86 protein-coding genes and 1 pseudogene are annotated in these 94,131 nt (G+C 69.3%); 24 read left to right on the forward strand and 63 right to left on the reverse strand.

The window, feature by feature from the left end; all coding sequences use genetic code 11:
* A pseudogene (locus RM1_RS26805) lies at positions 1-127 on the forward strand (LuxR C-terminal-related transcriptional regulator); the annotation flags it as partial.
* Between the two features lie 210 nt (positions 128-337).
* Here the strand turns inward: RM1_RS26805 and RM1_RS11965 are convergent.
* From RM1_RS11965 to hisD, 13 genes are all read right to left on the reverse strand, one after another.
* The gene (locus RM1_RS11965; protein WP_245816256.1) at positions 338-865 is read right to left on the reverse strand and encodes a hypothetical protein; all 528 of its coding nucleotides are present in this window, start codon (positions 863-865) and stop codon (positions 338-340) included.
* A 64-nt stretch (positions 866-929) separates the two neighbouring features.
* On the reverse strand, positions 930-3,833 hold the full coding sequence (locus RM1_RS11970; RefSeq protein ID WP_072751562.1) for a UPF0182 family protein: 2,904 nt from the start codon (positions 3,831-3,833) through the stop codon (positions 930-932).
* A gap of 196 nt (positions 3,834-4,029) precedes the next feature.
* Positions 4,030-4,374, reverse strand: a complete 345-nt coding sequence (hisI, locus tag RM1_RS11975; protein WP_072751563.1) for a phosphoribosyl-AMP cyclohydrolase — start codon at positions 4,372-4,374, stop codon at positions 4,030-4,032.
* The gene (gene hisF, locus RM1_RS11980; protein WP_027503039.1) at positions 4,371-5,144 is read right to left on the reverse strand and encodes an imidazole glycerol phosphate synthase subunit HisF; all 774 of its coding nucleotides are present in this window, start codon (positions 5,142-5,144) and stop codon (positions 4,371-4,373) included. Before hisF ends, hisI begins: the two co-directional genes overlap by 4 nt.
* On the reverse strand, positions 5,141-5,995 hold the full coding sequence (locus tag RM1_RS11985; RefSeq protein WP_072751564.1) for an inositol monophosphatase family protein: 855 nt from the start codon (positions 5,993-5,995) through the stop codon (positions 5,141-5,143). The genes hisF and RM1_RS11985 overlap by 4 nt, the downstream gene beginning before the upstream one ends.
* 8 nt (positions 5,996-6,003) lie before the next feature.
* The gene (gene priA / locus RM1_RS11990; RefSeq protein WP_072751565.1) at positions 6,004-6,738 is read right to left on the reverse strand and encodes a bifunctional 1-(5-phosphoribosyl)-5-((5-phosphoribosylamino)methylideneamino)imidazole-4-carboxamide isomerase/phosphoribosylanthranilate isomerase PriA; all 735 of its coding nucleotides are present in this window, start codon (positions 6,736-6,738) and stop codon (positions 6,004-6,006) included.
* Between the two features lie 19 nt (positions 6,739-6,757).
* On the reverse strand, positions 6,758-7,036 hold the full coding sequence (locus RM1_RS11995; protein ID WP_092667862.1) for a hypothetical protein: 279 nt from the start codon (positions 7,034-7,036) through the stop codon (positions 6,758-6,760).
* On the reverse strand, positions 7,033-7,662 hold the full coding sequence (gene hisH, locus RM1_RS12000; protein ID WP_072751566.1) for an imidazole glycerol phosphate synthase subunit HisH: 630 nt from the start codon (positions 7,660-7,662) through the stop codon (positions 7,033-7,035). Before hisH ends, RM1_RS11995 begins: the two co-directional genes overlap by 4 nt.
* Entirely contained in the window at positions 7,659-8,831 is a 1,173-nt protein-coding gene (locus tag RM1_RS12005; protein ID WP_072751567.1) for an MFS transporter, read from the reverse strand. Before RM1_RS12005 ends, hisH begins: the two co-directional genes overlap by 4 nt.
* A complete protein-coding gene (locus RM1_RS26405; RefSeq protein ID WP_027503044.1) occupies positions 8,831-8,983 on the reverse strand; it encodes a CG2302 family histidine operon protein in 153 nt (50 codons plus the stop codon). Before RM1_RS26405 ends, RM1_RS12005 begins: the two co-directional genes overlap by 1 nt.
* Before the next feature lie 3 nt (positions 8,984-8,986).
* The gene (gene hisB, locus RM1_RS12010; RefSeq protein ID WP_072751568.1) at positions 8,987-9,601 is read right to left on the reverse strand and encodes an imidazoleglycerol-phosphate dehydratase HisB; all 615 of its coding nucleotides are present in this window, start codon (positions 9,599-9,601) and stop codon (positions 8,987-8,989) included.
* A complete protein-coding gene (locus RM1_RS12015; RefSeq protein WP_072751569.1) occupies positions 9,598-10,749 on the reverse strand; it encodes a histidinol-phosphate transaminase in 1,152 nt (383 codons plus the stop codon). Before RM1_RS12015 ends, hisB begins: the two co-directional genes overlap by 4 nt.
* A complete protein-coding gene (hisD, locus tag RM1_RS12020; RefSeq protein WP_072751570.1) occupies positions 10,746-12,083 on the reverse strand; it encodes a histidinol dehydrogenase in 1,338 nt (445 codons plus the stop codon). The genes RM1_RS12015 and hisD overlap by 4 nt, the downstream gene beginning before the upstream one ends.
* A gap of 157 nt (positions 12,084-12,240) precedes the next feature.
* Between hisD and RM1_RS12025 the strand changes: the two genes are divergently transcribed.
* On the forward strand, positions 12,241-12,924 hold the full coding sequence (locus tag RM1_RS12025) for a hypothetical protein (RefSeq protein WP_072751571.1): 684 nt from the start codon (positions 12,241-12,243) through the stop codon (positions 12,922-12,924).
* Here RM1_RS12025 and lnt read toward each other — a convergent pair.
* Both lnt and RM1_RS12035 read right to left on the reverse strand, forming a co-directional pair.
* Complete coding sequence (lnt, locus tag RM1_RS12030; RefSeq protein ID WP_072751572.1) at positions 12,921-14,405, reverse strand: apolipoprotein N-acyltransferase; 1,485 nt, start codon at positions 14,403-14,405, stop codon at positions 12,921-12,923. The genes RM1_RS12025 and lnt overlap by 4 nt on opposite strands.
* Positions 14,406-14,408: 3 nt before the next feature.
* A complete protein-coding gene (locus tag RM1_RS12035; protein ID WP_083576681.1) occupies positions 14,409-15,443 on the reverse strand; it encodes an alpha/beta hydrolase in 1,035 nt (344 codons plus the stop codon).
* 259 nt (positions 15,444-15,702) lie between these two features.
* On the opposite strand from RM1_RS12035, the gene RM1_RS12040 reads away from it, so the two are divergent.
* Positions 15,703-16,176, forward strand: a complete 474-nt coding sequence (locus RM1_RS12040; RefSeq protein ID WP_072751573.1) for an NfeD family protein — start codon at positions 15,703-15,705, stop codon at positions 16,174-16,176.
* Positions 16,173-16,934 (forward strand): slipin family protein, encoded by a 762-nt coding sequence (locus RM1_RS12045; RefSeq protein ID WP_072751630.1) that lies wholly within the window; start codon positions 16,173-16,175, stop codon positions 16,932-16,934. Before RM1_RS12040 ends, RM1_RS12045 begins: the two co-directional genes overlap by 4 nt.
* On the opposite strand, the gene RM1_RS12050 is transcribed toward RM1_RS12045, so the two are convergent.
* A complete protein-coding gene (locus RM1_RS12050; RefSeq protein ID WP_072751631.1) occupies positions 16,931-17,767 on the reverse strand; it encodes a thioesterase family protein in 837 nt (278 codons plus the stop codon). The two genes, RM1_RS12045 and RM1_RS12050, sit on opposite strands and share 4 nt — an antisense overlap.
* A 198-nt stretch (positions 17,768-17,965) precedes the next feature.
* Here RM1_RS12050 and RM1_RS12055 point away from each other — a divergent pair, with 198 nt between their 5' ends.
* Entirely contained in the window at positions 17,966-19,243 is a 1,278-nt protein-coding gene (locus RM1_RS12055) for a glycoside hydrolase family 1 protein (RefSeq protein ID WP_072751632.1), read from the forward strand.
* An 8-nt stretch (positions 19,244-19,251) separates the two neighbouring features.
* On the opposite strand, the gene RM1_RS12060 is transcribed toward RM1_RS12055, so the two are convergent.
* Positions 19,252-19,731, reverse strand: coding sequence for an SRPBCC family protein (locus tag RM1_RS12060; RefSeq protein WP_072751574.1), 480 nt, complete (start codon positions 19,729-19,731; stop codon positions 19,252-19,254).
* 97 nt (positions 19,732-19,828) lie between these two features.
* On the opposite strand from RM1_RS12060, the gene rhtB reads away from it, so the two are divergent.
* Positions 19,829-20,461 carry a homoserine/homoserine lactone efflux protein gene (gene rhtB, locus RM1_RS12065; RefSeq protein ID WP_072751575.1) on the forward strand — a complete coding sequence of 211 codons (633 nt, stop codon included), beginning with the start codon at positions 19,829-19,831 and terminating at the stop codon, positions 20,459-20,461.
* Positions 20,462-20,477: 16 nt separating this feature from the next.
* Here the strand turns inward: rhtB and RM1_RS12070 are convergent, their stop codons facing one another.
* The 4 genes from RM1_RS12070 to nadA form a co-directional block, all read right to left on the reverse strand.
* Positions 20,478-20,891 carry a VOC family protein gene (locus RM1_RS12070; protein ID WP_027503055.1) on the reverse strand — a complete coding sequence of 138 codons (414 nt, stop codon included), beginning with the start codon at positions 20,889-20,891 and terminating at the stop codon, positions 20,478-20,480.
* A gap of 68 nt (positions 20,892-20,959) precedes the next feature.
* Positions 20,960-21,823 (reverse strand): carboxylating nicotinate-nucleotide diphosphorylase, encoded by an 864-nt coding sequence (gene nadC, locus RM1_RS12075; protein ID WP_072751576.1) that lies wholly within the window; start codon positions 21,821-21,823, stop codon positions 20,960-20,962.
* A gap of 38 nt (positions 21,824-21,861) precedes the next feature.
* The gene (locus tag RM1_RS12080; RefSeq protein WP_072751577.1) at positions 21,862-23,427 is read right to left on the reverse strand and encodes an L-aspartate oxidase; all 1,566 of its coding nucleotides are present in this window, start codon (positions 23,425-23,427) and stop codon (positions 21,862-21,864) included.
* Positions 23,427-24,458: a quinolinate synthase NadA gene (gene nadA / locus RM1_RS12085; RefSeq protein WP_072751578.1), complete on the reverse strand. Its 1,032-nt coding sequence runs from the start codon at positions 24,456-24,458 to the stop codon at positions 23,427-23,429. The genes RM1_RS12080 and nadA overlap by 1 nt, the downstream gene beginning before the upstream one ends.
* 108 nt (positions 24,459-24,566) lie before the next feature.
* On the opposite strand from nadA, the gene RM1_RS12090 reads away from it, so the two are divergent.
* Positions 24,567-25,256 carry an NUDIX hydrolase gene (locus tag RM1_RS12090; protein ID WP_027503059.1) on the forward strand — a complete coding sequence of 230 codons (690 nt, stop codon included), beginning with the start codon at positions 24,567-24,569 and terminating at the stop codon, positions 25,254-25,256.
* Here the strand turns inward: RM1_RS12090 and RM1_RS12095 are convergent.
* The 3 genes from RM1_RS12095 to bioB are packed head-to-tail and all read right to left on the reverse strand — an operon-like array spanning position 25,253 to position 27,111.
* A complete protein-coding gene (locus RM1_RS12095) occupies positions 25,253-25,831 on the reverse strand; it encodes a DUF2567 domain-containing protein (protein WP_072751579.1) in 579 nt (192 codons plus the stop codon). The genes RM1_RS12090 and RM1_RS12095 overlap by 4 nt on opposite strands.
* Before the next feature lie 2 nt (positions 25,832-25,833).
* The gene (bsaP, locus tag RM1_RS12100; protein ID WP_051637678.1) at positions 25,834-26,088 is read right to left on the reverse strand and encodes a biotin synthase auxiliary protein BsaP; all 255 of its coding nucleotides are present in this window, start codon (positions 26,086-26,088) and stop codon (positions 25,834-25,836) included.
* Between the two features lie 9 nt (positions 26,089-26,097).
* Positions 26,098-27,111: a biotin synthase BioB gene (bioB, locus tag RM1_RS12105; RefSeq protein ID WP_072751580.1), complete on the reverse strand. Its 1,014-nt coding sequence runs from the start codon at positions 27,109-27,111 to the stop codon at positions 26,098-26,100.
* Between the two features lie 125 nt (positions 27,112-27,236).
* Between bioB and RM1_RS12110 the strand changes: the two genes are divergently transcribed.
* The 3 genes from RM1_RS12110 to RM1_RS12115 all read left to right on the forward strand — a co-directional run bounded on the left by RM1_RS12110 (position 27,237) and on the right by RM1_RS12115 (position 30,657).
* Entirely contained in the window at positions 27,237-27,839 is a 603-nt protein-coding gene (locus tag RM1_RS12110; protein WP_072751581.1) for a TetR/AcrR family transcriptional regulator C-terminal domain-containing protein, read from the forward strand.
* Positions 27,840-28,584: 745 nt separating this feature from the next.
* Positions 28,585-29,292, forward strand: coding sequence for a chymotrypsin family serine protease (locus tag RM1_RS26135; RefSeq protein ID WP_143069469.1), 708 nt, complete (start codon positions 28,585-28,587; stop codon positions 29,290-29,292).
* Between the two features lie 243 nt (positions 29,293-29,535).
* Positions 29,536-30,657 carry a lipase family protein gene (locus tag RM1_RS12115; RefSeq protein WP_072751582.1) on the forward strand — a complete coding sequence of 374 codons (1,122 nt, stop codon included), beginning with the start codon at positions 29,536-29,538 and terminating at the stop codon, positions 30,655-30,657.
* A gap of 20 nt (positions 30,658-30,677) precedes the next feature.
* Here RM1_RS12115 and RM1_RS12120 read toward each other — a convergent pair whose 3' ends face one another.
* Genes RM1_RS12120 through RM1_RS12140 form a run of 5 tightly spaced genes read right to left on the reverse strand, consistent with a single transcriptional unit; the run spans position 30,678 to position 35,535 of the window.
* A complete protein-coding gene (locus RM1_RS12120) occupies positions 30,678-31,637 on the reverse strand; it encodes an alpha/beta hydrolase (protein ID WP_218019698.1) in 960 nt (319 codons plus the stop codon).
* A gap of 41 nt (positions 31,638-31,678) precedes the next feature.
* Positions 31,679-32,434, reverse strand: coding sequence for a succinate dehydrogenase/fumarate reductase iron-sulfur subunit (locus RM1_RS12125; protein WP_072751584.1), 756 nt, complete (start codon positions 32,432-32,434; stop codon positions 31,679-31,681).
* Positions 32,431-34,383, reverse strand: a complete 1,953-nt coding sequence (locus RM1_RS12130) for a fumarate reductase/succinate dehydrogenase flavoprotein subunit (RefSeq protein WP_072751585.1) — start codon at positions 34,381-34,383, stop codon at positions 32,431-32,433. Before RM1_RS12130 ends, RM1_RS12125 begins: the two co-directional genes overlap by 4 nt.
* Positions 34,384-34,435: 52 nt before the next feature.
* Positions 34,436-35,254: a succinate dehydrogenase subunit SdhC gene (gene sdhC / locus RM1_RS12135; protein WP_072751586.1), complete on the reverse strand. Its 819-nt coding sequence runs from the start codon at positions 35,252-35,254 to the stop codon at positions 34,436-34,438.
* Positions 35,251-35,535, reverse strand: a complete 285-nt coding sequence (locus tag RM1_RS12140; RefSeq protein ID WP_072751587.1) for an Rv0250c family protein — start codon at positions 35,533-35,535, stop codon at positions 35,251-35,253. Before RM1_RS12140 ends, sdhC begins: the two co-directional genes overlap by 4 nt.
* A 139-nt stretch (positions 35,536-35,674) precedes the next feature.
* Here RM1_RS12140 and RM1_RS12145 point away from each other — a divergent pair, with 139 nt between their 5' ends.
* Positions 35,675-36,964 carry a cytochrome P450 gene (locus RM1_RS12145; protein ID WP_072751588.1) on the forward strand — a complete coding sequence of 430 codons (1,290 nt, stop codon included), beginning with the start codon at positions 35,675-35,677 and terminating at the stop codon, positions 36,962-36,964.
* On the opposite strand, the gene bioD is transcribed toward RM1_RS12145, so the two are convergent.
* From bioD to RM1_RS12170, 5 genes are all read right to left on the reverse strand, one after another.
* Positions 36,934-37,635 carry a dethiobiotin synthase gene (gene bioD, locus RM1_RS12150; protein WP_072751589.1) on the reverse strand — a complete coding sequence of 234 codons (702 nt, stop codon included), beginning with the start codon at positions 37,633-37,635 and terminating at the stop codon, positions 36,934-36,936. The two genes, RM1_RS12145 and bioD, sit on opposite strands and share 31 nt — an antisense overlap.
* The gene (locus tag RM1_RS12155; protein WP_072751590.1) at positions 37,632-38,786 is read right to left on the reverse strand and encodes an 8-amino-7-oxononanoate synthase; all 1,155 of its coding nucleotides are present in this window, start codon (positions 38,784-38,786) and stop codon (positions 37,632-37,634) included. The genes bioD and RM1_RS12155 overlap by 4 nt, the downstream gene beginning before the upstream one ends.
* A gap of 21 nt (positions 38,787-38,807) precedes the next feature.
* Positions 38,808-40,103 (reverse strand): adenosylmethionine--8-amino-7-oxononanoate transaminase, encoded by a 1,296-nt coding sequence (locus RM1_RS12160; RefSeq protein WP_072751591.1) that lies wholly within the window; start codon positions 40,101-40,103, stop codon positions 38,808-38,810.
* 27 nt (positions 40,104-40,130) lie between these two features.
* Positions 40,131-41,381, reverse strand: a complete 1,251-nt coding sequence (locus tag RM1_RS12165; RefSeq protein WP_072751592.1) for a cytochrome P450 — start codon at positions 41,379-41,381, stop codon at positions 40,131-40,133.
* Between the two features lie 123 nt (positions 41,382-41,504).
* The gene (locus RM1_RS12170; RefSeq protein WP_072751593.1) at positions 41,505-42,743 is read right to left on the reverse strand and encodes a PucR family transcriptional regulator; all 1,239 of its coding nucleotides are present in this window, start codon (positions 42,741-42,743) and stop codon (positions 41,505-41,507) included.
* A gap of 167 nt (positions 42,744-42,910) precedes the next feature.
* Here RM1_RS12170 and glgX point away from each other — a divergent pair, with 167 nt between their 5' ends.
* The 5 genes from glgX (at position 42,911) to treZ (ending at position 51,930) form a co-directional block, all read left to right on the forward strand.
* On the forward strand, positions 42,911-45,016 hold the full coding sequence (glgX, locus tag RM1_RS12175; protein ID WP_072751594.1) for a glycogen debranching protein GlgX: 2,106 nt from the start codon (positions 42,911-42,913) through the stop codon (positions 45,014-45,016).
* On the forward strand, positions 45,013-47,328 hold the full coding sequence (treY, locus tag RM1_RS12180) for a malto-oligosyltrehalose synthase (protein WP_072751595.1): 2,316 nt from the start codon (positions 45,013-45,015) through the stop codon (positions 47,326-47,328). The genes glgX and treY overlap by 4 nt, the downstream gene beginning before the upstream one ends.
* Positions 47,329-47,431: 103 nt before the next feature.
* On the forward strand, positions 47,432-48,241 hold the full coding sequence (locus RM1_RS12185; RefSeq protein WP_072751596.1) for a mycofactocin-coupled SDR family oxidoreductase: 810 nt from the start codon (positions 47,432-47,434) through the stop codon (positions 48,239-48,241).
* A 125-nt stretch (positions 48,242-48,366) separates the two neighbouring features.
* Positions 48,367-50,124 carry an HNH endonuclease signature motif containing protein gene (locus tag RM1_RS12190; protein ID WP_072751597.1) on the forward strand — a complete coding sequence of 586 codons (1,758 nt, stop codon included), beginning with the start codon at positions 48,367-48,369 and terminating at the stop codon, positions 50,122-50,124.
* 57 nt (positions 50,125-50,181) lie between these two features.
* A complete protein-coding gene (treZ, locus tag RM1_RS12195) occupies positions 50,182-51,930 on the forward strand; it encodes a malto-oligosyltrehalose trehalohydrolase (RefSeq protein ID WP_072751598.1) in 1,749 nt (582 codons plus the stop codon).
* Here treZ and RM1_RS12200 read toward each other — a convergent pair.
* Complete coding sequence (locus RM1_RS12200) at positions 51,927-53,453, reverse strand: MFS transporter (RefSeq protein ID WP_245816258.1); 1,527 nt, start codon at positions 53,451-53,453, stop codon at positions 51,927-51,929. The genes treZ and RM1_RS12200 overlap by 4 nt on opposite strands.
* A gap of 106 nt (positions 53,454-53,559) precedes the next feature.
* Between RM1_RS12200 and RM1_RS12205 the strand changes: the two genes are divergently transcribed.
* The 3 genes from RM1_RS12205 (at position 53,560) to RM1_RS12215 (ending at position 56,689) form a co-directional block, all read left to right on the forward strand.
* Positions 53,560-54,084: a TetR/AcrR family transcriptional regulator gene (locus RM1_RS12205; protein ID WP_072751599.1), complete on the forward strand. Its 525-nt coding sequence runs from the start codon at positions 53,560-53,562 to the stop codon at positions 54,082-54,084.
* A 267-nt stretch (positions 54,085-54,351) separates the two neighbouring features.
* Positions 54,352-55,248, forward strand: coding sequence for a chymotrypsin family serine protease (locus RM1_RS12210; protein WP_072751600.1), 897 nt, complete (start codon positions 54,352-54,354; stop codon positions 55,246-55,248).
* A 406-nt stretch (positions 55,249-55,654) separates the two neighbouring features.
* A complete protein-coding gene (locus tag RM1_RS12215; RefSeq protein WP_072751601.1) occupies positions 55,655-56,689 on the forward strand; it encodes a hypothetical protein in 1,035 nt (344 codons plus the stop codon).
* Positions 56,690-56,766: 77 nt separating this feature from the next.
* Here the strand turns inward: RM1_RS12215 and RM1_RS12220 are convergent, their stop codons facing one another.
* From RM1_RS12220 to RM1_RS12240, 5 genes are read right to left on the reverse strand one after another with little or no spacing between them, the layout of a single operon-like run.
* On the reverse strand, positions 56,767-58,317 hold the full coding sequence (locus RM1_RS12220) for an APC family permease (protein WP_072751602.1): 1,551 nt from the start codon (positions 58,315-58,317) through the stop codon (positions 56,767-56,769).
* A gap of 5 nt (positions 58,318-58,322) precedes the next feature.
* Positions 58,323-59,195, reverse strand: a complete 873-nt coding sequence (locus tag RM1_RS12225) for a universal stress protein (RefSeq protein ID WP_072751603.1) — start codon at positions 59,193-59,195, stop codon at positions 58,323-58,325.
* Between the two features lie 50 nt (positions 59,196-59,245).
* Entirely contained in the window at positions 59,246-61,204 is a 1,959-nt protein-coding gene (locus RM1_RS12230) for a primary-amine oxidase (RefSeq protein ID WP_072751604.1), read from the reverse strand.
* A complete protein-coding gene (gabT, locus tag RM1_RS12235) occupies positions 61,197-62,552 on the reverse strand; it encodes a 4-aminobutyrate--2-oxoglutarate transaminase (protein WP_072751605.1) in 1,356 nt (451 codons plus the stop codon). Before gabT ends, RM1_RS12230 begins: the two co-directional genes overlap by 8 nt.
* Positions 62,553-62,593: 41 nt before the next feature.
* Positions 62,594-64,024: a gamma-aminobutyraldehyde dehydrogenase gene (locus RM1_RS12240; RefSeq protein ID WP_072751606.1), complete on the reverse strand. Its 1,431-nt coding sequence runs from the start codon at positions 64,022-64,024 to the stop codon at positions 62,594-62,596.
* Between the two features lie 428 nt (positions 64,025-64,452).
* On the opposite strand from RM1_RS12240, the gene RM1_RS12245 reads away from it, so the two are divergent.
* A complete protein-coding gene (locus RM1_RS12245; RefSeq protein WP_072751607.1) occupies positions 64,453-64,863 on the forward strand; it encodes a hypothetical protein in 411 nt (136 codons plus the stop codon).
* Positions 64,864-64,893: 30 nt separating this feature from the next.
* Here the strand turns inward: RM1_RS12245 and ilvA are convergent, their stop codons facing one another.
* The 3 genes from ilvA to RM1_RS12260 form a co-directional block, all read right to left on the reverse strand.
* Complete coding sequence (gene ilvA / locus RM1_RS12250; protein WP_092667866.1) at positions 64,894-66,216, reverse strand: threonine ammonia-lyase IlvA; 1,323 nt, start codon at positions 66,214-66,216, stop codon at positions 64,894-64,896.
* A gap of 80 nt (positions 66,217-66,296) precedes the next feature.
* A complete protein-coding gene (locus RM1_RS12255) occupies positions 66,297-68,072 on the reverse strand; it encodes a pyruvate dehydrogenase (protein WP_072751609.1) in 1,776 nt (591 codons plus the stop codon).
* 13 nt (positions 68,073-68,085) lie between these two features.
* Positions 68,086-68,520, reverse strand: a complete 435-nt coding sequence (locus tag RM1_RS12260; RefSeq protein WP_072751610.1) for a nitroreductase family deazaflavin-dependent oxidoreductase — start codon at positions 68,518-68,520, stop codon at positions 68,086-68,088.
* 111 nt (positions 68,521-68,631) lie between these two features.
* Between RM1_RS12260 and RM1_RS12265 the strand changes: the two genes are divergently transcribed.
* Entirely contained in the window at positions 68,632-68,889 is a 258-nt protein-coding gene (locus RM1_RS12265) for a hypothetical protein (protein ID WP_072751611.1), read from the forward strand.
* Here RM1_RS12265 and RM1_RS12270 read toward each other — a convergent pair.
* Together RM1_RS12270 and dnaE are read right to left on the reverse strand one after the other, a co-directional pair.
* Positions 68,870-69,721, reverse strand: a complete 852-nt coding sequence (locus tag RM1_RS12270) for a TetR/AcrR family transcriptional regulator (protein ID WP_072751634.1) — start codon at positions 69,719-69,721, stop codon at positions 68,870-68,872. The genes RM1_RS12265 and RM1_RS12270 overlap by 20 nt on opposite strands.
* A 102-nt stretch (positions 69,722-69,823) precedes the next feature.
* Entirely contained in the window at positions 69,824-73,366 is a 3,543-nt protein-coding gene (gene dnaE, locus RM1_RS12275) for a DNA polymerase III subunit alpha (RefSeq protein ID WP_072751612.1), read from the reverse strand.
* A 206-nt stretch (positions 73,367-73,572) separates the two neighbouring features.
* Between dnaE and RM1_RS12280 the strand changes: the two genes are divergently transcribed.
* Positions 73,573-74,628 carry an alpha/beta hydrolase gene (locus RM1_RS12280; protein WP_072751613.1) on the forward strand — a complete coding sequence of 352 codons (1,056 nt, stop codon included), beginning with the start codon at positions 73,573-73,575 and terminating at the stop codon, positions 74,626-74,628.
* 3 nt (positions 74,629-74,631) lie between these two features.
* On the opposite strand, the gene rarD is transcribed toward RM1_RS12280, so the two are convergent.
* From rarD to lspA, 4 genes are read right to left on the reverse strand one after another with little or no spacing between them, the layout of a single operon-like run.
* Positions 74,632-75,483 (reverse strand): EamA family transporter RarD, encoded by an 852-nt coding sequence (gene rarD, locus RM1_RS12285; RefSeq protein ID WP_245816260.1) that lies wholly within the window; start codon positions 75,481-75,483, stop codon positions 74,632-74,634.
* Positions 75,484-75,542: 59 nt separating this feature from the next.
* Positions 75,543-76,202, reverse strand: a complete 660-nt coding sequence (locus tag RM1_RS12290; protein WP_072751615.1) for a hypothetical protein — start codon at positions 76,200-76,202, stop codon at positions 75,543-75,545.
* Positions 76,195-77,121 carry an RluA family pseudouridine synthase gene (locus RM1_RS12295; protein WP_027502275.1) on the reverse strand — a complete coding sequence of 309 codons (927 nt, stop codon included), beginning with the start codon at positions 77,119-77,121 and terminating at the stop codon, positions 76,195-76,197. Before RM1_RS12295 ends, RM1_RS12290 begins: the two co-directional genes overlap by 8 nt.
* Positions 77,118-77,741, reverse strand: coding sequence for a signal peptidase II (gene lspA, locus RM1_RS12300; RefSeq protein ID WP_072751616.1), 624 nt, complete (start codon positions 77,739-77,741; stop codon positions 77,118-77,120). Before lspA ends, RM1_RS12295 begins: the two co-directional genes overlap by 4 nt.
* 66 nt (positions 77,742-77,807) lie before the next feature.
* Here lspA and RM1_RS12305 point away from each other — a divergent pair, with 66 nt between their 5' ends.
* Both RM1_RS12305 and RM1_RS12310 read left to right on the forward strand, forming a co-directional pair.
* Positions 77,808-78,737, forward strand: a complete 930-nt coding sequence (locus RM1_RS12305) for a hypothetical protein (protein ID WP_425528709.1) — start codon at positions 77,808-77,810, stop codon at positions 78,735-78,737.
* Complete coding sequence (locus RM1_RS12310; protein WP_143069468.1) at positions 78,737-79,477, forward strand: sensor domain-containing protein; 741 nt, start codon at positions 78,737-78,739, stop codon at positions 79,475-79,477. Before RM1_RS12305 ends, RM1_RS12310 begins: the two co-directional genes overlap by 1 nt.
* 60 nt (positions 79,478-79,537) lie before the next feature.
* Here the strand turns inward: RM1_RS12310 and RM1_RS12315 are convergent, their stop codons facing one another.
* The 14 genes from RM1_RS12315 to murG form a co-directional block, all read right to left on the reverse strand.
* Positions 79,538-80,029: a WKL family lipoprotein gene (locus RM1_RS12315; protein WP_072751619.1), complete on the reverse strand. Its 492-nt coding sequence runs from the start codon at positions 80,027-80,029 to the stop codon at positions 79,538-79,540.
* A gap of 137 nt (positions 80,030-80,166) precedes the next feature.
* Positions 80,167-81,513 (reverse strand): DNA polymerase IV, encoded by a 1,347-nt coding sequence (locus RM1_RS12320; RefSeq protein ID WP_169922314.1) that lies wholly within the window; start codon positions 81,511-81,513, stop codon positions 80,167-80,169.
* Positions 81,510-81,839, reverse strand: a complete 330-nt coding sequence (locus RM1_RS12325) for a TfoX/Sxy family protein (RefSeq protein ID WP_072751620.1) — start codon at positions 81,837-81,839, stop codon at positions 81,510-81,512. The genes RM1_RS12320 and RM1_RS12325 overlap by 4 nt, the downstream gene beginning before the upstream one ends.
* Positions 81,840-81,886: 47 nt before the next feature.
* Entirely contained in the window at positions 81,887-85,066 is a 3,180-nt protein-coding gene (gene ileS / locus RM1_RS12330; RefSeq protein WP_072751621.1) for an isoleucine--tRNA ligase, read from the reverse strand.
* Positions 85,067-85,304: 238 nt separating this feature from the next.
* A complete protein-coding gene (locus tag RM1_RS12335; RefSeq protein ID WP_072751622.1) occupies positions 85,305-85,553 on the reverse strand; it encodes a DUF3784 domain-containing protein in 249 nt (82 codons plus the stop codon).
* A 48-nt stretch (positions 85,554-85,601) separates the two neighbouring features.
* Positions 85,602-86,441, reverse strand: a complete 840-nt coding sequence (wag31, locus tag RM1_RS12340) for a DivIVA-like cell division protein Wag31 (RefSeq protein ID WP_027502267.1) — start codon at positions 86,439-86,441, stop codon at positions 85,602-85,604.
* Between the two features lie 145 nt (positions 86,442-86,586).
* A complete protein-coding gene (locus RM1_RS12345; protein WP_027502266.1) occupies positions 86,587-86,874 on the reverse strand; it encodes a YggT family protein in 288 nt (95 codons plus the stop codon).
* Positions 86,875-86,979: 105 nt separating this feature from the next.
* Positions 86,980-87,597, reverse strand: coding sequence for a cell division protein SepF (locus tag RM1_RS12350; protein ID WP_072751623.1), 618 nt, complete (start codon positions 87,595-87,597; stop codon positions 86,980-86,982).
* 44 nt (positions 87,598-87,641) lie between these two features.
* A complete protein-coding gene (locus tag RM1_RS12355; protein ID WP_072751624.1) occupies positions 87,642-88,376 on the reverse strand; it encodes a YggS family pyridoxal phosphate-dependent enzyme in 735 nt (244 codons plus the stop codon).
* Positions 88,369-89,097 carry a peptidoglycan editing factor PgeF gene (gene pgeF, locus RM1_RS12360; protein WP_072751625.1) on the reverse strand — a complete coding sequence of 243 codons (729 nt, stop codon included), beginning with the start codon at positions 89,095-89,097 and terminating at the stop codon, positions 88,369-88,371. Before pgeF ends, RM1_RS12355 begins: the two co-directional genes overlap by 8 nt.
* Positions 89,094-90,311 carry a cell division protein FtsZ gene (gene ftsZ / locus RM1_RS12365; protein ID WP_027502262.1) on the reverse strand — a complete coding sequence of 406 codons (1,218 nt, stop codon included), beginning with the start codon at positions 90,309-90,311 and terminating at the stop codon, positions 89,094-89,096. Before ftsZ ends, pgeF begins: the two co-directional genes overlap by 4 nt.
* Before the next feature lie 233 nt (positions 90,312-90,544).
* Positions 90,545-91,183 carry a cell division protein FtsQ/DivIB gene (locus RM1_RS12370; RefSeq protein WP_072751636.1) on the reverse strand — a complete coding sequence of 213 codons (639 nt, stop codon included), beginning with the start codon at positions 91,181-91,183 and terminating at the stop codon, positions 90,545-90,547.
* Positions 91,184-91,320: 137 nt separating this feature from the next.
* Positions 91,321-92,802: a UDP-N-acetylmuramate--L-alanine ligase gene (gene murC, locus RM1_RS12375; protein WP_072751626.1), complete on the reverse strand. Its 1,482-nt coding sequence runs from the start codon at positions 92,800-92,802 to the stop codon at positions 91,321-91,323.
* Entirely contained in the window at positions 92,799-94,004 is a 1,206-nt protein-coding gene (gene murG / locus RM1_RS12380; protein ID WP_072751627.1) for an undecaprenyldiphospho-muramoylpentapeptide beta-N-acetylglucosaminyltransferase, read from the reverse strand. The genes murC and murG overlap by 4 nt, the downstream gene beginning before the upstream one ends.
* Between the last annotated feature and the right edge of the window lie 127 nt (positions 94,005-94,131).

Below are 94,131 nucleotides of genomic sequence, written 5' to 3' on the forward strand. Positions count from 1 at the left end.
GGAGACCCTGCGGTCGCTGACCGCAGGCGGTGCGGATCCGTCGGTGACACTGTCCGCGCGCGAGTTCGACGTGCTCTCGTATGTCGCGCTCGGCTGCCGCAACGCGGAGATCGCCGATCGCCTCTCTTCATATCGTCCTTCTCATCATTGGGGCGAAAAACAGGCAGAGACGCGCAGAAATCAGCCCGCCCGGGACCGCAGCCCGGAGGATCCTGCGGGAACGCTCCGTCCGCGCGGGCTCTGTGAGCACCACGCTGCCGGCGGAACGGTGAAGTGCGCGCGCGAACATCACCCCAGCTCGGACTGGCGCCCTGGCCGGGATGTCTGTTGGCGTCGACTAGGCGGACTGCGGCGGGCCGCGGGTGCCGGTGCCCGAGCCGACCAGCAGCCAGCGGGCAGGCATCGGCCCGTCCGACGGGACACAGACAGCGACAGGAGCCGGAACCGGCACCTCGACGAACGATGCCGGGATCCTCCGCGTCAGCGCCGAAAGCGCTGCGACACATCCGCGTTCACCGGCCCGGATCAGCAGTGCCGAAACCGCGACGGCGAGGGCGTGCGCGGCGACCATCGCGGGACCGAGCTGCTGCCCGTGCGGATGCACGGCGCCCATCGCGAGCGCGACGTGCCCGATCGCCTGGCCAAGGGTCAACGCGGCCGCCACGAACAGCAGCTGATGTCTATCCACCCGCACCGACGCGATAGTTGCACCGACGGCCGCGCACCCCAGCATCAGCAGGACCACCGAACTCTCCGTCGGAGTCGTGCCGCCTCCCAGCGCGTGGGCGGCGACGCTCACCGCTCCGGAGGTCGAGCCAACGAAGGCACCGCGCATGCGCGCGATCGTCGTCTTCGGTGAGCCCACACGCGAAGACTACAAGGCACTACTACAACCGTTAGTACCCAGGATCGGTTGCCGGCTAAGGGATCTACCGGGGCGGCGCGGTCTGGTAGGCGTCCACTGCCCGTTGCAGCCGGTCGAGCGCCTCACGGAGCTCCGCGATGGCCCTGTTCAGTTCGTCTGCCGTCGCCGGATTCGCTGCCGCGGGCGGTGGCGGGCCCACCGGCTCTCCAGCGGGCGGCGGTGCGGGCGGCGGCCCGGCGCCCGATCCCGGCGCCGTGGCCGCGCCGCCGGTACCCGCCCCGAACACCTGGTCCAGCGCCTCGGCCAGGGTGGGCGCGTATCCCACCCGCACCCCGCCCGTGGCCCCCGGCTCCCGGTAGCTGACCAGCAGGCGCGCGAGCTGAGGGAAGGTCGACGTGTTCTGCTCCGACGCGATCCGTTCGGTGAACAACGGCTCCACGTAGAGCACCCCGCCGTCGGCGATCGGCAGTGTCAGCAGGTTGCCGTACTGGATCCGGTTCGACCGCTCCAGCAGGGTCCGCTCCGACGCCACCCGGGTATCCGAGATCATCGAGTTCTGGATCTGCTGTGGGCCCTGCGTCAGCGTGTCGGTCGGCAGTTCGAGCACGGTCAGCTTGCCGTAGTCCTGGGGATCGGAGTGCGCCGAGATGTAGGCGGAGAGGAACTCGCGCCGGAAGCCGACCATCGTACTGGCCAGCCGGAAGGACGGCTCCGCCGTCGCCTGGTCCCCCACCAGCACGTAGAACGGCATCTGGTAGGGGTTGGACTCGACCGTGGGGTCGCTCGGGACCGACCAGAATGCGTTGGTGGTGAAGAACTCTCGCGGATCGTCGACGTGATACTTCGCCAGCATCTCGCGCTGGATCTTGAACAGGTCCTGCGGGTAGCGGAAGTGGGCCCGCAGCTCGGGGGGCACGGAACTCTCGGGTTGCACCGTGCCGGGGAAGACGCTCATCCACGCCTGCAACACCGGGTCCTGACGGTCGACCTGGTACAGGGTCACCGTGCCGTCATAGGCGTCAACGGTGGCCTTCACCGAGTTGCGAATGTACGAGACCTCCCCGCCCCTCCGCGTTGGCGCGGGCTCGCCGACCACCAGGTCCTCGAGCGAGCTGCGCTGGGCGTAGGGGTAGTTGTTCACCGCGGTGTACGCGTCGACGATCCACACGATCCGACCGCCCACCACGGCGGGATAGGGGTCGTGGTCGGTGGTCAGCCAGGGGGCCACCAGATGCACGCGCTCGGTCGGGGACCGATTGAAGATGATCCTCGACCCGGATCCGATCGCCTTGGAGAAGATGATGTTGCGCTCGGAGTACTTGACGGCGAACGCCATCCTGTTGAACCAGTTCCCGATGGAGACGCCACCGGTCCCCGCGTAGGTGTAGGTGGAGGTGTCGGTGTCGTACTCGCGCGGCGCGGATCCCTCCGGGCCACCGACGATCGCATAGTCGGGATCGGTCCTCGCGATCAGTTCGCCGAAGTAGATGCGCGGCTGGTCCACTCGGATGATCTGGTGGCCGGAGCCCTGGGTGGCGATGTCACTGACCGTGTACACGGGATAGCCGCTGTTGCTGCTCGAGGTGTCCCCCACCGCCTCCCGCACCGCGGCGTTCACCCGGTTCGCCGGTGCCGCGACGAATCCGTCGCCGTGGGTGTACACCGTGTGCTGGTTGACCCACTGGGTCTGATTGCCGCTCAGGCTGCTCGGGGTCAGCTCTCGGGCCCCGACGACGTAGTCGCGCAGCTTGCCGTCGATCACGTACCGGTCGAGGTCGAGCGTCGCGGGGAAGGCGTAGAAGTTCTTGAGCTGCTGCTGCTGGATGAAGGTGTGCGAGAGCAGGTTCGGATCGAGCAGCCGGGCGTTCGCGATCGTCGTCACGTCCGCGGGCACGTCCCGGGGAGATCGGGTGCCGATGCCCGGATACGGCTGGAACTCGACCTTGTCCGCGCCGATCCCGTAGGCCTGGCGGGTGGCCTCGATGTTGCGTTCGATGTACGGACTCTCCCGGTCGGCGGCATTGGGGCGGACCGAGAACTGCTCAACGGCCAGCGGCCAGACCGCGCCGACCAGGATCGAGGACAGCAGCAGGAGGATCGCGGCCAACGCGGGCACCCGGACGTCGCGCAGCACGATCGCGGCGAAGAAGGCGGCGGCGCAGATGAGGGCGATCGCGAGCAGGATCAGTCGCGCCGGGAGCACCGCGTTGATATCGGTGAAGCCGCCGCCGGTGAACGTGGGCTCCTTGCGGCTGCTCGAGAGCAGCGCGTACCGGTCGAACCAGTACGCGACGGCCTTGAGCAGGATGAACGTGCCCGCGAGCACCGCGAGATGGACACGGGCGGCCCTGCTCAGCGCGCCCTCGCTCCAGGAGATGCGCACCCCGCCGAACAGGTAATGCGTCGCCAGGCTCGCCAGGAAGGCGAACACGGTGGCCACGAACAGCCAGTTCAGGACCGACCGATAGAAGGGCAGGTCGAAGACGTAGAAGCCGACGTCGAGGCCGAACTGCGGATCCGTGACCCCGAACGCGCCGCCGTGCAGGAACAGCTGAACCGTCTCCCAGTTCGACTGCGCGATCAGACCACACAGCAGGCCGAGGACGACGGGGATGCCCAGTCCGAACAGGCGCGGCCTGCGCCGCACGAAGTCCCGATAGATCCGGACCGGGTCGTCCTCGGCCAGCCCGGGCAGGAACACCGGTCGGGCCCGAAACGCCAGCAGCATCGCGAGGAACACGGCGCCGCCGACGAGCACTGCCACCGCGACGAACAGCAGCAGCCGGGTCACCAGCATCGTCACCCAGACGGTCCGGAATCCGACCTCACCGAACCAGAGCCAGCTCGTGTACATGCCCACGAGCACGGGGAGCACGATAAGGGCCGCCAGCAGGCCCACCGCGCACATAAGCAGGACCCGCGCGCGCTTGGACAGCTGCGGTAGACCTTCGACGGGCCGATTACCCACTTCCCACGCTCCAGGTCCGAGCGCGTCGCGGCCTACCGGCCTGTTCTCACCAGCGTCACCGCCGACGTGTGTCCGTTTCGCCCCATTCTACGGGCGCAGACCCGGACGGCGCGGGTGTCGCCGCCACCGCCGCCGAGCGTGCACCTGCCGGCGCAAACCCCCAGGACAGGCAACGGGAGGTGCACACTCGGCGGAGTCAGGAGTCGGCGAGCAGCAGGTCCGCGTCGAAGCAGGTGTGTGTGCCGGTGTGGCACGCCGCGCCCTCCTGGTCGACTATCAGCAGCACGCTGTCGCCGTCGCAATCGAGCCGCACCTCGTGCACGTACTGGGTGTGCCCGGACGTCTCGCCCTTGACCCAGTACTGCTGGCGGGACCGCGAGTAGTAGGTCCCCTTGCGGGTTTCCAGGGTGCGCGCGAGCGCCTCGTCGTCCATCCAGGCGACCATCAGCACCGCACCGGTGGCCCGCTCCTGGGCGACCGCACTGAACAGTCCGGCATCGTTGCGCTTCAGCCGCGCGGCAATCGCGGGATCGAGACTCATCGGACCACGATACCTTCGGCGCGCATGGCGTCCTTGACCTGAGGGATCTCCAGCTCGCCGAAGTGGAAGACGCTCGCCGCCAGCACCGCGTCCGCCCCCGCTTGCACGGCGGGCGCGAAATGGTCCACCGCGCCCGCGCCGCCGCTGGCGATCACCGGCACGTGCACCGCGGCCCGTGCGGCCCGGATCATCGGTAGGTCGAACCCGGCCTTGGTGCCGTCCGCGTCCATCGAGTTCAGCAGGATCTCCCCAACCCCGAGCTCGGCGCCGCGCAGGGCCCACTCGATCGCGTCGATCCCGGTGCCGCGCCTGCCGCCGTGCGTGGTGACCTCCCAGCCGGACGGCGTAGGCGCCTGGCCCTCGGGCACGGTGCGCGCGTCAACCGACAGCACGATGCACTGCGACCCGAAACGCTCGCTGAGCTCGCGCAGCAGCTCCGGGCGCGCGATCGCGGCGGTGTTGACGCTGACCTTGTCCGCGCCCGCCCTCAGCAGGCGGTCCACGTCCTGCTCGGTGCGCACCCCGCCGCCGACCGTGAGCGGGATGAAGACCTGCTCGGCCGTGCGGGTCACGACGTCGATCATCGTGCCGCGGTCCGAGGTGGACGCGGTGACGTCGAGGAAGGTCAGCTCGTCCGCGCCCTGCGCGTCGTACAGCGCCGCCAACTCCACGGGATCACCGGCGTCGCGCAGGTTCTCGAAGTTCACGCCCTTCACGACGCGGCCCGCGTCCACGTCCAGACACGGGATGACCCGAACCGCCACCGTCATTGCGTCAGCCTTCCTGCCGGTAGCCCCGGGTCCCGGTCCAGGTAGTCACCCGGATCGCCCAGAGCCACAAGAATATTCAACACCTCTTCGTGCACCCCCGGCGCCGCGGCGAGCACCGAGGTCGACCCGATGTGCCATGGCGCGCCCGCCAGGTCGGTGACCACACCGCCCGCCGCGCGCACCAGGGCGACGCCGGGCGCGTTGTCCCAGGGGTTGTGGCCGAACACCACCGACGCGCCGAGCGCGCCACCGGCGGTGAAGGCCAGGTCGGCTCCGGTACTGCCGTGCATCCGCAGCCGCCTGCTCACCCGGCTCAGTTCGCCGAGCGCCCGCACCCGGTATGCCCCGGGGATCGGTCCCCTGCCGTCGACGTTGAACGCGCCGAACCCGACAAGCGAGTCGGACAGCGACGCCTTCGCCAGCGGCGGCAGCGCCTCCCCGTTGCACAGCACCGGGCCGTCCACCACCGCCGCGTAGCGCCGGTCCATCGCGGGCAGCCAGGTCAGTCCGAGCACCGGGACCCCGTCGTCGAGCAGTGCCAGCAACATCCCCGCGGTCGGCAGGCCGGACGAGTAGTTCAGCGTGCCGTCGATCGGGTCCAGCACCCACACCGGCCCCTCGGTCAGGTCCTGGCCGCCGAATTCCTCACCGTGCACACCGATTCCGGTCAGCTCGGTCAGCTCCGCGCTGAGCCGTCGTTCCAGCTCGAGATCGAGTTCGGTGGCGAAGTCGCGGGAGCCCTTGCTCACCGCGCTCGGCGCGCCGACGCCGTCGAGAAAGCGCTCCTGCGCCGCGTCCAGCAGGCCGCTCGCGATGGAGAGCAGCTCGTGCGGGTCGCGGGGCAGGCTCATGTCCGGCGCTATCGCGAGACCGCGGCGATTGCCTCGGGAAGCGTGAACCGCCCGGCGTACAACGCCTTTCCGACGATGGAGCCCTCGACGCCCTGGTCGACCAGTCCGGCGATCGCGACGAGGTCCTCGATGCTGGACACCCCTCCGGAGGCCACGACCGGCGCCTTGGTGGCACCGCAGACCTGGCTGAGCAGCTCCAGGTTGGGGCCGGTGAGGGTGCCGTCCTTGCCGACATCGGTGACGACGTAGCGCGCGCAGCCGTCCCGGTCGAGGCGCTCGAGGGTCTCGAACAGGTCGCCGCCCTCGGTCACCCAGCCGCGCCCACGCAGCTGGTAGCGACCGTCGACGTTGCGGACGTCGAGCCCGACCGCGATCCGGTCGCCGTACTCACCGATGGCGCGGGCACACCACTCGGGGTTCTCGATGGCGGCGGTGCCGAGGTTGACGCGTGCGCAGCCGGTGGCCAGCGCGGCCCGCAGCGACTCGTCGTCGCGGATGCCTCCGGACAGTTCGACCTTCACGTCGAGTTCGCCGACAACCCCGGCGATCATCTCGCGGTTCGAGCCGCGACCGAAGGCGGCGTCGAGGTCGACCAGGTGCACCCAGTCGGCACCGTCGTTCTGCCACGCGAGCGCGGCATCCCGGGGGGATCCGTAGCTCGTCTCGCTGCCGGCCTCTCCCTGAACGAGGCGAACAGCTTCACCGTTGGCAACATCTACAGCAGGCAAAAGGACCAGGCTCACGTGCGCCTACCCTAGTCCGTCACCGCGGCGAGCCGGTTCCCGGGTCGCCGCCCTGCTCGCCCGCGCTGCCTTCGTCGTCCGCGGAGCCGTCGAGCGCACGCCTGGTCATCCGGGTGGAGGCGAGGCCCATCGCGAGGATCGCACCCCCGACCCCGGCGAGGACGATGATCAGTCCGAGGACCGGCCCCGGCTTGAGGATCGCCAGCACGACGGTGGCGAGCGCGAGGACGGCGGCGGCGGAGCCGAGCGAGAACAGGGCGAGGCGCCCCATCGACAGGCCGCGCCGCTGCCCGGTCACAGGCTGCGGACCCAGTTCTCCAGCAGCGCGGCGCCGGCGTCGCCGGACTTCTCCGGGTGGAACTGGGTGGCCGAGAGCGGCCCGTTCTCCACCGCGGCGAGGAACGGGCCGCCGTGGTCGGCCCAGGTCAGCTTCGCGGGCGCGAGCAGGTCGGAGTCGGCGAGCTCCCACTTCTGGACGGCGTAGGAGTGCACGAAGTAGAAGCGGGTGTCGGCATCGATCCCCGCGAACAGCACGCTGTCGGACGGGGCCTGCAGGGTGTTCCAGCCCATGTGCGGGAGCACCTCGGCCTGCAGCATCTCGACGGTGCCCGGCCACTCACCGCAGCCGTCGGCCTCGACGCCGTGCTCGACGCCGCGTTCGAACATGATCTGCATGCCGACGCAGATGCCGAGGACCGGCCTGCCGCCCGCGAGCCTCTGGCCGATGATGCGCTCCCCACGGACCGCGCGCAGGCCCTCCATGCAGGCCGCGAAGGCGCCGACGCCGGGGACCACCAGTCCGTCCGCGGCCAGGGCGACGGCGGGGTCCGAGGTGACCTCGACGTCCGCACCGACGCGGGCGAGGGCTCGTTGGGCCGAGTGCAGGTTGCCGGAGCCGTAGTCGAGGAGCGCGACGGAGGTCATGCGGCAACTCTATCGGCCCGGGCCCACGCCACCGGAATCACCAGCGCGATGGCCGCGGCGGCGATCGCGAACACCCACGTGTACCCGGCGTTCTGGGCGACCACCCCCAGCACGAGCGCACCGATCCCGGTCCCTGCGTCGTAGCTGATGTTCCACGCGGCGCTGGCCGCCCCGAGCTTGGATGGTCCCGCGCCGGTGAACAGCCAGACCAGCGCCTCGTTCTGGCAGGCCCCGAACCCGAGCCCGAACGCCACCGCGCCCGCGATCAGGAATCCGACCTGGCCGTCGCCGATCACCCCGGCCGCGAACAACCCGGCACCGAGCGTCGCGCAGGCCAGCGCGGGCACCATCGAACGGCCGTGCCCGATCCTGTCGGCCAGCGCGCCTGCGCCGTACCGCCCGACCAGGATCGCGCCGCTGACCACCGCGAGCGCAATGCCCGCGGCCGCCGCCCGGTCCTCGACCGCGATCGGGAGCAGGCTGGTGACCCCGCCGTATGCCGAGGCCACCACGACCATCGCCAGGCACGGCACCAGCAGCAGGCCGAACGGCAGGCGTCCGCGCGGGCCGGCCCGCGCCGGCCGTGGGATCGACGGCAGGGCGGCGATCGCGGCGATGGACAGCAAGGGCACCAGCGCCCCGAGCACGAACACCAGTGAGGACTGGCCGCGACCGAACAACGCCAGACCCACCGGCAGGGCGACCATCTGGGCCAGCGAGATGGCGATGCCCTGGGCGCCGGTCGCCCGGCCGAGGATCTCCTTGGGCGCCAACTCCCCGATCAGCGCGCTGCCGGCCACCGTCACCAGCCCGAAGCCGATCCCGCGCACCGCCGAGATGATCAGCGCGGGAACGGCTTCGGTGGAAACGAGGAAGGCGAGCGAGGGTAGACCGAGCAATAGGCAGCCGACGGCTAGCACCCACCGGTACCCCCAACTGCGCAGCAGGGTCGGCGTGCAGAGTTGGGTGGCGACGGTGGTGCCCATGAAGATCGCGGTGCTCGCGCCCGCGAGTGCGTCCGAACCACCCGCCTGCGAGATCGCCAGCGGGACCACGGGCAGCAGCAGCGACCACCCACCGAAGGTGGTCGCGCCCATGAGGAACGCCACCGGCAGCCCGCGGGTACGCCAGAGTCCGCCGGGTGCCGTCGCCCCGGAGACCGCGCCCATCAGATCAGCCGCAGGACCCCGCCCGCGGCCGCGATGATCGCCAGGGCGAGCAGCACACCGGAGGCGAACTTGTTGACGGTCCACATCGAGTACGCGCCACCGAGCGCGAACCCGGCCGCGATGAACAGGACGTAGATCAGCGCGTCACTCATGGTCTACAGCGCACCCTTGGTCGACGGCACCCCGGACACCCGCGGGTCCGGCTCGACGGCCTCGCGCAGCGCGCGGGCGACCGCCTTGAACTCGGCCTCGGTGATGTGGTGCTGGTCGCGGCCGTAGAGCACCCGCACGTGCAGCGCGATCCGCGCGTTGGAGGCGATCGACTCGAACACGTGCCGATTGATCACAGTGGCGTAGGGAACCCCCGGGTAGCCGCCGATGACGGCGTGCAGCATGTGCTCGGGTTCGCCGGTGTGCACGCAGTACGGGCGGCCGGAGACGTCGACGGAGGCATGCGCGAGGGTCTCGTCCATCGGGATGAAAGCGTCGCCGAAGCGGCGGATCCCCCGCTTGTCCCCGAGCGCCTGACCGAGCGCCTGGCCCAGCACGATCGAGGTGTCCTCGACGGTGTGGTGGGCCTCGATCTCGATGTCGCCCTCGGCCTTGACCGTCAGGTCGAAGCTGGCGTGACTACCGAGCGCGGTCAGCATGTGGTCGAAGAACGGCACGCCGGTGGAGATGTCGACGATCCCGGTGCCGTCGAGGTTCAGCTCGACGGCGATGCTCGATTCCTTGGTGGTGCGCTCGACCTTTGCGATCCGCCCGGTCATCGTGTCTCCTCAGTGATCTCCGTTGTGACGAGCTCCGTTGCGTCGAGCTTCTTGCTCACCCGCAACAGCTCGTCGTTCTCCGCGGCCAGGCCAATGGTCGCACGCAGGAAGCCCTCGATCCCCACATCCCGGATCAGCACGCCGTCGTCGAGGTAGCGCCGCCAGGTGGCGGCCGCGTTGGAGAACTGGCCGAACAGCAGGAAATTCGCGTCCGACTCGATCACCAGGAAGCCCATCGCCGAGAGCTCCGCCGACACCCTGTCGCGTTGCGCGGCGAGCTCAGCGACGCTGGCAAGGGTCTCGTCCGCGTGCCGCAGCGCCGCCCTGGCCGCGGCCTGGGTGATCACCGACAGGTGGTACGGAAGGCGCACCAGCAGAAGCGCTTCCACCACGGCGGGTGCGGCGGCGAGGTAACCCAGCCGGCCGCCCGCGAAGGCGAAGGCCTTGCTCATCGTGCGGGTCACGACCAGCTTGGTCGGGAACTCGTCGATCAGCGTGATCGCGCTCGGGCCCGAGGAGAACTCGCCGTACGCCTCGTCCACGATGACGATGCCGGGCGCCGCGGTGAGGATGCGACGCAGGTCGGACAGCGGAACGCTGTGCCCGGTGGGATTGTTCGGGCTCGTGACGAACACGACGTCCGGCTTCTGCTGCGCGACGGCCGCGATCGCCGCGTCCGGGTCGAGCGAGAAGTCCGACCGCCGGAACACCGGCAGCCACCGGGTCTCGGTGCCGTCCGAGATGATCGGGTGCATCGAGTACGACGGCACGAAGCCCATCGCGCTGCGACCCGGCCCGCCGAAGGCCTGCAGCAGCTGCTGCAGGATCTCGTTGGAGCCGTTGGCCGCCCACACGTTGTCGACGGTGACCGCGACGCCGGTCTGCCGGGTGAGGTACGCGGCCAGGTCGGTCCGCAACGCCACCGCGTCGCGGTCCGGGTACCGGTGCAGCTCGGCGGCCGCCGCCCGGACCGACTCCGCGACGTCGTCGATCAGCGCACGGGTCGGCGGGTGCGGGTTCTCGTTGGTGTTCAGCTGCACGGGCACCGTCAACTGCGGTGCGCCGTAAGGAGACTTGCCGCGCAGGTTCTCCCGGATGGGTAGCTCGTCGATGCTCGCCGCCGCGCCGGGTACCGGACCGCCGCTCACCGAAGCGCCTCGAAGCGCAGCCGCACGGCCTCGCCGTGTGCGGGCAGGTCCTCGGCGTTCGCGAGGGCGATCACGTGACCGGAGACGTCCTTGAGCGCGGCCTCCGAGTAGTCGACGACGTGGATGCCGCGCAGGAAGGTCTGCACGCTCAATCCCGAGGAGTGGCGCGCGCAGCCGGCGGTCGGCAGCACGTGGTTCGAGCCCGCGCAGTAGTCACCGAGGCTGACCGGCGACCAGGGGCCGACGAAGATCGCGCCCGCGGAGCGGACCATGGCGGCCACTGCCGAGGCGTCCTCGGTCTGGATCTCGAGGTGCTCGGCCGCGTAGGCGTTGACCACGCGCAGGCCGTCCTCGACGGAGGACACCAGCACCGTCCCGGACTGGCTGCCCGCCAGCGCCGTCGAGACCCGCTCGCTGTGCTTGGTGAGCTCGAGCTGGGCGGTGAGCGCGTCGTCCACCGCGTCCGCGAGCTCAACGCTGGTGGTGACGAGCACGCTGGCGGCCATCACGTCGTGCTCGGCCTGGCTGATGAGATCGGCGGCGACGTGCACCGGGTCGGCGGTGTGGTCGGCGAGGATCGCGATCTCGGTCGGTCCGGCCTCGGCATCGATCCCGACCAGCCCGCGGCACAGCCGCTTCGCCGCGGTGACGTAGATGTTGCCCGGCCCGGTGATCAGGTCGACCGGGGCCAGCTCGGCCCCGTCGGTGTCGGTGCCGCCGTAGGCCAGCAGCGCGACGGCCTGGCCACCGCCGACCGCCCACACCTCGTCGACGCCGAGCAGCTCGGCCGCGGCGAGGATGGTCGGGTGCGGCAAGCCACCGAAGGCGGCCTGCGGCGGCGACGCCACGACGAGCGACTCGACGCCGGCGGCCTGCGCAGGCACGACGTTCATCACGACGGACGACGGGTAGACCGCGTTGCCGCCCGGCACATACAGGCCGACCCGGTCCACCGGCACCCAGCGCTCGGTCACCGTGCCACCGGGCACCACCTGCGTGGTGGTGTCGGTGCGCCGCTGGTCGGCGTGCACGAGCCGGGTCCGCTCGATCGCGACCTCGAGGGCGGCGCGCACCGCCGGATCGAGCTCGGCGAGCGCCTTGGTCAGCTCGGCACGGGGCACCCGCACCTGGTCCGGACGGACCCCGTCGAACTTCTCGCCGAACTCGAGGGCCGCCTCGGCGCCCCGGTCGCGGACCGCCTCGACCATCGGCCGCACCTGATGCAGCACCGCGTCCACATCCACTCCACCTCGGGGCAGCGCGGCCCTGAGTTCGGCCGTGGTGGGTGTTCGACCGCGGAGATCCACGCGGGCGAGCTCGGTGCGGGCAGGCATGAGGGTCCCTTCAGAGGAATGGGTTTGTACTGATTATTCAGGATAGGTCCACGCGATTTTCCGCTGGCCGCCGCGACCGCGGGTTTCGTTCGTCTCCGGCCGTGCGGGAACCCCCCGTGCGCGTACGCTGACAAGGCGGTTCGCCGAGAGGATCGACATGACTCACGACGCGCGATCGATCGCAGAACAGAACACGGCTCTGCCGCCGGATGACGGCCGGGAACGGTTCGCGGGCTACGGGGTGATGGGGGCGCCGTTCGCCAGCGGCCACTGCCTTGCGTTACGACACTTCCCGGCCAGCTCGGTGGGCGCGGGCTACGACTCGGTGTGGCATCGAGACCCCGCGGGCGATTGGACGATCTACAGCAGCGTTTCGCCCGAGGTCAGCTGCGCCCGATACTTCGGCTCCGCGACCGAGGACGCACGGAGCGCAGACATCGCGGTGACGTGGACCGGCCCTGCCGCCTTCACCGTCACGGTGGACGACAAGCTCGTATGGGATCTCGTACTGGGGAAATCGGCGGCGACGGCGGCAATGACGGGCCTCGGTCGGGTCCTGCCCGCGGCCCTGTGGCGAAGCGACGCCGTCCTCTCCCTGATGGGGCGCGTGGCCGGACCCGCACTCGGGGTCGGGCACGTGCGGCTGACCGGCACCGCCTCGAACGGCCAGCGGTTCCGGGCGAACCCCCGGATGCTGTGGACCCTCGACGAGAGCCGGGCGACCATCGACGGGGTCGACCTCGGACCACCTGGGCCGTTGCCCGAGCAGGCGCATCTAGGCGACTTCTGGATCCCGCAGCGGGGGATGTTCGTGGTCGGCGAGGCGTACTTCGAGAGCTAACCCGACGATCTCCGTCGAGCGAGCCCACCGAGTGCCAGCAACGCGACGATCAGCGCACACGATGCGGGCACCCAGTTCCCGAGGCGGTCGAACGCGGTGTCCTCCCCCGCCATCGGCACGTCGACGATCAGCGCGCCGCTCTCGGCGGCCGGCATCCACGCGAGCCGGTTCCCCCGCGCGTCGAAGGCCGCCGAGACGCCGGTGAGCGCGGCCGCGGCCACCGGCCGTCCGGTCTCGGCGGCCCGCAGTGCGCCGAAGCTGGCGAGCTGCGCGGGCGCCCAGCTGCCCTGAAAGGTCGCCGTCGACGACTGGTAGACCAGCAGCGCGGCGCCGTTTCTCGACTGGGCGCGGGCCAGGTCTGGGAAGGTCTGCTCGAACGAGATCAGCGGCCCGATCGCCAGGCCGTCGACGTCCATCACCACCAACTTCTCACCCGCCTGACGGTTCTGTCCCGCCGCGGCGGTGACCCGGCTGAGCCAACCGAGCTGACCGCGGAACGGGACGTACTCGCCGAACGGCACCAGCCGGGTCTTCCGGTACTCGGCCTCGATCCCCTCACCGCTGATCAGGGTCGAGGTCTTCGCGATGGCTCCGCCTGCGACCCGCGCGTCGACGTTCACCAGCAACTCGGCGCCGACGGCACCCGACAGCGCGGTCAGCCGGGCGAGCACGTCGGGCCGGGCGGTGAGGTCCTCGCCGACGCTGCTCTCGCCCCACACGACAAGATGCACCGGGCGGCCGAGTCCGCGGGTCAGCTCCTCCTGGCGGCTCAGCAGGTCGTCGTGCACGATTCCCGGTTGCACGAGCGCCACCGGCACCGTCGGTGAGTCCGGCAGGTCGGATCGGGCCGCGGACCACAGCGGACCGACCACGACCGCCACCAGGGCCGTCGCCGCTCCGACGCATCGAGCCGATGTCGGCGGTGTGGACCAGGCCCAGGTCCGGCCGCCGACGATCAGGATCGCGAACCCGACGTTGGCCGCGACCACGGCGAAACCCACCAGCCAGACCCCGCCGACCGAGGCGAGTGCCAACACGTCGGGTCGGCGCCACTGCGTCGATCCGAACAGCGACCACGGCCCACCGAGCCAGTGCCAGGACCGCACGGTCTCGATCAGCACCCAGCCGGCGGGCACCCCGATCACGGCCGCCACCGCCCGCGCCGGGGTCTCGGCGCCACGCAGCAGTGCCCGCACCAGGATCCCCCACCCGGACCACAGCAGCGCGACAAGACCGATCACGAACGGGAAGAAGTAGACCAGGTTCGGCGCCAGCCAGTACTGCGTCCCGGACAGGAACCCGACACCCGCGAGCCATCCGCGCAGCGCCGCCTCGCGCGGCGTGTCCGCCGCGCGCAGCAGGAGCAGGACCGGCACCAGCGCCACCCAGGCCAGGAGGTCGAGGCCCGGCGCGGGGAAGGCGACCAGCGACAGCGCACCGGCGATCAGGACGGCGCCGCGGGCCGGCCAGCGCGAGCGCACCGCTCAGACGGCGGTGAGGGCAGGCGCCTCGGCGGCGGGTGTGCAGGTCCGGATGAACTCGCCCACCCTGGCTATCGCCCGCTCCGCCTCCGGGATGAGGCCTGCGGCCGCGTGGAAGACGTGGACCTGCCGATCCCAGACCTCCAGGGTCACCGTGACCCCCGCCGCGCCGAGGCGCTGGGCCATCAGTTCCGCGTCCGGGTAGAGGATCTCGGTCGAGCCGACGTGGATCAGGACCGGCGGCAACCCCGCGAGCGCCCCGTTCACCGGTGAGGTTCGCGAGTTCGCGCCCGCCCTCGCGGCCGCGATGTCAGCCAGTGCGAGCAGGACCGCGCGCGGGATCAACGGGCAGCCGTCGGCCGCCGGGTGTGCCAGCTTGGTCGCGGGATCAATGTCGGTCAGGGGCGAGAGTGCGACGAGGCCTGCCGGGGTCGGCAGGCCGAGCTCGGCGATCGCGATCGCCGTCGCGAAGGTCAGGTAGCCACCGGCCGAGTCGCCCGCGATGACGATCCGCTTGCCCTCGAAACCCTGCTCCAGCAACCACCTGTAACCGGCGACACCGTCCGCGATGGCCGCATCGATCGGATGCTTGGGCAGCATCCGGTAGTCGACGGCGAGCACCGGCGCCCCCGCCGCACCGGAGATCCGCGAGACCAAGCTCCTGTGGGTGTTCAGCCCGCACGTGAGGAAGCCGCCCCCGTGCAGGTACAGCACCACCGCGTCCCGCATCGCGTCGCGGGCCTGGAGCCATTCGGCGTCACAGTGCTCGAGGCGGATCCGGCGTCGGCCCACTCCCCGGCCCGGCGGGACCATCCTGGCCGCGAAGTCCAGCGCGCCCGCGGGCCACATGGCACTCGGCCAGCGGGCCCACACCTCGAGGGCGGGCTTGACGGTGAATCGGACCGACTCGGCCAGGATCCTGGATCGGAGGCTTGCGCCGGCGATGAAGCGCGGCTCCGCTGCGACTGCGATCCGTGGGGATCGCGTCGTTCGTGCCCGGCGGATGGTCCGCCCCGACGGCGATGTGTTCGCAGTCATCTGAGCTCCCGGCCTTGCGTCTAACAACCACTGCCGAAAGTTCAAAGGCAGTTGAATCATGGTACGTGATCCAGAACACATTTACGAGGACGTAACAATCCCGACCGCAGGTCAGCAGGTCGACGCGCGGTCGTTGGGCGGGGGCGTGCACCCGGTGGCCGCGGCGCGTGCGCCGGATTACCTTGGAGTCGAGGGTTCGGCCGCGAAGTGGCTATGCGAGCGGCCGGGCCCCCACCGAGCGTTGATCGTGGGAGTCGAGATGACCGCGTTGGGCCTGCTGACACTGGTGGTGGGCATCCTGCTGATCGTGGTCGAGGCCCACACCCCTACCGCGGGGATCCTCGGGGCCGGGGGTGCGCTGCTGTCCGCCGCGGGTGTGTGGATGCTGTTCGCCGCCGATGGCGCCGGATCCGTGATCGCGGTCCCTGTGACGGTCGGCGTCGCGGTGGTCGGGCTCGGCGTGATGGCACTGGCCGGACGAAAGGCGCTGGTCGCGAGGCACCTGCCCGTGCACAGCGGGCCCGAGTCCCTCATCGGGACGAACGCCGTCGTCCGGAACTGGACCGGATCGCACGGCCAGGTGGAGACGGCAGGCGGGCTCTGGCGCGCCAAGATGGAATTCGGGTACGAGCAGGATCCGGAGCCGTCCGAGGGCGAGTCCGTTGTCGTCGAACGGATCCGCGGACTCACCCTGTCCGTGCGCCGCCGCGAACCGTGGGAGTGGTCGCCGTGACCGTCGTCTTCGCCCTTCTCGTCATCGTCACCCTGCTGCTGTTCGTGCTGCCCGGCACCTCGGTCCGGATCCTGCGCGAGTACGAACGCGGTGTGGTCTTCCGGCTGGGCCGCGTCCTCGATTCCAAGGGGCCCGGGCTGGTCCTGCTGGTGCCCGCAGTCGATCGGATGGTGCGCGTCAGCCTGCGCACGGTGACGCTCAAGATCCCCGTCCAGGAGGTGATCACCCGCGACAACGTGCCCGCGAAGGTGACCGCCGTCGCGTACTTCCGGGTGATCGACGCCGATCGGGCGATCGTCGAGGTGGAGGACTTCCTGCTCGCGACGCTGCAGATCGCACAGACGACGCTGCGCTCGATCCTGGGCAAGGCCGAGCTCGACGCCCTGCTCGCCGAGCGGGAACGGCTGAACGAGGACCTGCAGAAAGTGATCGATCAGCAGACCGAACCGTGGGGCGTGAAGGTCACCACCGTCGAGATCAAGGACGTCGAGATCCCGGAGAACATGCAGCGGGCCATCGCGCGACAGGCCGAGGCCGAGCGCGAACGGCGCGCCAAGATCATCAACGCCGAGGGCGAGTTCCAGGCTTCGGCGAAGCTGGCCGAGGCCGCCGAGATCATCAGCCGCAACCCGACGACCCTGCAGCTGCGCTACCTGCAGACGCTGCGCGAGATCGGTGGCGAGCACAACTCGACGATGATCTTCCCGCTGCCGCTCGACCTGGTCCGGCCGTTCCTCGGTGACGGCCCGAGGGCCTAGGTCGCGGCGGGTATCTCGAACTCGCCCTGGCCTGCGAAGTCCACCTGCCGCCGCGCGTTGGCGAGCGCGCTCACCAGACAGGTACCGATCGGGCCGCCCCGGTCGAACATCGTCGCGGTGCCGACGGCAAGGCCGTCGGAGCTGATGTGGTCGTCCGCCTCGATTCCGACATCGGGTCCCTCGGGCAGTCTGGCCAGCACGAGGGTCAGGTCCACGTTGATGAAGCCGACACCCTCGCTACCCCAGTTGGTCATGAGACTGGTCGGCTCGCCTGCCATCGCGGCGCGCTCGAACTGCGACGGCTCCTCCCCGGCCACCACGGGAAGGTGCCTGGCCCACATGCGTTTACGACTCGCGCCCTGATGTTCGAACATCGAGGTGGACCAGCCGTCGGGGTGGGAGTCGCTGCCGAAGTACGGCGGCGTGAGCGCGTCGGTCGGCGGCGCGATCGAGGCTGGCGGCGGGGACGGGCGGCTGTCGCGGGTCCAGACCTCGCCGGGCGGCTGCTCCGACGGGCGCAGGAACACCGCGGATGCTCGCGCGACGGGTTCCCCGTCCTGGAGCAGCTCGGCGTCGGCGACCCGGATCCGCTTGCCGTCGCGCACCGCCCTGGTCGCGGAGGTCAGCGGCCGGGTCCGCGCCGGACGGAAGAGGTCGACCGTCAGCCGGGTCGGCACGAATCCGTCTCCGCCGTGCCCGCTTTCGAGCGCGCGGGCGAGGAGTCCGCACAGCGCCACCCCGCTCACCATGTCCGGCGACCACCGGCTGACCGCGAAGGGCAACGCCACGTATCCGCCCGGCGTCGTGTCGAAGAAGGCGAGCGGATGGTTCACGAGCGGCACCTCTCGGATCGGCGGGTCCGGCCCCCATCATGGGTGGCCGCAGACCCGGAACGATGCAGAATCGTTGACCCGTCGAACGTAATTCATCGGCGAAACGGCCGCAGGAGCGGACCCCGCTGCCCTACCCTCCGACGCGTGACCCGAATCGCCCGGATCCTCGCCCTCGTCCTCGCGGTGGCTGGAGGTCCGATGGCCGCCGGATCACCCGCCCAGGCCGTCCCCACGGGGCTCGGTGCGGATTTCGAGTGGGGCGTGGCCACCTCCGGCTTCCAGTCCGAGGGCACGCCGCCGGACAGCAACTGGTCCCGCTACGTGTCGTCGGGCAAGACCCACGACCCGTACGGTTCCGGGCCCGACTTCCGGCACCGCTACCGGGAGGACATCGCCCGCGCGGCGGACCTCGGCGTCGACGTGTTCCGCTTCTCCGTCGAATGGGCCCGGGTGCAGCCGACCCCGGACGGCTGGGACGAGGCCGAGTTCGCCTACTACGACGACGTGATCGAGGAGATCCGCGGGCACGGCATGACGCCCATGATCACCCTCGACCACTGGGTCTACCCGGGCTGGATCGCCGACCGCGGCGGCTGGGCCGACCCGGACACCCCGGCCCGCTGGCTCACCAACGCCGAGCGGGTGGTCGAACGCTACGCAGGCGCAGGGGCCGACTGGATCACCTTCAACGAGCCAACGGTGTTCGTGCAGAAGGAGCTGACCTTCGGCGGCATCTCGCTGCCCGCTGCCCCGCAGATGCTGGACCGGATGGTGGCCGCGCACCGCAGCATCTACGACACCATCCACCGACTCGACCCCGGCGCCCGCGTCTCGAGCAACGTCTCCTACATCCCCGCCGCGATGGGGGCGGTCGACTCGGTCTTCGCCGACCGGGTCCGCGACAAGCTCGACTTCCTCGGCCTCGACTACTACTACGGCGTCTCGCTGGACAACCTCACCGCGGCGGCCGCCGTCACCGACGCCTTCTACGACATCCGGCCGCAGCCGGACGGGATCTATCACGCCGCGATGTACTACGCGCGCAAGTACCCGGAGCTGCCGATATACGTGGTGGAGAACGGGATGCCCACCGACAACGGCGCGCCGAGGCCCGACGGGTACACCCGCTCGGATCACCTGCGCGACCACGTCTACTGGCTCACCCGCGCGCGGGCCGACGGCGCCGACGTGATCGGCTACAACTACTGGTCGATCACCGACAACTACGAGTGGGGCACCTACCGGCCGCGGTTCGGCCTCTACACCGTCGACACGCTGACCGACCCGGCGCTGACCCGCAGGCCGACCGACGCGGTGTCCACCTACCGAGACCTGATCGCCGCCGACGGTGTGCCCGCCGACTACCGGCCGGTGATGGCACCCGCGTTCTGTTCGCTGGTCAGCCCGCCGCAGAGCTGCCTGAGCCCGCCCGACCCCTGGCCTGCGATGTCGGGATCGGCCGGGCCGGGCCGCTAGCGTGGCCCTCAGGCGTATCGCCGCTGCAGACCCTCGAGCGTCGCCGAGATCCCCTTCGCGTTCTTCTGTGGAAACCCGCTGAGCTCGAAGGACTTTGCCAGCTTCGAGCCGGTGTAGTCGAAGACCTCGGTGACCTGTGTCTGCGGCACCGGCGCGTCGGCCGAGAAGACCTCGGCGAACTCCCAGCGCCACCGGTGCCCGAACGGGTGCCGCCACTCGATCACCTTGCCGTCCTCGAACGCGGTGACGGTGCTGGTGATCCGGTAGGGGAAGCCGAGCATGCGCATCGACATCGAGAACTCGGCGCCCCGCTCGAGTCGCGCCGGCCCCGAGACGGCGGCCTGCACGGTTCCCGATCCGTCCAACTCGTGATGTCGTCTCGGGTCGGCGACCAGGCCGAACAGTTCGTTCACGGGGGCATTGACGAGGACCCGGCGGGCCACCTTGCGGGGTCCCAGGTCTACGGGCTCGACTGAGAGTGCGGGCATGGGCACAAGATACGCGTGGCGGCCCCCGTCCTATGCTCCAACCGCGGGCACGCGCGTCGCGTGTCGCCCGCTCCTCGTAGGTGAAGGTGGAGTTCTCATGGCCTGGCAGATGTGGTTCGCGTTCTTCGGTGCCGCGTGGGTGATCAGCCTGTCCCCCGGCGCGGGCGCGATCGCGTCGATGTCCACCGGCCTCAGCCACGGCCTGCGCCGCGGCTACTGGAACATCCTCGGCCTGCAGATCGGGCTGTTGCTGCAGGTGGTCATCGTCGCGGCCGGGGTCGGCGCGCTCCTCGCCAGCTCGGCGCTGGCGTTCACCGTCATCAAGTGGTTCGGGGTCGCCTATCTGGTCTACCTCGGGATCCGGCAGTGGCGGGCGGCGCCGACCGAGGTGTCCGCTGAGACCGATTCCCGCCGCCACTCCGCGGCCGCCCTCGTCGCCCGCGGGTTCCTGGTCAACGCCAGCAACCCGAAGGCGGTGGTCTTCATGCTGGCCGTCCTGCCACAGTTCCTGGACCCGACGGCGCCGCTGGTCCCGCAATACGCGATCATCGCCGCGACGATGATCGTCGTGGACGTCATGGTGATGACCGGCTACACCGGGCTGGCCGCGCGGGTGCTGCGGATGATGCGCTCACCGAAACAGCAACGCGTCACAGGCCGGGTCTTCTCTGGCCTGTTCTTCACCGCGGCGGCGTTCCTGTCGCTCGTGCACCGCGGCGCTACGGCCTAGCCGCGGCGCCCGGACGTCAGGCCTGCGGTGCGCCGATGTTGACCATCCAGCCGATGCCGAACTTGTCGGTACACATGCCGAATTCGTCGCCCCACATCTGCTTCTCCAGCGGGACCGACACGGTGCCGCCGTCGCACAGCTTCGCCCAGTAGCCACGCAGCTCGTCGCCGTCGTCGCCACTCAGGCTGACCGCGATGTTCTCGCCGGGCTTGTGTTCCATCCCGGGCGGCGTATCGGCTCCCATCAGCGTGTATCCGCTGGGTGTCTCCAACATGCCGTGCATGATCAGGTCGGCCCCAGGGGCGTCCGGCGCGCCGAACTCACCGAAGGTGCTCAGGTTCAGGGTGCCGCCGAACACACCCTGGTAGAACTCCATGGCCTGCCTCGCGTTGTCGGCGAAGCTGATGTACGGGTTGAGACGAGAGCTCATCTGGTTCTCCTTCATCCGTCGCACGTTCGGTCTCTTGCAGACTAGCGCGGCGGGGCGACAGGAAACCGTTACATGTCCAGGCCGAGATCCAGCACGGTCACCGAATGCGTCAGGGCGCCGACCGCCAGGTAGTCCACCCCGGTCCTGGCGTAATCGGCCGCCACGTCGAGGGTGAGCCCGCCCGAGGACTCGAGCTTGGTCTGCGGCGCCACCGCGTTGCGCCGCTGGACCGCGGTCTGCGTCTCCCAGAGCGCGAAGTTGTCCAGCAGCACCAGCTCGACGTTCTCCGCGAGCACCTGGTCGAGCTGGGTCAGGCTGTCCACCTCGACCTCGCACTCGATGTCGGGGGCCGCCGCCCGCACCGCGTTGAGCGCGGCGACCACCGAGCCTGCCGCCGCGACGTGGTTGTCCTTGATCAGCGCCGCGTCCCCGAGACCCATCCGGTGGTTGACCCCGCCGCCCATCCGGACCGCGTACTTCTGCAACGCGCGCAACCCGGGCAGCGTCTTGCGGCTGTCGCGGATCCGGCAGTCGGTGCCGCCCACCTCCTCGACCCAGGCCGCGGTGGCGGTCGCGATCCCGGACAGGTGGCACATCAGGTTGAGCATGGTGCGCTCCGCGGTGAGCAGGTCCCTCGTCGGGGCCAGCACGGTCAGCACCGACTCCCCCGGCCGCACGACAGCACCGTCCTCGACGCGGGCGAGCACCTCGTAGTTGCCTGCCCCGACCACCTCGTCGAGCACCAGCAGACCCACGTCGATCCCCGCCACCGTGCCCGCAGCCCTCGACACCACGGAGGCCTTGGCAACCGCTCCGGCGGGCACCGTCGCGACCGAGGTGATGTCGGGGCCGTAGCGCAGGTCCTCACCCAGTGCCACCCGCACCAGGGTGAGGATCTCGTCGCGGTCCAGGCCGTCCGCCAGCGTGGTCATCGTGCTCCTGTCGAAGTCGTCACAAGGGTCGTCTGTCTCTAGTTCGGGGCCGTCACGAGTTCGGGCAGCTCGAGTTCGCCGTCGGACCCGAGCCGGACCTCGATGCCGCGGCGCAACGACTCCGACGCCTCGGGGAAGTCGCTGCGGGTGTGGCAGCCCCTGCTCTCGGTCCGTGCGCGGGCCGCCAGCACCAGGGCGGCGGCCGTCACCGTGAGCGCCGCGTCCTCGAGACCCGTCGCCCCGGCCGGGACGAGCTCGACGGACGCTTCGAGTTCCCGTGCCGCCGTGGACAATCCGGCTCCGTCCCGGACCACGGAGGCGTGCGCGGTCATCAGCGCCTGCACCCGATCGCGGGCGACATGCGGACGTGGCCGCAGTTCGGCGGAGCCGACCTCCACTGCCGTCCCGGCCCGCTCGGCGGCCGCGATGCCTGCGCGCTCCCCGACCACCAGGCCCTCGAGCAGGCTGTTGGAGGCCAACCGATTGGCGCCGTGCAGGCCGGTGCGCGCCACCTCGCCCGCGGCGTACAGCCCCGGCACCTCGGTGCGCCCGTGCACGTCGGTCACCACGCCGCCGCACGCGTAGTGCGCCGCCGGGGCCACCGGGATGAGCTGGTGCGCGGGGTCGATCCCCGCGGCCAGGCAGGACGCGGTCACCGTAGGGAACCGCTCCGCGAACCCGGCGAGCCCGCGCGCGTCGAGGTACACGTGGTCGGTGCCGAGCCGACGGATCCGGTCCGCGATGGCACGCGAGACCACATCGCGGGGGGCCAGGTCACCCATCGGGTGCACCCCGGCCGTCACCGAGTCACCGTTGCCGTCCAGCAGGATCGCACCCTCGCCCCGAACGGCCTCGCTGATCAGCGGCCGACGGCCGACGCCGCCGGGAGTGAACAGCACGGTCGGATGGAACTGCACGAACTCGACATCCGCGACGGCCGCACCGGCGTCCAACGCCAGCGCGATGCCGTCGGCGGTCGCGCCTGGCGGGTTGGTGCTGCACGAGTACAGCTGCCCGAGCCCACCGGTGGCCAGCAGCACCGCGGGTGCATGGATGACGCCGATGCCCTTCTCGGACAGCACGATCAGGCCGGTGACGCCGCGCGCGTCGGTGACGACGCGAGCCGCGGCCGCCCCGAACAGCACCGGCATCCCGGCCGCGTTCAGGGCCCGCTGCACCTCGGCGCCCGTCGCGTCGCCGCCGGCATGGATGATCCGGCGGACGCTGTGCCCGCCCTCGCGGGTGCGGGAGACGTCGCCGTCGCGGCCGCGGTCGAACACCGCGCCGAGATCGGCGAGCGCGGCGACCGCGTCGGCACCGCCTGCCACGATCGAGCGCACCGCATCCTCGTCACAGAGCCCGGCGCCCGCGGCACAGGTGTCCGCAACGTGGGAGTCGACGGAGTCCGTCCGCAGGTCGCCGACGACCGCGATGCCGCCCTGCGCGTACTGCGTCGCGGTGTCGGTCGGTCCGCCCTTGCTCACGGTGAGCACCTTCAGACCGCGCAGCGAGGCGGCACGGGCCGCGGTCAGGCCCGCGACCCCGCCGCCGACGACCACGAGGTCGGCGTTCGCCTCCCAGCTCGCCCGGCCGGCAGGCGTCATTACTCGCCGCCGCCCGGGTTGCCGATCTCGATCATCCGCTGCACGGACTTGCGGGCCCGCTCGGCGGTGGCCGGGTCGACGTCCACCTCGTCCTTGCCCTCGATGAGGCAGCGCAGCAGCGCGGCCGGGGTGATCATCTTCATGTACGGGCAGGAGGCACGGTCGTTGACGGCCTGGAAGTCGATCTCCGGCGCGGCCTTGCGCAGCTGGTGCAGCATGCCGACCTCCGTCGCGACCAGCACCTGCTTCGCGTGGCTCGCGCGGGCCGCGTCCAACATGCCGCCGGTGGACAGGATCTTGACCTTGTCCTCGGGCACGAAGCCCTCGCCCGCGAGGTACAGGGCGGAGGTGGCGCAGCCGCACTCCGGGTGCACGTACAGCTCGGCGTCGGGGTGCGACTTGGCCTGCGCGGTGAGCTCGTCGCCGTTGATGCCTGCGTGCACGTGGCACTCGCCCGCCCAGATGTGCATGTTCGTCCGGCCGGTCACCCGCTTGACGTGCGCGCCGAGGAACTGGTCCGGCAGGAACAGCACCTCACGGTCGGGGTCGATCGAGTTGACCACGTCGACCGCGTTGGACGAGGTGCAGCAGATGTCGGTCAGGCCCTTCACCTCGGCCGTGGTGTTCACGTACGACACCACCACCGCGTCCGGGTAGTCGGCCTTCCAGGCCCGCAGGTCGTCCGCGGTGATCGAGTCGGCGAGCGAGCAGCCGGCGCGCTCGTCGGGGATGAGCACGGTCTTGCTAGGGCTGAGGATCTTCGCGGTCTCGGCCATGAAGTGCACACCGCAGAACACGATGGTGTCCTCCGGCGCCTCGGCTGCGATCCGGGACAGCGCCAGCGAGTCGCCGACGTGGTCGGCGACGTCCTGGATGGCGGGCAGCTGGTAGTTGTGCGCGAGCAGCGTCGCACCGCGTTCCTTGGCGAGGCGCCGCACCTCGGCCGCCCACTCCGGAGTGGCCTCCACACCTGTGTAACCGCCGGGTGCGTCCGTGATCGAACCCGCACCTGCCCACAACGTCGATGTCATGGCCTTGCTCCTTCACCGTGGATCCGGTCGGTCTGCGCCGGATCTGCCATCCGATTCCCCACACGTGCGGGTTTCGATTCTCGGGGTTTTCGACTTAGGATCGAAAACATGCCTCATCCTAGCACCGTCCACGAAGTGCTCACCGCGGTCTTCCAGGTTCGCGACTTCGACGGCCACCCCGAACTGGCGGTACTGCTGTGGCAGCGGGCCCTTGACCCGCAGAAGGGCACCTGGTCGCTGCCCGGCGGACAGCTCGGCGACGACGAGGACCTGATCACCTCGGCCCGGCGTCAGCTCGCCGAGAAGGTCGACGTGCGCGAGGTGGCGCACCTCGAGCAGCTCTCGGTGTTCAGCGATCCCGCCCGGGTCCCCGGCGACAGGAGGATCGCGTCGACCTTCCTCGGGCTGATCCCCCTGCCCTCCGATCCGCATCTGCCGCCGGACACCGCATGGCACCCGGTCTCCGCCCTGCCCGAGATGTCTTTCGACCACGGCGTCGTGGTCGAGCACGCCCGGGCGCGGTTGGCGGCGAAACTGTCGTACACCAATATCGCCTTCGCCCTGGCGCCCGCCGAGTTCGCGATGTCGACGCTGCGCGAGATCTACTGCGCCGCACTCGGTTATCAGGTGGACGCCACCAACCTGCAGCGGGTGCTCGGCCGACGCGGGGTGCTCACGCCCACCGGCACCACCGCGCCGTCGGGCAAGGCGGGCGGACGTCCGCCCGCGCTCTACCGGTTCGCCGAGTCGCGGCTGCGCGTCACCGACGAGTTCGCGGCCCTGCGACCGCCGAGCTAGGCCTCGAGCCGACTGTGCACCTGCTGGGGCATCGCCCCTGGAAGGTCGCCGGCAGGTGCACTCTCGGCGGGAGCGGCGGAGACACCGAGGTCGTCGCGGGGGCTCATCGAGGCGAGCACCAGGTACACGAAGGCCGCCACCAGCGGCTGCAGGATGAGCACCATCGCGGTGCCCAGCCCAGGCGAGACCGGGACGATCTGCCCGGCGACGGCGTCGGGCAGATCGGGGAACCGCAGCCCCGCGACCCCGAGGCCGACCACCGCGGTGGCGGCGGCACCGACTGCCGATCCGATCAGCAAGCCGACGAGCACGACGGGCCCGCGCACCGAACGCCACAGCCAGGCCGCCGACGCACTCAGCACGCCGACGGTCAGGCCGGCGCACAGGAACAACGCGACCGCGTCGAACTGGTGCCCGCTCTCGGAGGTCAGCGACGCCGCGCGACCGCCGGAGACCACCAGGAAGTGCTGTGCGGGCACGAGCAGCCCCCACCCGATCCCGGCGAGCGCACTGGCCGCGACCACGGCCACCACGATGCGCGCGGCGGCACGGATCTCCGACCTGTCGACGGCCACGGTCAGCGCTGGCCCAGGTAGCTGGAGTCGATGACCCCGTGCCGGGAGCACTTGGCCCACCAACCGTCGGGGCTGACCTGCACGATCATCCGCCTGCCGCAGTCCTCGCAGAAGCGCGGCGGCTCGAGGCCGAGCTGAGCCGCGGCCGGGACGGTGTCGTCGAAGCCCGGCACCACCCGCCTACCGGTGAACGGGTTGTAGCGCTCTGCGATCTCGTCGACGGGAGCGGCACTGCTCAGCTCTTGAGGGAACGTCACGTATCCACCCTAGATGGTGTCGTTGAGGGCCTTGATCGGCATCTGCAGCTCGCCGAGCAGGTCCAGATCCTTCTCGGCCGGGCGGCCGAGGGTGGTCAGGTAGTTGCCGACGATGACGGCGTTGATGCCACCGAGGATGCCCTGCTTGGCGCCGAGGTCGCCGAGGGTGATCTCGCGACCGCCCGCGAAGCGCAGGATGGTGCGCGGCAGCGCGAGCCGGAACGCGGCCACCGCGCGCAGCGCGTCGGAGGCAGGCAGCACCTCGAGATCGCCGAACGGCGTGCCCGGTCGCGGGTTGAGGAAGTTCAGCGGCACCTCGTCGGGCTCGAGCTCGGCCAGGTTGGCGGCGAACTCGGCACGCTGCTCCAGGCTCTCGCCCATGCCGAGGATGCCGCCGCAGCAGACCTCCATGCCTGCCTCGCGGACCATCCGCAGGGTGTCCCAGCGCTCCTCCCAGCTGTGCGTGGTGACCACGTTCGGGAAGTGCGACTTGGCGGTCTCGAGGTTGTGGTTGTAGCGGTGCACGCCCATCGCGGCGAGCTGGTCGACCTGCTCCTGGTTGAGCATGCCCAGCGAGCACGCGACCTGGATGTCGACCTCGTTGCGGATGGCCTCGACACCGGCCGCGACCTGCGCCATCAGCTTCTCGTCGGGCCCGCGGACGGCGGCGACGATGCAGAACTCGGTTGCGCCGGACTTCGCGGTCTGCTTGGCGGCCTCGACCAGGCTCGGGATGTCGAGCCAGGCGGCCCGGACCGGGGACTGGAACAGGCCGGACTGTGAGCAGAAGTGGCAGTCCTCGGGGCAGCCGCCGGTCTTGAGGCTGATGATGCCCTCGACCTCGACCTCGGGACCGCACCACTTCATCCGCACGTCGTGGGCGAGGCCGAGCAGTTCCTCGAGGCTCTCGTCCGGCAGCTGCAGAACGGCGAGCGTCTGCTCCTGGGTCAGTCCCTCACCGCGCTCGAGGACCTGTTCCCTGGCGACGGCGAGAATATCTGTGCGGGCGGGGGCCTGGGTCACTGCAACTCCTCGGGGGCTGGACACTTTGATGCAACTTGAACACCGTGCAAGTTGAACGGCGTTCAGGTTAGGGTCGTGGTGGAATGGTGTCAAACGCCACACGACCACTCAGGGGATGACGAACAGTGCAGCTGCGACGCGGTGACGTCCTCGACGGGGCGATCGCCATCCTCGACGAGTACGGCCTCGGGGACCTCACGATGCGCAGGCTGGCCACCTCGCTCGGCGTACAGCCGGGGGCGCTGTACTGGCACTTCCCCAACAAGCAGACCCTGCTCGCGGCGATCACCGACGAGATGCTGACAGGCGTCTCGGCGCCGATCGAGGCCGCGAACTGGGATGCCCGGCTGCGGACCGTGGCGCACCGCATGCGCGACGCACTGCTCGCGCACCGTGACGGCGCCGAGCTTGCCGCCGCCTCCTACGCCGCGCGGCTCGCCACGAACGGCGCACACGCGACCCTGGCGAGCACCTGCGAGGCTGCAGGCCTGCCGGGCAACGAGGCCGAGCTCGCGGCCGACACGCTGCTGTACTACATCCTCGGCCAGACGATGGACGAGCAGTCCCGCATGCAGATGGACTCGCACGGCGCCCTCACCGAGGCGGCGTCGCCGCTCGTCGAGTCACTGATGACCGACGCCCCGCACGGCACCACCCGATTCGACTTCGGGCTGAGCCTGTTCGTGGACGGCGTGCGGAGCCGGCTGGGATCTCCGGTCCGGGACTGACCACAGTCCCACGCGCACGCCTGGCGGTGCACGGCCGAGGTCACGCGTCCACGTGTTGCGGCCACACCACGATTCGACGCGCGCTCAGTCCGCGCGAGGCCACCGCATTGGAACCGGCCGGGCCGGAATGAACGGCGCCTATAGCACAAATCGAGAGCAGCGCTTCCGCCAGGAGTCTCTCTGCACACAAATGAGCACGACTCACCCAACCCTTGGGAAATTGGGCAACCCGAGGAGGCCCGACGCGGAGTTTCGAACGACTTCAAATTTGCGATAATTTCGCGAGCGAATAGGCGATCCGACTCCGCCAGCGTGTTTGGGTCCACGGTGGGCATACCTCTCTCGGGCGTCACCGCGATCACCGCGGCCTCCGTCTCACGCGCGAGCCTGCGAGGGTAATTCCATATTCATCTATTTCTCCGAGCCTGTCGGGCACTGAACATCAACGTGGTCGTCCATCATCGAGGACCATCGGAGCTGAGTCCCCTCCACAGAGCTCGCGATGACCGACCCCGCCTTTCTAATCGAAAGTGGAATGACCACCAAGAATCCGAACTCATTGCCCGGGCCTCCGAACGGAACGCAAGCACTGCAATCCGCAGGATGGACCTGATACCATCGCAAATTGTCCGCACTAGCGGAAACACAACATACAAATTAATACGGACGGTTGATCCTCGATTCGGCCGTCCGTGTTTAGTCGTGAATCACACGGCTAGCCTCAACAAGGAGAAAGTGCCACCCCATGCGTTTGAAAATCGCGACACTCGCAGCGGCAGTTGCCGTTGCGGTCTCCTCGGTCCTCGGCGCCAATGTTGCCGCGGCTCAGGCTCCCGCCAAGGTCGACGTTGCCTCTGGTATGCGCTGGGCTACTGACCTGAACATCCCGGATAGCCATTCCGGTTGGTGCACCATCGCGGCCGTTGGTACGGACGAGTCTGGCAACCTTGTTGCTCTGACTGCGGGCCACTGTGGCTCGAGCGTCCCCGATGGATCCCCGATCTGGCTCAAAGATAAACCAGACGCCGGAGTGGTCGGACATATCTCGTCCACACGCAGAAATGCCCGGCCGGGGCCGGACTACGCATTCCTCGTGCTCGATCCGGACAAGGTCAACATTAAGTCCCAGGGCCCACTCGGGCGCATCGACCACATTGGGTCGAATCCCCGGCCGTTCCAGGACGTTGTTTGTAAGTACGGCGGCACTACAGGGAAAACCTGCGGCCTGACCATGACCAACAACGGGTCCACCATCTGGAACTTCGCCTACGTATCTGCGGGAGACTCCGGGGCGGGACTCACAGTTGCACCCAGCTACACAGGGCTGGTCGGCATTGTTCGTAGTGTCAGTATTTCCGGAAGTGAGTACACGAACATTGGGGCCGTCTTTGCGCACCTGAACACCCTCCCCGCAGGCGCTCCGGGTCGCGGGTTTGTGGTAGTCAATAACTGACCAACCGTACAATGCACACTGTGTGGGAGGCCGGTCCGGAAACCTCCTCCACAACACACACTAAACCGACACAGAGCATAGGCGCGCAACAGCTAACGCGAACGGCCGACCTTTTTGGGTCGGCCGTTTCATGTTTGTGGCCGTGTATCTGCACGGCTAAATGTCTCAGAGAAAGTGCAATCCCATGCACTTGAAAATCCCTACACCTGTGATGCCCGCGCCCCGCGGGTCCACACTTAGGTCATGTACGCGCGCCTGGCCGCGGCAATACTGACCGCGATGCTCCTCACTACGACTGCGCTTGCCGCGCCCGCCGCTACGGTCCCAACCGGCCCGCCGGGCAGCGTCACCGCGTCCCGACAGCTGCCGCACAAGTTCTGGATCCCGGACGCGGTCGACGCCTCTGTGGTCACCTACTGGTCCACCGGCCCAGGCGGAAGGCCGGCGCTGAGCACCGGCGCGGTCTTCATCCCGCCGGGCCAGGCCCCGCCCGGCGGCTGGCCGGTGGTGTCATGGGGGCACGGCGCGGTCGGGCTCGCCGACGAGTGCGCGCCGACCGCGACCGGAGTGCTCGGCGGCGGCTATCTGACGCGCTGGCTGACCCAGGGGTACGCCGTGGTCGCCACCGATTACGTGGGCCTGAGTACCCCGGGGATCCATCCGTATCTCGACGGCCGATCACAGGCGCACAGCGTCGTCGACATGGTCCGCGCGGCGCGCGCGATCGTCCCGTCCCTCTCCAGGAAGTGGGTGGCGCTCGGCCAGTCTCAGGGCGGCCAGGCCGCGATGGTCGCCGCCTCGCTCGCCACCTCGTACGCCCCTGAACTCGACTACCGGGGCGCCGTCGGCCTCGGGGTTCCGTCGAACATCGAGAACCTCGCGCCGCTCGGCGGCCCTGGCTTTCCCGAGCTCCCGCTGACCGGCACCACCGTGTTCATCTCGTACCTGCTGGCCGGGCTACGGGCCACCCGACCCGATATCGACCTCGACGGCTATCTCAGCCCGCTCGGCCGCGAGGTGCTCGACCGGGCGGAATCGCTCTGCTACCTCGAGGCCGCCGAGGCGTTCGCGGGAATCTCGATCGGCGAGTTGCTCTCCCGGCAGCTGGACGACCCGGTGATCCTCTCGGCCCTGCGCGAGATGCTGGAGATCCCCGTCCGCGGATACGACCGCCCGTTCTTCGTCGGGCAGGGGGTGCTCGACGAGGTCGTCCCGGCGCCGCTGACCCTGAAACTGGTCGCGGACCTCGCGGGCAACGGGGAGCGCTTCACCTTCCGGCCCTATCCGGCCGGGCACCTCGGGACGATGCGGTTGTCGCTGCCCGACGCGACGGACTTTGTCCGCGAGGCCTTCCTGGCTCCATGAGCCCGAGGACGCCACGGCCCTCAGACCCCGTGCAGCGCCCCGTGCAGCGTCGTCGTCGCGAGCAGCATCGCGGCGCGGGCGGCGTGCGTGTCGGCCAACGCGTTGAGCATGACGAAGTCGTGGATCATGCCCTGGAATCGCACCGCGGTCACCGGCACGCCCGCGGCACGTAGCTTGTTGGCGTAGGCCTCGCCCTCGTCGCGCAGGACGTCGGCCTCCCCGTTGACGACCAACGCAGGGGGCAGGCCCGCCACCATCTCCGTGCCGGCGCGCAGCGGCGAGGCCAGCACCTGGGCGCGCTCCTCCGGATCGGTCGTGTACTGGTCCCAGAACCAGGCCATCGCGCCCGCGGTGAGGAAGTAGCCGTCCGCGAACTGACGGTACGAGTCCGTGTCCTGGCCCGCGTCGGTCACCGGGTAGAAGAGCACCTGCTGGAGGAAGTCGGGACCACCGCGCTCCTTCGCCATCAGGGTGAGGGCGATGGTCATGTTGCCGCCGACACTGTCGCCCGCCACCGCGAAGCGGGTCGCGTCGAGACCCTCGTCGGCGCCGTGTTCGGCGATCCAACCGGCGGTGCCGTAGATCTCCTCGATCGCCGTCGGGTACTTGGCCTCGGGCGAGAGGCTGTAGTTAGGGAACACGAGGGCCGCATCCGCGCCCACCGACAGCTCACGGATCAGCCGGTCGTAGATGTGGGTATTGCCGAAGACCCACCCCGCGCCGTGGTTGTACTGGATGACGGGCAGGGTCCCGCTCGCACCCTTGGGCCGAACGATGCGGACCGACACCTCCCCGGAAGGCCCGCCCTGGATCACTCGGTCCTCGACGTCGACCGGAGGGGCGATCGTGTCACCCGCCTGCACCTCGTCGAATTTCGCACGGCCCTCCGCCACGGGTAGTTCGTAGATGAACGGCGGCACCGCCGTCGCGTCGGCGAACTCCTTGGCGGCGCGCTCGAGAACCGGCTCGTTGGACATCAGAGCTTCCTTCCCTCGTCGAACATGGTGTCCGCCGACCGGGTTCAGCCCTCGCCACGCCGGAACAGTTTGTTGCCCAGCCAGACGATCGGGTCGTAGCGGCGGTCGGCGACGCGTTCCTTCATCGGGATCAACGCGTTGTCGGTGATGCGGATGTTCTCCGGGCACACCTCGGTGCAGCACTTGGTGATATTGCACAGGCCGAGCCCCTGCTCGGCCTGTGCGGCGTCGCGGCGGTCGGCGACATCGAGCGGATGCATCTCCAGCTCGGCGACCCGCATGAGAAACCGCGGTCCGGCGAAGGCCTGCTTGTTCTCCTCGTGGTCGCGCACCACGTGACAGGTGTTCTGGCACAGGAAGCACTCGATGCACTTGCGGAACTCCTGCGACCGCTCCACATCCACCTGTTTCATCCGGTACTCCCCCGGATTCAGCCCGGGAGGCGGCGTGAAAGACGGGATCTCCCTGGCCTTCTGGTAGTTGAAGGACACGTCGGTGACCAGGTCCCGGATCACGGGGAAGGTCCGCATCGGCGTCACGGTGATGACCTCGTCCTCGGTGAACGTGGACATCCTGGTCATGCACAGCAGCCGGGGCCTGCCGTTGACCTCGGCCGAACACGATCCGCACTTGCCCGCCTTGCAGTTCCAGCGCACCGCCAGATCCGGCGCCTGGGTGGCCTGCAGGCGGTGGATGATGTCGAGGACCACCTCGCCCTCGTTGACCGGCACCGAATAGTCCTGCAGGTCACCGCCGTCCACGTCACCGCGCCACACCCTGAAGCTGGCGTCGTAGGTCATGACAGGCCCTCACTTCCTATTCCGGCCGAGTCCGGATGATCGGCGAGTTCGGCGTCCGTGTAGTACTTGGACAGTTCGCCGAGATCGAAGAGCGCCAGCAGGTCCTCGCGCATCGCCTGTTGGGGTTCGGGTGCGACCGTGACATCGGGCACCACGGTGGCCGCAGCGGTCTCCGCGCCGCCGACGACGCTGCACACCAACAACGTGCCCCGCCACCCCGCGTCCATGGCGGGGTGGTCGTCTCTGGTGTGCCCGCCCCTGCTCTCGGTGCGCATCAGCGCCGCCTTCGCGACACATTCGCTGACCAGCAGCATGTTCCGCAGGTCGACCGCGAGGTGCCAGCCCGGGTTGAACTGCCGGTGTCCCTCTACGGTGACGCCGGGGATCCGCCTCCTGATCTCCTCCAGTTTCGTCAGCGCCTCACGGATCTCGCCGTCGGTCCGGATGATCCCGACGAGGTCGTTCATCGTCTGCTGGAGCTCGGTGTGCAACGTGTACGGGTTCTCCGCGGCCTCACCGTCACCCGGCGGGTCGAACGGCGCGAGCGCCATCGCGGCGGCCGCGGTCACGTCGGCCTCGTCGACCACCGGCCTGCGGTCGAGCGAGTCCACGTAGTCCGAGGCCCCGAGGCCTGCGCGGCGTCCGAAGACCAACAGGTCCGACAGCGAGTTCCCACCGAGCCGGTTCGACCCGTGCATGCCGCCCGAGCACTCCCCCGCCGCGAACAGGCCGGGGAGACTGGACGATCCGCTGTCGGGGTCCACCTCGATGCCACCCATCACGTAGTGACAGGTCGGCCCGACCTCCATCGACTCCTTGGTGATGTCGACGTCGGCGAGCTCCTTGAACTGGTGGTGCATGGACGGCAGCCGACGCACGATCTCGTCGGCGGGCATCCGGGAGGCGATGTCGAGGTAGACGCCCCCGTGCGGGGTGGACCGCCCGGCCTTGACCTCCGAGTTGATCGCCCTTGCCACCTCGTCGCGCGGCAGCAGGTCGGGCGTGCGGCGGTTGTTGTCCGGATCGGTGAGCCAGCCGTCCGCCTCCTGCTCGGTCTCGGCGTACTGACCCTTGAACACCGGCGGGATGTAGGAGAACATGAACCGCTCGCCCTCGGAGTTCTTCAGCACCCCACCGTCGCCGCGGACCCCCTCGGTGACGAGGATGCCCTTCACGCTCGGCGGCCACACCATCCCCGTCGGGTGGAACTGCACGAACTCCATGTTGATCAGGTTCGCTCCCGCGCGCAGGGCAAGGGCGTGCCCGTCACCGGTGTACTCCCACGAGTTCGAGGTGACCTTGAAGGACTTGCCGATCCCGCCGGTCGCCATCACGATCGCGGGCGCCTCGAACAGGATGAACCGCCCGGATTCGCGCCAGTAGCCGAATGCGCCTGCGATCCGGCCGTCCTCGCGCAGGAGCTCGGTGATGGTGCACTCGGCGAACACCTTGATGCGAGCCTCGTAGTCGCCGGTCTCGGCGAAGTCCTCCTGCTGCAGGGCGACGATCCTCTGCTGCATGGTGCGGATGATCTCCAGGCCCGTGCGGTCCCCGACGTGCGCCAGCCGCGGATAGGTGTGGCCGCCGAAGTTGCGCTGACTGATCCGGCCGTCCTCGGTCCGATCGAACAGCGCGCCATAGCTTTCCAGTTCCCACACCCGGTCGGGAGCCTCGCGGGCGTGCAGCTCGGCCATCCGCCAGTTGTTGAGGAACTTGCCGCCGCGCATGGTGTCCCGGAAATGCGCCTGCCAGGAGTCCTTGGAGTTGGCGTTGCCCATGGCGGCAGCGCATCCGCCCTCCGCCATCACGGTGTGCGCCTTGCCGAACAGCGACTTACAGACGACAGCGACCGAATGCCCGCGTTCGCGGGCCTCGATGACCGCGCGCAGTCCCGCGCCTCCCGCGCCGATCACGACGACGTCGTAGGTGTGCCGTTCGACCTCGGCCACGGGCGGTCCCCCTTCGATCTCGGTTGGTGCTCGGATCAATCAACGCTCGGGTTCAATGAAAGAAGCGCAGGTCGGAGATGGTGCCGCTGGCGACGAGCATGATGTAGAAGTCCGTGATCATCAGCGTCGCGAGTGTCGTCCAGGCGAGCTGCATGTGCCGGGTGTTGAGCCGGCTGACCAGGGTCCAGAGCCGATACCGGACCGGGTGCGCCGAGAAGTGCTTGAGCCGGCCACCGGTGATGTGCCTGCACGAGTGGCAGGACAGCGTGTACGCCCACAGCAGGATCACGTTCACCAGCAGGATGACGTTGCCGAGGCCGAAGCCGAACCCACCGCCCTCGCCGTGGAAGGCGGCGATCGCGTCGTAGGTGTTGATCAGCGAGACGATCAGCGCCGCATAGAAGAAGTAGCGATGGACGTTCTGCAGGATCAGCGGCAGCCGCGTCTCGCCGGTGTACCGCGCATGCGGCTCGGCGACCGCACACGCCGCGGGCGCCAACCAGACGGAGCGGTAGTAGGCCTTGCGGTAGTAGTAGCAGGTGAGCCGAAAGCCGAGCAGGAACGGCAGCACCAGGAACCCGAGCGGGATCCACATCGGCAGCTCTCCGATGGGCGTACCGAAATGGCTGGACCCCGGCACGCAGGAATCGCTGAGGCAGGGCGAGTAGAACGGGGTCAGGTAGTGGTACTGATCAACCCAGTAGGCGGTCCGGACCCAGGACCGGATGCTCGCGTACACGACAAAGGTGGCCAGCCCCAGAGTCGTCAGCAGTGGGGGTAGCCACCATCGGTCGGTCCGCAGGGTGCGCGCGGAGATCCGCGCGCGCGAGGGCCCGGCGACGCCACCGGACACCTTGGCCGGCGCGCTCACCGGCGCTCGTGGGGATGACCGCCTACGCCCTCGTCGTCGGCACCCAGCCACAGCGCCTGGTCATATGGGGTGTCCGGCACTGGCACCCGCTCGTGCTGCCCGCCGTGCGTCATCCGGGGAGGCGACTCGTCGAGGTCGCCCGCGTCGATATCGAGCCGCTCCACATCGTTGGCGAGCCTGCGGACGGCCGCCGCGTCGCCGTAAACCGTGCGAAGCGAGCCGACACACTGCCGCAGGTGCCCGATCGTGCGTTGCAGCTCCATCATTTCGGTGGTGGACATTCGAACCTCCGAGACCCGATGATGTGATTGCTATCACACTACGGTAAGCGCATCACCACGACCCCCGCATCCGGCTGGGCAATTCGTCGGATCCGGTCCGGAATCGGGCGCCGTGCCGGACCGAGAGAAGGGCGGACGCATGGTGTCGCAGCGTGGTCATGGGGTCGCACCGCAGGCCTCGATCCCGGGACTCGACCTGCCCGCGGGGTTCGATTTCACCGATCCCGACCTGTACGTCACCGGTGTGCCGCACACCCAGCTGGCCGCGCTGCGTGCGCACTGCCCGGTGTGGTGGAACCCGCAGCCGCCCGGTGTCGGCGGCTACCACGACGAGGGCTACTGGGTGGTGACCAAGCACGCCGACATCCGGGAGATCTCCAGGAACTCCGAGCTCTATTCGAGCTGGGAGAAGACCGCGATGGTCCGGGTCGACGACGGCATCACACCGGAGAACCTCGAGATGCAGCGGCTCATCATGCTGAACAAGGACGCCCCGGAGCACACCACGCTGCGCAAACTCGTCGCCCGCGGGTTCACGCCGAGAGCGATCGCGAATCTGCGCGCAACCCTCGCGGAACGCGCCGAGAAGATCGTCGCGGCTGCCGCGGCCTCTGGCAGCGGCGACTTCGTCTCGCAGGTGGCCTGCGAGCTGCCGCTTCAGGCCATCGCCGAACTCATCGGGGTGCCACAGGAAGACCGCCGCAAACTCTTCGACTGGTCCAACGAGATGACCGGCGGCGACGACCCGGACTACGACACCGATCCGCTGACCGCATCTGCCGAGATCCTGGGGTACGCCTACCAATTGGCCGACGCCCGCCGCAGGTGCCCGGCCGAGGACATCGTGACTACCCTGATCCAGGCCGACATCGACGGCGACGAGCTCACCCCCGAGGAGTTCGGGTTCTTCGTGATCCTGCTCGCGGTCGCGGGCAACGAGACCACCCGCAACGCCATCACCCACGGGATGATCGCGTTCCTCGAGAACCCGGACCAGTGGGAGTTGTTCAAGCGGGAGCGACCGGCCACGACCGCCGACGAGATCGTCCGGTGGGCGACCCCGGTGACCGCGTTCCAGCGGACCGCGACCGCCGACACGGTGCTCGGCGGCCAGCAGATCCGCAAGGGCGACCGGGTCGCGATGTTCTACGCCTCCGCGAACTTCGACGAGGACGTGTTCGAGGATCCGACGAGGTTCGACATCACCCGGGATCCCAACCCGCACCTCGGCTTCGGCGGCTCGGGTGCGCACTTCTGCCTCGGTGCGAACCTCGCGCTGCTCGAGATCGACCTGATCTTCAACGCGTTGGCCGACCGGATGCCGGACATCTCCCGCCTCGGCGACCCGCAACACCTGCGCTCCGGCTGGCTCAACGGGATCAAGCGGTTCGATGTCGACTACGGCAGCGGCTGCCCCGTCAAGCACTGAGCGAGCACCGGATCGAACCACCCGGACGACGCGGCGGCGAACGCCTCCCGGTCGAGCCCGGCGGAGCCGGCCGGGACGGACCCGAGCAGCGGCACGCCGGTCACCTCGGCCAGCTCCTCGAGGTTGCACCGCGCGGCGAGATCCGGCTCCGCCGGCCAGGACCCGATGACCAGCCCCACGCAGGGCACCCCGGCGGATTCGAGCGCGCGCACCGTCAGCGCGCTGTGGTTCAGGGTGCCGAGTCCCGCCGCGGCAACCACGAGGACAGGCGCGCCGAGCTCCCGCGCCACGTCGACGAGGGTGAAGCCGTTCGCCCCGAGACGGACCAGCAGCCCGCCCGCGCCCTCGACGAGGGTCAGGTCGTGAGTGGCGTCGAGCGCACGGGCCGCGGCCACCACCTCGGCACAGTCAACCGGGGCAATCCCCGCGCGCCGAGCGGCGGTGTCGGGGGCGAGCGGCTCCGGGTACCGGGCCAGCTCGACCACCTCGCCCACGCCCGAAAGCCGCTGCACCTCGGCGAGATCCCCCGGTTCGCCGGCGCCGACGCCGGTCTGCGCCGGCTTGCAGACGGCAACCGTGCGACCGGCGGACAACGCGACCGAGGCGAGCGCGGCGGTCACCACGGTCTTGCCGACATCCGTCGAGGTCCCGCTGACGAGCAGCACGCTCACGCGGGTGCCCCGGCGAGGATCTCGGTGAGAACCGTCTCGATGGTGTCGATCTCGTCGGGGGTGATGGTCGCCCGCGCCGTCAGGCGCAGCCGGGAGGTGCCCTCCGGCACCGACGGCGGGCGGAAGCAGCCGACGTTCAGTCCGCGTTCGCGGCAGGCCTGGGCGGCGTCGAAGGCCCGCTGAGCGTCGCCGAGCACCACCGAGACCACCGCCGACTCGGGCGCGCCCACCGCGGTGATCCGGGCCAGATCGCGCGCCCGGTCGAGCACCGCCGTCGCCCGTTCGGGCTCCCGGCGCAGCACCCCGAGGGCGGCCCGAGCGGCACCGACCGCGGCGGGCGCGAGCCCGGTGTCGAAGATGAAGGTCCTGGCCGCGTCGATGAGATGGGCACGCACCTTCTCGGCGCCGAGCACCACCCCGCCCTGGCTGGCCAGCGACTTCGACAGCGTCGCGGTCACCACCAGGTCCGGCTCCCCCGCCAGCCCGAGCTCGTGGACCAGGCCGCGGCCGCCGTCCCCTCGCACACCGATAGCGTGCGCCTCGTCGACGATCAGGACCGCGCCGTGCTCGCGGCACAACCGGTGCATCTCCCGCAGCGGGGCCAGGTCGCCGTCGGCGCTGAACACCGAATCGGTGAGCACCAGCGCGCGCTCCTCGGTCCTGGTCGCGAGGGCGTCGCGCAGCCGGTCCAGATCGCCGTGCGGGGCCACCTCGACCCGGGCCCGCGAGAGCCGGCAGGCGTCGACGAGGGAGGCGTGACTGCCCGCGTCGGAGATGACCAGCGAACCCTTGCCGGACAGCGCGGTGACCACCCCGAGGTTCGCGGTGTACCCCGAGGAGAACACCAGCCCGGACTCGGCGCCGACGAACTCGGCGAGTTCACGCTCGAGTAGCTCGTGTTCGGTGGTGGTCCCGGTGACCAGGCGCGATCCGGTCGCGCCCGCACCCCAGCGGCGCAGCGCCGCCATCGCGCCGTCGATCACCTCCTGGTGCCGGACCAGACCGAGATAGTCGTTGGAGGCCAGGTCGATCGTCGCCGGTGCGGGCGTGCGCGGCCGCAGCTCACGCCGCAGCCCGGCGTCGCGGCGCTGCTGCGCTACGTCGTCCAGCCAGCTCAGAGGGGTGCGATCGTTTGCCACGGGAAGCACCATACGCGGGGACTTGAACGGTGTTCAAGTCCCCGGCGCAGTCGCCCGCGCCGCCGCCACCATCCCCGCCGCGATCGCCGCGACCTCCTCGGGGGTGCAGATGTACGGCGGCATCGCGTAGATCAGCTTCCCGAACGGCCGGAGCCACACGCCCGCGGCCACCGCCGCGTCGGTGGTGAGCCGCATGTCCACCGGCCGCTCCATCTCGATCACGCCGATGCCGCCGAGCACCCGCACGTCCGCCACCCCAGGCAGGTCCCTCGCGGGCGCCAGCCCGGCCGCCAGCCCCGCGCCAAGCGCGGCCACCTCCCCGCGCCAGTCCCGCGAGAGCAGCAGTTCCACCGCCGCCACGGCGACCGCGCAGGCGAGCGGGTTCGCCATGAACGTCGGGCCGTGCATCAGCCCACCGGCCTCCCCCGCGCTGATCGCCGCCGCGACCGCGGTGCTGCACAGCGTGGCGGCCAGGGTCATGTATCCACCGGTCAAAGCCTTGCCGACGCACATGATGTCGGGGGCGACCCCGGCGTGGTCGGCCGCGAACAGGGCGCCCGTCCGGCCGAACCCGGTCGCGATCTCGTCGAACACGAGCAACAACTCGTGCTCGTCCGCGAGGCGACGCAGCTCAGTCAGATACCGCGGATCGTGGAAGCGCATGCCGCCCGCGCCCTGCACGATGGGTTCGACGATGATCGCGGCCAGCTCGTCCCGGTGCTCGAGCAGGATCCGCTCGAACTCGGCGATGTACGCCGGGTCGAACTCGCTCGGCGGGACCGGCGCGAACACCTGCCGGGCCAGCACGTCCGTCCACAACGAGTGCATGCCGCCGTCCGGGTCGCAGACGCTCATCGGGGCGAACGTGTCACCGTGGTACCCACCGCGCCAGGTCAGCAGGTGCTTCTTGTCCGGCCTGCCGAGGCTGCGCCAGTACTGGATGCACATCTTGACGGCGACCTCCACCGACACCGAACCCGAGTCGGCGAGGAACACCTTGTCCAAGCCGTCCGGGGTGATCTCGACGAGCAGCTCGGCCAGGCGGGCGGCCGGCTCGTGGGTGAGCCCGCCGAACATGACGTGGCTCATCCGTCCGAGCTGGGCGGTCGCGGCGGCGTCGAGCACCGGGTTGCGGTACCCGTGCACGGCCGCCCACCACGAGCTCATCCCGTCGATCAGTTCCCCGCCGTCGGCGAGCGTCAGCCGCACCCCGCTCGCGCTGTCGACCACCAACGCGCTGGTGGACGCCGGAAATGCGCCATACGGATGCCAGAGGTGCTCGGCGTCGATACGGGAGATCTGATCTGCGGTCAGCGTGGAAAGTGGCACAGCAGGACCCTAGCGAGCGCCGTCCCGCTACCCGTGCCGGACCGGGCACCCGCCCCGATAGTCGACTTGGAGCTCCTTGATCCCGTTGATCCACCCGGACCGCAGGCGCCGCGGATCGCCGATCATGCTCAGATCCGGCATGTGGTCCGCGATCGCGTCGAACATGAGCCCCACCTCCATGCGGGCGAGGTTCGCGCCGATGCAGTAATGGGCGCCGGTGCCGCCGAAGCTCAGGTGCGGATTGTCGGCCCTGGTGATGTCGAAGTCCATCGGGTTGCCGAAGACGTCCTCGTCGAAGTTCGCCGACGCGTAGAACATCACCACACGGTCCCCCGCCGCGATCTCCTGGCCGCCGAGCACGGTGTCACTGAGCGCGGTGCGCTGGAAGCCGAGCACCGGTGTCGCCCAACGGATGATCTCGTCGACGGCGGTCGCCGGTCGCTCCCGCTTGTACAGCTCCCACTGGTCCGGATGCTCGAGGAACGCCATGATCCCGTGGGTGATCGCGTTACGCGTCGTCTCGTTGCCCGCGACGGCGAGGATCAGCACGAAGAAGCCGAACTCCTCGGAGGTGAGCGCCTCGCCGTCGACATCCGCCTCGACGAGCGTGGTCAGCAGGTCGCCCGCCGGACACCGCTTGCGCTGCTCCGCCATCTGGTACGCGTACCCCAGCAGCTCCGTCGAGGCGGTGACCGACGCCGCCGCGAACTCCGGGTCGTCGTAGCCCATCATCCGGTTCGACCAGTCGAAGATCTTGCCGCGATCGTCCTGCGGAACGCCGATCAACTCGGCGATGGCCTGCAGTGGGAGTTCGGCGGCCACCTGCGACACGAAATCACCGCTGCCGCCCGCCGCCGCCTGCTTCACGATCGATTCGGCGCGGGCCTTCAACGCCGGGCGCAGATCCGCGATCGACCGCGGGGTGAACGCCCGGGAGATCAGCTTCCTGAGCTTGGTGTGCTCGGGCGCATCCATGTTGAGCAGCAGGGTCCGCAGCATGTCGATCGTCTCGCGCGGTGTGTCATCGGCGAACCTGGGGATCGCCGTGTTCTGCCAGGTGGAGAAGACGGCGCCGTTGCGCGAGACCTCCTTGACATCGGCATGTCGGGTGACGGCCCAGTACCCGCCGTCGCCGAAGCCGCCCTTGTCCGGAGACTGGGGGCTCCACCAGACCGGCGCGGTCCGGCGGAGGTCCGCAAACTCCTCGGCCGGTAGCCGGTCCTCGTACACTGCCGGATCGGTGAGGTCGAAACCGTCGGGGATGTTCGGTGTTGGCACTGCGATCTCCTCGTCCTCGGGTGAGTGTCCAGACGAGCGTCACATGGCGAAAAGGGTTCGTGCTTGGCAGATTTCGCCAACCTCGAGACCGCAATTTGTGTGACCCGCACACCGGGATCCCGGTCACCGGCCGAAGGTGTCGAAGCACTCCAGCGCCAGCTCCAGCGGCAGGCGATTCGTCGCAAGATCCCGGCCGAGGACCTCCTCCACCCGCTGGATCCGGTATCGAACGGTGTTCTTGTGCACACCAAGCCGCCGCGCTGCGGCCTCGTGGCTCCCCCAGCAGGCCAGGACGGCCCGAACGGTGTCCCGCAGGCGTTCGGAGGCGGCGTCGTCCCCCAGCATCCCCCTCAACTCACGCTCGACGAGCGCGGACCGCGCGGCGGGATCCTGCGAGGCCAGGGACACGACCTCGACGTCGCGGTAACGGGTGAGCGTGCGGCGTTGCCTGCCGTTCTCGGCGATCGACCGGGCGGCCTGCGCCTCGCGGTGGCTGCTGCGGAACCCGTCGATCCCGACGCCGGGGCCACCCACCGCGATCCGGACCCCGGCCGGGACCAGCGCGGCGTGCTGCGGATCGGTACCGAGCCGATCCCCGTCGACCATCCAGGCCCACAGGCCCCTGGCACCGGACGGTACGCAGAGCACGTCGGTGGCGGACACCGCCCTGGCCAGCCGCAGAACGATCGGCTCCAGGTCGGCGACGGGGTCGAATCCCGGCGCGGGATCCTCCGCCCACACGGTGAGGGCGGAATGCGACCGGTGCAGCGGGTACGCCATCCGCGCGGACGCGTGGGCGACGTCGACGGTGGTGCCGTCCAGGATGTCCCGAACCGTGCCGATGCGCTGCGAGAACGCGCCGCGCAACAGGCTCTCCCGCTCGCGGGTGTAGGTCGTGTTGAGCTCCTCGAGCAACGTGTTCATCAACTCACTGGTCTGCTCCCACATCATCGTCATCAGCGCCACCGTGAAGTCGTTCGGAAGGTCCTCCTGGGCGATGAACTCGGTGGCGAACCCGAGCACGGCCCGGTGGCAGGCATGGTCGAACTGGGACAGCACCCGGAGGTCGAGTCCGCGGCGGGCGATGGTCCTGGCGAGCGCATGGGACTCACCGGACACCGTCACCGCAGGGCGGGCGCCGTCGACCGGGATCTCGGTACCGAGAAAGACCCGGAACTGGCTCCTGATCGCGGCCTTGAGGTCGCGTTGCAGTTCCGCGTCCGCCGCCAGCTCGGGGACGTCCGCGCAGATCGACGAGTCGAGCCGGTCGATGAACCCTTCGAAATCGGCGCGACTGAACGTCGAGCTCACGTACTCCCGCATCCACCGAGCTGCTGACCCCGGACTGGTAGTCGACCCCATGTGGACATTGTGTGCAGATCGCACAATGTCACGACACCGTATGGCACGAATGCCCAAACAGAGGCGAATGAACTGTGCGAATCGCACATACCGGCCGACCACCGCCCCGCCGGCGCGGGCCCCGGCGTCGACAGGAGCGCGCGACCGGCGCGGGCTAGGGTCGAGTCATGGCACACACGGAGAGCCCGGCCATCGCGGTGTGGCCGGGCAGCGCCTATCCGCTCGGCGCGACCTACGACGGCGCGGGGACAAATTTCTCGCTGTTCTCCGAGGTGGCCGACGCGGTCGAGCTCTGCCTGATCGCCAAGGACGGCACCGAGACCCGGGTGCCGCTCGAGGAGGTCGACGGCTTCGTCTGGCATGCGTACCTGCCGGCGATCGCACCCGGTCAGCGCTACGGATTCCGAGTGCACGGCCCGCACGACCCGGACGCCGGGCAGCGCTGCGACCCGAGCAAGTTGCTGCTTGACCCGTACGGCAAGGCCTTCGACGGCGGATTCGATGCCGATCCCGCGGTCCACACGTTCGGCTCGGACTCGCTCGGACACACCATGACCACCGTGGTGATCAACCCCTTCTTCGACTGGGCGTCCGATCGTGCGCCCCGGCGGCCGTACCACGACACGCTGATCTACGAGGCGCACGTCAAGGGGATGACGGCCACCCATCCCGCTGTGCCGGAGGAGCTTCGGGGCACCTACGCAGGCCTCGCGCATCCCGCGATCATCGACCACCTGCGCGGCCTCGGGGTCACCGCGATCGAGTTGATGCCCGTGCACCAGTTCATGCACGACCAGACCCTGCTCGACCTCGGACTGCGGAACTACTGGGGCTACAACACCTTCGGATTCCTGGCCCCGCACGCCGACTACGCCGCATCCACCAAGGCGGGCGGTGCGGTCACCGAGTTCAAGGCGATGGTGCGGGCGCACCACGAGGCGGACATCGAGGTGATCCTCGACGTGGTCTACAACCACACCGCCGAGGGCAACCACCTGGGCCCGACGATCAACTTCCGCGGGATCGACAACGCCGCGTACTACCGCCTCGTCGAGGGCGACCTCGCGCACTACATGGACTACACGGGCACAGGCAACAGCCTCAATGCCCGGCACCCGCACACGTTGCAGCTGATCATGGATTCGTTGCGGTACTGGGTGACCGAGATGCACGTGGACGGATTCCGCTTCGATCTAGCGTCCACGCTCGCCCGCGAATTGCATGACGTGGACCGGCTGTCCGCGTTCTTCGACCTGGTGCAACAGGACCCGATCGTCAGCCAGGTCAAGCTGATCGCCGAGCCGTGGGATGTCGGCGAGGGCGGCTACCAGGTGGGCAACTTCCCCGGACTGTGGACCGAGTGGAACGGCAAGTACCGCGACACCGTCCGTGACTACTGGCGGGGCGAACCGTCGACGCTCGGCGAGTTCGCCTCCCGCCTGACCGGGTCGTCCGACCTGTACGAGGCCACCGGGCGCAGGCCGAGCGCCAGCATCAACTTCGTCACCGCACACGACGGCTTCACCCTCGCGGACCTGGTGTCCTACAACGAGAAGCACAACCAGGCGAACGGCGAGGACAACAAGGACGGCGAGAGCCACAACCGATCATGGAACTGCGGGGTGGAGGGCCCGACCGACGACCCCGAGGTCCTCGCGCTGCGGGCCCGTCAGCAGCGCAACCTGCTGGCCACCCTGATGCTCAGCCAGGGCACCCCGATGCTCGCGCACGGCGACGAGATGGGCCGGACCCAGCACGGCAACAACAATGTGTACTGCCAGGATTCACCGCTCGCCTGGATGGACTGGTCGCTGGCCGAGACGAACGCGGACCTTGTCGAGTTCACCCGCAACGTGATCGCGCTGCGGGCCGCACATCCCGTGTTCCGCCGCAGGCGGTTCCTCGAGGGCGGCCCGATCCGGTCCGGGGAGCAGATCCGCGACATCGCCTGGCTGACACCGGCGGGCGAGGAGATGACCGCGGATGATTGGGGCAGCGGGTTCGGCCGGTCGCTGGCGGTGTACCTCGACGGCGAGGGCATCCAGGAACCCGACCAGCGCGGCAGGCGCGTGGTGGACGACTCGTTCCTGTTGTGCTTCAACGCCCATGACGAGGCGCTCGAGTTCACCGTCCCCGACGACGGCGACGGCGCACACTGGGCGGTCGCGCTCGACACAGCCACCGGCACCGGCCTCGTGGACGCGGTGGTCGGCGGCGGCGGGACGATGAAGGTGGCGCCGCGCTCGGTCGTCGTGCTGCGCTCGGTCCCGTGACCGGGCCCGCGGTCACCGCGACGTACCGGCTGCAGCTGCGCGGGGACGCGTTCACCCTCGCCGATGCCAGGGAGTTGGCGGACTACCTCGACGATCTCGGCGTCTCCCACCTGTACCTGTCCCCCGTCCTGACCGCGGCGACGGGGTCGACCCACGGCTACGACGTCACCGATCCGACCTCCGTGTCGCCCGCGCTCGGCGGCCGGGAGTCCTTGGCGGCGTTGGCGTCCGAGCTGCGCGGACGCGGCATGGGGCTGATCGTGGACCTGGTCCCCAACCACGTCGGCGTCGCCGACCCGAGGCAGAACCGCTGGTGGTGGGACGTGCTGAAGCACGGCCACGGGTCCGCGTACTCGTCGTACTTCGACATCGATTGGGCCAAGGGACGATTCGCGGTGCCTGCGCTCGGCGACGACGAAGCGCTCACGATCGACCGGGCCGGCCAGGAGCCGATGCTCGCCTACTACGACCACCGATACCCGATCGCCCCCGGCACCGACGGCGGCGATGCGGCGGCAGTGCACTCGCGGCAGGCGTACGAGCTGGTCGACTGGCGCAGCGGCCGCGTCGGCTACCGGCGCTTCTTCACCGTCAACGAGCTGGCCGCTCTCCGCCAGGAGGACCCCGCGGTGTTCGAGGCGAGCCACCGCGAGGTCCGGACCTGGGTGTCGGACGGCCTCGCCGACGGGGTGCGCATCGATCACCCGGACGGACTCACGGACCCGACGGGCTACCTGCGACGGCTGCGCGAGCTGCTCGGACCGGACCGGTGGCTGGTGGTCGAGAAGATCCTGGCCCCAGGCGAACCGCTCGACCCCGCGCTCCCGGTGGACGGCACCACCGGCTACGACGCGCTCGGCGAGCTGACCGGGGTGTTCCTCGACCCGGCGGGCGAACGGGAGCTGACGGACCTGCACCTGCTGCGCACCGGCGACCGCGGCGACGCCGAATCGCTGCGGCGGTCCGAGCGCGCACTCAAGCGCGAGGTGCTGCGCGGCGGTCTGGCCCCGGAGGTCCGCCGGTTGGTCGGCGCGGTCCGGCGCGACGCCCCTTCGGACGTCGACCCGGATGCACTGACCTCGGCCGTGGCGGAGACCGTCGCGCTGATCCCGTACTACCGCACCGACTACGGCCCGACGTCCGGTGCGCTCGGCGAGGCGATCGGCGTCGTGTCCGGGGAGCATCCGGAGCTCGCCGGGGCGCTGTCGGCGCTGTCCGCGGCGGTACTCGCGGAGGGCGAGGCGGCGGCGCGGCTGCAGCAGGTGTGCGGCGCCGCGATGGCCAAGGCCGTCGAGGACCGCCTGTTCTACCGGACCGCACGGTTGATCTGCCTGCAGGAGGTGGGCGGCGACCCGGGCCGGTTCGGCATCTCGGTGGCGCAGTTCCACCTCGCGCAGGCCAGGCGGGCGCGGGACTGGCCGGCCGCGATGACGACGCTGTCCACCCACGACACCAAGCGCGGCGAGGACGTGCGGGCCCGGATCGGCGTGCTGTCGCAGGCGGCGGGGCTGTGGTCCCGCTCGGTACGCGCCTGGGAGGAGCTCGCCCCGAGCCCGGACCCCGCCACCGGACTGTTCCTGTGGCAGACGATGTTCGGGGTGTGGCCGGTCGTCGGCGTCCCGGACTCAACGGTGCGCGAGCGACTGCACGCGTACGCGACGAAGGCCGCCCGGGAATCCGGTGTCCAGACGTCTTGGGAACGCGTGGATGCGGCCTTCGAGTCACGGGTGCACGCATGGATCGACGAGGTGATCGATGGTCCGGTCGCGGCATCGATGTCGGATCTCGTCCGGATCCTCGCGCCGCACGGCCGGATCGACTCGCTCGGGCAGAAGCTGCTGCAGTTGGCCGGGCCGGGCATCCCGGACGTGTATCAGGGCACCGAGTTGTGGGAGGACTCGCTGGTGGACCCGGACAACCGGCGCCCGGTGGACTTCGGCGTACGGCGCCGGCTGGCGGCCGACCCGCGGCCGGTGTCGGCCGTCGACGCGGTCGCGAAGCTGCTGGTGACACGGGCGGCGCTGCGACTGCGCCGCGAACGCCCGTCGAGCTTCGTCGGCGGCACCTACTCGCCGGTCACCGCCGAGGGTGCGGCCGCCTCCCACCTGGTCGGGTTCCTGCGCGGCGAGGATGTGATCGCGGTGGCCACCCGACACAGCTTCACGCTGTCCGAGCACGGGTGGCACGGAACCTCGGTCGCGCTGCCTCCCGGCGCCTGGACCGACCGACTGAACGGCCACGTGTTCACCGGCAGGGTTCCCGCCGAGGAGCTGTTCGGCCGACTACCGGTCACACTGCTCGCCCGCGCCTGACCAGCGCTCCGTCCACTGACCGAGACGATCCGACGCACGATGACGGAATTTCACCTACCGTGATCTGTAACACGTTCACACCGCAGCGGGAGGCTTACAAGCAATGGGGAATCGGTTCGAGGGCAAGGTCGCATTCATCACCGGCGCAGCGCGCGGGCAGGGCCGGGCGGAGGCCGTGAAGTTCGCCTCGGAGGGTGCGGACATCATCGCCCTCGACGCGTGCAAGAAGTTCAACTCCACCCCGTACGAGGGCGCCACCGAGGAGGACCTGGCGGAAACCGTCCGTCTCGTCGAGGAGCAGGGCCGCAAGATCGTCGCCACCAAGGCCGACGTGCGCGACTTCGCCGCGGTCACCGCGGCGCTCGATGCGGGCATCGAGGCGTTCGGCCGACTCGACGCCGTGGTCGCGAACGCCGGCATCTGTTCGGCGGCCCTGTCCTGGGAGATCACCCCCGAGCAGTGGCAGGAGACCATCGACGTCAACCTCACCGGCGCGTTCTACACGTGCAAGGCCGCGATCCCGAAGCTGATCGAGCAGGGCGAGGGCGGCTCCATCGTCCTCACCAGCTCGGTGTCGAGCCTCAAGGGCGCCCCGTTCTTCGGTCACTATGTCGCCAGCAAGGCCGGCATGGCGGGGCTGACCCGGACCATGGCCAACGAGCTGGGCATGCACCGGATCCGGGTCAACAGCGTGCACCCGTACGGCGTCGCCACCGGCATGGTGATGAGCGATGTCCTGCCGCTGATGGAGCGCTTCGCCGACACCCTCGCGCCCGCCTTCATGGCCTCGATCCCGGACGGGTTCAGCACGGCCGAGGACGTGGCCAACGTGGTGGCGTTCCTGTCCTCCGACGAGGCGCACCACATCACCGGCATCAACATGCCGATCGACCTGGGCAACGCCGCGCGCTGACCCCTCTCCACGCAACCGCCGGCCGAGATCACTCGGCCGGCGGTCTGTCGTTGCGGCCGCTGCCGACACCTGCCACTGAAACGACGTCCGGTTTCGTGTCGGACCCCCGGCGTACCATCGCATGTATGTTCGAGACCGGTGGTGGGGTCGGGGTCGGCGAGGTGAGGTCCGTCGTCGAGGCGGAGGTCGCCTCACTGCTGGCCGATGTCGCCGCTCTCGACGACGTGACCGTGTCCTGTCGGGCGGAGAATCGGTTCGCGGCGCGGAAGGTGTTGGCGGCGGGCCGGTTCTGGGAATCGTGGATCGAACGCGATGCGCGGTTGGGGTCGGGCGACATCGTCGACTGCGGCAACAATGCGATCGCCGAGCTGGCGGTCCGGATGGGCTGCTCGAAGACCGTGGCCGAGTCCTACGCGTCGTTGGGCATGGACCTGCGGCTGCGACTTCCCGCGGTGCGGGCCGCGTTCGAATCGGGCGAGCTGGACCTGCCCCGGGTGCGGGCGATCAGTCGCGAGACGACGGGGCTGAAGCCGGAGACGGTGGCCGCGTTGGAGCCGGGGATCGTGGCGGCCGCACGGCAACTGACGCCGGGACCGTTGGCCGGGGAAATCGGCCGGCTGGTCTCGGAGTTCTCGGCGCAGGAGGCGGCCGCGCAACGAAACACCGCGCAGGAGTTGGGGCGCCGGATCGTCAAGCGAGCCCGGGGGAACACCTCCACGATCGAGGTCACGGTGTCCCCGGAGGAGGCCGAGCAGGTGATGCAATTGGTCGCCGAGTTCGCGGCCAAGGTGTGCCCGTACGACAAGCGCGGTAAGCAGTGCCGGCTGGTGGATTCGGTGCTGGCGATCATGCACGGCGAGCCCTACCTGCAGTGTAGTTGCGGGCGTGAGGACTGCACCCAGGTCGGACGAACCGCCCTGCCTGGTCGGCGGGCGCCGCTGACGCAGGTCACCATAGATGTCGCGACGCTGCTCGGGTTGCTGTCGAAGCCCGCGTACCTGCATGGCCACGGGCTGATCGATCCGGAGCTGGCACGCACACTGGCCGCGGACGGGACGTGGCAGGCACTGCTCACCGAGGCACTGAACCTGGCCGAGGAGCTCGGGCTGGTCACTCACGGCGAGGGCGCCAATCCCGGCGCAGCCGAATCCGTCACGGCCACCGGCCCACCCGGTGACGTTGAGTCGAAATCAGATACCGACAACACCGCCGACCCCGAGACACCACCCCCATCGCCATCGGTACCGCCGCGGTTCTGCCTGCGCTCGTTCCTCGCCCGTGGCAGCCGCCGAAAAGCCGGGTACGTCCCCGAATTCGCGACGCCGGCTCCACCGCGACCGCGCACGGCATCACCACCGCCCCCGACCAGTATCGGCACCATGGCCGAGGCGATCGCTGCCGCCATACACGCTGATCCGACCCTTGCCAGACACGAACACCCCGACGGACACGGCGGCCTTGCCGCCCCACCCGACGGCGCCCTCACCTACCGCCCCGACGCCGCCACCACCGCACTCGTCCACGCCCGCGACGGACACTGCCGATTCCCCGGCTGCACCCGACCCGCCGCCGGATGCCAACTCGACCACATCATCGAATACCGCGCCCACGACCCCATCGCCGGCGGCTGGACTATCGCCACCAACCTGCAATGCCTCTGCCAGTACCACCACCAACTCAAAACCCTCGGCCTCTGGACCGTCACCGCGCTGCCCGGCCACACCCTGCGCTGGACCTCCAGCACCGGCACCACCGCGATCACCCTCCCCGCAGGCGCCCACGGCAGCCACACCCTCCACGCCCCCACCTCACGCATCACCGGCCGCCGCGGCCACACCCCACCACCGCCGCAGGCGACACCGCCGGACCCGCCACCGTTCTGAATCCGACACGTCGCCACACCGACTGCACCGCGCCGTCCATTGCGGCATGCTGGGGCAATGACTTCCGCGCATCGATTCGAGGTCTGGGCACCGATCCCGCAGAAAGTTCAGCTGCATCTCGACGGGGAGCTGCATCCGATGTCGCGGGACGAAGACGGCTGGTGGCGCGCCGCGGTCCCCGCGAACCACGACAGCCGCTACGGCTTCGTCCTGGACGACGATCCCACCGTGTTGCCCGACCCACGCTCGCCGCGCCAACCCGACGGCGTGCACGCGCCCTCGCAACTGCACGAGGTGGACCCCGACGCCTGGACGGACCGCGACTGGACCGGACGCAGGCTCGCGGGCAGCGTCGCATACGAACTGCATATCGGAACCTTCACCCCCGAGGGCACCTTCGACGCCGCCATCGCACACCTGGACCACCTCGTGGACCTCGGAATCGGGTTCGTCGAGCTGATGCCGGTGAACGGTTTCAACGGCGAATACAACTGGGGCTACGACGGTGTCCTCTGGTACACCACGCACGAGCCGTACGGCGGGCCCGACGGCCTACAGCGCTTCGTCGACGCCTGCCACCGCCGCGGCCTCGGGGTGATCCTCGACGTCGTCTACAACCATCTCGGCCCGTCCGGCAACTACCTCGACCGATACGGGCCGTACCTCGCGGACACCGAGAACCCGTGGGGCGCAGCGGTCAACATCGCGGGCCCGTCCTCGGGCGAGGTGCGCCGTTACATCATCGACAACGCGCTGCGCTGGCTGCGCGAGTTCCACATCGACGGACTGCGCCTCGACGCCGTGCACGCGCTGGTCGATCTGACCGCCACCCACCTCCTCGAAGACCTGGCCGTCGAAACCGAGACGCTGTCAACGCATCTGCGCAGGCCACTGACCCTGATCGCCGAGAGCGACCTCAACGATCCCGCCCTCATCGCGCCCCGGTCCGCGGGCGGCCACGGACTCGACGCGCAGTGGAACGACGACATCCACCATGCAGTGCACGCCGCGGTGTCCGGCGAACGGCAGGGGTACTACGGCGATTTCGGCTCGCTCCAGTGCCTCGCCACCACCCTGCGTCAGGGCTTCTTCCACGCGGGGACCTATTCGACTTTCCGGGGCCGCACCCACGGCCGGCCGCTCGACGTCCGGCTGACGCCCGCCAGCTCACTGCTCGCGTACACCTGCACCCACGACCAGGTGGGCAACCGCGCGACAGGTGATCGTCCTGGGCACTATCTGAACCAGGGCCAGCTGGCTGTTCGGGCGGCACTGGTGCTCGGCTCGCCCTACACGCCGATGCTGTTCATGGGCGAGGAATGGGGGGCCGGCACGCCCTTCCAGTTCTTCACATCCCATCCCGAACCAGAGCTCGCGGAGGCCACCGCGTCCGGCCGCAAACGCGAGTTCGCCGAGCACGGCTGGGCGGGCGACGCCATCCCCGACCCACAGGACCCGCAGACCTTCCTGCAGTCCAAGCTGGACTGGGACGAGATCGCCGCGCCCGAGCATCGGCGGCTTCTGGAGTGCTATCGCGGCCTGATCGCGTTGCGGGCCGCTCGATCCGACCTGACCGATCCGTGGCTCGAGCACCTGGTCGTCGACTACGACGAGGACGATCGGTGGATCGTGCTGCACCGCGGCAGCATTCGGGTCGCCTGCAACCTCGGCCCGGACCCGGTGACCCTCCCGGTCGGCGGCCACCCCCTGCTGTGGTGGGAGCCGCCGACCCAGGACGCCACCGGGTCGGCGACCGTCGTCCCCGGCCATTCGTTCGCGATCCTCGACGCGGGGATCACCGACTAGCGCGAGCGCATCATCCGGTACACCAGCACCGCATTGGCGAGCAGGATGATCGCGGTGGCCGCCGCCGCCACGTGCATGCCGCTGACGAAGGACAGGTGCGCGGAATCGAGCAGCTGCGCGCCGATCGCATCCGGTGCGGCCTTGGCCACGCCCACCGCGCCGCCAAGGGTTTCCTGTGCGGAGTGAGCGGCGTCCGCGCCGAGAGCCGACACATCGAGCCCCTTGCGGAAGATGGCCAGCACCACGCTGCCCAGGACCGCAACGCCCAGCGCGACACCGAGCTCGTACGCCGTCTCGGACACCGCCGACGCGGCACCCGCCCGCTCCGGCTCCACGGCGCCGACAACCAGGTCGGAGGTCAGCGTCAGCGCGATGCCGACACCCGAGCCGATCAGCATGAACGCGGCGATGAACAGTCCCGCGCCGCCGTCGGCGTGCAGCCACAGCATGGCCGCCGCACCGATCGAAGAGACCGCAAGGCCGATGCTGAGCACCACGCCCGGCTGCCAACGACGGACCAACCAGGCGGCCGTCAGCGAGAAGAGCACGCTCATGGCGGTGCCCGGCAGCATCAGCAGGCCGGCCTGCAGCGGCGTCTTACCCAACACCAACTGCAGGTACTGCGAACCGAAGAACAGCACTCCGGACAGCGCGAACACCGAGAGCAGATTCGTCATCACCGCGGTCGAGAACGCGGGCCGCGCGAACAGGCTCAGGTCGAGCATCGGATCCGGGCGGGTGCGCTGCCGGTGGATGAAGGCCCATCCGGCGGCCGCGCCCACCGCGCCGATGACCGCGAGGGTCACGGTCGGACCGTGCACGACCGACTCCTTGACGGCGTACACCAGCGGAATCATCGCCAGCATCGACAGACCCGCGCTCACCAGGTCGAAGCGGCCCGGGTTCGGGTCCTTCGCCTCCGCGATCACCATCGGACCGACGATGATCAGCACCGCCATCACTGGGATGTTGATGAGGAAGACCGAGCCCCACCAGAAGTGTTCGAGCAGCCAGCCGCCCACCAGCGGGCCTGCCGCGGCGCCGCCACCGGCCATCGCGCCCCACACACCGATCGCGGTGGTCCGCTGATGCGGGTTGACGAAGATGGTGCGGATCAGGCCCAGCGTCGCGGGCATCAGCGTGGCGCCCGAGATGCCCTGCAGCACGCGGGCCGCGATCAGCATCTCCGGGCTCACCGACCAGGCCGCGATCATCGACGCGATGCCGAAGCCGGCGGCGCCGATGAGCAGCAGCCGACGCCTGCCGATCCGGTCGCCGAGGGTACCCATGGTGACGAGCAGTCCGGCGAGCACGAACGAGTAGACGTCGATGATCCACAGCAGCTGCGTGCTGCTCGGCTCGAGGTGCGCGCTGATGGACGGCATCGCCAGGTCCAGGACCGTCGCGTCGACCGAGATCAGCAGGACGGAGAGGGCGAGCACGACAAGACCGACCCAGTCACGGGCGCTCGCCCGCACCTCGGTCGGATCGATCGTCAGGTCCTTGCCCGCGATGACAGACACGATTGACTCCCAATGAGTTGAAAATGAAAATTCGACTGAACCGTCCAGCCGGTACAGTCGCAAACACAGGCTAGCAGCCAACCGTCCAGCCGGTACAGTGATTCCCGTGACAGCGACACGCGACCGCATCCTCGACGCCCTGGAGCGACTACTGCTCGAACGCGGGCTCTCCCAGATCACCCTCGAGGCGGTGGCCGCGGAGGCGGGCGTCTCCAAGGGCGGCCTGCTCTACCATTTCCGCAGCAAGGAGGCCCTGCTCGCGGGCATGGTCCGTCGCCTCGGCGAGCGCTCCGACCAGCAGCTCGCGGAAGCGGACACCTCGGTCTCCGAGTGGTACCTGCAGACGGTGGACGCCAACACCACCAACGAGCTCGCCCTATTCCAGTCCACGATCGCCGCGCTGCGCACGGTGGACGGCAAGCCGGGCGAGATCCAGCAGGCCGTGATCGACATGATGCGGTCCTGGGACGAGGGACTCCGCGCGGAGTTCGACGACCCAGTCCAGGCCGAGATCGTGCGGCTCGTCGGCGACGGCATCTACCTCGCAGCACTCCTGGGCCTGCCCCAGCCCGACCCCGAGCTGTATCGCAAGGTCGTGGACCGGCTACTGGGTCGAGAGAGGGCCGAGTAACCGACGCGTTGCCACGACGATTCACAGAGTTTCGCGAACTCGACAGCGGGTAGTACGAAACCGCCACGAAAAAACCAGACCGGTCGGTACCGTCTCAGCGGATTGCACCTTCATAGACAGGAAGTTCTTCGCATGACGCGTACCAGCCGGCTCCTTGCCGGAACGATGGCGGCCCTCGCGGCGGCCACCTGCTTGACCGTGAGTACAGCCGCGGGTACGGCCGCCGCTGACCCGTCGCCGGCCGCAGGACATGTCGCCTACCCCGGCATGAACATCGACTTCGACAACCAGATCGACTACCCGGGGGAAGCCTGCACACTTGGGGCGCTCGGCACCGACTCCGCCGGCCGAAAGATCGGCATCACCGCCGGGCACTGCAATCCCTGGAACAACGACGCAGTTCCCCCGGAGGGTTTTGGGCCAGTACCGATCAACAAGGGTGCCCCGCGCGGCGTCGAGGTCGCTGGCAACGATCATCCCGTCTACGATCGGCGCCTGCTCGAGGTTTCGAAGTCCGCCGGCATTCCGCCGAATCCGTTGTCCAACCCCTCGATCGGGCAGATCCGGTGGGTGGACCCCCACGTCTGCCAACAGGGCGAGACAGGCCCGGGCGGACTTGGTTGCCTCGCCGGCTATGGCGAAACCAGCGCGAACAGCCGCACCGACTACATGATCATCGAGTTCGATCCGGCGGTCGAGCTGTGGAGCGGGGTGTACAACAAGAACGGCCAGCCCGTTCAGGCACCCGGAGGGGGCCTCTTCAAGGTCAACTCGATCTACAGCGACGCCAGCGGGGCACCGGCCCTGCCGCCGGTGAGTAGTCAGATCGTGACCTTCGGCGCAAAGTCCGACCGCACGCCCAATCCTGGGCCTTTCGGGATGGCAAATGAAGTCGCGCCCAGCGAAGGGTCGGTCCACTCGTACATCGCGCCCGGCATGATCCGAACCAGGGCAGGATCCCAGCCCGGCGACTCCGGCGGACCGGTTATCGCCAGGGGCACCAACAAGTGGGTCGCAATCATCACGGCGACCCCGTATCAGTGGTACCAACCGCCCCAGCACGTGGTCACCTCCGCCAAGAACATCCTCGACGCCATCAACGACCCCAACCGTCCCGGCACCATCGGTAGGGGCTTCACCATCACCAACAACCCCAACAGCTGACACCTCACCGCCGAAAGCCCCGCGATCCGCTCCGGATCGCGCGGCTTTCGCCCATGTCTTCGTTGCGACTTCCGCCTCACCCTAGAGCGCGGGATGTCCCGGGTCAGGTTTCGGCCGAGGATGAAGTCCGGCTGTCGCAGCCACATGACCAGCATCAGCACCGCGCCAAGCAGCAACACACCGAAGCCCATGGCCATTGTCGTGGTCCACGCACTCCCCACCGAGATCAGGTCGTCGACCGCCCGACGATCCCAAGGGATCTCCGGCGAAACCCCTCCACCCAACGAGACCGATCAGTACGCTTCGCGAGGCGCACAGAAATGGTTGCGAAGGCGAACGGATTGCCCGAAACGATACACAGGGCACCTGATCCGCGAAACATGCTCGGAAAGAAGGGAACACCCATATGAGGCGTACCACCCGGTACCTGATCGGACTGGTCGCCGCGGTTGCGCTGATCTCGGGATTGACGACGGGGGTCGCGGCGGCCGAGCCGGCACCGAGCCCCAAGACAATCGGTCCGGGGGCGGGTCTGATCTTCGTCAACGAGTACGGCAAAGGGAAATGCACCCTCGGCGCAGCAGGCACCGATGCCGCCGGGCGCAAGGTCGGCATCACCGCGGGCCACTGCCGGATCGAGGAGAAGGTCGACCCGCAAGACATCTGCAAGACGATCAAATCCGACCCAGTGAAGGAACCCTGGTATCAACCCAAGTTCTGGGGACCGGCCGAAGGCGTGCACGTCCTCGGCAACGAGTACCCGGTCTGGGACTGGCGAGACATCCTGGACAACACCTGGGACGCCGCCGCCGAGAACTTCGGACTGCTCCCGGCCCGTATGGAGGCTGCCCCCATCGGCTGGATCCGCTGGGTCAGCAAGGGCAGCAACGACTGCAGCGTCTCCACCACAACCGATTACATGGTCATCGAGTTCGCGCCGCACGTCCAGCTCACCAGCAGGGTGACGGACAAAGTCGGCAACGGGGTGCGCAGCACACTGGGTGGGCGTCCGTTCACGATCAACTCGATCCACAGCGACTCCGAAGGGCGGCCGGCACTCCCGTTGCCCATTCTCGACTACGTCGAGACCTTCGGCGCGATGTCCGACCGAAAGCCCGGGACCCTCTTCCCACCCGAGGAGACCTTCGCGCAGGCGCCCAGCTACGGGCTGGTCACCGGGGTCGACAACGGTCTCATCCGGTCGTACGCGGGCTTCCGCAAGGGCGACTCAGGCGGACCCGCCGTCATTCGCGGCACCAGCAGGTGGGTTGGGATCATCAGCCGAATCGACGTCAACAATGCCCCGTTTGTCATCACCTCGGCCAAGAACATCCTGGCCGACCTGAACCCGCGGAACATCACCGGCAGCGGCTTCACTCCGGTGGATGACGAGAGCACCGCGCCACCCGAGTACCCCGCCTGCTCTGGCTCACTGTGCTGACTCGAACTGTCGCCTGAGGCGAGCCACACCGAAGACCCGAGAGCCCCGCGATCCACGCCGGATCGCGGGGCTTTCGCCTATGTCTTCGCCGCGACGTCCGCCTCGCCCGAGAGCGCAGGGGTGTCCCGGGTCAGGGTTCGGCCGAGGAAGAAGTCCGGCTGACGCAGCCGCATGACCAGCATCAGCACCGCGCCCAGCAGCAGCACACCGAAGCCCATGAAGAACACCAGGCCGATGCCGCCGATCGACGCGCCGCTGCCGTTGTCCGGGTTCATGCTCTCCCCCACCGAGATCACGAACACCGTCGCCAGCATGATGCCGCCGATGAGCGGGAACAGGAACTTGAACACGACGTTCCTGGCACTGGTGAAGAGCTCGTGCCGGAAGTACCAGACGCATGCGAACGCCGTGATGCCGTAGTACCAGCAGATCATGATCCCCAGCGCGGCAATGGTGTCCAGCAACGCCCGCTCCGACAGCAACGAGACGACCGTGTAGAACACCCCCGTCACCACGCCCGCCACCACCGTCGCATAAGTAGGGACAAGGAACCGCGGGTTCACCTCTGCGAGCTTGCGCGGAAACGCCCCGTACGCGCCCATCGCCAGCATCGTCCGGGCGGCGGGGAGGAACGTCGTCTGCAGGCTGGCGATCGAAGAGGCGAACACGGCCAGGAACAGCAGCAGGCCCGCCCAGTGGCCGAGCACCGGTTCGGCCAGCGCACCGAAGACGTTCTCGGAGTTGTCCGGATTGCCGAGACCGAGACCGTCCTCGCCCACCCCCGCGTACATCATCACCGCGACGGCCACCAGCAGGTAGGTCACCAGGATCGACACGACGCACAACAGTCCCGCCCGGCCGGGGGTCTTCGTCGGATCCTTCGACTCCTCGCCGAGGGTGAGGCAGGTGTCCCATCCCCAGAAGGCGAAGATCGAGCCGGTCACCCCCACTACGAACGCGCCGAGCGCGAGCCCGGTGAACGGGTTGAACCAGGACGGATCGAACTCCAGACCGGCGGGCGCCGAACCCGAGGCCACCCGCACGAACGCGGTGATCACGAAGACCAGGAGCACCACCATCTGAAAGCCGACCAGCACGAACTGGATTCGCTGACTGGTGGTGATGCCTCGGCCCGATATCCAAGTCGCTATCGCGAGGAAGGCGAGGGTGGTGGCGATGTTCACGGCCTTGTGGTCTGCCAGGTCCCCGATCGACGGTTGGTCGAAGACGCGGGCCAGGAACAGGTAGAAGAACTCCACCGCGATCGCGGCCAGGTTGGAGAGCACGATGATGGTGGCCATCACCATGCCCCACCCGCACATCCAGCCCACGTACGGCCCGAATGCCTTGGTTGACCAGGTGAACGACGCACCGCAGTCGGGCGATTCCGCATTGAGCTCCCGGTACGCGTACGCGGTGAGGAACATCGGGATGAAGCCGGCGATGAAGATGGCGGGCATCTTCAGGCCCACCGCGGCCACGATCAGGCCGATGCTCGCGGTGAGGGTGTACCCGGGTGCCACACAGGAGATCCCGATGACCGCCCCCGAGAAGGTGCCGATCTTGCCCGGCGCCAGCCCCTTGGAGACCAGGCCACCCGACGCGGGACGATCCGCTTGACCGGTCATGGTCGTCAGACCTCCTCTTTCGGCACGACGATCATCGGAACCGGAACCACCCGGAGCATCTTGGACACCGTCGATCCGAGGAAGAGGTGACGCGGGCGGGCAAGGCGGCTGGAACCGACCATGATCAGATCCCCGTCGCTCCACTCCAACTTGCTCACCGCCGATTCGACGTTCGCACCGTCCGCGATCTCCGACTCGACCGCGATGTCCTCGGGCAGACCGGATCTCGCGGACTCGAGGACCTCGGCCGCGTGCGCGATGGCCCGTTGGCGGGCCGACTCCGGTGTGTCCGAGCGCATGCGACGGGACATGTCGAGTGGCACAAGGGACACCAGCCGCAGCGGGGCCATCGCCCGCCTGCTCACCCCCACCGCCTCGCGCAACAGCAGACCGGCCCCCGCGCGGGTGCCGAGCGCGCAGGTGACGCTGCGGATCTTCTCCGCGGTCGAATGCCTCATGCCCCGTGGTGCGAGCGCCATCGACAGGTGCGCACAGTGCAACAGTTCGCCGGTGACCGAGCCGATCGAGTGCCGCCCAAGCAGTCCGTCCCCTGAGGCCCCGATGACGATCATCTCCGCGTCGAGTTCGTCGGCGATGTCGAGCAACCCCTGGGCGAAGGACTCGTTGGAGCGCAGGTGGGTCCGAACGACGACGTCGTCGGGAACGGTGGCTCGCGCCTCCACCAGCCATTCCACCGCCTGATCGGAGAGCAACTCCTCGTAGGCCGAGTCGACGGGGATCCTCGTCGGCACCGGCTCCTCGTCGGGTAGCACCAGGCAGATGTCGATCTCGGCGCCGAGGCTGCGGGCCAGCAGAACGCCGAGCGCGAGACCGTCCGCGCCGCTGGGAGTTGCGAGATACCCCACTACCAATCGCATGTCGGCCAACCAATCGTCGGTGAGCGGTCAGGAACTTCAGCGGTCCACGATCACGTCTCCCCCTCGGGATGGCAGCAGTGGTCCTCCGCGTCGGCGTGACAGTCCTTCGCGGGCGTCGGTGCCACGTCCAGTGCCGGGTTGCGATCGAAGAAGCCGACCGGCTTGAGCCAGAAGCTCACCGTGTCCGCAGGCATCACCGGCCAGTCCTCGGGCCTGGTGATGTGGTGGATCCCGAAGACGTACCAGAGCACGACGTCGGTGTTCTCGATGGATCGGTTCGCCTTGGTCCACTCGGGTAATCCGTGGTCGACGCCGCTCTGGTTGACAAACTCGCCCGAGGGCCAACGCTCCTCCAGCTCGTTCGGCGTCACCCAGAGGGTGTGCCCGATCACCTGGCTGCGCTGGAAGATCGGCGATGCCGGATCGAACATCGAGGGGAACGCCCCTCCTGGGACCAGCTTGTACGCGGGCGCGGTTCCGAGGCCGTTGGTGGTGTTGTCGTTGACCACCTTCCAGGCTCGCTGGGACTGCCAGTCGAAATCCTGCTTGCCCTGTTCCTCGGTGCGCAGCGGGGTGTTGCGCTGCCGCAGCGACAGCCCGTACGGATTGTCCGGGCCCATCGGGACCATCTCGGTCTCGGTGGCGTACACCGTGTTCTCGGTGCCGTCGATGTCGAGGTCCATCCGGGCGACCAGGAAGTGCTGGTGGTAGGGCGCATAGGTGCGCTCGTCCACGAGCGTGCCGTGCGGGTGCGTTGCTCCCTCGTCGAAGTGGCTGACCACCATGATTCCCGTTGCGCGGACCTCACATTCGATGTTGCCGTCCTGGTAGAAGCGCCAGTAGGTGAGGTACTCGTAGTTCGCCACGGTGACGTGGAAGGAGACCGTGAGCCTGCGCATCCGGCGCACCTGCGTACCGTCGTGGTCGACGTGCTTCCAGAGGACCGCGTTGTCCTCCTCGTGGATGCAGATCGCGTTCTTGATCGTGTACGGCTCCCCCTTGCTGTTGTGCAGCACCGCGTCGAGGTACCGGATCTCCCCGAGGCAGTCGCAGCCCAGCTCGAGCGAGGTGGTCATGAACCCGATACCCCACTCACCGATGTCGAAGGCGGTGCGGCGGTAGTGGTCCTCGCAGTGGTCCCGGTACGGCACGACCATCTCCGCGAACGAGAGCCGGTTGGCGATCGGCCGCTCGCGGCCGTTGTCGTCGTAGGTGATCGCGTGCAGGGTCATCCCCTCGCGGTAGTTGAAACCCACCCGCAGCGACCAGTTCTGCCAGGTCAGCTTGTTGCCCTCGAGGGTGAACGAGGGTCCGTCCGGCTGGGTGATCTCCAGCGGCAGGAGCGGCTCGCGGGTACTGGCGTTCCTGATCCGCTCCGGGATGTGCCGCGGCACGTACTCCCCCATGATCTCCGGCCGGTACACGGAGAACGTGTCCTCGATCTCCAGCAGCTCCATGCTGTTGACGTCGATCACACAGTGGAAGCCGTTGACCGGTCCCGCATAGGGATTCGCACCCTCGGCGGCCTTGACCCAGGTGTCCGACCAGCCGAGCCTGCGGCCCTTGTACTTGTCGGGGATGACGGCCTCGCCGTAGGTCCAGGTGTCCATGAACACCAGGCTCATGTCCGTGATCCCCCGCTTCGCCAGCGCCGCCACGACATCCGGGTGGTTGCGCAGGACCTCGTCGCATTCCTCCCACTCGTCGACAGTGAAGTTCGCCTGCACCCCGGGAACATGTCGCCACGTCAGCACCGAGTCCGCGGTGAGCGAGACCAGGGCCTTGTAGGTCTTGTTCTCGGCCCGCTCGAAACACACCACGTGCGCGCGGCGATCGGGTGCCGTCCCGTCCGCGTCGAACGCGGCGATCTCGGCCTTCGGCGGCTCGGCGAGTTCGATCGAGGCGTACCGCCAGCCCGGTCCGACCCCGTGCTCGCGGGCGAGTACCGCCGCGACCGCGGCGAACTCGTCGGACGCGAGCGGGTCGAGCGGATGAGAGTTGTCAGCCACGGTTGCTCCCTGCCAGAGATCGGATGATTGCTTCGAGCACGTCGAGGGCCTCGCCGAGCAGTTCCTCGCCGATCACCAGCGGCGGGAGCAGCCGGATCACGTTGCCGTAGGTACCGCAGGTGAGCACGATGACGCCCTGCTCGAGCGCCTGTGCCGCAATGGCCTTGGTGATGTCCGGGTCCGGCTCGGTACCGCCCGGGCGGACGAACTCCATCGCCTGCATGGCCCCGCGGCCCCGCACCTCGCCGATCACCCGCACGTCGGACGCCAGCGCGCGCAGTCGGCGCTGCGCCAGTTCCCCGATCTGCCGGGCCCGCCCCGCCAGGTCCAGCTGGCGCATCGACTCGATCGAGGCCAGCGCGGCCGCGCAGGCGATCGGGTTGCCGCCGTAGGTGCCGCCGAGCCCGCCGGGATGCACCGCATCGAGCAACTCGGCCCTGCCGGTGATCGCGGCGAGCGGCAGGCCGCCCGCGATGCCCTTGGCCATCGTGATGATGTCCGGCACGATGGTCTCGTCCTCGCTGGCGAACCAGGTACCGGTGCGGGCGAAGCCGGTCTGCACCTCGTCGGCGATGAAGACGACCCCGTTCGAGTGTGCCCATTCGACCAGTGCGGGCAGGAATCCCGGTGCGGGCACGATGAACCCGCCCTCGCCCTGGATCGGTTCGATGATGATCGCGGCCACCGTGTCGGCCCCGATCTGCTTCTCGATCTGACCGATGACCCGGCGCGCCGACTCGTCGCCGCTGCGTCCGGCCTCGTCGCGGAACGGATACGACATCGGCATCCGGTAGATCTCCGGGGCGAACGGACCGAAGTTCGCCTTGTAGGGCATCGCCTTGGCGGTCAATGCCATCGTCAGGTTCGTGCGTCCGTGGTAGGCGTGGTCGAAGGCGATGACGGCGTTCCTGCCGGTTGCCAGCCTCGCCACCTTGACCGCGTTCTCGACCGCCTCGGCGCCGGAGTTGAACAGCACCGAACGCTTCTCGTGGGTACCAGGGGTCAGCGCGGCCAGTTCCTCGGCGACCCGGACGTATCCCTCGTACGGGGTGACCATGAAACACGTGTGCGCGAAATGCGCGGCCTGCTCGGAGACCGCCTGCGCGACCGCAGGGTTGGAGGCGCCGACACTGGTGACCGCGATGCCCGCCCCCAGATCGATGAGCGAGTTCCCGTCCACGTCGACCAGCACGCCGCCGTCGGCGTCCGCCGCGTAGACGGGAACGCTCGACCCGACCCCCGCCGCCACCGAGGCCTTCCTGCGCGCGGTGAGGGCCTGCGATCTCGGACCGGGGAGCGGCGTGCGGAGCGTCCGTTCCTGCGGCAGTCGGTACCGGAGTGCGTCCATGGCGGCAGTCCTCGAGTGTGCGGAGTGGGTGCGATTCGCACTCAGTCGTGGGAACTCATGACGTGCTTGAGCCGGGTGTAGTCCTCGACTCCGTAGGACGAGAGATCCTTGCCGTAGCCGGAGTACTTGAAGCCACCGTGCGGCATCTCCGCCACGAGCGGGATGTGGCAGTTCACCCACACCGCCCCGAAATCGAGTGCGGCGGACATCCGCTGAACCGTTCCGTGGTCCCTCGTCCACACGCTCGAGGCGAGGCCGTACCGGACATCGTTGGCGAGTTCGACAGCCTGTTCCTCGTCGGTGAAGGACTGGACGGTCAGCACCGGGCCGAACGTCTCCTCCTGCACGATGTCGTCGTCCTGCCGCACGCCGGTGACGATGGTCGGTTCGAGGAAGAAGCCCTGCTCCCCCAGTCGCTTTCCCCCTGTGACGATCCTCGCGTGTGCGGGCAACGCCGCGATCTTTCCGGTCACCGCCGTGAAGTGGTTGACGTTGTTGAGCGGTCCGTAGAAGGTGTCCGGGTCGGTGGGAAGGCCGGTCTTGAGGCCCTTCGCCTTTGCCACGAGCGCGTCCACGAACTCGTCGTGGATCGCCTCGTGCACCAGCACCCTCGTCACCGCCGTGCAGTCTTGGCCTGCGTTGAAGAAGGCCGCCTCCGCGATCCCACCCGCGGCCTTGTCGACGTCGACGTCGGCGAACACCACCGCGGGTGCCTTGCCGCCGAGTTCGAGGTGGGCGCGTTTGACCTGCTTGGCCGCCGACACCGCCACCGCGATGCCCGCGCGGACGGATCCGGTGATCGAGACCAGTCCGAGGTCCGGGTGCTCGACGAGAGTCGCGCCGGTGCCGCCGTTGCCCAGCACGACGTTCAGCACGCCGTCGGGCAGGATCCCCTTCGTGAGCCGGGCGAGCACCAGCGTGCTCTCGGGGGTGGTGTCGCTCGGCTTGAGCACCACCGTGTTCCCGGCGGCGAGCGCAGGCCCGACCTTCCAGATCGCCATCATGAACGGGTAGTTCCACGGTGTCACCTGACCGACCACGCCGATCGGCTCACGCCGGACGTATGAGGTGAACCCGTCCATGTACTCACCCGCCGACTTGCCCTCGAGCATGCGGGCCGCGCCCGCGAAGAACCGGAGCTGATCGGCCCCGACCTTCACCTCCTCTGCCGCGATGACCGCCTTCGGCTGGCCGGTATTGCGGCACTGGGCGTCGACGAGCTCGTCGCTGTGCGCCTCGATCGCATCGGCGAGCGCGAGCAGCGCGGCCTGCCGGACGCCAGGAGTGGTCCGCCCCCACGACTTGAAGGCCTCCCTGGCCGCGGCAACGGCGGCGTCGATGTCGGCCTTGGTGGAGATCGGCGCCCTGGCGACCACCGTCTCGTCCACCGGATTCACCACTTCGATCGAATCCGTTGCCGTGGAGGCGACGAAGCGACCGTTGACGTAGTTCTCGAGTAGTTCGACTGCCATGGATTCCCACACCTCCGGAGGCGGTTGCGAGTTCACGAGCTGGGACAAGTGTGCGCCTCATCACCGCGTCCGCGCAGGCGTACCGGTCCGGACCGACGAAGCCGTCCTCGGTCGTCACGACGTGGGTTGCCCTCTGCCCGTTCACCTTCGGTGAGCACGCGGGGTTTCGTGCCGGCGGCGCACCCTCGCCGGCAGTTATGACAGGAGCCCGTTCGGGCATCAGATGCCGCCTCCTGCGTCCCATCAGAGTAGACGGGATCGCACTGCTCAGAGGCGGTTTCGGCACATAACGTCGCCGGCCTGGATCGCGATCGTGGGCATCTGGAGGATGGCCATTCGGGCAAGTCGGCGGTTATCATTCGAAGCGATGTTCCGGACGGTCTTAGACCAGATCGGGGCCGTCTCCTTGGAATGAGAGGAGCCCCCAAGTGAAACTTCACAAAGGCACGACGCTCTCCGTATTGGTCATCGCGACGATGGGGTTCGGCGCCGGTACTTCCTACGCCGCACCGCCACCCCCGGATGACACGACCATCACCTCCCAGGCACCCGAGACCCCGGATCCGCTGACCGGAGTGCTCGAACCCCACGAGGTCTACAGCCAGGAGGCCTACGACAACCTGGTCACGCAGTTCGAGATCGGCTGGATGGGTGGCGGAAACATCAACGCGAACATCGGGGCCGGCGTCGGAGCCGTGGTCGGCTGCGTCCTGTTCCTGTTCGTGGGTTGCATCCCCGGGGCCGTGATCGGGGGCGCGGCAGGCGCCATCAGCGGGTCGAGCAACGCGAATCCCGCTTTGGCACCCGCTTTCTTCGACTTCGTGCGGACCCTCCCCTGACCCCGACCCTCGGCCCGACTCACGCCCTGTCTACGTGAGGTAGCGGTAGGCAGGCGAGCCGGGCTCGAGCTGCTCGACGTGCACACCGGAATCGTGCATACGCTCCAGCAGCGGGGGCAACCCCTCGGCCGCGCCGAGCTCGATGCCCACCAGCGCCTCACCTGTCTCGCGGTTGTTCCGCTTGACGTATTCGAAGAGGGTGATGTCGTCCTCAGGACCTAGCACCTCGTCGAGGAACCGGCGCAGCGAACCCGGCTCCTGCGGGAAGTCCACAAGAAAATAATGCTTGAGCCCGAGATGAACCAGCGAACGCTCGAGGATCTCGCCGTAGCGCGAGACGTCGTTGTTGCCGCCCGAGATCAGGCAGACGACCGTGCTCCCCGGCTTGACCTTCACCAGTTCCAGTGCCGCCACCGACAGCGCACCCGACGGTTCGGCGATGATGCCCTCGTTCTGGTAGAGGCCGAGCAACGCCGTGCAGACCGCTCCCTCGTCCGCGTGGATCATCGCGAAGGTACCTTCGCCCGCGATGCCCGAACGCGGCTGGGCCATCAGCGGAAGCGAGCCGTGCGAGACGACGCCCGCACCGAGCGCTGACATCACCTCCAACGGCAGGTCGCCGATCCGCCGGACCGCGGTGCCGTCGACGAACGGGTCGATCTCGGGCAGCGTCACCGGCGCGCCCGCGACCAGTGCCGCCGTCATCGATGCCGCGCCGCTCGGCTCGACGCCGACGATCGCGGTGTGCGGCGAGCGCTCGTGCAGGTACGTGGCCATGCCCGCGATCAACCCACCGCCGCCGACCGGGACGATCACCGTGCCCGGCTCCTCGCCGAGCTGTTCCACGATCTCGGCGGCGATGGTCCCCTGACCGGCGGCGGTCCGCGGATCGTCGAAGGGCGGCACCATCGTCGCGCCGGTCCGCGCGACGTCGTCCTTGGCCGCCGCCGCTGCGGCGTCGTAGGTCTTGCCGACGGCGATCAACTCGACGAACGAACCGCCGTGCGCCTTGATCCGGTCGCGCTTCTGTCGCGGCGTGTTCGCGGGCACGTAGATCCGGCCGCGGATCTGCATCGTCCTGCAGGCGTAGGCCACGCCTTGGGCGTGATTGCCTGCGCTGGCGCACACCACGCCCGACTCCCGCTCCTGCGGGGTGAGCTGGACCATCAGGTTGTAGGCACCACGCAGCTTGAACGACCGGACGACCTGCAGGTCCTCGCGCTTGAGGTACACCTTCGCGCCGGTTGCCGCCGACAGCCGGTCGCTGAACTGGAGCGGGGTCACCGCAACGACGTCCGAAATTCGCCTCTGGGCAGCATCGATCTCGTCCGCATCGAGCGGCAGAGTGGCCATCAGGTCGGCGAGTTCCGAGGTTTTCGACACCTCAATATGCTGCCACCTACGCCCGCGGCCGGGCGACCCGCCCCGGCATCTCAGCCACGGGGGTCGAACTGCGAGGGCCTCGGGATGTTCCGCAGATTGGACTTCGCCATCTGCACGGCCTCACCGACACCGCCGTTCATCACCATCTTCGACATCGCGAGGGCGAAGCCCTTGACCTGGCCGCCGGTGATCGTCGGCGGCAACGACAGCGCATTCGGATCCGTCACGAGGTCGACCAACGCCGGCCCGGGATGCGCCAGGGCCTCCCGCAATCCGGTCTCGATGTCGCCCGGGTCCTCGATCCGCCGGGAGAAGATGCCGAGGGCGTTCGCCACGGCGGCGTAGTCGACCGCGGGCACGTCCACGCCGAAGTCCGGCAGCCCGTCGACCAGCATCTCGAGCTTGACCATCCCGAGGGTCGAATTGTTGAACACCACGATCTTGACCGGGATCCGGAACGACGCGACGGTCACGAGCTCGCCGAGCAGCATCGACAACCCGCCGTCGCCGGACACCGAGATCACCTGCCGGTCCGGCGCGGCGAGCTGCGCGCCGATCGCGTGCGGCAGCGCGTTGGCCATCGAGCCGTGCAACGCCGACGACAGGAATCGCCGCGACCCGTTCGGGTTCAGATAGCGCGCGGTCCAGACGTTGCACATCCCGGTGTCGGCCGTGAACACCGCATCCTCGGCCGCGAGGTCGTCGAGGATCGACGCCGCGTACTCCGGATGGATCGGCGTGCGCTGCTTGACCGGGCTCGTGTACGCCCCGACCACCTTTTCCATCAGGGTGCGGTGCCGATCGAGCGACTGATCGAGGAACGCCCGGTCGGTCTTGCGGTGCACCAGCGGGTTCAGCGCCCGCAACGTGCTGACGGTGTCGCCGTGCACCGCGAGATCGAGGCTCGTGCGCCTGCCCAGCCTCTCCCTCGCGACGTCGATCTGCGCGGTGCGGACGTCGGCGGGCAGGAACTGGTCGTACGGGAAGTCGGTGCCCACCAGGAGCAGCAGGTCCGCACCGTGCATACCGTCGTGCGCGGCGCCGTAGCCCAGCAGTCCGGTCATGCCGACGTCGAACGGGTTGTCGTACTGGATCCACTCCTTGCCGCGCAGCGTGTGGCCCATCGGCGCGGCAACGGTATCGGCGAGGGCCAGCAGCTCGTCCCTGGCGCCGCGGACACCCATGCCTGCGAAGATCGCGACCCGCTCGGCGCCGTTGATCGCGTCGGCGAGCGCCCGGACGTCGGCGTCGTCGGGCACGACTGCGGGCGGCCGAGTCCCGACCAGCGTTGGCGGGGTGCCCGCGGCCGGATAGTCGGCGATGTCGCCGGGCAGCGTGATCACCGCGACCCCCGATCGCCCCAGCGCGTGCTGCATCGCGGTGTGCACGATCCGCGGCGACTGCGCCGGGGTGCTGATCATCTCCGCGTACTGCGAGCAGTCGACGAACAACCGGTCCGGGTGGGTCTCCTGGAAGTAGCCGGTACCGATCTGGGTGCTCGGGATGTGCGAGGCGATGGCGAGCACCGGCGCCCCCGACCGGTTCGCGTCGTACAGCCCGTTGATCAGGTGCAGGTTGCCCGGCCCGCAGGATCCCGCGCAGACGGCCAGTTCGCCGGTGATCTGCGCTTCGGCCGACGCCGCGAAGGCCGCCGCCTCCTCGTGCCGCACGTGGATCCAGTCGATCCCGCCCGTGCCCGCGCCGCCGGTGCGGCGGACCGCGTCGACGATCGGGTTGAGGCTGTCGCCCACGATTCCGTAGATCCGGCGGACACCCGCGGCGACGAGCTGGGACACGATCTGGTCTGCAACGGTCTCCGCGGCCACGGCGGCCCTCCTGCTACTGCGGGGTGAGCACGAACACGGGGATCTGGCGGTCGGTCTTCTTCTGGTACTCCGCGTAGTCGGGCCAGACCGCGATGGCACGCTCCCACCACACGGCCTTCTCGTCGCCGGTCACCTCGCGCGCGATCATGTCCCGCTTCACGGGGCCGTCCTGCAGTTCGACCTGCGGATTCGCGATGACATTGTGATACCAGACCGGGTGCTTCGGCGCGCCGCCGAGCGAGGCGACGATCGCGTACTCCCCTTCGTGCTCGACGCGCATCAGCGGGGCCTTGCGGAGCTTGCCGGACTTGGCGCCCTTGGTGGTGAGCAAGACCACCGGTTTGCCCTGCATGGTCGTGCCCTCGGTGCCGCCGGAGCTCTCGTACAGCTCGGCCTGATCGGCGGACCACTTCGTCGGGCTGGGCTCGTACTCTCCTGTCAGCGGCATGCCACCAGTGAACACCCGTGGCCACGGCGGCGCAGCCCGACAGGCCGGAGTCCGGTTGGCGAACTCAAGTGTTCGTTGGACCGAACTTCGATCTCCTAGTAACCTGAACTCATGACCACCGCCGACTTCGCAACCACGCCGCACCGCAGCGCGCGCGGCCGTGGCGCCTCGGTGAATCTGGCGGGCACCGACTGGCCGCTGTACAAGCTCGAGGCGCTGGCCGCGGGCCTGCTGGCGTTCGTCGCCCTGCTCGTCATCACCCAGGCGATGCAGCCCGCCGTGCTGGTGGCCGCCGCCGTCACCGTGGTCGTCTGGTGGGCGCGCCGCCTGTACTGGGCCGGCGACCGGATCACGCGGACCGGGCGCTAGCCACCTCCTCCTGGGCCGAGCGCCTGCGCTCGATCCCGTCCAGCAGCACGTCGAGCCCGACCGAGAAGTTCTCGGTCGCCTCGTCCTCCAGATGCGGCGCCCGCCCGCCCTCCAGGAACGCGTCCCGCTCCTCCGCGGCGGCCTCGACCCCCAGCCGCACCAGCATCGGAAAACGTTCGGCGAAGTCCGGCGCGACCTGCTGCAGCAGTGCTGATCGCGTCGACCACCACTGCTCGTCCGACATCCCGGTCGCGTCGGCCGCCCGCCGCGAGTCGGCGACCGCCGCGGCGGCGCCGCGCACGAAGTGGAACAACGCACCGACGATGCGGCGCAGGACCCGGGCGGACAGTCCGGCCTCGAACAGGATCCGCACCAGCGCCTCGAGGACGGCCTGCTCGTCGGGCCCGAGCACCGGGCGCGCATAGGAGACCGCGAGCGTCCAGGGATGCCGAATGTAGAAGGCCCACAGGTCGCGGGCCCACGATGTGACGGCCGGCCGCCACCCCTCCGCGAGGTCGTAGTAGGTCGGCAGTTCACCGTGCGCCCGGTCGTACATCAGGTCAACCAACTCGGCCTTGCTCGGCACGTAGGTGTACAGCGCCATCGCCGTGCGGTCGAGCCGCGCGCCGACCGCACGCATCGACAGCCCCGCCATCCCGGCCTCGTCCGCCACCTCGATCGCCGCCGCGACGATCTCGTCCACGGTCAGCGCGGGCCTCGGACCCGGTGCCGCTCCCACGCCCGGCGCCGACCTCGGGCCGCCTTGGCCCTGCGCGCGCCACAGCAGCGCCATCGATCGGGCTGCATCGCCCTGACCTGCAACTACACTCACCGAGAACAACTCCTTACGTGGTAAGCAATTGCGGAATCATTCCCTTACTACGTAAAGGGGATGGATATCGGCACGCCACGCTGCGGCGCTCCCCGGTCCGGCTCAGCCGGCCAGGCAGCCCGGCCCGAGCAATGCCTTCAGGTCGCCCATCAATGCGGAGGACGGCTCCACCCGCAGGCTGTCGTCCAGCTTGAGGGTGGTGATCCGGTCGCCACTGATCAATCTCAGGTGCACGTCCGAGGTGCCGGGGTGCCTGGTCAGCACCTGCTTGAGCGCGCCGACCTTGTCCTCGGTGCACAGCCGCGTCGGCAGGCTCACGGCCACCGGCTTCGCCACCCCGACCGCGGAGAGGTCGGGCACCGCGAGGTCGTTGCCGATCAGCGACATCCGGTCGTCACGGATCGAGACCCTCGCCTTCACCAGCACGATGGCGTCTTCCGAGATGTCCATGCCGTAGACCGAGTAGGCCTGCGGGAAGAAGAGCACCTCGATACCGCCGACGAGGTCCTCGAGCTGGATGATGGCCCAGGTCAGACCGTTCTTGTTGATCCGCCGGTCCACCGAGGCGATGATGCCGCCGATGGTCACCTGGGCGCCGTCCTTGACCTCCCCCTCGAGGATCGAGGCGATCGAGGTGTCGGACTGCTGCCGGAGGATGTGCTCGACGCCGTTGAGCGGGTGGCCGGAGACGTAGAGCCCCAGCATCTCCCGCTCCAGCGCGAGGCGGTGCTTGGTCTCCCACTCCTCGTCGGGGATCCGGATCGCGAACACCGAGGCGAGCGAGTCGTCCCCGCCGCCGCCCGCATCGCCGAAGAGGTCGAACTGCCCGACCGCCTCGGCCTTCTTGGTGCCCAGCACCGACTCGATGGCGTCGGTGTGGACCAGGAACAACCCCTTGCGCGGGTGCTCGAGCGAATCGAAGGCACCCGCCTTGATCAGCGACTCGGTGACCTTCTTGTTGCAGGCGACCACATCGATCTTGTTGAGGTAGTCGGAGAAATCGGTGAACTTCGACTTCTCCGTGCGCGCCTTGATGATCGAGGCCACCACGTTCGCGCCGACGTTGCGCACCGCGCCCATGCCGAAGCGGATGTCGCTGCCGACCGAGGCGAAGTTGACCTCCGACTCGTTGACGTCCGGCGGCAGCACCGTGATGCCCATCTTCCGGCAGTCGGCCAGGTAGATCGCGGACTTGTCCTTGTCGTCGCCCACCGAGGTGAGCAGGCCCGCCATGTACTCGGCCGGGTAGTTGGCCTTGAGGTACGCCGTCCAGTAGGAGACGAGGCCGTAGCCCGCGGAGTGCGACTTGTTGAACGCGTACCCGGCGAAGGGCAGCACCGTGTCCCACAGCGCCTTGATGGCTTTCGCGCCGAAGCCGTTGGCCAGCATGCCCGCCTCGAAGCCCTCGAACTCGGCCTCGAGCACCGACTGCTTCTTCTTGCCCATGGCGCGGCGCAGGATGTCTGCTCGACCCAGTGAGTAGCCGGCCACCTTCTGGGCCAGCTGCATGATCTGCTCCTGATAGATGATCAGGCCGTAGGTCTCCGAGAGGATGTCCTTGAGCGGCTCCTCCAGCTCGGGGTGAATCGGGCTGACCTCCTCGAGCGCGTTCTTGCGCTTGGCGTAGGAGGTGTGCGCGTTCATGCCCATCGGGCCGGGACGGTAGAGGGCGAGCGCGGCGACGATGTCGCCGAATCCGGTCGGCTGCATCAGCTTCAGCAGCTCCCGCATGCCGCCGCCGTCGAGCTGGAACACCCCGAGGGTGTCGCCGCGAGAGAGCAGCTCGTAGGTCGCCGGATCATCCATCGGGATGGTGTCCAGGTCGAGGTCGATGCCCCGGTTCGCCTTGATGTTCTCGAGCGCGTCACCGATGACCGTCAGGTTCCGCAGACCGAGGAAGTCCATCTTGAGCAGGCCGATGTCCTCACACGACGGGTAGTCCCAGCCGGTGATGATGGCGCCGTCCTGCGCGCGCTTCCACACGGGGATCGCGTCGGTGAGCGGCTCGGACGACATGATCACCGCGCAGGCGTGCACGCCTGCGTTGCGGATCAGGCCCTCGAGCCCCTTCGCGGTCTGGTAGATCTTCGCGACGTCCGGGTTGGAGTCGATCAGCGCCCTGACCTCGGCGGCCTCCTTGTAGCGCTCGTGCTCGGGGTCGGTGATGCCGGAGACCGAGATGTCCTTGGCCATGATCGGCGGCGGCAGCGCCTTGGTGATCTGATCGGCGATGGCGAAACCGGGCTGGCCGAACTGGACGCGGGCCGAGTCCTTGATCGCGGCCTTCGTCTTGATGGTGCCGAACGTGATGACCTGGGCCACCCGATCGCTGCCCCACTTGTCGGTGGCGTAGCGGACCATCTCACCGCGGCGGCGATCATCGAAGTCGATGTCGATATCGGGCATCGAGACGCGCTCGGGGTTGAGGAACCGCTCGAACAGCAGTCCGTACGGGATCGGGTCGATGTTGGTGATGCCCATCGCGTAGGCGACGAGCGAGCCTGCCGCGGAACCTCGGCCGGGGCCGACCCGGATGCCGACGTCCTTGGCGTGGTTGATCAGGTCGCCGACGACGAGGAAGTAGGCCGGGAAACCCATCTCGTTGATGACGTCGATCTCGTAGTCGGCCCGGACCAGGTACTCCTGCGGCGGACCACCGGGGAAACGGCGGTCGAGGCCGGCCAGCACCTCCTTGCGCAGCCAGCTGGCCTGGGTCTCACCGTCGGGCACCGGGAAGATCGGCATCCGGTCGCGGTGCTTCCAGACCTCGTCGTAGGGCTGGATCCGCTCGGCGATCAGCAGCGTCGAATCGCAGGCGCCTGGGACCTCGTCGTCCCAGATCGCGCGCATCTCCTCGGCCGACTTGAGGTAGTAGCCGTCGCCGTCGAACTTGAACCGGGCCGGGTCGCTGAGCGTCTTGCCGGTCTGGATGCAGAGCAGCGCCTCGTGGTTCTCGGCGGCGTCCTTGGTGACGTAGTGACAGTCGTTCGTCGCGAGCGGCGGGATGCCCAGCTTGCGTCCGATGTCGAGCAGGCCCTCGCGCACCCGGCGCTCGATGGACAGCCCGTGGTCCATCAGCTCGAGGAAGAAGTTGTCCTTGCCCCAGATCTCCTGCCACTTCGCGGCGGCCTCGAGGGCCTCGCGATCGTGGCCGAGGCGGAGCCTGGTCTGCACCTCGCCGGAGGGGCAGCCGGTGGTCGCGATGATCCCCTCGTGGTGCTCGGCGATGATCTCCTCGTCCATCCGGGCCCACTTGCCGAGCTGGCCCTCGATCGAGGCGCGGGAGGAGAGCTTGAACAGGTTCCTGACGCCGGTCGCGTTCTCGGCGACCATCGTCATGTGGGTGTAGGCACCGCTACCGGAGACGTCATCGGACTTCTGACTGCGGTCGCCCCACAGGACGCGCTTGGTTTTGAACCGGGACTCCGGCGCGATGTACGCCTCGATGCCGATGATCGGCGTGATGTCGTGCTTCTTCGCCTCGTTGTAGAACTCGCTGGCACCGAACATGTTGCCGTGGTCGGTCATTCCGACCGCGGTCATCCCCAGCCGCTGGGCTTCCTTGAAGAGCGGACCGACCTTGGCCGCACCATCGAGCATCGAATACTCGGTGTGATTGTGCAGATGAACGAACGAGTCAGCCACGCGCGCCTCTCTAGCTCTGGAAGGACTTGGAGCGCCCCGATGCTTCCGGCGCCCTCATCACTAGCGAACCGAGTGTAGGCGCTGGGGCCGACAGCGTCGGTCACCCGCGCCGGGGCCGAGCGCGACGAGCGGTGTGTTAACCACGACCCTCGGCCGCGATCGGCGATACTGACGACGGCGCACCCGAGCACCGCCGAGGAGGGTCTGTGACCACCGACACCGCGAGCGAATCACCCTCCGCCGGCGCGGTGCCCCGCTCGCGATGGCGGCGGCGGATCCTCTGGGTCGTCGGCATCCTCGTCGCCCTCGTCCTGGCCGCGGTCCTCGCCTTCACCGTCACCCCGTGGCCCGGCAGCATGGTCGTCCGCTTCGTGTTCGACCGCGGCGCGGCGAAGACCACCAGTGCCCTCGAGAAGCACGCCCCGCAGGGCATCGCCTCGATCACCGATCAGCAGTACCGCGACGGCGACCCCGACGCCCTGCTCGACGTCTATTTCCCCGAGTCGACGACGGCGCCTTTGCCGGCGGTGATCTGGACCCACGGGGGCGCCTGGATCTCCGGCGACAAGTCGCATTACTCCCCCTACTACCAACTGCTCGCGGAGCGGGGGTTCACGGTCGTCTCCCTCGACTACTCGCTTGGACCGGAGCACACCTATCCGACCGCGGTGCACCAGCTCAACGACGCGCACGCCTATGTCCTCGCGAACGCCGAGCGCCTGCACGTCGATCCGACCCGCATCGTGCTCGCGGGCGACTCGGCAGGAGCGCAGCTCTCCAGCCAGCTGGCCGCCCTCGTCACCGATCCCGGGTACGCGCGCGAACTCGACATCGCTCCCGCGCTGCGCCCCGAGCAGCTGCGCGGGGTCGTGCTCAACTGCGGGATCTACGAGGTCGACAAGATGGCGGGCGGGTCCGGCATCGTCGGCTGGGGCGCGAACCAGGCGCTGTGGGCCTACACCGGCAGCCGCGACTTCGAGGACTCGACGGCAGTCGAGCAGATGTCGACGATGCGCCACGTCACGGCGCAGTTCCCGCCCACCTACATCAGCGGCGGTAACGGGGATCCGCTGACCGACGAGCAGTCCAAGCCGCTGGCGACCGAGCTCGGTGGGCTCGGCGTCGAGGTCACCACGCTGTTCTATCCCGAGGACCACGAGCCGGCGCTGCCGCACGAGTACCAGTTCGACCTGGACAACGAGGACGGTGAGCGTGCGCTGGAGCGGACCGTCGAGTTCCTGAAGGCGCACACCGCGCCGTGACGGTCAGCGCGCCGGGATCAGGACCTCGCGGCGGGACCGACGCACCCGGCGAACCGCGTCGGTGGTGAAGATCAACAGCGCCAGCCAGATCAGCGCGAATCCAGCCCACCGCGTGCCGGGCATGTCCTCGTGCAGCACCGCGACCCCCCACAGCATCTGCAGCGACGGGGTCAGGTACTGGATGATCCCGAGGGCCACCAGCGGCACCCGCTTGGCGGCGGCACCGAACAGCAGCAGGGGCACCGCCGTCACCACGCCCGCGGCCATCAGGAGCACCGTGTGGCCGGCGCCCTTGCCGACGAACGTGCCCGTCCCGGTGACGGAGAGGAAGACCAGATACCCGATCGCGAACGGCGCCGTCACGACGCCCTCGGCGGTGAGGCTGGTCACCGGGTCGAGCGGGACCACCTTCTTGAGCAGCGCGTAGGCACCGAAGCTCAGAGCCAGGACGAGGGCGATCCACGGCGGCCTGCCGTAGTCGAGGGTGAGCACCAGCACCGCGACCGCCGCGAGCGCCAGCGCGGCCGCCTGCCACCGGTTGACCCGCTCCCGGAAGACGATCATCCCGAGCAGCACGCTGACCAGTGGATTGACGAAGTACCCGAGCGCGGTCTCGACCACCCGCCCCGACAGGACGCCGTAGATGTAGGTGCCCCAGTTGACCGAGATCATCAGCGCGGCCCCCGCCACGATCACCGTGGCCTTCGGGGTGAGGGTGCGCAGTCGCGACAGTCTGTGCAGCAGCGCGCCGATCATCAGCATCACCAGCAGGGTCCACAACATGCGGTGCGCGAGGATCTCGACCGCACCGGCCGGGGCGAGCAGCCCGAAGAAGATCGGGAACATCCCCCACATCAGGTGCGCCCCGACGGCCGCCGCGACCCCGAGTTCGCTCTCCGATCTGGGCGAGGGGCTCACCGCGCCGGAACCTCACCGTCGTCAGGGCCGGGCCGCACCACGTCGACGTGTTCGGGCAGCAACGGGACCACCGCGAACCGGCCGTGGACGGCGTCCGCAGGCAGCGCCTCGACCGCCCGGACGCCCGGCCTGGACGCCAGGGCGCGGAGTTGCGCGAGGTCGCCGCGCACGGTCATCCCGACCACGCAGGCGCACCCGTCCGCCAGGCGCCCGGCCGACACAGCATCGATGCGGGCCTGCCGATCCCACTCCCCCGCCGAGCCCTGCAATCGGCCGGCCGCGACCAGCGGGGACCGGCGCACCGCCGCCTCGTCCCCGGGCACGTCCACGACGATCAGCTGCGTCTGTACCCGTTCGATCGGCACCCGGAACAACACCTGCGAGATCCGGACGCCGCCTGCCAGGCGGTACGCCTGATCCACTGTCGCCTCGGGGCCGAGCGAGACCAGCGCCCAGTGCTGATCGGTGTCGGACCCGGCGACCGAGTCGGCCGCTCGATCGAGGTACTCCGCGACGACCTCGCCGGTGTCGGGGCCGAGCCGGTCGGTCGCGATCGGCGTCGGCCGTGGCGGGTTGGCGAGGCCGAGCACCACGACCAGCACCGCCAGGGCGAGAGCGCAGCAGATCGCCGCGACCGCCCCGGCCCGGTCACGCACTCCTGAGGACCTCGAGGGCGTATTGCAGGTCCTTCGGGTAGTCGCTGGTGATCTCCATCCAGCGACCGTCCGCCGGATGCGCGAACCCGAGCGAACGGGCGTGCAGCCACTGCCGTTCGAGGCCGAGCCGCTCCGCGAGGCGGGGGTCGGCGCCGTAGGTCAGGTCGCCGCAGCAGGGGTGCCGGAGCGCCGCGAAGTGCACGCGGATCTGGTGCGTGCGCCCGGTCTCCAGGTGGATGTCGAGCAGGCTCGCGGCCTGGAACGCCTCCACCGTGTCGTAGTGCGTGATGCTGGGCTTGCCGTCCGCGGTGACCGCGAACTTCCAGTCGTTGCTACGGTGCCGTCCGATCGGGGCGTCGATCGTGCCGCTGCTCGGGTCGGGGTGGCCCTGTACGAGCGCGTGGTACCGCTTGTCGATGGTGCGCTGCTTGAACGCGCGCTTGAGCAGCGTGTACGCGCGCTCGCTCGTCGCGACCACCATCACCCCGGAGGTACCGACGTCGAGCCGGTGCACGATGCCCTGCCGCTCGTGCGCGCCGGAGGTGGAGATGCGGAAGCCCGCCGCGGCGAGCCCGCCGATGACCGTCGGTCCGGTCCACCCAACGCTCGCGTGCGCGGCGACGCCGACCGGCTTGTCCACCACCACGACATCGTCGTCCGAGTACAGGATCGCCATGCCCTCGACCGGCTGCGCCTCCACCGTCAGCGGTCGTGCCGGCTCGGGCAGTTCGACCTCGAGCCAGGCGCCTGCGGGCAGCCGGTCCGACTTGCCCACCGCGGTGCCGTCGAGCAGGACCGCACCCTCGTCGGTGAGCGCGGCGACCGCGGTCCGCGACAGGCCGAGCAGTCGGGCCAGGCCCGCATCGACGCGCATGCCCTCGAGCCCGTCCGGGACGGGCATCGACCGTGTCTCCCTCATGCGCCCGCCGCCTTACCGGCATCGGCGCCCGAGCGCTCCGCGGCCTCGGACTTCGAGCCCACCCTTGTCCCGTCCGGTTCGAACCCGAACAGGGTGAGCGCGACCAGCAGGATGGCGCCGCAGACGATCGCCGAGTCCGCGACGTTGAACACCGGCCACCAGCCGACGGACACGAAGTCGACGACGTGGCCCTGCAGCGGGCCAGGGGAACGGAAGATCCGGTCGATCAGGTTGCCGAGCGCGCCGCCGAGCACCAGGCCGAGGCCGAGCGCCCACCACGGCGACCGCAGCGTCCGGCCGATCTTGATGACGCCGATCACCACGCCGATCGCGACCAGGGTCAGCACCCAGGTCATCCCGGTGGCCATCGAGAAAGCGGCACCGGGGTTGCGGACCAGGGTCAGCGTCACCACGTCGCCGATCAGGCTGATCGGGTCACCGGGCTTGATGTGCCGCACCGCGAGGATCTTGGTCACCAGGTCCAGTCCCAGGATCAGCGCCGCGATCGCGACCAGCATCGGCATCCTCAGTGGCGCCTGCGCGGCTGCCACCTCGGTTCCACCTCCCGTTGCCTCGTTCGCCCCGGCGTCGGGGTTCTCCGCATTTTCCGCTTCACTCACCCCGCCATCATCCCTTACCGCGGCACGCCGGGCCCCACCACACCCAACCGTGGCTAACCTGGTCGGGTGCCTGTGTTCTCTGGACGGACCGCCCTGGTCGCCGCAACCCTCGCCCTCACCTCTCTGGTCTCCGCGTGCGGGTCCGGCGGCGATGCCGCCCCTACCGACGTGGCCACCGCGTCCGCGACCGAGGTCACCGTCCCGGTCTCGGCGGTCACGGCCACCGTCCTCGACCCTGGCGCCGAGCCGCGCCAGCGGGTCACCGTGCACCCGCCGAACGGTTCCGAGCAGCACGCCACGCTGACCACCAGTTCGCAGGTCTACCAGCAGATCGACGATCAGCCGCAGCAGGACTTCTCGACCCCGGAGCTGCGCACCCCGCTCACCGCCACCGTGCGCGGCGAGCAGTCCGATCCGGCGGTCCAGGTGGACCTGACCCTCGGCTCGATCGGCACCCCGGATCCGCGGCTGTCCGACGCGCTCAAGGAGTCGGAGGGGTCGAGCGCGGGCCTCACCGTCACGCCGACCGGGGCCATCACCTCGCTCCGGATCACGCCCGACCCCGAGTCGAGGGACATCGCGCGTTCCGCCGTGGAGCAGGCCTTCTACCAGTCCGTCTATCGCACGGTCTCGTTCCCGGACGCGGAGATCGGGATCGGGGCGGTCTGGACCCTCAGGCAGCAGGTCATGAGCGGGATCGCGCTCGACCAGGTGACGACCGCGACCCTGCGTGAGCGGGACGGGGACCGGCTCACCGTCGACGTCTCGGTCACACAGACGCCCGAGTCGCCCGTGTGGGATCTGCCGGACAAGTCGAGCCGGCTCAACATCGACACATACGTCATGACGGGCACCGGCACCATGGTCGTCGACCTGAATCAGCCGCTGCCCGTCGGCGGGGACGTCACGGTCGGCGGTCACCAGAGCTACCGCGACCCGAACGGCACCACGACGCTTCGGCAGACCATCACCAACCGCGTGCAGTGGGCGGGCTGATGCGCGCCGCGCGCGCCCTCGTCTGCGCGACGGTCGCACTGCCTCTGCTGGCCGGCTGTGCCGGGTCCGACGGTGGGGAGTCACCCACCTCGTTGCCCCCACTGCCAGCAAAGGTCACCGCCTCGGCGACGGCAGGGGCGGGCCCGATCACCGACCCGGCCCGACTGAAGGCGGCCCTGCTCACCACCGCCGACCTACCGACCGGCTTTGCGCCCCTTGCGGATCCGGTGCAGGACCTGGGCCTGCCGCCCGCTCCCGAGTACGACGCAGCCGACCGGTCGAGCACCGATCCGCAGGCGTGCGCGGCCGTGCTGCGCGAGGTGGCAGACCAGGCGCCCGGTTCGGCGGCGCGCGCGGTGGCGCGATTCGGCGGGCCCGAATTCACCAGCATCGACATCGACGCCGCGAGCTACCCTGACGGCGGCGCCGCGGCGGCGCTGAACCGCGTCCAGGACACCCTCTCCGGGTGCACCGAGTACCGGGGCACGGACGCCGACGGTTTCGAGGTGCAGTACCGCCTCGGCGGCCTCGATCAGCCCGCGGTTGGCGACGCATCGGTCGCGGTCCGGCTGCTGACGTCCAGCGACGGGGTGACGATGACTTCGGACGTGATCATCGCCCAGGTCGGCTCGACCCTCGTGCAGCTCGTGGCCTCCGGCCAGCAGCCGATCGGCCAGGACCTGCTCACACGGCTGGCACGCACCGCGGCGGACCGGGTCGGCGCGGCCGCTCCCGTCTGAAACGCCGAATGCCGGCACCCCTTGCGGGGCACCGGCATTCGGTCGGGTTCGTGCTGAGCGTCAGACGCAGGCAGGCGAGGTGAGGTTCGCCAGCTTGACGATGTTGCAGGCGTACTCCTTCGACAGCTTCCACTGGCCGTTCTCGACCACGAAGCCGGCGGTGCCGGCGCTGACCTGGCCGCCGATGTCCATGTTGACGGTGGCGGTGAGGGTGCCGTCGCCGTTGTCCAGGATCGGGTCGACGACGGTGACGGTGGCGTTGGACTGCTTGGCGGCCGCGGCCACCGCGTCGAACAGGCCCGGGTCCGACTCGCCGTCCTGGACGAGGGTGACCTTCTCGGCGGCCGGGGTGGCCGGGTCGAGGCCCTTGACCAGCATCGCGTTCAGCTCGGCCGCGGAGGGCGCGGCCGGGTAGTTGAGTTCCTCGGCGGCGGTGGTGCTGGCGCTGGCCTTGGTGGTGGAGGGCGTGGCTTCCTTTGTGTCGTCACCACAGGCGGCGAGCGAGAGGGCGGCCGCCACGGCGACACCGGCGATGAGGGTCTTGCGGAGCATCAATGCTTTTCCTTTTCTCGGGTGAACATGTTCTCGGTGCTCGTTTGTGGTCAGAGCGATTCAGCGGTTGCGTCCACTATGGCATCCACCGAAGTCTGTCTGTGACAGTAGTCAACACCATAAAAATAAGGTGATCCTTAATGAAGGCTCGCCTCGGGGTCGGCGCGGGCAAGTCCGTCGTCGTCCTCGGCAAAGGTACGCGCGAGGCCCGGCCCGGTCGAGCGGGTCTCGAAACGAACCGTGACCACGCCATGTCCGCAGCCCTGCACCCATCCGTGACCGAACTCACGGTGCGCGACGTCCTGACCGGGACGCCAGCGCGCCGCGTCCGCGACCGCGACCACCGGCGCGGGCGCCACCTCCGGCCGCTCCACTTCTGTGACGAGCATCACATCGCCCTGGTCCAGGTCGGGGAACAGCGAGCCCTGCCGAACGGAGGTGAGACCCCCGAGCGAGACCCCGACCAGTCGGACCGGGCCGAGCTCGAGCGGATCGATCACCTGCCGCTGCGCGGTGGCCACGAGCGTCTGCAGGTCCGTCGTCGCGTACGGGAGGGTGGCCGACCGGGTGACGATGCTCATGTCGGACTTTCTCAGCTTCAACACCACCGTCCTCGCGGCCCGGCCGTCGCCGAGCAGCCGCGCGTGCGCGGCCGCTCCCGTCCGTTCGACCGCCGACCGCAGCTGCTCCATGGTCACCAAATCCGCGGCGAACGTGGTCTCGGCGCTCACCTGCTTGGCGTCGGCGCGCTCGGCCACCGGGCGATCGTCGATCCCCTGCGCCAGACGGTGCAGGCTCGGCCCGAGCGTGGCGCCGAGCACCGAGACGACCTCGGTCGACGAGGTGGCGGCCAGCCCGCCGATGGTCTCGATCCCGAGCCTGCGGAGCTTCTCGTCCGCGACCGGGCCGATCCCCCACAGCTTCCGGACGGGCAGTGCCTCGAACAGCGCGCGTTGCTCGTCCGGGGTGACCACCCGGACCCCGTCCGGTTTGGCGAGCCCGGAGGCGATCTTGGCGATCTGTTTGCCCGACCCGGCGCCGATCGACGCCACCAGCCCGGTCCGCTCCCGGATCAGCGCACGCAACTCCTCCGCGAACACGCGCACCGCCTCCGCGTCGGCCCCGATCAGCTCGGGGGGCTCACCGAACGCCTCGTCCATGGAGATCATCTCGAGCACCGGCATCCGGGTGCGCAGGGCGTCGAAGACCGTCTTGCTGAGCATCGAGTAGAGGCCTCCGCGCGGGGGCAGCACCACCGCGCCCGCGCCGACCATGCGCCTGGCCTGGTGCATCGGCATCGCCGACCGCGCCCCGTATGCGCGCGCCTCGTAGCTGGCGCCCGCGACCACCCCGCGCCCGCCCAGCCCGCCGACGAGCACCGGTCGCCCACGCAGCGTCGGCCGGGTGAGCTGCTCGACGGAGGCGAAGAATGCGTCCATGTCCAGGTGCAGCACCCAGCGGCGCGAGGTGGACGGTCGCGTCATCTTGCCTTGGGTTTCTTCTTCTTCGGTGCAGGCAGGACGTCGGCTGTGCGCTGGATGAACTCGTGCAGCCAGTCGGTGTCGTCGAGCCGCTCCTGCGGGATCGCGAGGTGGTCCTTCGCACCCGGATACGGCGGGGCCAGCGACACCGCGTCGAGGTAGGCGTCCGACACCCCGCTCGGTTTGACGAAGACGGTGTCGTCACAGATCAACGCGACCATCTTCTCGTCGCAGTACAACCCGTACTCGCCGAACATCGCGCGGGCGCGCACGTCCAGGGGCTCGAGCTGCCCGAGGACGTGCGCGACCGTCTCCCTACTGGTGCTCATGGGTGGGAAGTTACGCCGGTGCCCCGACAACGGGGCACCGACACTCCTCACGCCTTGGTGATCACGACCCGGGCGCCCTCGCCGAGATCGATGGCGTCGGGGCCGGCGGCCTCGCCGAGCTCGAGGCTGGTCGCGAGGATCTCCCCCGCGATCAGCTCACGGTGCCTGGCCGCCCAGTCGAGCCGGTCCTCGGGCACCTGCAGCGTGACGACGATCCGGTCCGAGACCTCGAGGCCCGCCGCGCGGCGGGCATCCTGCAGCTCGCGGATGCGGTCCTTCGCCCAGCCCTCGGCCTCCAGTTCCTCGGTGACAGCCGAGTCGAGGACCACCAGGCCCGCGTTCTCCGGCAGGGCAGCGGTGGACTCGGGCTCCGCCGCGACCAGGCGCTGGGTGTACTCGGACGGGAGCAGCGCGATGCCTGCGGCGGTCACGACCCCGTCGACCTCGGACCAGTCCCCCGCCTTGACCGCCTTGATCACCGTCTGCACGTCCTTGCCGAGGCGGGGGCCAGCGGCCCGCGCGTTGACGACGAGCTCGAACTTGCCGTGGACGTCCACGTCCTCGGTCAGGTCCACCTTCTTGACGTTGACCTCGTCGGCGATGATGCCGAGGAACGGGCGCAACCGTTCCGCATCCTCGGCCGCAACGGTCACCTCGGGCAGCGGCAAGCGCACCCGCAGGTTCTGCGCCTTGCGCAGGCCGAGCACGGTCGAGCAGACCGAGCGGACCTCGTCCATCGCGCTGACCAGCTCGGGATCGGACGGCAGATCGGTTGCCTCCGGCCAGTCCGTCAGGTGCACCGAACGCCCGCCGGTGAGCCCCCGCCAGATGACCTCGGTCACCAGCGGCAGCAACGGCGCCGCGAGGCGGCTCACGACCTCGAGCACGGTGTGCAGGGTGTCGATGGCGTCGCGGTCCTCGTCCCAGAACCGCGTCCTCGACCGGCGCACGTACCAGTTGGTGAGCGCGTCACAGAAGGTCCGCAGCTCGTCGCAGGCACCCGCGATGTCGTTGACCTCGAGTGCCTCGGTGATCGCGTCACGGGTGCCCGACAGCTTCGCCAGGATGTACTTGTCGAGCACGTTCGGCGAATCGGTGCGCCACTGTCCCGGCTTGCCCGCGTACAGCTGCAGGAAGCTCCACGCGTTCCACAACGGCATCAGTGCCTGCCGGGAGCCCTCGCGGATGCCCTGTTCGGTGACGACCAGGTTGCCGCCGCGCAGGATCGGCGAGGACATCAGGAACCACCGCATGGCGTCCGAGCCGTCCCGGTCGAACACCTCGTTGACGTCGGGGTAGTTGCCCTTGGACTTGCTCATCTTCAGGCCGTCGTCACCGAGCACGATGCCGTGGGCGGCGACGGTCTTGAACGCCGGGCGATCGAAGAGCGCGGTGGCCAGCACGTGCAGGGTGTAGAACCAGCCCCGGGTCTGGCCGTTGTACTCGACGATGAAGTCGCCGGGGTTGTGGCCTTCTTGCCCGTTGCCGCCGTCGAACCAGTCCTTGTTCTCGAACGGGTAGTGCACCTGTGCGTACGGCATCGAGCCGGACTCGAACCAGCAGTCCAGCACCTCGGGGACGCGGCGCATCATCGACTTGCCGGTCGGGTCGTCCGGGTTCGGACGGACCAGATCGTCGATCATCGGCCGGTGCAGGTCGGTCGGCCGCACGCCGAAGTCCGCTTCCAGCTGGTCGAGGGAGCCGTACACGTCCATCCGCGGGTACGCCGGATCGTCCGACATCCAGACCGGGATCGGGCTCCCCCAGTACCGGTTCCTGCTGATGTTCCAGTCGCGCGCGCCCTCGAGCCACTTGCCGAACTGTCCGTCGCGGATGTGCTCGGGCACCCAGGTGATCTCCTGGTTCAGCTCGACCATCCGGTCCCTGAACTTGGTCACGGCGACGAACCACGAGGGCACCGCCATGTAGATCAGCGGCTGGCCGCTGCGCCAGCTGTGCGGGTACGAGTGTTCGATCGTCTCGTGCCGCAGCAGCTTGCCTGCCGCCTTGAGATCCTTGGCGATGACCGGGTTGGCATCGAAGACCTGCAGGCCCTCGTACGGCGGCACCATCGCGGTGAACTTGCCGCCCGCGTCGAGCGGCTGCACGATCTCGATGCCGTTGGCCGTTGCGCAGTCCATGTCCTCCTCACCGAAAGCCGGTGCGAGGTGGACGATTCCGGTACCGGAGTCGGTGGTGACGTAGTCGGCGGCAAGCGTGCGGTGCGCGTTGGCGTGACCCTTGTCGGGTCCGTGGAAGAAGTCGAACGGCGGCTCGTAGGACAGCCCGACCAGCTCGGCGCCCTTGTGCGCGGAGAGCACGGCCGGCTCCTCGCCGAGTTCGCGGGCGTAGTGCGCCACCCGGTCCTTGGCGAGCACGTACCGCTTGCCGTCCTTGCCCTCGACCTGGACGTAGTCGATCTCGGGATGGACGGCGATAGCCAGGTTGGACGGCAGCGTCCATGGCGTCGTGGTCCAGATCAGCGCGTTCGCGCCGTCGAGCGGCGAGCCGGGCGCCACGAGCGGCATGTCGACCGTGACCGCCGGATCCTGACGCATCTTGTACGCGTCGTCGAGCTTGGTCTCCTGGTTCGACAGCGGGGTCTGCTCGTACCAGCTGTAGGGCAGCACCCGGAAGCCCTGGTAGATCAGACCCTTGTCGTAGAGCTCCTTGAACGCCCACATGACCGACTCCATGAAGTCCAGGTCGAGCGTCTTGTAGTCGTTGTCGAAGTCGACCCAGCGCGCCTGGCGGGTGACGTACTCACGCCACTCGTCGGTGTAGCGCAGCACCGACGACTTGCAGGCGGCATTGAACTCCGCGAGGCCCATCGCCTCGATCTCGGACTTGTCCTTGATGCCGAGCTGCTTCTCGGCCTCGAGCTCGGCGGGCAGCCCGTGGCAGTCCCAGCCGAACCGGCGCTCGACCTTCTTGCCGCGCATCGTCTGGAAGCGCGGGATGAGGTCCTTGACGTACCCGGTGAGCAGATGGCCGTAGTGCGGCAGGCCGTTGGCGAACGGCGGGCCGTCGTAGAAGACGAACTCGGGCGCATCGGCGCGGTTGGCGATGGAGGCACGGAACGTGTCGTCCGAGGCCCACTCGGCGAGCACCCGCTGCTCGAGCTCGGGGAAACGCACGTTCGTGTTGGCCTTGCCGCCGCCGAGATCAACTCGCGGATAGCCGGCGCCCGTCTGGTCGGATCCGTTGCCGGTCGAGTTGTTCGTCAACCCAGTACTCCCTCGTGCCGTGTCTGGCACGGGGACGACGGCAGCGCCTCTGCGCTGCGACCGCGGTACCACCCCGCTTGCCCGGACGCGGCATCGCCGCCGTCCTGACCTCTCGTGCTGGGCTGTGACGGGCCCACCCGTCCGGTTCTACTGAGCGACTCGTCCTTCTCGAACGAGCGCCGTTCTTCCGAAGGCTCCCCGGTGATGGCCGGATCAGCGCCACATACTGACTGCGATTCTAGTCGTCGGCGTCAAATCGCCCGTCCGACGACTCCCGGCTCGCGTCGGCCCGCCTGCCCGGTGGCGTTGCCCCCGGTTCGGACGCGTCCGGTGCGGTGTTGCCGCGTAGTGAACTCACCAGCAGCAACACCGCGCCGATCACGCAGACCACGATGCATCCCCATGCCCACACGACCGATCCGGTCATCAGGGCGATCACCAGCAGCGCGAACCCAACCGCTGCCATTACGAGCGTCAGGACCAGCACGGCATACCCCTGGGTGAGCTTGCAGGACGGCCGACGGGCACTACCGGACTAGTTGTTGCCCTTGGCGAACGTCTGGCTCAGGCCGGGCTTGGCAGCCTCGCCCCCGAAAGCCTCCTGGCCACCGTCCACGGGGACCGCGGAACCGCGCTGCTCGAGCTCCTCGAGCTGCGACTCCAGGTAGGACTTCAGCCGCACCCGGTACTCGCGCTCGAACGTCTTGAGCTGCTCGATCCGACCCTCCAGCACGCTGCGCTGCTGGTTGATGGTGGCCATGATCTCGGTGTGCTTGCGCTCGGCGTCGGCCTGCAGCGCGTCCGCCTTCTCCTTGGCCTGACGAAGCTGCGTCTCGGAACGCGTCTGGGCGTCGGAGAGCAGTGCCTCGGACTTCTGCCTTGCGTCGGAGATCATCGCCTCGGAGCGGGTCCGCGCATCGCTGACCAGCTGCTCGGAGTTGGTCCTGGCCGTGGTGACCAGCTGCTCCGACTCCGTCTTCGCGTCGCCGGTCAGGCGGTCCGCCATCTCCTGGGCGAGGCCCAGGATCTTCGCGGCCTGCAGGTTCGCCTCTTCGGTGTTGCCCGGACGGGCGGCGGGAGCCGCCGGCGCGGGGGCCGCGACCGGGGCGACCGGAGCGACGGGCTTGGGCGGCTCGACAACCCGAACGGGCTCAGGAGCGGCACCTGCCTGCCGAGGAGCCTTCTTCGCATCCGCGAGCTCCTGATCGAGCTCACCCACGCGCTGGCGGAGATCCGCGTTCTCCTCGATCAGTCGCGAGAGCTCCTGCTCGACGAGGTCGAGAAACGCATCTACCTCGTCTTCGTTGTAGCCCCGCTTGCCGATTGGCGGCTTGCTGAACGCGACATTGTGCACATCAGCTGGTGTCAGCGGCATGGAAGGATCCCTTCACGCGTCTGTTGGCGGTCGAGCAAGCATTCAGTTATAGCGCATACAGCAGGAAACCAAGGAATCCGGCTGTAACTGGCGTCCATTCTGTCACACCAGACCCGTAGGTCGCGCCACGACTCAAGCATCGACATCACGCGGCCAGTCCTTGAACGACCGACATCAAGATGAAGACGATGAACAGCAAGACCATGATTGATAGGTCCAACCGAACCCCGCCGAGATTTATCGACGGAATTAGCCGCCGGAGCAGCTTGATCGGTGGATCTGTGACCGTAAATATCGCTTCGAGAATGACCACCACAATGCCGGTGGGTCGCCAATCGCGAGCAAATGTCCGGATGAACTCGACGATGATCCGTCCGATGAGCAACAACCAAAAGACGAAGAGCAGGAAGTAGATCACCGCGAACAAGGGCACTCCATCACTTTGCCTGACTCGGCCGGACCAATCAAAACGAGATCGGCCCGCACCGGCCTCAGGGCATCCGGTCGGGCCAGCCTACTTCCGGCCCGCCCGGACCGCCTATTTCTGGTTGTAGAAGCCGGTTTCGGCGATCCGACGCCGCTCCTCGGCGGACACGTCGATATCGGCAGGTGAGAGGAGAAACACTTTTGTGGCCACCTTGTCGAAGGAGCCGCGCAGCGCGAACGCCAGGCCGGCCGCGAAGTCGACGAGCCGCTTGGCGTCGGCGTTGCTCATCTCCACCAGGTCCATGATGACCGGGGTGCCGTCACGGAAGCGCTCGCCGATGATGCGGGCCTCGCCGTAGTCGCGGGGGCGGAGTGTGGTGATCTTGGACAGCGGTCCGCCCTCGTCGAAGATGGGCGCGCGTCGGCTCTCGATGCGCGGCTGGGTGTCGACCGCGAGCGCGCCGCGGGTCGCGGGCGGGCGGGCTCCGACGGGAGCACCGGGACGGGCGCTGCGCGCGGGCAGCGGCTCCATCCGACGGGGCGCGACCGGACGGTCGAGCTCGTCGAGCTCGTCGCGGGGCACGTAGCCTGCGTCGTCGTATTCACGGTCCAGTTCACCCTCGTAACGTCCACCGCGGGGTGCGCGACGCGGCTCCTCGAGGTAGTCGTCTTCGTAATCCTCGAGGGGGACCATGCCGAAGTAAGCCTTGAACTTGTGCAGAGTGCTCATCGTCGACCTTCCTTGGCGCGGCGGACAATCGGGCGGTGCGCCGATCAGTTCGAGGCTATCGGCCGGGAACCCAACAGTGCGGTTCCGACACGCACGCAGGTGGAACCGTACCGCACGGCGACCTCGAGGTCGCCGGTCATCCCCGCAGACAATTCCGTCGCCGCGGGATGGCCGCGCAACAGGTTCGTGTGCACGGCCTGGAGCTCCGCGAACGCCCGCTCCGGCTCGGACCCGAGCGGCGGAACCGCCATCAGCCCCGAAAGCTCAAGCCCGGCGGCCGATTCGGCACGGTCTGCCAGCTCGGCCAGTTCGTCGACCGGAACGCCGCCCCGAAGCGGGTCGCCGTCAAGACTGACCTGGAGCAGCACCCGCAGCGGCTGCTCCCTGCCGCCCTCCCCCAGCGCGACGGTCGCGGCCTTCGCGAGGGCATCGACCAGCCTCGGGCTGTCCACCGAGTGAATTGCGTACGCCCACTGCGCGATCGAGCGGGCCTTGTTCCGCTGCACGCTGCCGATCATGTGCCACCGGACGTCGGCGGTGAGCGCGCCGAACTCCGCGACCTTCGAGGAGGCCTCCTGCTCGCGCGACTCGCCGAACTCGCGACAGCCGAGGCCGTACAGGATCGCGACGTCGGAGGCCGGGAAGAACTTGGTCACCGGCAGCAACTGGACATCGTCCGGGTTGCGGCCCGCGTCCAGGCACGCCCGCCCCAGCCGATCACCGACCTCGGTCAGTGCGGCCGCGATCTCGGCTGCGCGCGGCGACGGTGCGTCATTCACCGCGCGTCGACTCCATCCAGATCACACCCGCCAGCCGCCCGGTCGGGGCTCCCCGACGATGACTGAACAGGGTGCGGTCCTCGATAGTGCAGCGCGGATCCTCCGCGACCCCGGACACGCCCGCCTGCAGCAGCTGGCGGCGCAGTCCCGCCCGCAGGTCGATCCCAGGGGTGCCCCGCACCGTCGTGGTCGCGCTGCCCGGCAGGTGCTTCTCGACGTCCGCGCGCATCGCCGCGGGTACCTCGTACTGGCGGCCGCTCGCGGCGGGACCGAGGAAGGCGCCGATCCGTTCGACCGCTGCGCCTTTCGACACCATCACGTCCAGCACCCGCGGCACGATCCCGATCCGGGCACCGACCCGGCCCGCGTGCACCGCGGCGATCACCCCGGCCTGGTCGTCCGAGAGCAGCAGCGGCACGCAGTCCGCGGACAGCGTCACCAACGCCAGATCGGGCACGTCCGTGACCAGCGCGTCGGTCGCCTCGACGGCACCCTCGACGGGGCCGTCCACCACCGTGACGTTTCGACTGTGGATCTGCTCCATCCAGACCAACCGCTCGAACGGCAGTCCGATACCGTCCGCGAGCCGTCGACGGTTCGCCGCGACCGCGGCCGGGTCGTCGCCGACGTGGTCGCCGAGATTGAAGGAGTCATACGGGGGCGCCGAGACGCCCCCGGCTCGAGAGGTGACGACCCGACGAACCCGGAATCCGCCCGTCACCGACGCATGAAGGAGGGCACGTCGACCTCGTCCTCGCCCTCCTCGTCGGCGACCGGGACCGCGCGGGCCGGGGAACCGACGGGAATCGGGGGCAGGGTCGAGCCGGAAGTCGGTCGCGCCTCACGGGTTTCGCGGCTCTGGGCAACCGGCGCGGGCTCGGGCGCCTGATGCTGGGGCGGCCGGCCGATCTCGCCCGCGCGGCCTGCTCCGATCGCGCCGTTGCCCGCAGGCGCGGCGGCGGCAGGCTCGACCGGGCGACGCGTCGGCGTCCCACCGTCGAAGCCCGCCGCGATGACCGTCACCCGGACCTCGTCGCCGAGCGAATCGTCGATGACCGTGCCGAAGATGATGTTGGCGTCGATGTGCGCGGCTTCCTGCACCAGCGAGGCGGCCTCGTTGATCTCGAACAGTCCCAGGTCGGACCCGCCCGCGATCGAGAGCAGCACTCCCCTTGCACCCTCCATCGAGGCCTCGAGCAGCGGCGAGTTGATCGCGGACTCGGCAGCCTTGATCGCCCGGCCCTCGCCGCGCGAGGAACCGATGCCCATCAGCGCGCTGCCCGCGCCGGACATGACGCCCTTGACGTCGGCGAAGTCGACGTTGATCAGACCCGGGGTGGTGATCAGGTCGGTGATGCCCTGGACGCCGTTGAGCAGGACCTCGTCCGCGGAACGGAACGCGTCCATCAGGCTGACCGCAGCGTCACCGAGCTGGAGCAGCCGGTCGTTGGGGATGACGATGAGGGTGTCGCAGGACTCGCGCAGCGCCTGGATGCCGCTGTCCGCCTGGCCGCCGCGACGCTTGCCCTCGAAGGAGAACGGCCGGGTGACCACGCCGACGGTCAGGGCGCCGAGCTTGCGCGCGATGCTGGCGACGACGGGCGCGCCGCCGGTGCCGGTGCCACCGCCCTCACCCGCGGTGACGAAGACCATGTCGGCGCCCTTGAGCACCTCTTCGATCTCGTCCTTGTGGTCCTCGGCGGCCTTGCGGCCCACCTCGGGATCGGCGCCTGCGCCGAGACCGCGGGTGAGCTCACGGCCGACGTCCAGCTTGACGTCGGCGTCGCTCATCAGCAGCGCCTGGGCGTCGGTGTTGACGGCGATGAACTCGACTCCCTTGAGTCCCTGCTCGATCATGCGGTTGACCGCATTTACGCCGCCGCCGCCGATGCCGACGACCTTGATAACGGCGAGGTAGTTGTGCGGGGGCGTCATGGGCTCTCGCCTTCCGTGTGTGTGAACGCGCTCGGGGTGATGCTCGAAATACTGAAATTGCGTCTTGCTGGTGGGGCCGATGTTGCTGGTGATGCGGTACTTCTTGGGCAAACTCTAAACCTCAACCATAGGCTTAGAGTTATGTCAAGTAGCTGACTGAAACGAAACGCTATGCACGACAGGTCCGATCCGCCAGCAGGCGCGCCGACGGGCGACACGATTTGTCATCGCGCTCATTTGACGGTGACCAGATCGGGGCTGGAGATGTCGTACACCTTGCCCGGTTGACCGAGCAACGGCAGCGCGATGGCGGACTTGCGTTCGGTGTTCTCGACGCTCCCCCACACCAGCTGCCGCCCGTCGAGCAGGGTGACCCGGATATCGGAGATGGAGCCGGCCGCGATCTCCCCGACCTGGGCCCGCAGCGGCGGCGGCATCGAGGTGAGCACCTTCAAGGCATCGACCGTCACCGGATCCTCCAGACCGGGCCGCCCGACCTTCAGCCGCGGCACCCCCGGCGGCGGCGGTTCGATCGCATAGGCGACCGCGCCCGCGTCCATCAGGTGGGTGCCCTCCGGAGTGTCGTAGAAGACCGCTGGTGCCCGTTCGACCACGGTGACCCGCACCGTGGACGGATACCGACGTTCGACCCGCGCATGATCGACCTTGGGTATCGCGGCAACCCTCCTGGCGGCCGCGTCGACGTCGACCTGCAGCAGCGGCTTGCCGGTCGGGATGGCGAGAGCCGTCAGGACCTCGTCGCTCGGGACGCCGACGTTGCCGACCACCGAGATCTTGCGCACCGAGAGCACCGGGGTGAACCAGGCCGCCGCGACGAGGCCGACCAGCACGACGACCGAGAGGGCGATGATCAACGGCCGCTTCCGACCACGCGGGCGGGTGACCCGACGAGTCTTCCTCGCGGCTCGCTTGCTGCCCTTGCGGTCGGGGCCTGCGGCGCGCTCCTCGCCCACGGCAGTGGGGCGCGCGCGACCCGGACTGTCCGTCGTCACCGCGGTCGGCCCGCGGCGGGTGTGGCCCCGAGGGCGCCGAGGATCTCCTTGCCGAGCATGGTCACGTCGCCCGCGCCCATGGTGATCACGATGTCGCCGGACCGCGCGAGCGCGGCGATCTGCCGGGGGGCGAGCGAGAGATCCGGCTGGTAGTGCACCGGCTTGGTGACCGCCTGCGCGACCAGCGCGCCGCTGACCCCTGGCAGGGGCTCCTCCCGCGCGCCGTACACGTCCAGCACCACCACCTCGTCCGCGAGGTCGAGAGCGGCACCGAACTCCTCGGCGAACGCCAGCGTCCGTGAGTACAGGTGCGGCTGGAAGACCACGATCACCCGGCCGTTCGCCGATTCGGTTCCCGGCCTGACCAATTCGCGGGCCGCCCCGAGCACGACGCGGACCTCGGTGGGGTGATGGGCGTAGTCGTCGAACACCCGCACGCCGTTCTCGCGGCCGGTGGACTGGAAACGCCGATGCACGCCGCCGAACCCGGCGATGCCCTCGATGACCTCCTCGACCGGCGCCCCCACCTCGCGCGCCGCGAGGATCGCACCCATCGCATTGAGCGCCATGTGCCTGCCCGGTACCGCCAATCGCAGTGTGCGCGCGCCTTCTTCGCCGGAGAGTTCGAACTCCGCGACGCCCCCGGTGTCGCGGGCCTGCCAGCTCAGCAGGCGCGCACCGAGCTCGATCCCCTCCACCGAGACGTCACCGCTGCCGTAGCCGAGAACCCGGACGCCGGGCAGCTCGCGCGCGGCCACCCGCTGCGCCAGCGCCGCCGAGCCCGGGTCGTCCAGGCACACCACCAGGAGGCCACCGGGGGCGATCCGCTCGGCGAAGTCGTCGAAGACCTGGACGTAGGCGTCGGTGGTCCCGAAGTAGTCGAGGTGATCGGCCTCGACATTGGTCACGATCACCACGTCGGGGTCGTACTGCAGCAGCGAGCCGTCGCTCTCGTCGGCCTCCGCCACGAAGACGTCCCCGCTGCCGTGATGGGCGTTGGTGCCCGCCTCGTTGAGCTCGCCGCCGACCGCGAACGACGGGTCGACACCGCAGTGCTGCAGGGAGACCACGAGCATGGAGGTGGTCGAGGTCTTGCCGTGCGTGCCCGCGACCAGCAGCGTGCGCTGGCCGTGCATCAGGGAGGCGAGGACGGCCGGGCGCAGCAGCACCGGGATGCCGCGCTCGCGCGCCGCCACGAGCTCCGGGTTGTCCTTCGGGATGGCCGCGTGCGTGGTCACCACGACCGTCGGGCCGCCGGGCAGCAGGTCGAGCGCACCCGCGTCGTGCCCGATCCGGACCTGGGCGCCGCGGGCCCGCAGCGCGAGCACCCCACGGCTCTCCTTGGCATCCGAACCGGACACCTGGCCGCCCCTGGCCAGCAGGATCCTGGCGATGCCGGACATACCGGCGCCGCCGATGCCGACCATGTGGACTCGCTGCAATTCGGGGGGCAACTGCGCCCCGCGCACCTCGGTCATCGACCGCCCTCCGACCTCTCCGACTGCCCCGACACCCCGAGTCCCTTCGCCACCTCGAGCACGATCCGGGCCACCGCATCCGCCGCGTCCCTGTGCCCGGCATCGGCGGCGGACCTGCCCATCACGCTCAGCCGGGCGGCATCGCCCAGCAACGGCACCACCGTATCCGCCACGAACTGCGGGGTGAGGTCCGCGTCGGCGACGATCATGCCACCGCCCGCCCGCACCAGCGGCTTGGCGTTGAGCTCCTGCTCACCGTTGCCGTGCGGCAGCGGCACGTAGACCGCGGGCATGCCGACCGCGGAGACCTCCGCGACGGTCATCGCCCCCGAGCGGCAGATCGCGGCATCGGCTGCCGCGTACGCCAGGTCCATCCGGGACAGATACGGCACGGCGACGTACGGCGCGGCCGGGTTCAGCTGGGCCACCTCGAGCGTGTTCTTGGGACCGTGCGCGTGCAGCACCGAGATCCCGGCCGCGGCCAGCGCCTCGGCGGCGCCGGAGACGGCCTCGTTCAGTGAGCGCGCGCCCTGCGACCCACCGAACACCAGCAGCACCGGGCCGTCCGCGGGCAGACCGAAATGCGCACGTGCCTCGGCGCGCAGCGCGGCTCGGTCGAGCCCGGTGATCGAGTCGCGGACGGGGATCCCCACGACCTCCGCGTCCGAGGCGCCTCGTGCGGCGACCCCCGAACCCGGCACCGCGGCGAGCACTCTGGCCGCGACCCTGGCACCGATCTTGTTCGCGATACCGGCGCTGGCGTTGGCCTCGTGGACGACGACCGGGACGCGTCGACGGCGACGGGTGAGCCCCTTGCCTGCCGCCAGGTACGCGGGCAGTGCCACGTAGCCACCGAACCCGACGATCACGTCGGCATTCGTCTCCTCGAGCACCTCGCGGGTACGCCGCACCGAGCGGACGACCCGACCCGGAAGCCGGAGCAGATCCTTCGAAGGCTTACGCGGCAGCGGGACCGGCGGGATCAGCTCGAGGCGGTAGCCACGCTCGGGGACCAGGGTCGTCTCGAGCCCACGCTCGGTGCCGAGCGCGGTGACCGTGACGGAGGGGTCGAGCCTGCGCAGCGCGTCGGCCACCGCCATCGCGGGTTCGATGTGCCCGGCGGTCCCCCCGCCGGCGACGACGACGGACGGACCGGTGGCGGCGCGCGACGCGACGGGGGAAGTCTCTGAAGTGCCGCTCACCTACGAAATCCTCGCTCTCCTGCGCGGCCGTTCGACCGTCGTGTCCGCTCGTCTGATGCTAGTGCCCGTCCGCGTCGCGGATCCGCGCGCCGCGGGTCGGCGGCCGGCCTGCCCGCCACCGCCCGCC

The organism is Rhodococcus maanshanensis NBRC 100610, assembly GCF_001894865.1.
Classification (GTDB): Bacteria; Actinomycetota; Actinomycetes; order Mycobacteriales; family Mycobacteriaceae; genus Rhodococcus_G; species Rhodococcus_G maanshanensis.

Coding starts and splice junctions, on each gene's coding strand:
- hisI (WP_072751563.1), bottom strand. CDS start 4,374: ATGAGTCTCGATCCCGCGATTGCCGCGCGGCTGAAGCGCAACGATGCC.
- hisF (WP_027503039.1), bottom strand. CDS start 5,144: ATGACGGTGGCGGTTCGGGTCATCCCGTGTCTGGACGTGGACGCGGGC.
- RM1_RS11985 (WP_072751564.1), bottom strand. CDS start 5,995: ATGAGCCTGCCCCGCGACCCGCACGAGCTGCTCTCCATCGCGAGCGGC.
- hisH (WP_072751566.1), bottom strand. CDS start 7,662: ATGACCTCCGTCGCGCTCCTCGACTACGGCTCCGGCAACCTGCACTCG.
- RM1_RS12005 (WP_072751567.1), bottom strand. CDS start 8,831: ATGGGCGCGGTCTCCGGGGCGACGGCACCCGGCGGACTCTGGCGTACC.
- RM1_RS26405 (WP_027503044.1), bottom strand. CDS start 8,983: ATGAGTGACGCGCTGATCTACGTCCTGTTCATCGCGGCCGGGTTCGCG.
- hisB (WP_072751568.1), bottom strand. CDS start 9,601: ATGACCGGGCGGATCGCAAAGGTCGAGCGCACCACCAAGGAATCGAGC.
- hisD (WP_072751570.1), bottom strand. CDS start 12,083: ATGCCTGCCCGCACCGAGCTCGCCCGCGTGGATCTCCGCGGTCGAACA.
- RM1_RS12025 (WP_072751571.1), top strand. CDS start 12,241: ATGACTCACGACGCGCGATCGATCGCAGAACAGAACACGGCTCTGCCG.
- RM1_RS12035 (WP_083576681.1), bottom strand. CDS start 15,443: ATGACTGCGAACACATCGCCGTCGGGGCGGACCATCCGCCGGGCACGA.
- RM1_RS12040 (WP_072751573.1), top strand. CDS start 15,703: ATGACCGCGTTGGGCCTGCTGACACTGGTGGTGGGCATCCTGCTGATC.
- RM1_RS12055 (WP_072751632.1), top strand. CDS start 17,966: ATGGCCGCCGGATCACCCGCCCAGGCCGTCCCCACGGGGCTCGGTGCG.
- RM1_RS12060 (WP_072751574.1), bottom strand. CDS start 19,731: ATGCCCGCACTCTCAGTCGAGCCCGTAGACCTGGGACCCCGCAAGGTG.
- rhtB (WP_072751575.1), top strand. CDS start 19,829: ATGGCCTGGCAGATGTGGTTCGCGTTCTTCGGTGCCGCGTGGGTGATC.
- RM1_RS12070 (WP_027503055.1), bottom strand. CDS start 20,891: ATGAGCTCTCGTCTCAACCCGTACATCAGCTTCGCCGACAACGCGAGG.
- nadC (WP_072751576.1), bottom strand. CDS start 21,823: ATGACCACGCTGGCGGACGGCCTGGACCGCGACGAGATCCTCACCCTG.
- RM1_RS12080 (WP_072751577.1), bottom strand. CDS start 23,427: ATGACGCCTGCCGGCCGGGCGAGCTGGGAGGCGAACGCCGACCTCGTG.
- nadA (WP_072751578.1), bottom strand. CDS start 24,458: ATGACATCGACGTTGTGGGCAGGTGCGGGTTCGATCACGGACGCACCC.
- RM1_RS12090 (WP_027503059.1), top strand. CDS start 24,567: ATGCCTCATCCTAGCACCGTCCACGAAGTGCTCACCGCGGTCTTCCAG.
- RM1_RS26135 (WP_143069469.1), top strand. CDS start 28,585: ATGCGTTTGAAAATCGCGACACTCGCAGCGGCAGTTGCCGTTGCGGTC.
- RM1_RS12115 (WP_072751582.1), top strand. CDS start 29,536: ATGTACGCGCGCCTGGCCGCGGCAATACTGACCGCGATGCTCCTCACT.
- RM1_RS12125 (WP_072751584.1), bottom strand. CDS start 32,434: ATGACCTACGACGCCAGCTTCAGGGTGTGGCGCGGTGACGTGGACGGC.
- RM1_RS12140 (WP_072751587.1), bottom strand. CDS start 35,535: ATGTCCACCACCGAAATGATGGAGCTGCAACGCACGATCGGGCACCTG.
- RM1_RS12145 (WP_072751588.1), top strand. CDS start 35,675: ATGGTGTCGCAGCGTGGTCATGGGGTCGCACCGCAGGCCTCGATCCCG.
- RM1_RS12155 (WP_072751590.1), bottom strand. CDS start 38,786: ATGGTGCTTCCCGTGGCAAACGATCGCACCCCTCTGAGCTGGCTGGAC.
- RM1_RS12170 (WP_072751593.1), bottom strand. CDS start 42,743: ATGGGGTCGACTACCAGTCCGGGGTCAGCAGCTCGGTGGATGCGGGAG.
- glgX (WP_072751594.1), top strand. CDS start 42,911: ATGGCACACACGGAGAGCCCGGCCATCGCGGTGTGGCCGGGCAGCGCC.
- RM1_RS12185 (WP_072751596.1), top strand. CDS start 47,432: ATGGGGAATCGGTTCGAGGGCAAGGTCGCATTCATCACCGGCGCAGCG.
- RM1_RS12190 (WP_072751597.1), top strand. CDS start 48,367: ATGTTCGAGACCGGTGGTGGGGTCGGGGTCGGCGAGGTGAGGTCCGTC.
- treZ (WP_072751598.1), top strand. CDS start 50,182: ATGACTTCCGCGCATCGATTCGAGGTCTGGGCACCGATCCCGCAGAAA.
- RM1_RS12210 (WP_072751600.1), top strand. CDS start 54,352: ATGAACATCGACTTCGACAACCAGATCGACTACCCGGGGGAAGCCTGC.
- RM1_RS12215 (WP_072751601.1), top strand. CDS start 55,655: ATGAGGCGTACCACCCGGTACCTGATCGGACTGGTCGCCGCGGTTGCG.
- RM1_RS12220 (WP_072751602.1), bottom strand. CDS start 58,317: ATGACCGGTCAAGCGGATCGTCCCGCGTCGGGTGGCCTGGTCTCCAAG.
- RM1_RS12225 (WP_072751603.1), bottom strand. CDS start 59,195: ATGCGATTGGTAGTGGGGTATCTCGCAACTCCCAGCGGCGCGGACGGT.
- gabT (WP_072751605.1), bottom strand. CDS start 62,552: ATGGACGCACTCCGGTACCGACTGCCGCAGGAACGGACGCTCCGCACG.
- RM1_RS12240 (WP_072751606.1), bottom strand. CDS start 64,024: ATGGCAGTCGAACTACTCGAGAACTACGTCAACGGTCGCTTCGTCGCC.
- ilvA (WP_092667866.1), bottom strand. CDS start 66,216: ATGGCCACTCTGCCGCTCGATGCGGACGAGATCGATGCTGCCCAGAGG.
- RM1_RS12260 (WP_072751610.1), bottom strand. CDS start 68,520: ATGCCGCTGACAGGAGAGTACGAGCCCAGCCCGACGAAGTGGTCCGCC.
- RM1_RS12265 (WP_072751611.1), top strand. CDS start 68,632: ATGACCACCGCCGACTTCGCAACCACGCCGCACCGCAGCGCGCGCGGC.
- rarD (WP_245816260.1), bottom strand. CDS start 75,483: ATGTGGGGGATGTTCCCGATCTTCTTCGGGCTGCTCGCCCCGGCCGGT.
- RM1_RS12295 (WP_027502275.1), bottom strand. CDS start 77,121: ATGAGGGAGACACGGTCGATGCCCGTCCCGGACGGGCTCGAGGGCATG.
- RM1_RS12310 (WP_143069468.1), top strand. CDS start 78,737: ATGCGCGCCGCGCGCGCCCTCGTCTGCGCGACGGTCGCACTGCCTCTG.
- RM1_RS12315 (WP_072751619.1), bottom strand. CDS start 80,029: ATGCTCCGCAAGACCCTCATCGCCGGTGTCGCCGTGGCGGCCGCCCTC.
- RM1_RS12320 (WP_169922314.1), bottom strand. CDS start 81,513: ATGACGCGACCGTCCACCTCGCGCCGCTGGGTGCTGCACCTGGACATG.
- RM1_RS12325 (WP_072751620.1), bottom strand. CDS start 81,839: ATGAGCACCAGTAGGGAGACGGTCGCGCACGTCCTCGGGCAGCTCGAG.
- wag31 (WP_027502267.1), bottom strand. CDS start 86,441: ATGCCGCTGACACCAGCTGATGTGCACAATGTCGCGTTCAGCAAGCCG.
- RM1_RS12350 (WP_072751623.1), bottom strand. CDS start 87,597: ATGAGCACTCTGCACAAGTTCAAGGCTTACTTCGGCATGGTCCCCCTC.
- ftsZ (WP_027502262.1), bottom strand. CDS start 90,311: ATGACGCCCCCGCACAACTACCTCGCCGTTATCAAGGTCGTCGGCATC.
- murC (WP_072751626.1), bottom strand. CDS start 92,802: ATGACCGAGGTGCGCGGGGCGCAGTTGCCCCCCGAATTGCAGCGAGTC.